The 115,343-nt window shown below is 71.0% G+C and carries 102 protein-coding genes, 3 tRNA genes and 1 pseudogene (2 of these 106 cut by a window edge); 53 read left to right on the forward strand and 53 right to left on the reverse strand.

Annotated features, from left to right (window positions below; genetic code table 11):
• The 5 genes in view from ACN27F_RS06790 to ACN27F_RS06810 are tightly spaced (at most 37 nt apart) and all read left to right on the forward strand, a layout consistent with a single transcriptional unit that may run on beyond the window.
• Positions 1–915, forward strand: the 3' portion of a protein-coding gene (locus ACN27F_RS06790) for a DUF6365 family protein (protein WP_421431752.1). The gene continues 306 nt to the left of window position 1, outside the view; 915 of the gene's 1,221 nt are visible here — the last part of the coding sequence; its start codon lies beyond the left edge, outside the window; its stop codon occupies positions 913–915.
• Positions 912–2,348, forward strand: coding sequence for a hypothetical protein (locus ACN27F_RS06795; protein ID WP_421431753.1), 1,437 nt, complete (start codon positions 912–914; stop codon positions 2,346–2,348). Before ACN27F_RS06790 ends, ACN27F_RS06795 begins: the two co-directional genes overlap by 4 nt.
• Positions 2,349–2,385: 37 nt before the next feature.
• The gene (locus ACN27F_RS06800) at positions 2,386–3,309 is read left to right on the forward strand and encodes a radical SAM protein (RefSeq protein WP_421431754.1); all 924 of its coding nucleotides are present in this window, start codon (positions 2,386–2,388) and stop codon (positions 3,307–3,309) included.
• Between the two features lie 3 nt (positions 3,310–3,312).
• Positions 3,313–3,984 (forward strand): hypothetical protein, encoded by a 672-nt coding sequence (locus tag ACN27F_RS06805; protein WP_421431755.1) that lies wholly within the window; start codon positions 3,313–3,315, stop codon positions 3,982–3,984.
• A gap of 6 nt (positions 3,985–3,990) precedes the next feature.
• Positions 3,991–5,217 (forward strand): DUF6365 family protein, encoded by a 1,227-nt coding sequence (locus ACN27F_RS06810; RefSeq protein ID WP_421431756.1) that lies wholly within the window; start codon positions 3,991–3,993, stop codon positions 5,215–5,217.
• 8 nt (positions 5,218–5,225) lie between these two features.
• Here the strand turns inward: ACN27F_RS06810 and ACN27F_RS06815 are convergent, their stop codons facing one another.
• On the reverse strand, positions 5,226–6,050 hold the full coding sequence (locus tag ACN27F_RS06815; protein WP_421431757.1) for an AfsR/SARP family transcriptional regulator: 825 nt from the start codon (positions 6,048–6,050) through the stop codon (positions 5,226–5,228).
• A 245-nt stretch (positions 6,051–6,295) separates the two neighbouring features.
• On the reverse strand, positions 6,296–6,718 hold the full coding sequence (locus tag ACN27F_RS06820; protein ID WP_421431758.1) for a hypothetical protein: 423 nt from the start codon (positions 6,716–6,718) through the stop codon (positions 6,296–6,298).
• Between the two features lie 24 nt (positions 6,719–6,742).
• Here ACN27F_RS06820 and ACN27F_RS06825 point away from each other — a divergent pair, with 24 nt between their 5' ends.
• Positions 6,743–7,696 carry an aldo/keto reductase gene (locus ACN27F_RS06825; protein ID WP_421431759.1) on the forward strand — a complete coding sequence of 318 codons (954 nt, stop codon included), beginning with the start codon at positions 6,743–6,745 and terminating at the stop codon, positions 7,694–7,696.
• Between the two features lie 36 nt (positions 7,697–7,732).
• Here the strand turns inward: ACN27F_RS06825 and ACN27F_RS06830 are convergent, their stop codons facing one another.
• The 6 genes from ACN27F_RS06830 to ACN27F_RS06855 form a co-directional block, all read right to left on the reverse strand.
• On the reverse strand, positions 7,733–8,947 hold the full coding sequence (locus ACN27F_RS06830) for an endonuclease/exonuclease/phosphatase family protein (protein WP_421431760.1): 1,215 nt from the start codon (positions 8,945–8,947) through the stop codon (positions 7,733–7,735).
• Positions 8,944–9,990 (reverse strand): glycosyltransferase family 2 protein, encoded by a 1,047-nt coding sequence (locus ACN27F_RS06835; protein ID WP_421431761.1) that lies wholly within the window; start codon positions 9,988–9,990, stop codon positions 8,944–8,946. The genes ACN27F_RS06830 and ACN27F_RS06835 overlap by 4 nt, the downstream gene beginning before the upstream one ends.
• 40 nt (positions 9,991–10,030) lie before the next feature.
• Positions 10,031–11,059 carry a UbiA prenyltransferase family protein gene (locus ACN27F_RS06840; protein ID WP_421431762.1) on the reverse strand — a complete coding sequence of 343 codons (1,029 nt, stop codon included), beginning with the start codon at positions 11,057–11,059 and terminating at the stop codon, positions 10,031–10,033.
• A gap of 17 nt (positions 11,060–11,076) precedes the next feature.
• Positions 11,077–12,135 (reverse strand): NAD-dependent epimerase/dehydratase family protein, encoded by a 1,059-nt coding sequence (locus ACN27F_RS06845; protein ID WP_421431763.1) that lies wholly within the window; start codon positions 12,133–12,135, stop codon positions 11,077–11,079.
• Positions 12,132–13,460: an aspartate aminotransferase family protein gene (locus ACN27F_RS06850; RefSeq protein WP_421440014.1), complete on the reverse strand. Its 1,329-nt coding sequence runs from the start codon at positions 13,458–13,460 to the stop codon at positions 12,132–12,134. Before ACN27F_RS06850 ends, ACN27F_RS06845 begins: the two co-directional genes overlap by 4 nt.
• Positions 13,461–13,623: 163 nt before the next feature.
• Positions 13,624–14,691 (reverse strand): lysylphosphatidylglycerol synthase domain-containing protein, encoded by a 1,068-nt coding sequence (locus ACN27F_RS06855; RefSeq protein ID WP_421431764.1) that lies wholly within the window; start codon positions 14,689–14,691, stop codon positions 13,624–13,626.
• Between the two features lie 494 nt (positions 14,692–15,185).
• Here ACN27F_RS06855 and ACN27F_RS06860 point away from each other — a divergent pair, with 494 nt between their 5' ends.
• Together ACN27F_RS06860 and ACN27F_RS06865 are read left to right on the forward strand one after the other, a co-directional pair.
• Positions 15,186–16,268, forward strand: coding sequence for a sensor histidine kinase (locus ACN27F_RS06860; RefSeq protein ID WP_421431765.1), 1,083 nt, complete (start codon positions 15,186–15,188; stop codon positions 16,266–16,268).
• Positions 16,265–16,945: a response regulator gene (locus ACN27F_RS06865; protein ID WP_421431766.1), complete on the forward strand. Its 681-nt coding sequence runs from the start codon at positions 16,265–16,267 to the stop codon at positions 16,943–16,945. The genes ACN27F_RS06860 and ACN27F_RS06865 overlap by 4 nt, the downstream gene beginning before the upstream one ends.
• A gap of 111 nt (positions 16,946–17,056) precedes the next feature.
• On the opposite strand, the gene ACN27F_RS06870 is transcribed toward ACN27F_RS06865, so the two are convergent.
• The 17 genes from ACN27F_RS06870 to ACN27F_RS06950 form a co-directional block, all read right to left on the reverse strand.
• Complete coding sequence (locus ACN27F_RS06870) at positions 17,057–17,926, reverse strand: HpcH/HpaI aldolase/citrate lyase family protein (RefSeq protein ID WP_421431767.1); 870 nt, start codon at positions 17,924–17,926, stop codon at positions 17,057–17,059.
• Positions 17,927–17,969: 43 nt separating this feature from the next.
• Entirely contained in the window at positions 17,970–18,776 is an 807-nt protein-coding gene (locus tag ACN27F_RS06875; RefSeq protein WP_421431768.1) for a cyclase family protein, read from the reverse strand.
• A complete protein-coding gene (locus ACN27F_RS06880; protein ID WP_421431769.1) occupies positions 18,773–19,633 on the reverse strand; it encodes an aspartate/glutamate racemase family protein in 861 nt (286 codons plus the stop codon). Before ACN27F_RS06880 ends, ACN27F_RS06875 begins: the two co-directional genes overlap by 4 nt.
• Before the next feature lie 34 nt (positions 19,634–19,667).
• The gene (locus ACN27F_RS06885; RefSeq protein ID WP_421431770.1) at positions 19,668–20,429 is read right to left on the reverse strand and encodes an IclR family transcriptional regulator; all 762 of its coding nucleotides are present in this window, start codon (positions 20,427–20,429) and stop codon (positions 19,668–19,670) included.
• 72 nt (positions 20,430–20,501) lie between these two features.
• A complete protein-coding gene (locus tag ACN27F_RS06890; protein WP_421431771.1) occupies positions 20,502–20,882 on the reverse strand; it encodes a carboxymuconolactone decarboxylase family protein in 381 nt (126 codons plus the stop codon).
• Positions 20,879–21,772, reverse strand: coding sequence for a carbon-nitrogen hydrolase family protein (locus ACN27F_RS06895; protein WP_421431772.1), 894 nt, complete (start codon positions 21,770–21,772; stop codon positions 20,879–20,881). Before ACN27F_RS06895 ends, ACN27F_RS06890 begins: the two co-directional genes overlap by 4 nt.
• Positions 21,769–22,977, reverse strand: a complete 1,209-nt coding sequence (locus ACN27F_RS06900; RefSeq protein ID WP_421431773.1) for an amidohydrolase family protein — start codon at positions 22,975–22,977, stop codon at positions 21,769–21,771. Before ACN27F_RS06900 ends, ACN27F_RS06895 begins: the two co-directional genes overlap by 4 nt.
• The gene (locus ACN27F_RS06905) at positions 22,974–23,816 is read right to left on the reverse strand and encodes an ATP-binding cassette domain-containing protein (RefSeq protein ID WP_421431774.1); all 843 of its coding nucleotides are present in this window, start codon (positions 23,814–23,816) and stop codon (positions 22,974–22,976) included. Before ACN27F_RS06905 ends, ACN27F_RS06900 begins: the two co-directional genes overlap by 4 nt.
• Positions 23,813–24,802, reverse strand: a complete 990-nt coding sequence (locus tag ACN27F_RS06910; protein ID WP_421431775.1) for an ABC transporter ATP-binding protein — start codon at positions 24,800–24,802, stop codon at positions 23,813–23,815. Before ACN27F_RS06910 ends, ACN27F_RS06905 begins: the two co-directional genes overlap by 4 nt.
• Before the next feature lie 10 nt (positions 24,803–24,812).
• The gene (locus ACN27F_RS06915) at positions 24,813–26,363 is read right to left on the reverse strand and encodes an ABC transporter substrate-binding protein (protein ID WP_421431776.1); all 1,551 of its coding nucleotides are present in this window, start codon (positions 26,361–26,363) and stop codon (positions 24,813–24,815) included.
• 43 nt (positions 26,364–26,406) lie between these two features.
• Positions 26,407–27,318, reverse strand: a complete 912-nt coding sequence (locus ACN27F_RS06920; RefSeq protein ID WP_421431777.1) for an ABC transporter permease — start codon at positions 27,316–27,318, stop codon at positions 26,407–26,409.
• Positions 27,315–28,244 carry an ABC transporter permease gene (locus ACN27F_RS06925; protein WP_421431778.1) on the reverse strand — a complete coding sequence of 310 codons (930 nt, stop codon included), beginning with the start codon at positions 28,242–28,244 and terminating at the stop codon, positions 27,315–27,317. The genes ACN27F_RS06920 and ACN27F_RS06925 overlap by 4 nt, the downstream gene beginning before the upstream one ends.
• An 18-nt stretch (positions 28,245–28,262) precedes the next feature.
• A complete protein-coding gene (locus ACN27F_RS06930; RefSeq protein WP_421431779.1) occupies positions 28,263–28,835 on the reverse strand; it encodes a hypothetical protein in 573 nt (190 codons plus the stop codon).
• The gene (locus ACN27F_RS06935) at positions 28,832–30,046 is read right to left on the reverse strand and encodes a LeuA family protein (protein WP_421431780.1); all 1,215 of its coding nucleotides are present in this window, start codon (positions 30,044–30,046) and stop codon (positions 28,832–28,834) included. The genes ACN27F_RS06930 and ACN27F_RS06935 overlap by 4 nt, the downstream gene beginning before the upstream one ends.
• Positions 30,043–31,434 (reverse strand): dihydroorotase, encoded by a 1,392-nt coding sequence (locus ACN27F_RS06940; RefSeq protein WP_421431781.1) that lies wholly within the window; start codon positions 31,432–31,434, stop codon positions 30,043–30,045. Before ACN27F_RS06940 ends, ACN27F_RS06935 begins: the two co-directional genes overlap by 4 nt.
• 5 nt (positions 31,435–31,439) lie before the next feature.
• Positions 31,440–32,489, reverse strand: a complete 1,050-nt coding sequence (locus tag ACN27F_RS06945) for a class I SAM-dependent methyltransferase (protein ID WP_421431782.1) — start codon at positions 32,487–32,489, stop codon at positions 31,440–31,442.
• Positions 32,479–32,715, reverse strand: a complete 237-nt coding sequence (locus ACN27F_RS06950; protein WP_421431783.1) for a hypothetical protein — start codon at positions 32,713–32,715, stop codon at positions 32,479–32,481. The genes ACN27F_RS06945 and ACN27F_RS06950 overlap by 11 nt, the downstream gene beginning before the upstream one ends.
• A gap of 218 nt (positions 32,716–32,933) precedes the next feature.
• On the opposite strand from ACN27F_RS06950, the gene ACN27F_RS06955 reads away from it, so the two are divergent.
• From ACN27F_RS06955 to ACN27F_RS06970, 4 genes are read left to right on the forward strand one after another with little or no spacing between them, the layout of a single operon-like run.
• Positions 32,934–34,124 (forward strand): CaiB/BaiF CoA transferase family protein, encoded by a 1,191-nt coding sequence (locus ACN27F_RS06955; protein ID WP_421431784.1) that lies wholly within the window; start codon positions 32,934–32,936, stop codon positions 34,122–34,124.
• Position 34,125: 1 nt separating this feature from the next.
• Positions 34,126–34,635: a MaoC family dehydratase gene (locus ACN27F_RS06960; RefSeq protein ID WP_421431785.1), complete on the forward strand. Its 510-nt coding sequence runs from the start codon at positions 34,126–34,128 to the stop codon at positions 34,633–34,635.
• Positions 34,632–35,789 carry an acyl-CoA dehydrogenase family protein gene (locus ACN27F_RS06965; RefSeq protein ID WP_421431786.1) on the forward strand — a complete coding sequence of 386 codons (1,158 nt, stop codon included), beginning with the start codon at positions 34,632–34,634 and terminating at the stop codon, positions 35,787–35,789. Before ACN27F_RS06960 ends, ACN27F_RS06965 begins: the two co-directional genes overlap by 4 nt.
• 31 nt (positions 35,790–35,820) lie before the next feature.
• The gene (locus tag ACN27F_RS06970) at positions 35,821–36,498 is read left to right on the forward strand and encodes a GntR family transcriptional regulator (RefSeq protein WP_421431787.1); all 678 of its coding nucleotides are present in this window, start codon (positions 35,821–35,823) and stop codon (positions 36,496–36,498) included.
• Positions 36,499–36,534: 36 nt separating this feature from the next.
• On the opposite strand, the gene ACN27F_RS06975 is transcribed toward ACN27F_RS06970, so the two are convergent.
• A complete protein-coding gene (locus tag ACN27F_RS06975) occupies positions 36,535–37,737 on the reverse strand; it encodes a CHAT domain-containing protein (RefSeq protein ID WP_421431788.1) in 1,203 nt (400 codons plus the stop codon).
• 192 nt (positions 37,738–37,929) lie between these two features.
• Here ACN27F_RS06975 and ACN27F_RS06980 point away from each other — a divergent pair, with 192 nt between their 5' ends.
• The 7 genes and pseudogenes from ACN27F_RS06980 (at position 37,930) to ACN27F_RS07010 (ending at position 46,640) form a co-directional block, all read left to right on the forward strand.
• Positions 37,930–39,120, forward strand: coding sequence for a helix-turn-helix domain-containing protein (locus ACN27F_RS06980; RefSeq protein WP_421431789.1), 1,191 nt, complete (start codon positions 37,930–37,932; stop codon positions 39,118–39,120).
• Positions 39,121–39,225: 105 nt separating this feature from the next.
• The gene (locus ACN27F_RS06985; protein ID WP_421431790.1) at positions 39,226–39,402 is read left to right on the forward strand and encodes a hypothetical protein; all 177 of its coding nucleotides are present in this window, start codon (positions 39,226–39,228) and stop codon (positions 39,400–39,402) included.
• Positions 39,399–39,570: pseudogene (locus ACN27F_RS06990) on the forward strand (helix-turn-helix domain-containing protein); the annotation flags it as partial. The gene ACN27F_RS06985 and the pseudogene ACN27F_RS06990, both read left to right, overlap by 4 nt.
• A gap of 1,402 nt (positions 39,571–40,972) precedes the next feature.
• Complete coding sequence (locus tag ACN27F_RS06995) at positions 40,973–42,193, forward strand: IS110 family transposase (RefSeq protein WP_421431791.1); 1,221 nt, start codon at positions 40,973–40,975, stop codon at positions 42,191–42,193.
• A 534-nt stretch (positions 42,194–42,727) separates the two neighbouring features.
• Positions 42,728–43,486, forward strand: coding sequence for an NUDIX hydrolase (locus ACN27F_RS07000; protein ID WP_421440016.1), 759 nt, complete (start codon positions 42,728–42,730; stop codon positions 43,484–43,486).
• Positions 43,483–44,634, forward strand: coding sequence for a purine phosphorylase (locus ACN27F_RS07005; protein ID WP_421431792.1), 1,152 nt, complete (start codon positions 43,483–43,485; stop codon positions 44,632–44,634). The genes ACN27F_RS07000 and ACN27F_RS07005 overlap by 4 nt, the downstream gene beginning before the upstream one ends.
• Entirely contained in the window at positions 44,631–46,640 is a 2,010-nt protein-coding gene (locus ACN27F_RS07010) for a hypothetical protein (RefSeq protein WP_421431793.1), read from the forward strand. The genes ACN27F_RS07005 and ACN27F_RS07010 overlap by 4 nt, the downstream gene beginning before the upstream one ends.
• Before the next feature lie 499 nt (positions 46,641–47,139).
• Here ACN27F_RS07010 and ACN27F_RS07015 read toward each other — a convergent pair.
• The 3 genes from ACN27F_RS07015 to ACN27F_RS07025 form a co-directional block, all read right to left on the reverse strand.
• A tRNA-Val gene (locus tag ACN27F_RS07015) sits at positions 47,140–47,214 on the reverse strand.
• A gap of 10 nt (positions 47,215–47,224) precedes the next feature.
• A tRNA-Cys gene (locus ACN27F_RS07020) sits at positions 47,225–47,295 on the reverse strand.
• Positions 47,296–47,330: 35 nt separating this feature from the next.
• Positions 47,331–47,403: transfer RNA gene (locus ACN27F_RS07025), tRNA-Gly, on the reverse strand.
• 253 nt (positions 47,404–47,656) lie between these two features.
• On the opposite strand from ACN27F_RS07025, the gene ACN27F_RS07030 reads away from it, so the two are divergent.
• Positions 47,657–48,259: a TetR/AcrR family transcriptional regulator gene (locus ACN27F_RS07030; RefSeq protein ID WP_421431794.1), complete on the forward strand. Its 603-nt coding sequence runs from the start codon at positions 47,657–47,659 to the stop codon at positions 48,257–48,259.
• A 14-nt stretch (positions 48,260–48,273) separates the two neighbouring features.
• Here the strand turns inward: ACN27F_RS07030 and ACN27F_RS07035 are convergent, their stop codons facing one another.
• The gene (locus tag ACN27F_RS07035; RefSeq protein WP_421431795.1) at positions 48,274–49,119 is read right to left on the reverse strand and encodes a PmoA family protein; all 846 of its coding nucleotides are present in this window, start codon (positions 49,117–49,119) and stop codon (positions 48,274–48,276) included.
• Between the two features lie 248 nt (positions 49,120–49,367).
• Here ACN27F_RS07035 and ACN27F_RS07040 point away from each other — a divergent pair, with 248 nt between their 5' ends.
• The 5 genes from ACN27F_RS07040 to ACN27F_RS07060 all read left to right on the forward strand — a co-directional run bounded on the left by ACN27F_RS07040 (position 49,368) and on the right by ACN27F_RS07060 (position 55,732).
• Positions 49,368–50,405: a LacI family DNA-binding transcriptional regulator gene (locus ACN27F_RS07040; RefSeq protein WP_421431796.1), complete on the forward strand. Its 1,038-nt coding sequence runs from the start codon at positions 49,368–49,370 to the stop codon at positions 50,403–50,405.
• A gap of 152 nt (positions 50,406–50,557) precedes the next feature.
• On the forward strand, positions 50,558–50,962 hold the full coding sequence (locus tag ACN27F_RS07045; RefSeq protein WP_421431797.1) for an L-rhamnose mutarotase: 405 nt from the start codon (positions 50,558–50,560) through the stop codon (positions 50,960–50,962).
• Positions 50,959–52,119, forward strand: coding sequence for an L-rhamnose isomerase (gene rhaI / locus ACN27F_RS07050; protein WP_421431798.1), 1,161 nt, complete (start codon positions 50,959–50,961; stop codon positions 52,117–52,119). Before ACN27F_RS07045 ends, rhaI begins: the two co-directional genes overlap by 4 nt.
• Before the next feature lie 2 nt (positions 52,120–52,121).
• Positions 52,122–54,206, forward strand: coding sequence for a bifunctional aldolase/short-chain dehydrogenase (locus ACN27F_RS07055; RefSeq protein ID WP_421431799.1), 2,085 nt, complete (start codon positions 52,122–52,124; stop codon positions 54,204–54,206).
• On the forward strand, positions 54,203–55,732 hold the full coding sequence (locus tag ACN27F_RS07060) for a rhamnulokinase (protein WP_421431800.1): 1,530 nt from the start codon (positions 54,203–54,205) through the stop codon (positions 55,730–55,732). Before ACN27F_RS07055 ends, ACN27F_RS07060 begins: the two co-directional genes overlap by 4 nt.
• 70 nt (positions 55,733–55,802) lie before the next feature.
• Here the strand turns inward: ACN27F_RS07060 and ACN27F_RS07065 are convergent, their stop codons facing one another.
• Positions 55,803–56,636: a hypothetical protein gene (locus ACN27F_RS07065; RefSeq protein ID WP_421431801.1), complete on the reverse strand. Its 834-nt coding sequence runs from the start codon at positions 56,634–56,636 to the stop codon at positions 55,803–55,805.
• Positions 56,637–56,847: 211 nt separating this feature from the next.
• Between ACN27F_RS07065 and ACN27F_RS07070 the strand changes: the two genes are divergently transcribed.
• Both ACN27F_RS07070 and ACN27F_RS07075 read left to right on the forward strand, forming a co-directional pair.
• Positions 56,848–57,525 (forward strand): class I SAM-dependent methyltransferase, encoded by a 678-nt coding sequence (locus ACN27F_RS07070; protein WP_421431802.1) that lies wholly within the window; start codon positions 56,848–56,850, stop codon positions 57,523–57,525.
• Complete coding sequence (locus ACN27F_RS07075) at positions 57,522–58,754, forward strand: cytochrome P450 (RefSeq protein WP_421431803.1); 1,233 nt, start codon at positions 57,522–57,524, stop codon at positions 58,752–58,754. Before ACN27F_RS07070 ends, ACN27F_RS07075 begins: the two co-directional genes overlap by 4 nt.
• On the opposite strand, the gene bioD is transcribed toward ACN27F_RS07075, so the two are convergent.
• Together bioD and ACN27F_RS07085 are read right to left on the reverse strand one after the other, a co-directional pair.
• Complete coding sequence (bioD, locus tag ACN27F_RS07080) at positions 58,706–59,410, reverse strand: dethiobiotin synthase (protein WP_421440018.1); 705 nt, start codon at positions 59,408–59,410, stop codon at positions 58,706–58,708. The genes ACN27F_RS07075 and bioD overlap by 49 nt on opposite strands.
• 17 nt (positions 59,411–59,427) lie before the next feature.
• Complete coding sequence (locus ACN27F_RS07085) at positions 59,428–60,567, reverse strand: 8-amino-7-oxononanoate synthase (RefSeq protein ID WP_421431804.1); 1,140 nt, start codon at positions 60,565–60,567, stop codon at positions 59,428–59,430.
• 60 nt (positions 60,568–60,627) lie between these two features.
• Between ACN27F_RS07085 and bioB the strand changes: the two genes are divergently transcribed.
• Both bioB and ACN27F_RS07095 read left to right on the forward strand, forming a co-directional pair.
• Positions 60,628–61,623, forward strand: coding sequence for a biotin synthase BioB (gene bioB / locus ACN27F_RS07090; protein ID WP_421431805.1), 996 nt, complete (start codon positions 60,628–60,630; stop codon positions 61,621–61,623).
• Positions 61,624–61,630: 7 nt separating this feature from the next.
• Positions 61,631–61,906, forward strand: a complete 276-nt coding sequence (locus ACN27F_RS07095) for a hypothetical protein (protein ID WP_421431806.1) — start codon at positions 61,631–61,633, stop codon at positions 61,904–61,906.
• On the opposite strand, the gene ACN27F_RS07100 is transcribed toward ACN27F_RS07095, so the two are convergent.
• Positions 61,907–66,193 (reverse strand): hypothetical protein, encoded by a 4,287-nt coding sequence (locus tag ACN27F_RS07100; protein WP_421431807.1) that lies wholly within the window; start codon positions 66,191–66,193, stop codon positions 61,907–61,909. It abuts the gene before it with no gap.
• A gap of 294 nt (positions 66,194–66,487) precedes the next feature.
• On the opposite strand from ACN27F_RS07100, the gene ACN27F_RS07105 reads away from it, so the two are divergent.
• Positions 66,488–67,675 carry a S8 family peptidase gene (locus ACN27F_RS07105; protein ID WP_421431808.1) on the forward strand — a complete coding sequence of 396 codons (1,188 nt, stop codon included), beginning with the start codon at positions 66,488–66,490 and terminating at the stop codon, positions 67,673–67,675.
• Between the two features lie 144 nt (positions 67,676–67,819).
• Positions 67,820–68,536 (forward strand): lysozyme, encoded by a 717-nt coding sequence (locus tag ACN27F_RS07110; protein WP_421440020.1) that lies wholly within the window; start codon positions 67,820–67,822, stop codon positions 68,534–68,536.
• Between the two features lie 53 nt (positions 68,537–68,589).
• On the opposite strand, the gene ACN27F_RS07115 is transcribed toward ACN27F_RS07110, so the two are convergent.
• Complete coding sequence (locus tag ACN27F_RS07115; RefSeq protein ID WP_421431809.1) at positions 68,590–69,840, reverse strand: low temperature requirement protein A; 1,251 nt, start codon at positions 69,838–69,840, stop codon at positions 68,590–68,592.
• A 143-nt stretch (positions 69,841–69,983) separates the two neighbouring features.
• On the opposite strand from ACN27F_RS07115, the gene ACN27F_RS07120 reads away from it, so the two are divergent.
• Positions 69,984–70,664: a hypothetical protein gene (locus tag ACN27F_RS07120; protein WP_421431810.1), complete on the forward strand. Its 681-nt coding sequence runs from the start codon at positions 69,984–69,986 to the stop codon at positions 70,662–70,664.
• A 93-nt stretch (positions 70,665–70,757) separates the two neighbouring features.
• On the opposite strand, the gene ACN27F_RS07125 is transcribed toward ACN27F_RS07120, so the two are convergent.
• The 10 genes from ACN27F_RS07125 to ACN27F_RS07170 all read right to left on the reverse strand — a co-directional run bounded on the left by ACN27F_RS07125 (position 70,758) and on the right by ACN27F_RS07170 (position 83,577).
• The gene (locus ACN27F_RS07125) at positions 70,758–73,208 is read right to left on the reverse strand and encodes a glycoside hydrolase family 9 protein (protein ID WP_421431811.1); all 2,451 of its coding nucleotides are present in this window, start codon (positions 73,206–73,208) and stop codon (positions 70,758–70,760) included.
• Positions 73,209–73,689: 481 nt separating this feature from the next.
• Entirely contained in the window at positions 73,690–74,757 is a 1,068-nt protein-coding gene (locus ACN27F_RS07130; protein WP_421431812.1) for a GNAT family N-acetyltransferase, read from the reverse strand.
• Between the two features lie 136 nt (positions 74,758–74,893).
• Positions 74,894–75,751: an amino acid-binding protein gene (locus ACN27F_RS07135; RefSeq protein ID WP_421431813.1), complete on the reverse strand. Its 858-nt coding sequence runs from the start codon at positions 75,749–75,751 to the stop codon at positions 74,894–74,896.
• 165 nt (positions 75,752–75,916) lie between these two features.
• Positions 75,917–76,960 carry a LacI family DNA-binding transcriptional regulator gene (locus ACN27F_RS07140; RefSeq protein WP_421431814.1) on the reverse strand — a complete coding sequence of 348 codons (1,044 nt, stop codon included), beginning with the start codon at positions 76,958–76,960 and terminating at the stop codon, positions 75,917–75,919.
• Between the two features lie 85 nt (positions 76,961–77,045).
• Positions 77,046–78,467: a GH1 family beta-glucosidase gene (locus ACN27F_RS07145; protein WP_421431815.1), complete on the reverse strand. Its 1,422-nt coding sequence runs from the start codon at positions 78,465–78,467 to the stop codon at positions 77,046–77,048.
• Entirely contained in the window at positions 78,464–79,360 is an 897-nt protein-coding gene (locus ACN27F_RS07150) for a carbohydrate ABC transporter permease (RefSeq protein WP_421431816.1), read from the reverse strand. The genes ACN27F_RS07145 and ACN27F_RS07150 overlap by 4 nt, the downstream gene beginning before the upstream one ends.
• Positions 79,361–79,366: 6 nt before the next feature.
• Positions 79,367–80,356, reverse strand: coding sequence for a carbohydrate ABC transporter permease (locus ACN27F_RS07155; protein ID WP_421431817.1), 990 nt, complete (start codon positions 80,354–80,356; stop codon positions 79,367–79,369).
• 143 nt (positions 80,357–80,499) lie between these two features.
• Entirely contained in the window at positions 80,500–81,801 is a 1,302-nt protein-coding gene (locus ACN27F_RS07160) for an ABC transporter substrate-binding protein (RefSeq protein WP_421431818.1), read from the reverse strand.
• Positions 81,802–82,094: 293 nt separating this feature from the next.
• A complete protein-coding gene (locus tag ACN27F_RS07165) occupies positions 82,095–82,640 on the reverse strand; it encodes a plasmid pRiA4b ORF-3 family protein (protein ID WP_421431819.1) in 546 nt (181 codons plus the stop codon).
• Between the two features lie 43 nt (positions 82,641–82,683).
• Positions 82,684–83,577 (reverse strand): IS982 family transposase, encoded by an 894-nt coding sequence (locus ACN27F_RS07170; protein ID WP_421431820.1) that lies wholly within the window; start codon positions 83,575–83,577, stop codon positions 82,684–82,686.
• 194 nt (positions 83,578–83,771) lie between these two features.
• On the opposite strand from ACN27F_RS07170, the gene ACN27F_RS07175 reads away from it, so the two are divergent.
• The 11 genes from ACN27F_RS07175 (at position 83,772) to ACN27F_RS07225 (ending at position 97,178) form a co-directional block, all read left to right on the forward strand.
• A complete protein-coding gene (locus ACN27F_RS07175) occupies positions 83,772–84,581 on the forward strand; it encodes a pyrimidine reductase family protein (RefSeq protein WP_421440022.1) in 810 nt (269 codons plus the stop codon).
• 161 nt (positions 84,582–84,742) lie between these two features.
• On the forward strand, positions 84,743–86,554 hold the full coding sequence (locus ACN27F_RS07180) for an ATP-binding protein (RefSeq protein ID WP_421431821.1): 1,812 nt from the start codon (positions 84,743–84,745) through the stop codon (positions 86,552–86,554).
• A gap of 34 nt (positions 86,555–86,588) precedes the next feature.
• Positions 86,589–87,755 (forward strand): exonuclease SbcCD subunit D, encoded by a 1,167-nt coding sequence (locus ACN27F_RS07185; RefSeq protein WP_421431822.1) that lies wholly within the window; start codon positions 86,589–86,591, stop codon positions 87,753–87,755.
• A complete protein-coding gene (locus ACN27F_RS07190; protein ID WP_421431823.1) occupies positions 87,752–90,292 on the forward strand; it encodes an AAA family ATPase in 2,541 nt (846 codons plus the stop codon). The genes ACN27F_RS07185 and ACN27F_RS07190 overlap by 4 nt, the downstream gene beginning before the upstream one ends.
• Positions 90,289–91,311, forward strand: a complete 1,023-nt coding sequence (locus ACN27F_RS07195; RefSeq protein WP_421431824.1) for a hypothetical protein — start codon at positions 90,289–90,291, stop codon at positions 91,309–91,311. The genes ACN27F_RS07190 and ACN27F_RS07195 overlap by 4 nt, the downstream gene beginning before the upstream one ends.
• Positions 91,312–91,405: 94 nt before the next feature.
• On the forward strand, positions 91,406–92,263 hold the full coding sequence (locus tag ACN27F_RS07200) for a spermidine synthase (protein WP_421431825.1): 858 nt from the start codon (positions 91,406–91,408) through the stop codon (positions 92,261–92,263).
• An 83-nt stretch (positions 92,264–92,346) separates the two neighbouring features.
• Positions 92,347–93,042, forward strand: a complete 696-nt coding sequence (locus tag ACN27F_RS07205) for a sigma-70 family RNA polymerase sigma factor (protein WP_421431826.1) — start codon at positions 92,347–92,349, stop codon at positions 93,040–93,042.
• Entirely contained in the window at positions 93,039–93,905 is an 867-nt protein-coding gene (locus ACN27F_RS07210; protein ID WP_421431827.1) for an anti-sigma factor family protein, read from the forward strand. The genes ACN27F_RS07205 and ACN27F_RS07210 overlap by 4 nt, the downstream gene beginning before the upstream one ends.
• A gap of 211 nt (positions 93,906–94,116) precedes the next feature.
• On the forward strand, positions 94,117–94,782 hold the full coding sequence (locus ACN27F_RS07215) for a hypothetical protein (RefSeq protein WP_421431828.1): 666 nt from the start codon (positions 94,117–94,119) through the stop codon (positions 94,780–94,782).
• Between the two features lie 312 nt (positions 94,783–95,094).
• Positions 95,095–95,952 (forward strand): Pecanex-like protein 1, encoded by an 858-nt coding sequence (locus tag ACN27F_RS07220; RefSeq protein ID WP_421431829.1) that lies wholly within the window; start codon positions 95,095–95,097, stop codon positions 95,950–95,952.
• A gap of 284 nt (positions 95,953–96,236) precedes the next feature.
• Positions 96,237–97,178: a DNA-3-methyladenine glycosylase family protein gene (locus ACN27F_RS07225; protein ID WP_421440024.1), complete on the forward strand. Its 942-nt coding sequence runs from the start codon at positions 96,237–96,239 to the stop codon at positions 97,176–97,178.
• 60 nt (positions 97,179–97,238) lie between these two features.
• Here ACN27F_RS07225 and ACN27F_RS07230 read toward each other — a convergent pair whose 3' ends face one another.
• Positions 97,239–97,769: a DUF1990 family protein gene (locus ACN27F_RS07230; RefSeq protein WP_421431830.1), complete on the reverse strand. Its 531-nt coding sequence runs from the start codon at positions 97,767–97,769 to the stop codon at positions 97,239–97,241.
• A 100-nt stretch (positions 97,770–97,869) separates the two neighbouring features.
• Between ACN27F_RS07230 and ACN27F_RS07235 the strand changes: the two genes are divergently transcribed.
• From ACN27F_RS07235 to ACN27F_RS07245, 3 genes are read left to right on the forward strand one after another with little or no spacing between them, the layout of a single operon-like run.
• Positions 97,870–98,883 carry a class I SAM-dependent methyltransferase gene (locus tag ACN27F_RS07235; protein WP_421431831.1) on the forward strand — a complete coding sequence of 338 codons (1,014 nt, stop codon included), beginning with the start codon at positions 97,870–97,872 and terminating at the stop codon, positions 98,881–98,883.
• A 39-nt stretch (positions 98,884–98,922) separates the two neighbouring features.
• Complete coding sequence (locus ACN27F_RS07240; protein WP_421431832.1) at positions 98,923–100,008, forward strand: ATP-dependent DNA ligase; 1,086 nt, start codon at positions 98,923–98,925, stop codon at positions 100,006–100,008.
• 6 nt (positions 100,009–100,014) lie between these two features.
• Positions 100,015–101,595, forward strand: a complete 1,581-nt coding sequence (locus ACN27F_RS07245; protein ID WP_421431833.1) for an alpha/beta hydrolase — start codon at positions 100,015–100,017, stop codon at positions 101,593–101,595.
• A 56-nt stretch (positions 101,596–101,651) separates the two neighbouring features.
• Here the strand turns inward: ACN27F_RS07245 and ligD are convergent, their stop codons facing one another.
• Entirely contained in the window at positions 101,652–102,695 is a 1,044-nt protein-coding gene (ligD, locus tag ACN27F_RS07250) for a non-homologous end-joining DNA ligase (RefSeq protein WP_421431834.1), read from the reverse strand.
• A gap of 88 nt (positions 102,696–102,783) precedes the next feature.
• On the opposite strand from ligD, the gene msrB reads away from it, so the two are divergent.
• The 3 genes from msrB to ACN27F_RS07265 all read left to right on the forward strand — a co-directional run bounded on the left by msrB (position 102,784) and on the right by ACN27F_RS07265 (position 104,158).
• Complete coding sequence (msrB, locus tag ACN27F_RS07255; protein ID WP_421431835.1) at positions 102,784–103,206, forward strand: peptide-methionine (R)-S-oxide reductase MsrB; 423 nt, start codon at positions 102,784–102,786, stop codon at positions 103,204–103,206.
• Positions 103,207–103,317: 111 nt separating this feature from the next.
• Positions 103,318–103,578: a Prokaryotic metallothionein gene (locus tag ACN27F_RS07260; RefSeq protein WP_421431836.1), complete on the forward strand. Its 261-nt coding sequence runs from the start codon at positions 103,318–103,320 to the stop codon at positions 103,576–103,578.
• Positions 103,579–103,660: 82 nt separating this feature from the next.
• On the forward strand, positions 103,661–104,158 hold the full coding sequence (locus ACN27F_RS07265; RefSeq protein ID WP_421431837.1) for a GNAT family N-acetyltransferase: 498 nt from the start codon (positions 103,661–103,663) through the stop codon (positions 104,156–104,158).
• Between the two features lie 65 nt (positions 104,159–104,223).
• Here the strand turns inward: ACN27F_RS07265 and ACN27F_RS07270 are convergent, their stop codons facing one another.
• From ACN27F_RS07270 to hemE, 4 genes are all read right to left on the reverse strand, one after another.
• Entirely contained in the window at positions 104,224–104,598 is a 375-nt protein-coding gene (locus ACN27F_RS07270) for a hypothetical protein (RefSeq protein ID WP_421431838.1), read from the reverse strand.
• Positions 104,599–104,769: 171 nt separating this feature from the next.
• Positions 104,770–105,474 (reverse strand): hydrogen peroxide-dependent heme synthase, encoded by a 705-nt coding sequence (gene hemQ / locus ACN27F_RS07275; protein WP_421431839.1) that lies wholly within the window; start codon positions 105,472–105,474, stop codon positions 104,770–104,772.
• Positions 105,471–106,901 (reverse strand): protoporphyrinogen oxidase, encoded by a 1,431-nt coding sequence (gene hemG, locus ACN27F_RS07280; protein ID WP_421431840.1) that lies wholly within the window; start codon positions 106,899–106,901, stop codon positions 105,471–105,473. The genes hemQ and hemG overlap by 4 nt, the downstream gene beginning before the upstream one ends.
• 117 nt (positions 106,902–107,018) lie before the next feature.
• Positions 107,019–108,095 carry a uroporphyrinogen decarboxylase gene (gene hemE, locus ACN27F_RS07285; protein ID WP_421431841.1) on the reverse strand — a complete coding sequence of 359 codons (1,077 nt, stop codon included), beginning with the start codon at positions 108,093–108,095 and terminating at the stop codon, positions 107,019–107,021.
• A gap of 156 nt (positions 108,096–108,251) precedes the next feature.
• On the opposite strand from hemE, the gene ACN27F_RS07290 reads away from it, so the two are divergent.
• The gene (locus tag ACN27F_RS07290; RefSeq protein ID WP_421431842.1) at positions 108,252–108,824 is read left to right on the forward strand and encodes a DUF3000 domain-containing protein; all 573 of its coding nucleotides are present in this window, start codon (positions 108,252–108,254) and stop codon (positions 108,822–108,824) included.
• 38 nt (positions 108,825–108,862) lie between these two features.
• Here ACN27F_RS07290 and ACN27F_RS07295 read toward each other — a convergent pair whose 3' ends face one another.
• On the reverse strand, positions 108,863–109,927 hold the full coding sequence (locus tag ACN27F_RS07295; RefSeq protein WP_421431843.1) for a S1C family serine protease: 1,065 nt from the start codon (positions 109,925–109,927) through the stop codon (positions 108,863–108,865).
• A 325-nt stretch (positions 109,928–110,252) separates the two neighbouring features.
• Here ACN27F_RS07295 and ACN27F_RS07300 point away from each other — a divergent pair, with 325 nt between their 5' ends.
• Positions 110,253–111,503, forward strand: coding sequence for an HRDC domain-containing protein (locus ACN27F_RS07300; RefSeq protein WP_421440026.1), 1,251 nt, complete (start codon positions 110,253–110,255; stop codon positions 111,501–111,503).
• 13 nt (positions 111,504–111,516) lie between these two features.
• On the opposite strand, the gene galE is transcribed toward ACN27F_RS07300, so the two are convergent.
• The gene (gene galE, locus ACN27F_RS07305) at positions 111,517–112,521 is read right to left on the reverse strand and encodes a UDP-glucose 4-epimerase GalE (RefSeq protein WP_421431844.1); all 1,005 of its coding nucleotides are present in this window, start codon (positions 112,519–112,521) and stop codon (positions 111,517–111,519) included.
• Between the two features lie 174 nt (positions 112,522–112,695).
• Between galE and ACN27F_RS07310 the strand changes: the two genes are divergently transcribed.
• On the forward strand, positions 112,696–113,916 hold the full coding sequence (locus ACN27F_RS07310) for a thiolase family protein (protein ID WP_421431845.1): 1,221 nt from the start codon (positions 112,696–112,698) through the stop codon (positions 113,914–113,916).
• Positions 113,916–115,343 carry the 5' portion of a 3-hydroxyacyl-CoA dehydrogenase NAD-binding domain-containing protein gene (locus ACN27F_RS07315; RefSeq protein ID WP_421431846.1) on the forward strand. Its footprint extends 642 nt past the window's final position, so only the first 1,428 of its 2,070 coding nucleotides appear in the window; its start codon is at positions 113,916–113,918; the stop codon falls past the right edge of the window. Before ACN27F_RS07310 ends, ACN27F_RS07315 begins: the two co-directional genes overlap by 1 nt.

Raw genomic sequence — 115,343 nt, forward strand, 5'->3', positions numbered from 1 at the left:
GAGCGCTACGGTCACCCGGTCGCCAGCCTCGACCGGCTCGGCTGGGACACCGCCGGCTACACGGTCGACTTCTACGGTGGCGCGCAGGTCCAGCTCCCGCCCCTGCTGGACGGTTGTGACCTGCTCATCCGGACCGGTCCACCGCACGCGCCGCAGACCGCGCGCCCCGGCGTGACGGTGACCGGGCTGCACCGTGGCGGCCTACGCGACGGCGGCCTGCGACCGGCCGGTGCCGGCGGGACCGACGGCGGCGGCACCGGCGACGGCCGGCCGGTCGTCTTCCTGGTCAACTCGCCGTGGGAATACCGCAGCCCGCTCGCCTCGCTGCCGACGGCACACCTGATCGACGCGCTGCCCCGGATCGTCCACAGCCATCTCGCGGCGCTTCGCCGACCGCTGCGGGTGGTGCACGTCGGGCCCCGCCGCTGGCGCTTCCCGGTCGCCGACCAGATCGACTACCAGCACTTTAGCCGGCTGCCGTACCCGATGTTCCACGCCCGGCTGGCAGCCGCCGACCTGTTCCTGACGACCAACGTGCTGTCCGCCACGCTGGGCCGGGCCGTCCAGGCCGGCGTACCGGCGCTGGTCCTGCAGAACCACCGCCGGTTGCCGGCGGCGGCGGTGCCGGGCTGGCTCGCCACCGCCGCGCCGCTGCTGCGCACGGCCTACCCGTTCCGGGTCGCCCCGCTCGGCTGGCACGACCTGGTGGCACCGCTGCTGGCCGGCAACCCGTACCAGGACTGTTTCGCCACCGCCGGCGTCTTCGAGCGCGCCGCCGTACGCCGGGCCCTGACCGAGTTGCTGGACGCCGGGCCGGAACGCGCCCGGCTGCGCCAGCGCCAACACGACTACACCGAGCAGGTGGCGCGGCTGGCGCCACCGGTCGACGCACTGCGGGAGGTACTGCCCCGATGACCAACTGGGAGCCCACGGTGGCCGACCGGCGCCTCGTCGACCCGACGCGGCGGCGGCGGTACCGGGCCACCATGCGCAACGACTTCCTGACCCCGCGCGGGACACCGTACAAGTGGCAGGAGCTCACCGCCAGCGTCGACCGGGACGTCGCGGGCGCCGTGGCGCCCACCGTCGTGCCGGTCCGCTACCAGTGGGAGCGGGTGCAGTCGCGCACCGGCGACCCGAAGACCGCCGGCAACTGGCGGGAGTGGACGTTCGCCCGGGGGCAGAGCTTCCGCTCGGTCCTGCTGCACACCGACCTGGCCGGCGATGCCCCGGCGACGACGGATCCCGACATGACGGCCACGATGGACGTACGGTATCCGCAGTTGCCCAAGGCCCCGGCGGTGGACCTGCTGCTGATGGTGAGCTGGGACGTCATCACCTTCGAGATGATGGCCACCCATCTGATCACCACGCCGGGGCTGCGCACGGTCGGCAGCGCCGCCGAGGTGCGGGGGATCTCCGGCACCTGGGCCGACCTGACGTTCTCCGACCCGGGCGCGGTCGCGGCCTTCCACAACGCCCAGATGTACGGCCGCAACCTCGGCTTCGGACGGTTCGCCGGCCGCACGTGTGCGGTGTACTCCACCCAGTGCCTCGACTGCAAGATCGACGTCAGGTCGGGGCCGGTGACCCAGCGGGGCCGCTCGTCGTACTGGGTCACCGTGCAGGTCGACGCCGAGACCGGTGACCTGCTGTCGGCGGAGATGACCGAGATGATCGTGGCGACCCTGACCGGCCAGGACGGGCAGCAGGTCCCGGTGCAGAAACGCCGGTCGGTGCGGATGTGGGCCGACCTCGACGCGGCGGCGCCGGACACCGCCGCGACGGACCCGGCCGCGATCGACCCGGCCGTGCTGGTCGAGGCGGCCGAGCTCGCCGAACGCGTGTCGGGCCACGTCCGCTGGCAGGCGGCGTCGCTGGAGAAGCTGCCGCAGGGCGCGGCGGATCTCGCCGTGATGGGCTTCCGCAGCATGGTCGGCGCGGACTCGACCGAGGTCTACCGGCAGGTCCGGGCGCTGCGCAACGGGCTGAAGGCGATGGCCGACGGCGATCCGGCCGCGCGCGGCGCGCTGTACCGGCAGCTGCCGGCGCACCGCCGCCAGCTCGAAGGGCTGCTCGCCTTCGGACAGGTGGCCGTCGACGAGGCGACCCGGCTCGGGGTGCGCGACGAGCCGGGCCGCCGGGCGTTGCACGACTACCTGGTGCGGGTCCGGGGTGACCTCACCGACCTGCTGGCCGTGCTCGACCGGGTGTCGGAGTCCCCCGCCGCCGTGCCGGGCGGCGGATCCGCCGCCGGCCCACCGGCCGCCGGCCCACCGGCCGCCGGCCCACCGGCCGACGGAGCGCCGCGGCACGACCACCGCCTCACCACCGCCACCGGCGGCTAGCCTCGCCCGCCATCGGGAGACCGACCGACATCGAGGGATGACCATGAAAGCCCTGAGCGTGCATCTGACCGACATCTGCAACAGCAAGTGTTCCTTCTGCATCGTCGACTCACCGTTCGTCAAGGACGACTCGATCTCCCGCAAGCGGGTGTCCCGGTTCCTGCGCGACAACGCCGGCAAGGACTACCAGGCGGTCAACATCCACGGCGGTGAGGCCACCATCCGCCGGGACCTGCTGGACATCCTCGACGAGATCCGTGAGCTCGGCTATCCGACGGTGTTCCTGCAGACCAACGGCCGCAAGATGGCCCGTCGGCCGTACGCCCAGGAGCTGGTGGACCGGGGGGTGAGCCTGTTCATCGTGTCGATGCACGGGGCGACGGCGCTGACCCAGGACCGGATCAGCAAGTCGCTCGGCTCCTTCGAGCAGGCTGTCCAGGGCATCCGTAACGCCAAGGAACTGGGCGCGAAGATCCGGACCAACTCGGTGGTGTGCCGGGACAACTTCACCGAGATCCCGGAGATCGTGGACCTGTGCCTCGATCTCGGCGTCGATCACGTCAACGTCTCGGCGCTGCACACCGCCGGCACCGCCCTGCGCAACTTCGCCGAGGTCACGCCGCGCTACGACGAGATCCAGCCGTACGTGTTCGAGGCGGTCGACCGGGCGGTGCGCCGGGAACGGGTGGTGACGCTCGAAGGCTTCCCGCACTGCGCGATCCCCGGCTACGAGAAGTACATGATCAACTGGACGGAGAACCAGTTCAAGATGCTCTACCGGACCTTCGTCTTCGACGACTACGAGCGGATGATGGACGCCAGCGCGCGGGTCAAGGACGAACGCTGCGGCGGATGCGCACACGACGCCTCCTGCGGCGGGGTCTACAAGGAGTACGCCGAGTTCATCGGCTGGGACGAGTTCCAGCCGGTCACCCCGGCCACCCCCGCTGTGACGGCGTGAGACGTGCGGGCGATCACCCCTGCCGATGACGAGGTCTTCGGTCTGGCCAACGTCGCGGCGAAACTCGGCCGCGTCGACAAGGTCCTGGCCCGGATCGCGGACGACCATCGCGCCGACCCGGACGACCCCGACGCGGCCTGCCGCTACGCGCTGGCGCTGATGGCCACGGTCCGCGCCGACATCGCGGCGCACGCCCGGTTCACCAGCGCCATCGACGCCTTCGGGCGGGTGCTGGCCGTCGCACCGCAGCACTGGCTCGCCCGCTACAGCCGGGCCCGGCTGCGGGCGCTGGTGCCCAGCACGTACGGCTCGCTGTCCGTGCACGCCCCCAGCGAGCTCGCCAAGGCCGCCGAGGACCTCGCCGTGCTGGTCGCCGCGCAGGCCGACCAGCCGCCCCAGCCCTACTTCGCCAGCGCCTACGCCCTGGCCGCGGTGGTCGACCGGCTCGTCGACGGCGATTCGACGGGCGGGCGCTCGGCGCATCTGGCCGCCCTCGACGGCTGTCCCCGCCGGCCGGTGCGGCTGCCGGCGCTGGGGGCGATCCTGTGCGAGCCGCTGGTGACGCTGTACGCCGGCGGCGGCCCGCAGGCGGCCCGGATCGGCGAGTTGATGGCCGCGCTCTACGGTGACCAGTCGGCCGTGGTGGACGCCCTGCGCCGGCAGCCCGTCGGGTGATCGCGGATGTCACCGCGCACCGTGCTGTTCGTCGGCCTGGGTCACCTGTCGAACGGGGACCTCAGCATCGCCGCCGACTTCGCCCGCCAGCTGCCCGCCGACGAGTTCGACGTCGGGTTCGTGACCGCGCCCGGGACCGCGCCGTACGTACGGGGGTTCGGCCTGACCGCGTATCCGCTGGAGGCGGAGGCTCCGGAACGTAACCGGGAGACCTTCGACCGGCTGATGACCGAGCTGCGTCCCGAGCTGCTCGTCGCCGCCGACGCCTTCACCCTCGACTACTCGACCGGGTGGTCCGGTCTGAGCATGGGCCTGCTGCGGGAACGCTACGACACCGCCCTGGCCAGCTTCGACCAGTACGACTACCCGGCCGCCGACTACCTCGTCGACTTCTACACCGGTCACCGCAGCCGTTTTCCGCGTCTGTTCGACCTGTGCGACCTGGTGATCCGCAACAGCCCGCTGAACCGGCCGGTGCCCGGTGGGCCGTCGGTGGCGGTGACCCGGATGGTGTGCGGCGGGTCAGCGCCGTTGCCGGCGACCCGACGACGCCCTGCCGAGCCGCCGACGGTGTTTCTGACCAACTCACGGTGGGAGCACGTGAACGTGGTCCGCTCCCCCGAGATGGCGCAGCTGATCCTGACCATGCCACGGATCATCCACAGTCATCTCGCCGCGTTGCGGCGCCCGCTGCGGGTGGTGCACGTCGGGCCGGCCAGGTGGGACTTCCCGGTCGCCGACCAGATCGACTACCACTACCGGTCCCGGCTGACACCGGCCGAGTTCCACGGACTGCTCGCCGGCGCGGACCTGTACCTCACCGGCAACGTGGTCTCGGTGACGCTGACCCAGGCGGTCCTCGCCGGTGTTCCGTCGCTGGTGTTGCAGAACTACAAGACGCTGGACCTCGCCGCCCTCACCGCCTCCGGATCGGCGCCGTCCTGGCTGGTGGCGGCGGCGCCGGAGCTCTCCGTCGGCTACCCGTTCCGGATCTTCCCCTGGGGCTGGTACGAGTTCCTCGGCCCGGTGCTGTCGGACAACCCGTACGTCGACTGTTTCCTGACCGCCGGGATCTTCCAGCGGCGGCGGGTGCTGCAGGCGATGACCGAGCTGCTGGACGACTCGACGGTGCGGGCCGGGCTGGGCGAGCGGCAGGCCGACCTGCTCGACCGGCTCGACCGGCTCCCGCCCGCCGCCGAGGCACTGCGTCCGGTGCTGCCGGTACGCCGGTGAGCCGGGCCTCACCCGGCTGGCTGTCCGGCACGCAGAGCCAAACTCGGGTCTGACCGCAGGGCCGTGGCCGGATCCGCCCGCAGGGCCAGACTCGGATCCGCCCGCAGGATCGAGACCTGCATCCGTTGCAGGTCCGCCGACGGTTCCAGACCCAGCTCGGCGTCGAGCCGCTGTCGGGTGCGGGCATAGACGGTGAGCGCCTCGGCGGCCCGACCGGCCCGGTACAGCGCGAGCATGAGAAAGGCGGCGAACTGCTGCCGGAACGGATAGCGCGCCACCAGCTCGGTCAGCTCGTCGATGAGCTGCCCGTGGCGACCGAGCCGCAACTCGGCGCCGAACCTCTCCTCGATGGCGGCCAGCCGAGCTTCGTCCAGGCCACGGCACAGCTCCTCCCGGATCTCCTCGCTCGCCACGTCGGCCAACGCCGGCCCGCGCCACAACTCCAGTGCCTGGCGCAACAGATCCACCTTGTTCCGGCCGTCGTCACTGTCACGGGCCTTGTTCACGAGCAGCCGGAAACGATATACATCAATCGAATCCGGATCGCAGGTCAACATGTAGCCAGGACCGCGGCGGGTAACGGTCGGCGCTGCAGGACGCGGAGCATGTCGGGACAGCGTGGTACGCAGCCGGCTGAGATGCGCTTGGACGATCCGGCGGGCGCTGCTCGGCGGCCCGGCCGGCCACAGCAGGTCCACCAGACGGGCGAGCAGAATGAGCCGGTTGGGCTCAAGGAGCAGCACAGCGAGCACCAGACGCTGCTTACGGTCACCGAGATCAATAGGCTCGCCACCCACCCGGACCTGCACCGGGCCAAGTACCTGGAATTCCATCTAGCACCGTCCCGCATGATTGACCCCGGGCCGAGTTGATTATCCTGGCCGCCAGTGTAGGCGCAACAATAGCCACCAGTCGACGTCTGGGATATCGATCGTCTGTGCGGTTGCCACCAAACTCGGACCGTGCACGCGTATTCACCCCGCAAGCAACGAAGATCAGTCGGACGAAGTCCGATGTGTTCCCCCGTGCCACTGGTGCACCAGCCTGTCGGTGTCGGAGAAATCTGCCCTGCTTGCCATCAATTTCTGGAGATCACCACATTGGCCAGAAAAATCAGCACGCCACGTTCGTTCAGTCTAATTTGATTGAACCCGACACACCAGGAGCAGCACCCCAAGAAATAGGCGTGGATGATCAAAACCGGACACCATCCGGAACGACTACCGGATCTAATTATCGACCATCTCGAATTTAATGCGGTAGCAGCCCATTTTCGCGCCGAGGCCCGACGTGCCAACCGGCCGGGTACACGCTCGGCCGTGCCGAGCTCGGACGCGGGGACCGGGACGCCGCCGGCAGGCTGCTCGGTGAAGCGCGCCAGCTGTTCGAGCGGTGCGGCATGCTCGCCCGCATGGCCGAGGTGGACAGCCAACTGGCCGCGGCCGCGCTGCCGGCCGACCGGATCGCGCCCGGCTCCATACGCTGAAGGTGACAGGTCCACCCCACGTCCCAACCTGGAGGGTTGATGAGGCAGCAACGACTCAGCGGCGGATCCGGCATGCTGGTCAGTCGCCTGTGTCTCGGCGCGATGTCGTTCGGCACGACGGTCGACGAGCAGACCGCGTTCCAGATCCTGGACCGCTTCGTCGATGCCGGCGGCACCACCATCGACACTGCCAACTGCTACTCGTTCTGGGTGCCCGGTAGTCGCGGTGGGGAGAGCGAATCGGTGCTCGGCCGATGGCTCGCCAGCCGTGGCAGCCACGACGATCTCGTGATCGCCTCGAAGGTCGGCTCCGGGCTGGGACCGGACGGCACCGCCGAAGGGCTCGCGCCACAGGTCATCCGGGAACAGCTGGACGGTACGTTGCGCCGGCTCGGCACCGACCGGGTGGAGATCTACTACGCGCACCGGGAGGACCGGGTCACCCCCGACGAGCAGACCATCGCCGCCTTCCACGAGACGGTGACCGAGGGCAAGGTACGGGTACTCGGGGCGAGCAACCACGCCGCGTGGCGGCTTGCCGAGACCCGAGGGCTCGCCCGTGCGCGCGGCGAAACCCCGTACACCGTGGTCCAGCAGCGGTACTCGTACCTGCTGCCGCGCCCGGCGACGACCCTGCCCGAGGGCGGGCACGTGCACGCCAGTGAGGAGTTGCTCGACTACGTACGCACCCGTGAGCTGACCATGTTCGCGTACACCACCTTGCTGTGGGGCGCCTACTCCCGGGCGGACAAGCCACTGCAGGAGCATTATCTGCACCCCGGCACCGACCGTCGCCGGGGCGCTCTCGCCCGGGTCGCGTCCGAGCTCGGCGTCACCGCGAACCAGGTGGTGCTGGCCTGGCTGATCGAGCACGACCCGCCGATCGTCCCGATCGTCGGCGTCAGCTCGGTGGCCCAGCTCGACGAAGCGATCGGTGCCGTCGATCTGCAGCTGCCGGCCGAGCTGCGCAAGGTGCTCGACGAAGCAGCCTGAGCGGGCACCGTGCCTGCGCTGCCCGGTGGCGCTCGCTCAGCTCACCGAGAGGGTGACGAGTTGCCCCCGGTGGTCGCTCATCCCCCGGCCCGGCACCATCCGGTAGTCGTGGACCCGTACCGGTCCGGTGGTGAACGCCCAGTCCAACCGCCACAGCGTGGCGCTACCGTCCGGCCAGGAGACTGGATGGATCTCCTGGCTGGCCGGTAACGCGTCCCGTAACCGACGCCCGAGGACGCGCAACTCCCCCATCGCCGAGGTGGCGTTGAAGTCGCCGGCCAGCACCGCCGGTGCCGGGTTGTCGGCGAGGTCGGCCTCCACCGCCCGGTAATGGGCCTGCCGGCGGATCTCCTGAGCACGCATGAAAGCGGTGAACTCGGGCCGCCGCGGATCCACGGAGACGTCCAGCTGCACCGGGATGTGCACGTTGTACGCCGACAGCACGGTCCCCGCCACGAGCAGATCGGTCCGCAGGATCTTGTACCGGTAGTAGTCCGCGAAGTCCGACCCGGGTGGCGGGCCGCCCAGCCGTGGATCGGTCAGGTACGGCGACGCGTCCAGCGCGTGTTCGCGTACCACCGGGTAGCGGGACATGGTCAGCAACTCGCCGACCGCGACGATCTGGTAGTCGGGGAAACGCTCGCGTAGCTCGGCGCGGTAATCGACCCGGACCGGCCGGTGCCCGGCGAGGTCCCAGCCGACATGCTCGCTGAGCAGGTAGACGTCGGCCCGCTGATCGGCCAGGTAGGTGTAGAACCGCTCCGGGTCGTCGCCGTCGTGCCAGTACTCGGTGTTCCAGGCGAACACCCGTACCGCGTCGACGGGCACCGGCCCGACCTCGTCGGCGTGCCCGCCGGGTAGCGCGTACACGTTCAGCCCGGCCAGGTCGACGCCGAGCGCCAGGCAACAGACGAGCGCCAGGGCGAGCCGGGCGCGGACCGGGCGGGCCAGCAGCGTCAGCGGGACCAGCGCCAGCGGCACCGCGACGAACAGCAGCGGCGGCATCAGCTCGAACGGACGCCACCACCAGTGCGTACCGGTCAACACCAGAAACGCCGCCAGGAACAGGCTCCACCCGGCGACGGTGGCGAAGACCAGCCGGGCGCGCAGCGACCAGCGCCGCCGCTGTGCAGCGGCGCCGGCAGTGCCGGCAGTGCCGGCGCCGCTGTCCGCCGCCCCGGCGGGCGGGACGTGCCCCGGCACGGTGGCCGGAGCGGTCCCGCCGGGATCGGCGGTGAGCAGGTCACTCATGCCGGCGCTCCGGTCGACGCCGGAGCGGCCGGCGCGGCGGTGGACAGCCACCGTGCGTCGTACAGTCGCCGGAACCGGCCCGACACCAGCCATTGCAGCGCGCCGACCGCGATACCGCTGGAGATGGCCACGTTGGTCAGAAACGCGACGGTGGTGAATACCATCAGGAAACCCACGCCGCGACGGCGCAGCACGTAGCGGTACATGGCGGCGTCGCCGGCGACCATCGCCGCGAGAAGCGTCCCGGTGGCCGACAACGACCACGGGCTCAGCACGGCCAGCGCAAGGCTGGCCAGCACGCCGAGCGCGGCGAGGGCGGCGAGCGAACGCGGAGCACTCTCGAAGCCCTTGGCGAAGCGACGGCGCCGGGCGAACAACGGCACCCGCAACCGCGCCCGCCGGAACAACTTGCGCATCAGCGGTAGCAACTTGTCGTCGTCGTCGTGCCAGCCGCGGACCGCTTCGGTGACCCGGATCTGGTACCGCGCGGACATCCGCTGCCCGTAGTCGACCTCCTCGGTCTGGCGCAGCCGGGGATTGAACGGGCCGACCTCGTCGAAGACCTTCCGGGGGATCGCCGTCAGCGACGAGAACAGGAAACTGACCTCACCCAGCGAGGCCATCCGCCAGCAGTACGCCTGCAGCACGCGGCACTCCTCCACCACACTGTCCCGGATCAGCGGCTCGTCCTCGTAGATGCCGCAGACAGCACCGTACTCGGGATGCGCCCGCAGCTCGGCGACCGCCGTCTCGATCGCGTCCGCACGCAGCGCGACGTCCGAGTCGACGAAGAAGAGGACCTCACCCCGGGCAGCGGCGGCGCCGGTGTTGCGGGCCACCGCGACACCGCTGTTGCGGGCGGTCTGCAGCACCGTGACGGCACGGCGCCGGGCGATCTCCAGCGAGTCGTCGGTGCTGTGATCGTCGACCACGATGATCTCGATCGGGCGGTACGTCTGGTCCAGCGCTGAGTCGATGCACCGGCCGATGGAGTTGCCGTAGTTGTAGTTCGGGATGATGACGGAAACGAGTGGGTCGGGCATTGCTGCTCCTTGTCTGTCCGGGCGGGATCCGGCTGCGTCGTCAGCGCAGGCGGGCGACGAGGTCGAGCGGCAGGGTGTAGTGCGCGGCGAGCAGCGTGGCGGCCAGCAACGCACCCCACAGCAGGGCGTTGACGACCATGGCCCGGTCGCGTAGCAGGATCCGGGTCGGTTCCCCACCATGACCGTCGACCACCAGGATCTGCAGGTACCGGGCGACGGCGAAGAACGCGAACGGCACCGAGCCGAGCAGGGCCAGATCGGCGTACGGGTCGGCCACCGTCTCCTGTAGGGAGAACAGAAACGCGGCCACGGCCAGCACCGCGCAGAACACGATGAGGTAGTCCAGGTACTGGACCGAGTACCCGCGCAACGACGGCCGGTGGGCACTGCCGGACACTGTGACCTCGTGCCGTCGCTTGCCGAGGATGAACAGCAGGCACAGGGCGAAGACCGAGACCAGCAGCCACCGGCCGACGGGTGCGCCGGCAGCCAGATAGCCCTCGACGACCCGCAGCACGAAGCCGATCGCGACCACGCACACATCGACCAGCGGCAGATGCTTCAGGCCACGGCTGTAGGCCAGGTTGAGTCCGAGGTAGACGGCGATCGGCCACCAGGCCACGGCCGGCCCGAACAGCACGGCGGCGGCCAGCAGCAACGCCAGGGCGAGGCCGAGGAGGTACGCGAGCGGGACGCTGATCCGCCCGGCGGCGACGGGCCGGTGGCGCTTGGTGGGGTGTGCCCGGTCCCGGTGCCGGTCGTAGACGTCGTTGCACACGTACACCAGCGACGAAGCGAGGGTGAACAACACGACCGCCCAGCCGACCCGGGCCAGCGGACCCGGGCCCAGCGCCGGTGCGTCGATCAGGGCGAGCGGCACCACCAGCAGGTTCTTCGCCCACTGGTGGGGCCGGATCAGGGTGATCAGGTCGGCCAGCAGATTGGGTCGGGTGGACCCGGGGGTCGGGGACGTCGGGGTGATCGGGGTGGTCGGGGTGGTCGGGGTGGCGGCCGGGCCGGGAACGGCGGTCGAGCCGGCGCCGACCGGCTGGTCGATGGCGATGGTCACGACGAGCTCCGGTGGGTTCAGAAGACGGCTTTGGCCAGGCCCAGAACGCCCTGTTTCCAGGGCTCCCGGCTGGTGCGCCCGGTGGACGGGCCGGCGGCGGTCGCGGCGGCGCGATTGGCCCGCCACCAGCGGTAGGTACGCAGGATCGCGTCGCGGTTGGTGTAGCGCGGCCGCCAGCCGAGGACCTCTTCGGCCTTGTCGATGCTGACGTACGAGTCGTCCAGCAGCTTGTGGATCAGCCGCCCGTACACCGGCGACAGCCGCAGCCGTTCGAGCAGCTGCAGGACGGCGACGGCGGGGCGGGCCGGAATCGGGATCACCCGCTTGCCGTGCCCGGCGGCGTCGAGCACGGCCTGGAAGTCCTCCCGAATCGTGCCGAACTCGGCCGCGCCCAGGTTGAACGTGTCGTTGGCGCGATCGGGCGGCGCGTGCAGGGCGGCGGTGACCGCGTCGACGAGGTCCTCCACGGCGAACATCTGGATTCGCACGTCGCCGCGTCCGAGCACCGGGAAGTTCCGGCCTTCCTCGGCCCACTCGAACAGCATCGCGAACAGCCCCATCCGGCCGGGTCCGAGAAAGGTCTTCGGCCGCAGCATCGGCACGCACATGCCGGCCGCCCGCCACCGCTCACCGATCTCCTCGGCGGCGGCCTTCGCCCGGCTGTACGGGTCGACCGGGCTGCGTGGGTGGTCCTCGGTGGTCGGCACCTGCCTGGGTAGTCCGTAGACGGCGGTGGTGGAGATGTGCACGACCCGTTCGACGCCGGCCGTGCGGGCGGCGTCGAGCACGTTGCGGGTGCCGTCCACGATGATCGACCGGATCTCGGGTTCGGGGTAGCTGGGCAGTGCCGCGGCGGTGTGCACCACGGCGTGCGTACCGGTGAGCGCCGCACGCACCCGTGCGGTGTCCCGGACGTCGGCGAGCACGTGGTCGACGCCGGGCACCGGCTCGGCCGGCGGCCGCAGGTCGACGCTGCGTACCTGCCAGCCGTCGGCGGCCAGGTGGCGCACCAGGTTGCCGCCGAGCATGCCGCTGCCGCCCGTCACGGTGACCGTCCTGTCGTGCACCCCGCTCACCACAGCGACGACACCTTCTCGGCGACGAAGCGGGCCAGCAGGCGGGTCATGCCGAGCGAGAGGGTGCGGTCCAGGCAGTCGAGGAAGTGCTCGACCTCGGCCGGCTCGACGACCAGCGGTGGCCCCACCACCAGCGGGTTCCTGCCGTTGAGCGTGTAGTAGCTGTAGATGTCGTGGTCGCGGTAGAGGGCGTTGATCACCGCGCAGGTGACCAGCTTGGTGCCGAACTGCGGATCCTTGGCCAGCCCACCCGGTGCGACCTTGGCCACCAGGTCCAGCGAGCGGGCGCTGTTGAGGAAGACACCCCACAGCGCACCGGCGCCCCGTACCTCGGTCACGACGTCGGGGTGTTGCTTGGCGATCCGTTCGAGTCCCGGCGCGAGCACCCGCTCGATCGCCCGCGCCCGGGCCGGGAAGTCCTCGTCGACGGCCACGTTGATCGCCTCGATCGCGGTCGCGGTCTCCTCGCCGAAGCCGTAGTAGGTGGTGCTGGTGCTCTGCAGCAACGCGTCGTTGAGGCTGCCGTACGCCTTGGTGAACACGCGTCGGCGGGCCACGTACGCCGAGATCGACGACTTGCCCCCGCCGAAGGACTTCGAGGTGGTCACCACGTCGGGCACCAGCCCGGGGTAGCGGGTGAAGTAGAACATCGTCCCGGTCTTGCCCCAGCCCGTGTAGATCTCGTCGAAGATCAGCACGATGTCCTCGCGGGTGCACAGCTCGCGCAGGCCACGCAGGAAATCCTCTGAGCACCACCGCATGGTGGAGGCGCTGAACGGCTCGATGAGGATGGCGTACACGTCGCTGTGGCCCTTGCGGTCGCGGCTGGCCTCCACCGCCGCTCGCACCGCGGCCAGGTCGTCGTAGTCGAACGACACCACGCCGGGGATACCGGGGAAGGCGAAGTGGTTCTGCGCGCTGCCGGTGAGGCTGCCGGAGCCGAGCAGCTTGCCGTGGAAGCTGATGTCGCTACGCAGGATCGTGTTGCGCCGCCCGCCGTGGTACTTGTACGCCAGCTTCACCGCTCCCTCGACGGCCTCCGCGCCGGAATTCGGCAGGAACGACATGTCGAGGTCGTCGGGCAGCACGGCGGCCAGGTTGTGCGACAGCGCGGCGAGGTACGGCGAGAAGTAGGTCTTGTGCACCTCCATCCGCTGCCGCTCGGCGAACCGGCGCCGGGCGGCCAGGATGCGCGGGTGGTTGTGCCCGTGGTTGAGCACCCCGACGCCCCCGGTGAAGTCGAGGATCCGCCGGCCGTCGCGGGTGTAGAGGTAGGCACCCTCGGCCCGGTCGACGAGCTCACGGCCGAACCCGAACGACGTCATCAGGCTGACCTGGCTCTTGTTCACGTGCCGGCGGTACAGCTCGTGCACCTGCTCGACGCCGAGCCGCTCGGCGTCGTCGATGGACAACAGTCGTGGCATCGCTGGGTCCTTTCTCTCCGGTGGTGACGGACGCCTGCTCGTCGCGGTGGCAGGCGGTGGCGGATCAGACCGAAGCCGTGGCCGGGGACCGCTCGGCCGCGGCGTCTCTGGACGCTTCGACCGCCCGCGCGGCGCGCCGGTCGCGCAGCGCGGTGACGAGCAGGGCGATCCCGGCGGTCACGATCTCGGCGAGAGTGCAGAGCACCCGGCTGGCGATAGCGGTGGTGACCGCCGCCGGCAGCGGCAGCACGACGGTGAGCGCGGCGATCAGCAGGACCTCCCGCACCCCCGCGCCGTCCGGAACGAACAGGGCGAGGGTGCCGGCCACGCTGGCGAGCGCGAAGGCGCCCAGCGCCACCGCCGCCGTCTCGACCGGCGCGGCACCGAGCAGCGTGGCGATCACCCAGACGTGCACCCCGAACAGCACCCACGATGCCGTCTGCCAGGCGATAGACCGACGCAGGTGCTCCGGCCGGGCCAGCGGGGCCGGCCGCTGCCGACGGGCCAGCCGGGCCGCCACGGACACCACCCGGTCGATCAGCACCGGTCGGGCGAGCAGCAGCACGAGCAGCGCGCCGAGGGGTGGGAAGAGCCAGAGCGAGTGGGCACCGAGCAGGACCGGCGCGACCAGCAGGCCGACTGTGGCGCCGCTGACCAGCACCACCACCACGTTCACCAGGTAGATCCCGGCCGTGCGGGTGCGGCTCATCCCGGCCCGTTCACCGAGCTTGAGCAGGGCCAGCAGCCCCCAGACCCGGCCGGGCAGGAACTTGCCGAGAAAGCCGACGAAGAACATCCGGACACCGGTACGGGCCGGCACCGGTGCCCCGGTCGCCGAGATCGTCAACAGCCAGGCGCGGGTGGCGCAGAGCAGGCCGGCCGAGGTGACCGCCAGCGCCACGGCCAGCACCGGCACCGTCCGCGGGCGGGCCAGCTGGCCGAGCGTCGACCAGTCCTGGTCACGCAGGGCCAGAGTAACGGCCACGCAGACGGCGACCACGAACATCCAGGTGACCGACTGACGTACGAGCCGGCGGCCACGTCGACCGGTCCTCGGGGCGGTCGTCGGGGCGGTCGTCGGGGCGGTCGTCGCCGGCTCTCGGCCGGCGTCCACCGGCTCGTCTGTGGCCATCGCGGCCTGCTCCTTTCCCCGTGGTCGAGGGCTTGCCGGGTGGGCTGGCTCGCGCCTGGCCAGACCCGGCTCCCCAAGACCCATCGCTGCGACGAATATCGATGAAACGACGGTAGGGAACGACACCCGGGCCGGCCAAGGTAGCGAACCGCCATTCACCGACGAGTCCCATGAAGGTGGCAGCGGCGGCTACGACCAAGGACGCAGTACTCCTCGACCATCGGGCGGTGCGGGTGCAGTCCGGACGCCGTCGCTGGCAGGCGCCGTCGGTGCGCTGGCGCCGACCGGCGCGCTGCTGCCCGCGCCGACGATGCTGGCCCCGACGGCGGTGCGCAGGACCGTTGAATCCACCGGACCGGGGCCACTATAGATCGACGCTGGTAAATTCTCAATGCGACGGAAGTGGCATCTGAGGCTCCCGGGACGAGGCTACGACCGAGCGGTCCGGAGCGCTACCATGAGTCTCCGTGGCAGGCGCCGGCGGGGGAGGCCTCTTGACAACTGGGCGGGACGCGGATGCGGATCAAGGCCCGGACATCACGGGGATACTCGACGAGATCGTAGTCGCGTTCACCGATGCGCTGCGGCGACAGGGCAGCCCGTTGACCGCTCGACCGGAGATCGTCGAGCAGCTGATCGTTCAGGTGGCGTCGGTCCTCGACGACGTGGCGGCCCAACTCGACCGGCCCGACGCCCCCCAGGTGGAGCCGACGGGTGAGGCCCGGCTGTTCACCATCGAAATCGGCGCGCAGCGCGCCGAACGCGGCATCCACCCGGTGGAGTCGCTGCGCGCCGCCATCACGTTGTTCGAGGTCACTCTGCCGATACTCAGCCGCGAGCTCGCCCCCGCGGACAGCACGACCGCGACCCGGATCAGCAAACTGCTCCATGAGGCGATCATGGCGCGGGTCGCCATCGGTTCACTGTCCTACGTGACGTTTCTCATGGCGAAGCTGCAGGCGTCCCGGCAGGAGGAACGGCGACGGATCGCCCGCGAGCTGCACGACCGGGTGCTGCACGGGATGAGCCTGACGCTGCACCGGCTGGACCTGCACCGGCACTACGCCGCGCACGACCAGGCACGGGCGGGTGCCAACCTCGACGGCGCGGTCGAATACCTCGGTGAGGTGGTGCGTATCGTGCAACAGCTCTCCGCCGAGCTCCGCCGCTCCGTCGGCGAGGAAGGCCTGGAGAGCGCACTACGCGCCTACCTGGACGCGACGACGCCACCGTCGGTACAGGTCTCGCTCGGCACCACCGGCGATGCCAAATCCCTGCCGCCGGACACCGCCGAGGAGCTCTACCTGATCCTGCGCGAGGCGGTACGCAACTCCCTGCGGCACGCTGGACCGACCCGACTGGACGTCACCATCGACGTGGACACCACTGCGGTGCACGCCGTGGTGTCCGACGACGGGCGGGGCTTCGACCCGGACGATCCGGACCGGACCGGTGGCGGGCTTCCGTCCATGCGGGAACGGGCGCTGCTGCTGCGCGGCCGACTCACCGTCGTCAGCAAGCCCGACACGGGCACGCGCGTCGAGGTTCGCGTCCCGCTGGCGGAGAGCGGGCTGTGAGTACCCCGACCCGCCGACAGATCCGGGTCTGCCTTGCCGATGATCACACGTTGATGCGCGACGGAATTCGCGAGATGCTCTCCACCGATTCCGGGTTCACGGTCGCCGGCGAGGCCTCGACCGGGCCGGAAGCGGTGGCCGTGTGTGTCCGGCTACGACCCGACGTCCTGTTGCTGGACGTCGAGATGCCCGGCCCCGGAGCCGCTGCCGTCATCCGCCAGGTCGCCCGGGCCGCCCCGCAAACCCGGGTCGTCGTGTTGACCATGCACGACGACCCGGACATCGTGTCCGAGCTGCTGGAAGCCGGCGCGGTCGCGTACCTGCTCAAGACGATCCTGCGGGACGAACTCGTCGCCGCCGTCCGGTCCGTGGTACGCCGACCCGTGCAGAACATCCTGCTTGCCGTCTCCCGGGCGACGGTGCAGCGGCTCGACCGGCAGCGACCGCGCGCCGCGGCGCCGTTGACCGAACGGGAGCTGGAGGTGCTCCGGCTGACCGCCGACGCGATGAGCAACGCCCAGATCGCCAGCAGGTTGTTCATCACGGAGGCGACCGTCAAACGGCACCTGACCAACATCTATGCGAAGCTGCACGCGGTGTCGCGGGTCGACGCGGTCCGCAAGGCGACCGCGGCGCGGCTGATCAAGCCGGTGCCGCAGCCGCCGGTCAGCTACTGAGCTCGCCGGAGCCCGCCGGAGCTCGCCGCGCCGAGCCGGACGGGGACGGCCGCCAGCGGAACGCTCCCACCCACGCGAATTTCCGCGCTGGCACGGCTTGCCCGGTGCAGGTCAAGCGCGGCGCACCAGGTCGTCGATTGCCGCCGGTGGCGTCAGACCGGCCCGGGCCAGCGTGTCGACGGCCGACCTGACCACCGCGAGATCGACCATCTGCCCGTCCGCGTCCAGATGGACCCCGGACCCGCTGGCCAATGCCGACTCGAACGCCGAGGCCACCGCGAGCGCCTCCGCCACCTCCCGCGCCGAAGGAGTGAACACCTCGTTGATTCCGGCCACCTGGCCGGGATGAATGGCCGCGCGGGCGCGGAATCCCCACCGCTGCAGCTCGACGGTACTGGACCGCAGACCGTCGAGGTCCTTGACCGTCAGGTGGACCGGCCCGATCGGGCCGGGCAGCCCGGCGGCGGCGGAGGCGATCACCATCTGCGAGCGGATCCCCCAGAGCTCGGGTTCGGCAGCGCTCGGCCGGATACCGAGGCTCGCGGTCAGGTCGGCCTCGCCGATGCTGAGCCGGGCCACCCTCGGCATCCTGGCTATCGCCGGCAGATCGAGCACGCCCTGCGCCGTCTCGACCAGCGCGATCAGCTTCACGTGCCGCCACGCCGGATCGCCGTCCAGGATCTGGGCCGCCTCGGCGAGCAGGGCCGGCTCCGCCTTCGGCACGAAGATCCCGGTCAGGCAGGGCTGAAGCACCGCGGCCAGATCGCGCTCCAGGAAGCGGGCGTTGACCCGCACCCAGACCTCGACCCGGGTGGCGGCGAGCGCGCCGGCCGCACTGCTGACGAGGTCCCGGGCCACCTGCTTGCGCGACGGCGTGACGGAGTCTTCGAGGTCGCAGATGAGCGCGTCGGCTCCCCGCGCGCCGGCCTTCGCCAGCTTCGCCTCGTCGTCACCGGGCACGTAGAGGTAGCTTCGGGTCATGCCGCACCGGTCCGTTCGACCGTGCGGAACGCCGGCTCGATCCTCATCCGGGCAGCACCGCCAGCGGGCGCACCGGCGAGCCCGTCGCGCCGACGATCGGCAACGGATTGAGGATCAGCAGGAACTCCGCCGCGCCGGACTGGCGCAGCTCGGTGAGCCGCATCGTCTCCACGATGTTGATCCCTTCCTCCACCAGCAGGATGCGGTGCACGGGCAGCCGCGCGTGCCCGGCACCGGGCGGAATGTGCTCGAACGCGATGGTCTCCGCGCCCACCACCCGGGGGCGGTGGGCAGCCAGCCACCGGGCTGCGTCCTCTCCCGGGCCGGGCGCGCCGGCGCCGCCGATGAACGTTTCCTTCTCCTCCCAGCGCCGCGACCAGCCGGTGCCGATGAGGATGGCGTCGCCGGCCCGCAGCCGCACGCCGGCCTTGACCAGCGCCCGCTGGAGGTCCTGAGCTGTCACCTGGTAGCCGGGATCGAGGCAGTCCACGCCGTGCAGCCCGGCCACGTCCAGCAGCACCCCCCGGCCCACGATCGGAGCGAACGTGTCGATTCCCAGGTCGGCGAAGCCCTGCGCGCCCTGCAACGGCGCCGCGGCCCGGCCGCCGTGGACGAGCCCGTCCTGGGAGACGTGAGCCAGCGCGTCCACGTGCGTCCCGACGTGGCCGCCCATCACGATCATCTCGTTGGCCGCCGAACCGCCGTCGGCGCGGACCAGGTCGCCGTGCCGGCGCTCCAGCAGCATCCGGAACGGAGGGTGGTTGGGGGACTGCGGCATTCCGGTCCGCATCGGCTGAGCCAGGTCGATCACCCGGGCACCGGCGGCCAGGTCCCACAGCGCCGTTGTCATATCCGGGTCTCTCCTTCACCGGTGGGGCACGATTTCGGTGAGGCACCGGGGCAGCTGGTGACCGCGGGTGCGAACAGCGCCCGCAGCCGGTCCACCTCGGCCACGGGGGCCCGCCCGGTGTGGTAGCCAGGGACGTCGCGATGCCACACCCCCTGCGCCCGGGTGAACGCGTGCAGGTAGGCGGTGCTCAGGACAAGCGCGTTCGCGTCGAGAAACGGCAGCCCGCCCAGCTCGCGGATGCCCGCCCCGCACAGCAGCTCGTTGGGGATGCCCTCGCCCGGCACGATGATCTGTGCTCCAAGCTCCCGGAGCTCGGCCGCGGCGCGGTCCATCTCAGCGCGCAGCCGGGCTACCGCCTGCGGCTGCGCGCCCGCCTCCACGACCATCCGGCCGTGGGGCAGATAGCGGAACCCTACGCAGCCCTGCCCGTAGCCGTAGTCGGCGATGTTCTCCCGAAGGATCTCCTCCAGCGCCGGTACGAAGCCGAGAACACCGAACCGGAGCCGCTGCGTCCGCAGGAAGTCCGTGGCCACCTGGCCGTAGCCGACGACCGGGATCGAAACCAGCGACCGCGCCGCGGCCAGGCCCGGGTCCTGGCTGGTGCCGATGACGTACGCGTCGTAGCCGGCCCGTTCGGCAGTGACCGCCTGGTCGGCGAAGTACCAGGAGAAGAGGACTTCCAGCTGCCCGAACCGGACGTGGTCGGCGGGGATCTTCGTCTGGTAGGTCTGCTCCGGGAGGGTGTGGAAGTCGACCTGCGCGCCGAGTGCGCCCAGCCATTCGGCGTGGCGCAGATAGCTCTGGTCCAGCCACGGGTTGCGCCCGGCGACGGTGTGCTTCTGGAACCAGATCCTCATCGCACGCCCCCGGGCAGGCCGGCGGCCGGGACGGTCAGCGGATGGGGTAGCCCAGCCGCCGGGAAAGGCCCGAAGTCTCCATCAGCAGCAGCGCCGACGCGGGGCCGGCCGTCTCCCGGAAGCGTTCCAGCGGCCCGCAGACGCTCATCACCGCGGCGACCGTCCCATCCGCGTCGAAGACCGGCGCCGCCACCGAGCCGGCCCCTTCCTGCCGTTCCCCGAACGAGAGCGCGTACCCCTGCTGCCGGATGCTGGCCAGCTGCTGGCGTAGCTGGCCGGCGTCCACCCCGGCCAGCGTCGCCAGGTAGCTCTCCCGGTCGTTCTCGCTGGCGAAGGCCAGGAACGTCTTGGACGAGCCGCCCACGTGCAGCGGGATCTGCCGGCCGAGCGGGACGGTCATCTTGACCTCCCGGGCCGGCGTGATCTGATCCACGTAGGCCCGCGACGATCCGGCCCGGATGGACAGTGTCGCCGTCTCGTTCGTGCGCTCCACCAGCCGCCGCATCGGCTCCCGGGCGAACCCCCGCAGGTTGATCCGTTCCTGGTAGGCCCCGCCGAGGGCCAGAGCGGTGGGGCCCAGCGAATAGCGGCGGGTCAGCTGGTCGAAGTCGATCAGCCCGCTCGCCCGCAGCGTGTTGAGGATGCGATGCACCACGGCCTTGGGCAGGTCCAGCTGACCGGCGATCTCGGTCACCCCGAGGTGTCCCGCTTCCACCCGGGTGAACAGCAGCAGCACCTCGACGCCCCGTTCCAGCGCGCCGATCGTCTGCCTTTCCAACGGGTTCGTCGCAGTCATCTGGGTTCCCATCCGCGGCTTGGCAGCCGACACGCCGTGCACGCCCGGTGATGGCGTCCCGTGATGTTACCGTCACGAAGTCGCCGCTTCATGATCGAAGATCGTGGGCAGATAGGACATCGCGCGCCCTGCCATGACCAGGGTAGCGAGCTCGATCGCCCCGAGAACCTGCGCCTCTGTCGCGCCGAGCCGGACCGCCTTGCGGGCGTGCGCCCGCGCGACCTTCGGCGAGCCACCGGCGACGATGTCGAGAGCCATCACGATCAGCTCCCGGACGTCGGCGGACAGCCCTTGTGCGTCCGACTGGGCCGCGTTGAACAGGTCGTTGTACCCGTTGAGGAAGGCGGGGTCCCTGGCTGCCAGCACCTCGTGCATCGGCATCGACTTGCCGCCGCGTTGGCGCCGGATCGTCTCCAGCAGCTCGTGCCCCTCGGGTGTCAGCTGCGCGGTCATGTCTGCTCCCTTTCAGTCGTGTAGGTGCCGTTTCCCGGCGCCGGGCCGCCCGCCGGCACGCCGGACGTGGTGCCCGCCGAGTCGGCCAGCAGGTGGATGGCGCGCCGGGCCCGGTCGACGGCGGCCGCCGTGAGTGTCGCGGTGACCACCGCGTCCCCCTCGGTCGGGGCGGTCGCCACGACCCGCCCGGCCGGGTCGACCACCCGGCTGCGTCCGAGCCGCCGCCAGACTCCGGCCGAGTCGCCGAAATCGTGGCTGCCGCTGCCGTTGCAGGCCAGGACGTAGGCCTGGGTGTCCAGCGCGCGGGCCACCGGCACCACCCGCCAGTACCGTCCCTTCACCCGCGCCCCGCCGATCCCCCCGGCCGACCCGCCGCCCCAGATCGAGTTGATATTCACGATGATCTCCGCACCCTGCCGCGCCTGGCTCTTGACGTACTCGGGAAACCAGGCGTCGTAGCAGATGGCGATGCCGATGGCGCCGATCCCGGTCACGGTGACCGCCGGCGGCCCGCCCGGAGCGAACCACCGCTGCTCCCGGCCGGGCAGGCGCTGCTTGCGCACGACCGAGGCGAGGCCGTCCGGGGTGAACAGGGCGGCGCTGTTGTGCACCGCCCCGTCCTCGGCCAGCTCGGCGAAGCCGGCCACCGCGTACACCCCGGCCGACCGGGCCGTCCGGTCTATCCGGTCCAGCCGCTCGCTGTGCCCCAGCCGCTCGGTGGCGACCACGTCCCTGACCGGGAACCCGCTGAGGGCCAGTTCGGGAAAGACCACCAGGCGTGGCCGATCCGCCCGCGCGGCAGCCCGGATCTGGCCCAGGATCACCTTCAGGTTCGCGCTGGGTCGTCCGGGGGCGAACTGCACCAGACTCGCCGCCACGCTGCCGATCACGGTTCGCCGTCACCCACCAACCGGCGCACCTGGCCGGCGTCGTGGGCCACACCGCGGGTGACCACCGTCCGGGGCGTCGCCAGGACGGACAGGTCCTGCCGTGGGTCGGTCTCGAAGATGGCGAGGTCGGCCAGCTTTCCGCTCTCGATGGAGCCGAGCTCGGAATCCAGGCCGAGCAGCTTCGCGCCGTTGATGGTGGCGGTCTTGAGCGCCTCGGTCGTCGGAAGCCCCATCCGGACGTAGGCCTGCAGCTCGGTGTGCAGGTGGTCGTTGTGCAGGTCGGTGCCGGCCGCCAGCGTGACGCCCTTCGCGATGGCCAGGGTGACGGTGTCCCACACCCGCTCCAGCTCGATGCCGGCCATGTGCGGGTAGCGCGACCACCGGGCCTCGGGACCGGGCGCCCAGCTGACCACGTTGGGCACGAGGATGACGCCGGACGCGGCCATCTTGTCGATCAGCTCCGGCTGCTCGTGCAGCGGGTTGCCGTGCTCGATGGAGTCGACCACGCCCGCGTCGAGGGCGGGGCCGACGACATGGCAGTGCCAGGCGTGCAGCGCGAACTTGAGGCCCTGCCGGCGCGCCTCGGAGCCGGCCGTGACGATCTCTTCCGAGCTGAAGTAGTTGTTGCGATTCGGGTCGGCGAAGTCCCGGCGGTGTCCCTTGAGCTTGATGAAGTCCACACCCTGCTTGACCAGGTCGGCGACGGTCTCGGTGACGCCGTCGACGCCGGCCGCGTCCACGGTCATGCCGGCGACCTTGACCTTTTCGCCCTCGAACGGGATCGACAGCACCTGGCCACAGGTGTAGATCCGGGGACCGGGGAGCATGCCGTCGCGCACCGCGTCGCGGATCCTCAGGTTGACCGACCAGGCCGCGCCGGCGTCCCGGACGGTGGTGATGCCCCGGCCCAGCGAGGTCAGCAGGCTCCGGGCGCACTGCATCAACTGGCGCTCCGCCGGGGCACGGTACACGTCGTAGTACTGCTCGCCGTCCGGGTCGAGCAGCCGGCCCTTGAGGCTCAGGTGCTCGTGCGCGTTGATCAGACCGGGCAGCACGAAGGCGTTCTCCGCGTCGAGATCGGCCGGCCCGGCCGGGCCGGCCGTCTTGCCGACCGAGGTGATGACGCCGTCTCGGACCTCGATGGTGACCGGGCCGGAGCTGGTGTCGGCGTCGAGGTCGAGAACCCTGGCGTTGACAATCTTCATGAGTCGGTTCCTTTCGTCGTGCCGGGATGGTTGGCCGGCGTCGGCAATGTCGGCTGCGCGGCGAGAAGCTGTCGCGTGTAGGGGTGTCCGGGTCGGTCGAAGACGTCTGCGGCGCTGCCCAGCTCGACGATCCGCCCACCGGACATGACCGCGATCCGGTCGCTGACCGTGCGGGCCACGTGCAGGTCGTGGGTGATGAAGACGTAGCTGAGCGCACGCTCGCGGCGCAGGTCGGAGAGGAGATTGATGATCCTGGCGCGCACCGAGGCGTCCAGCCCGGAGGTGATCTCGTCGCAGACCACCACGCTGGGGGACAGTGCCAGAGCTCTGGCGATCGCGATCCGCTGGCGCTGCCCGCCGGAGAACTCCCGCGGATAGCGGTCGGCGTGCTCGGGGCGCAGCCCGACCATGTCCAGCAGCTCGGCCACCCGGCGCTCGGCCGCGCGCCGGTCGCCGACCAGCCGGTGGCGCAGCATCGGCTCGGCGATCGCCACCCCGACCGGCATCCAGGGAGTCAGCGACCCGTTCGGGTCCTGGAAGATGATCTGCAACGCGCGTCGGGTCGGCACGAAGTCGCGGCGCAGCGCGACGGCGAGGTCCCGGCCGCGCAACCGGACGGCGCCGCTGGTCGGCCGTTGCAGTCCCACGAGGACCCGACCCAGGGTGGTCTTGCCCGAGCCCGACTCACCCACCAGCGCCACGGTCTCGTCGTGGCCGATCTCGATCGACACGCCGTCGAGCGCCCGCACGGGCGCGGTCCGGCGTAGCCGGCCGGTCAGTCCCTGGTCCTTGCGGAACTCGACGGTCAGGTTCTCCACCGCCAGCAACGGGTCACTCACGCCGCACCCGCCTTCGCCCGCCCGGTACGCAGGCACGCCGCCGCCCCAGCCGGCGTGGTCACCGGCCGGGGATGGGTCTCGTGGCACTCCTGGATGGCGTACCGGCAGCGCGGCGCGAACAGGCAGTGGTCGGCCCGGACGACCCGGCTCGGCACGATGCCCGGGATCCCGGTGAGATAGCCGTCGCGGGAGGTCTCCAGCGATCGGGCCGATTCCGCCAGCGCCTCGGTGTAGGGGTGCCCCGGATCCCGCAGAACAGCCTCGACATCGCCCCGCTCGACCACTTCGCCGGCGTACATCACGCACAACTGGCTGGTCATCATCGCGGCGACCGGGAGGCTGTGCGTCACGAGCAGCAGCGCGAGTCCGCGCTCCGCGCGCAGCCGCGAGATCAGGGCCAGGATCGCCTTCTCCGTGGTGACGTCGAGAGCGGTGGTCGGCTCGTCGGCGACCAGCAGATCCGGGTCGCTGGCCAGGGCCATGCCGATGCAGATCCGCTGTTTCATCCCACCGGACAGCTCATGCGGATAGGCGTCGAAGCGCTGCGCCGCGGCGGGAATCTCCAGCTCGTCCATGATCGCCAGGGCGGCCCGTTTCGCCTGGGCCCGGCCGACGTCGCCGTGTGCCCGGATCACCTCGGCCAGCTGACGGCCCACGGGAAACAGCGGATCGAGGGCGCCGGACGGGTCCTGGAACACGAACCCGATCCGGCTTCCCCGCACTGCCCGCAACTGACGTTCGGTGAGCCGGGTGAGATCCCTGTCCCCCAGCATGATCCGACCACCGGTCACCCTGACACCCGATGGCAGCAGGCCACCGAGCGCCATGCACGTCAGCGACTTCCCGGAGCCCGACTCGCCGACCAGGCCGAGGCTCTCGCCCTTGCCGATCGTGAAGGTGACGCCCCGGACAAGTCCAGCGTCGCCGTGAGGAACCTCGACGTCGATGGCGAGGTCCCGCACGGCCAGCAGTGAGTCCTTGGACATGTCCGATCCGCTACGCGGGCTTCGCGGTGTAGAGGCGGTTGAACCGGCCCGGGTGTCCCGGCCAGTCGACGTCCGTGGACATCGCCCAGATCGCGTGCACGGCCCACTGGAACAGCACCGGCGCCTCCTCGTGCATCAGCTCCTGGATCTCCGACAGGAGCTGCTTGCGCCGCTCCGGGTCGGTGGAGACCGCCTGTTCGCCGTAGAGCGTCATGAACTGCTCGTTGTCGAAGTAGGAGAAGGCGCTGGTGCTCTGGAACGAGGACAGCCCGGCCGCGACGTCGAACACGCCCCGGGCGGCGTTGCCGAACTGGAACATCGGCCCTGCCTCGCCGCCCCGGACCACCTGCCCGACGGCTGTCGGGTCGGTCATCGTCTGGATGGTGACGTGGATGCCCACCTCCTCCAGGTCCCGTGCGATCGCCTGCGCCGCCTCGGCCTGCGCCACGATTCCGGCGGTCTGGCTAATCAGGCGGGCCTCGAAGCCATCGGGGTAGCCGGCCTGGCTCAGGAGGTCCTTCGCCTTCTCCGGGTCGTACTCGTAGGGCTGGATCGACTCGTCGAAGCCGAACTGCGCCGGGTGCGCGACCGCGCCGAGCCTGGTCCCGTAGCCCAGCAGGACGTTCTCGATGATCGAGTCGATGTCGACAGCGTGGTTGAGCGCCTGCCGCACCAGCTTGTTCCGCATCGGACCGTCCGGGTCGGTGCGCCCGGCCGAGTCCAGGTTGATGTACGCCATCAGCATCTTCGGCTTGGAGATGACCTGGATGTTGGAGTTGTCGCCGAGGCTCTGGGCCTGTTGCGGCAACAGGTCGGCGGCGATGTGGATCTGGCCCGAGACCAGCGCGGAGAGCTGGGTCTCGGGCGACTCGACGGTGCGGTAGCTGACCTCGCGGTAGGCCGGCTTGGTCCCCCAGTACGACTCGTTGCGCTCCAGCAGCACCTCGTAGCCGGCGCTGAACGTCTTCAGCTTGTACGGGCCGGTGCCGACGAGCGTGGTCGCCAGTTCGGTGCCGGCCTCGGCGGTGTGCTGCGGCGGCAGCATCGGGTAGATGGTCAGCAGCTGGGTCAGCAGCGCGTTGGGCTGATCGAGCAGCAGTCGGACCGTGGTGGCGTCGACGACCTCGACCGCGGTGACGCTGCCGAACGCGGCGTTCACACTCTTGGTCTCCGGGTTCTGCGTACGCTCGAAGGTGAACTTCACCGCCTGCGCGTCGAACGCCTCGCCGTTGGAGAACGTCACCCCCTCGCGGAGCTTGAGCTCCAGCGTCGTCTCGTCGACGTAGGTCCACGACTCGGCGAGCTTGGGCACCAGTTGGCGGCTTTCCGGGTCGTAGTCGAGCAGTGGCTCGCAGATCTCCGCGATCACGGAGTGCGGCACGTCGGCGGCGGTCAGGTCCGGGTCCAGGGTGGGGATCGGCTGGGCGTTCGCGATGACGATCAGGTCGCTCTGCGAGGTGGCCTCGCCCTCGTCGTCGCCGCAGGCGGCCAGCAGCGACCCGGTGCTCGCGGCGGCGACGGTCAGCCCGGATGCCCGCAGGAAGGACCGCCGGTTGAACATGTATCGGTCAATGGATTGCGGATTTGACATGTGTTTTTTCCCTTCAACGCATCGACGCGACGGGCGCCGCGGAGGAGGTCGGATTCTCGGGAAGATCCACCGGGGTGGCGGACCGGGCGAGCGCGTCCCGGAGGCTGTCGCTGAACAGGTTCACGCACAGCACGGTGAGCAGAATGGCGATACCGGGAAACGTGGAAAGCCACCATTGTTCGTAGATGTAGGCCCGGCCCTCGCTGAGCATCGCCCCCCAGGTCGGAGCCGGCGGCTGGACGCCGAGCCCCAGGAAGCTCAGGAACGCCTCGGCCAGAATCATGTGACCGATCTGCAAACTCGTGATGACCAGGAAGGTCGGCCACACTCCCGCCAGCACATGCCGGAACATGATGCGCGGATGGGACAGCCCCATGACCCGGGCGTTGGTCACAAAGGTCCGCTCGCGCAGTTCCAGCACGACCGACCTGATCACCCTGGTGTAGATGGGCCACCCGGTGAGACCGAGGATGAGCAGCACGTTGCGCAGCCCAGGCCCGGTCACCGCAGCGACCAGCAGGGCCAGCAGCAGGAACGGGAAGGCCATCATCATGTTGACCAGCCCGCTGATGAGCGCGTCCGTCCGGCCACCGAGGTACCCCGACAGCAGCCCGAGCGGGACGCCGACCAGGCTCGCGATCACGGCGGCGACGAGGCCGACCAGCAGCGAGACCCGGGCGCTGTAGATGAGCCGGGCAAGCTCGTCGCGGCCGAGGCTGTCGGTGCCGAGCGGGAACGTCCAGCTTCCGCCGTCGCTCCACACCGGCGGGCGCAGCAGGTCTTCGAGCTCACCACCGGTGGGCGAGTGCGGGGTGAGCAGCGGCGCGAACACCGCGACCAGGATCAGCAGCGCCAGCACCACGGCGCTGGTCCGCCCGGTCCGGCTCAGCCGCCGCCACCACCCGGCGGACTTGCGCCGCTTCACGAGATCGCCTTTCCGACCCGGACCCGCGGGTCGATCGTGGCGACCACGAGATCGGCCAGCAGGTTGGTGAGCACCACCGCGACCACGATCACCAGGACGGCGGCCTGCACCACCGGGTAGTCACGGCTGTAGATGGAGCTGATCAGCAGCGTCCCGGCCCCGGATCGGCCGAAGACGTACTCGATGATCACCACGCCGCCGAGCAACGGGCCCGCCTGGAGCCCGAGCAACGCGATCACCGGCGGCAGGCAGTTCTTCAGCACATGTTTGTAGACAATGGATAGATGGCTGAGCCCTTTGGCCCGGTGGAAGCGGACGAAGTCCGCCTCAAGCAGTCCCAGCATCGTGGTCCGGGTCAGTCGCAGCACGTACGGCAACCCACCGCTGGCCAGGGTGATCACCGGGAGGACAAGGTGCCTGGCGTCGCCCATGCCCGAGGCGGGGAGCCAACGGAGCTGGACGGCGAAGACGATGATGAGGATCAGCCCGACCCAGAACAGCGGCGCCGCCTGGGTCACCGACGCGATGCCACCGATCACGCGGTCGAGCAGCTTGCCCTGGTTCGTCGCGGCCAGCACGCCGAGCAGCACGCCGACCACCGCGCTCGACGCCAGCGCGAGCACCGCCAGCAGCAGGCTGTGGCCGAACTGCTCGGCGACCATCGAACTGGCGGGCAGGCCGGTGATGATGGACCGGCCCAGGTCGCCCTGGACCGCGTGCACCAGGAACAACCAGTACTGCTCCGGAAGCGACCGGTCCAGGCCCAGTTGCTCGGTCAGCATCTGCCGCTGCTCCGGGGTCGCCTCGGCGGAGAGCAGCGCGTCGAGCGGGTTGCCGCTGAGCCGAAGGGCGAAGAACGTGATGGTCAGCGCGCCGACGAGCACCACACCCAGCTGCCAGATCTGTTTACCCACGAATCTCCACACGGCTTCCTCCTTCGGCGATCAGGGCTGGTAGTGGGTGACCTTCCGGGCCCAGATGTGGAAGCCGAAGGCGCTGATGTCGGCCTGGTCGAGCCAGTCCAGGATCTGCGCCTCGACGGTCTGTGGAGCCTTCCCTCCGTTGGGCGAGTGGCTCAGGATGCAGTGGACGACGTCCATCCGGACGCCCCGGTTCAGCGCCGCGTGTGCGGCGTAGGTCGCGTGCGGCAGTGCCCTGCCCAGTTCGGTGTAACCGATCCTGCCGTCGGCGTCGCGTCGGGTCTCGACCAGCTTGCTGACGTCGATCAGCAGCGCTCCGGCGATGAGCACGTCCCGGTCCAGCTTGATGTCGTGCTCGCGTTCCCAGACGTCAGCGACGGCGACGGCGCTGGCGACCACGCCGCGGGCGTGTTTGAGCTGGGGATAGTCGATCTTCACCGAGACCGGTACGTCGATCAGCCGGTCGTAGTCGCTGAGCGACCAGAGCTCCTGCCAGATCTGCACCACGGCGATCCGCAGCTGCGGATCGCGCAGCAGCGCCAGCTCCGGAAAGAGCGCCTCGACGTCGAGCTTCTCCTGCTCTGCACGCGTGGTCATCGATGCGGCCCTCCCAGTCGCCGTGCCAGTTCCGCGAACTCGCTGTCGGTCGGCCCGCGCTTGTGCGTCACGGCCCACTGGTTGACCTCCTGGACCGCTCGCGGGATGAGGTCTTCCGCCAGGGCGAGGCCGAGTTCGCCCAGCTTCATCCGTACCCCGGTCGGCCCGGTCCCCCGGCCGAGCCGGATGGTCCGCCGGTTGCCCGCCAGTGCCGGATCGAAGGGCTCCATCAGCTTCGGGTCGGCCTGCGCCGCGATCACGTGGATCTCCAGCTTGTTCGAGAACACGTCCGCCCCGACGACCGGCTTCATCGGCGGGATGGGCACGCTGGTCAGCCGCGAGACCGTCTGGCTGAGCCCGAACAGCCCTTCGGACCGGATCGGCAGGCGGACGCCGTAGAGCGCTTCGAGCGCGACCACGAGTTCCTCCAGCGGGCAGTTGCCGGCGCGCTCGCCCAGCCCGTTGACGGTCACCTCGATCCAGTCGGCGCCGCACTCGATCCCGGCCAGCGTGTTCGCCATGGCCAGGCCGAGGTCGTTGTGCATGTGCACCCGCACGCCCGCCGTGTCCGACAGGGCCCGCATCCGGGAGACCAGGTAGCGCACCACGGCCGGCTTCGCCGTGCCGGTCGAGTCGGCCAGCGAGATGACCGTCGCACCGGCGTCGAGCGCCGCCTGGTACATCTCGAACAGATAGTCCACGTCGGCCAGGGTCGAGAAGGACGGTCCGAAGGCGACCTCCCGGTAGCCGGCCTCGACGGCCATCCGGACCAGCTCCTGCACGCGCCCGATCGCCGACGCCCGGGTGTGGCCGAGCTTGTCCAGATGCGCGTCGGTCGAGCGGAACAGCACCGAGCAGACGTCGGACCCGGCCTGCCGCGCCGACAGCAGCGCGTCGCCGGCGTCGGGTTTCCAACCGACCAGGAGGCTGGCCAGCGACAGTCGCGGGCAGGCGGCCCGGATACGGCGCACCGATCCGTCGTCGGCGCCGGCGTACCCCACCTGCACCACCGGCACCCCGATCGCCTCCAGGGCGACAGCGAACTCGACCTCGTCGTCCGGGGAAAACGCGACCTCGGCGGCCTGCTGCCCCTCGCGCAGCGTGCAGTCGGTGATGGTGATGCCGGGCCTGATCCGCTCCTGCCCGGTCACGTCCGGGTGGAAGTTCAGCGGGCTGGTGTGGATGAGGTCCGGCCGCGACGGCGCCGTCACGCTCTGCTCCCTTCGGGTCTGGCCGCACTCGCGGCGGCCGCGGTAAGAAACCGTCCGCGGCCGGGCTTGCCGCAGACGACCCCGTCGCGCAGCACCGCTCGTCCACGTTGGGCGGAGAACACCGGCCGCCCGAAGACCCGCTGACCGGCGAAGGGGCTGTAGTCGGAGTTGCCGTGCAGGTTCTGCTGCTCGACGGTCCACTCGGGGAACGGGTCGTAGACCACGACGTCGCCGTCGAATCCCACCTCGAGCCGGCCCTTGCGGCGCCCGAGGCCGAAGATCTCGGCGGGGCGCTCGCACAGGACCCGCACCAGGGTCGGCAAACCGACGCTGTGCTCGTACAGCGCGCCGCTGACCACGAGCGGCAGCATGTGCTCCACCCCGGGCAGTCCGAACGGCACGTCGAAGATGTTGGTCTCGTCCGGCTTCTTGCCTTCGATCGTCTGTCCCGAGGCATCGCTGGCCACCACGTCGATCGTTCCGTCGCGGAGCGCGTCCCAGATCGCCGCCAGGTCGGCCCGGCCGCGCATCGGCGGCGAGATCTTGGCCAGGCCGCCGAGCCGATGCTGGTCCTGTTCGGTCAGGCGCAGATAGTGGGTGCACGTCTCGGCGTAGCGGGCCGGTCCCGGCCGGTCCCGGAAATTCCGGATGACGTCGAGCGACTCGGCCGCGCTGACGTGGACGATGTAGAGGTCGCAGCCGGTCAGCTCGGCCAGGCTCAACGCACGGTAGACCGCCTCCGACTCGACCAGCGCCGGTCTGGACCGGCCGTAGTCGGCGGCACCGACCTGACCCGACTCCCGCAGCCACCGCTCCAGCCGCACCGCCGCGTGCCCGTTCTCGCAGTGCACCATCGACAGCCCGCCCAGGTCGGCCAGCAGCCGCATCAGGTCCAGAAGCTGCCCGTCGTCGAGCATCCTGATCCCGGGGAAGGCGGTGAACGCCTTGAACGACATGATTCCGCGGGCCATCAGGGCGGGCACCGCCGAGACCATGTCGTCGCCGGGCGAGACGATGACGTGCGCCCCGAAGTCCAGATAGGAGCTACGCTCCCCGTCGCCGATGAACTCCTCGACCGTGTCCACCAGGGTCGTGGGCGCGCCGCCGTCGCCGTGCCACTTCCTGCCGGCGAACGGGATCAGCGTGGTCACCCCGCCGGCCGCCGCCGCGAGCGAGAAGGCCTCGATGTCGTCGGCGTAGTAGGGATGGTTGTGCGCGTCGATGATGCCCGGCAGCACGTAGCGACCGGTGGCGTCGTAGGTCTCCCGGGCCTCGCCGAGGTCCCGGCCGATCGCGGCGACCAGGCCGTCGGTGATCGCGACATCCGCCTGTCGGACGCCTTGGCCGGAGACGAGCAGCCCGCCCCGGACGAGGAGATCGTGTGCCATGACCCTCACTTCGCTTCGATCAACGTCCACGGCAGCCGCCAGGTCGCCGGCGCCTCGGAAAGGTCCCGCCCGGCCGGGAACGTCGACAGGGTCGAGCTGGCGAACCCCGCCGCCGTGAGTTCGGCGGGCAGGTCGGTGGAGAGCAGCCCCGGCATGAACGGCTCACCGTTGCGCCTGGAATGGCCAAGGTGGAAGAAGAGTCCGAGCTCGCCGCCGGGCACCAGGTAGAAGTCGAGGACGATGAGGCGTCCGCCTGGTCGCAGCACCCGCCGCGCCGCCCGCAGGAAGGAGAGCACCGCGTCGACGGGCATCTCGTGGATCAGCATCGTCGCGGTCACCACGTCGAAGCTGGCGTCCGGGTAGACCGCGAGGTCCTCGGCCCTGGTCTGGTGCAGGTGGGCGGTGACGTCCTGGGCCAACGCGTTGTAGTGCGCGGCACGCAGCGCGGGGGCGCTCAGGTCGCAGCCGCTGAGCTCGGCCTGCGGCAGGACGGGCCCGAGTGCGGTGAGCGTCCGGCCGAACCCGCATCCCACGTCGAGCACCCGTCGCGGCTTGTGTTCCGCGATGTGCGCGGCCAGCCGGTCGTGCACCGAGATCTGCTCGTTGCTCATCATCGTGACGGAGCCGGCGGCCCACTCGTAGACCACTCCGTCGTAGTCGCGACTATGGATGCCGCCCGGCACGAGGTGAAAGTCGATCTCGCGGTAGTAGGCGGGGTGCTCCAGGTCGGGGTCGAGGACGAGACGCTCGGGGTGCCGGCCGGCGGCCCGGCCGAGTTCGGCGGCGATGTGCTCGCGCTGCGCCTCGGCGGCGGCGAGCAGCCCACGCGGTCCGCTGTACTTCACCTTCTGGAGATGGTGTTCCAGCCATCCGAACACCTGGTAAGCGGTCGAGCCGACGAGGGCCTGCTCGATGCCCTCCGCGTCGAGGCCGGGATCGTCGGCTAGCGCCTGTTCGGCCTCGGCCACCACCTGCCGGTAGAGCGGGTCGGCCCAGTAGCGGCGGATCGCCAGGACCAGGTGTTGCTGGATCTGGAACCGGCTGTCAGGCAGCATCCGCGCACGCTCCCGTCAGGGAGCCGAGCCAGGCGGCGACCAGTTCATCGGCGCGCCGGGCGATCAGGGCGTCTTCCTCGGCGCTCAGCGGGGCGTCGAGGTCGGTGGCGCCGAGTTCCGTTCGCACTTGGCGGGCGGCGAGCGCGAGCATCTCCCCGGCGAGCGCCAGTCCGGTGGACATGACGGCGGCGAGGTGGGGCTCAGCGAGGTGCGGGGCGTAGTTCACCTGGACATCCCTTCACAGGAGCCTGTTCCTCTGAGCGAAATAATATTCCATTTTCCTACCACCGTACCGACGGGCGGTCAAGATCGAGCTCGGGATCGATATGGTCGTCTAGCTGGGAGATTCTACGAAGACTTGGTAGGTAGTTGGCGTCCAACGGCGACCGACTGCACACTCACTGACCTTCCTGGCATAGGAAATATGATGTATGATCATGAACCATGCAGAGCGACTCACCGGCTCTCCCCCTCGCTCACATCACCGTCGTCGCCGTCGAGCAGGCGGTGGCGGTCCCGTACGCCACGAGACAGCTCGCGGACCTGGGCGCCCGGGTCATCAAGATCGAGCGACCCGGCTCCGGTGACTTCGCCCGCGGCTACGACACCACGGTGCTCGGGCAGTCGAGCTACTTCGTCTGGCTCAACCGGGGCAAGGAATCCGTCGCCCTCGACCTAAAACAGCCGCGCGGGCTCGCGGTGCTCCACCGGCTCATCGCGGGAGCGGACGTCTACCTGCAGAACCTCGCCCCCGGGGCCGCCGCCCGGCTCGGGATCGACGCCCGCACCCTCGCCGGTCGCTACCCCGACCTGGTCGCCGGCGATCTGAGCGGTTACGGCTCGGCCGGCCCGTGGCGTCACCGAAAAGCCTACGACCTGCTGATCCAGTGTGAGACAGGGCTGGTGGAGCTGACCGGTCCGGCCGAATCGGCTGCCCGCGCGGGAATTTCCATCGCCGACGTCGCCGGCGGGATGTACACGCTCACCGGCGTCCTCGCCGCACTCGCCGCCCGGGAACACACCGGCCACGGCGGATCCTTCGAGGTGTCTCTATTGGACAGTCTGGCCGAGTGGCTGGGGCAACCGATCCACTTCACCGACGGATCCGGCGAGCCGCCGCCACGCACCGGGCTGGCGCACCCGTCCATCAGCCCGTACGGCCCCTACCCGGCCGCCGACGGCAACGTGATGATCGCGGTGCAGAACGATCGGGAGTGGCGGCGCTTCTGCACCGAGGTGCTGAAAGACCCCGCCCTGGCCGACCGCCCCGAGTTCGCCACGAACCCCGCCCGGGTGGCCGCGCGGACCGCGCTCGACACCGCCATCACCCAGGTGACCTCGGCCCTGACCACCCGGGAGCTCACCGGACGGCTCGACGCGGCAGAAATCGCCAACGGCAAGATCAACCACGTCGCCGACTTCCTGGACCATCCCCAGCTCACCGCGCGGCAGCGCTGGCACGAGGTGAGCACGCCGGCCGGCGTGACCCGTGCGCTCGCGCCGCCCGTCATCTACCACGACGCGCCGCCGCCACCGATGCCGCCCGTACCGGCCGCGGGCGAGCACACCGCCGCGGTCCTGGCCGAGTTCGGCCTCAGCCCCGACGAGATCAGCGCCGTACGAGGACAGGACTGACATGGCCACGCACCACGGCTGGACGGGCCGTTACCTGGAGGACTTCGCGGTCGGTGACGTCTACCTCCACGCCGCGGGGCGGACCGTCAGCTCCACCGACAACGCCTGGTTCACCCTGCTGACCCAGAACACCGCGCCGCTGCACGTCGACCACCACTACGCGGCCCGGACCCCGTTCGGCCGGCCGCTCGTCAACTCCTGCCTGACCCTGGCGATCGTGACCGGGCAGAGCGTCGCGGACGTCTCCCAGAACGTGCTGGCGAACCTGGCCTGGGACGAGGTGCGGCTACCGCACCCGGTCTACGAAGGCGACAGCATCTACTCCCGGTCAGAGGTGCTGTCGGCGCGTCCCAGCCGCAAGCATCCGAACGCCGGCATCGTCGCGGTCCGTACCACCGGCTACAACCAGGACGGCACCGAAGTCATCACGTTCCGGCGGACGGTGCTCGTCTACCGGCGGGGGCACGGGCCCAACGCCAGCCGCCAGCATCGAGAAGGGAACCATCGGTGAGCGAACTTTCCGACGAGGAGCAGCAGATCGTCCGGCTGGCGGCCAGCTTCACCGACCGGGAGGTGCGGCCGGTGGCCCGGGAACTCGAGCACGCCAACACCTACCCGGGCGCGTTGATAGACCAGATGAAGGAACTCGGCGTGTACGGGCTGACCGTGCCACCGCCCTACGGCGGTTTCCACGTCTCCACGAAGTGTTACGCGTTGGTGACCGAGGAACTCGCCCGGGGCTGGATGAGCCTGGCCGGGGCGTTCGGCGGGCATTCGGTGGTCTGCCACCTGCTGACGAGATTCGGCACCGACGAGCAGAAGGACGCGTACCTGCCCCGGCTGGCCACCGGCGAACTGCGGGCGACGATGGCGCTGACCGAGCCGGGCAGCGGCTCCGACCTACAGGCGATGCGCACCACCGCCCGGCCCGACGGGCGGGACTGGCTCCTCGATGGCAGCAAGATCTGGATAAGCAACGCCCGCCACAGCGGCCTCATCGCGGTGCTCTGCCTCACCGATCCCACTGCCGAGCCCCGGCACACCGGCGCGTCGATCCTGCTGGCCGAGCCGGGAGACGGCCTCACCATCTCCCGGGACCTGCCCAAGCTCGGTTACAAGGGGGTCGAAAGCTGCGAGCTGACCTTCCAGGATCTGCGGGTGTCCGGCGCCGGCCTGCTCGGCGACCGGCCGGGGCGCGGGTTCGCCCAGATGATGGCCGGTCTCGAACTCGGCCGCATCCAGGTCGCCGGCCGCGCGATCGGGGTGGCCCGCGCCGCCTTCGACGACGCGCTTCGCTACTCCCAGGAGCGGGAGACCTTCGGCAAGCCGATCTACCAGCACCAGAGCATCAGCAACTACCTGGCCGACATGGCGACGAAGATCACCGCCGCCCGGTCGCTGAACCTCTACGCGGCCGACCGCCATGACCAGGGCCACCGGGCGGATCTTGAGGCGGGAATGGCGAAACTCTTCGCCTCCGAGGTCGCCATGGAGGTGTCCGCGACGGCGGTGCGGATTCACGGCGGCTACGGCTACTCCACCGAGTTCGACGTCGAAAGATACTATCGCGATGCTCCGCTGACGGTCGTCGGCGAGGGCACGAACGAAATCCAGCGCAACGTCATCACCAAGCAACTGATCAAGCGAGGCCGCCTGACCCCGTAGCAGACGGGCGGACGACAGAAGGGCGGGCGACATGCCGCTGGCGAGCGGGGCAGCCATGATGGACGAGCCGAGGCGACCACAGCTCAACGACGAAGCCGCCGGCTACATCCGGGAACTCATCATGACCGGTCAGTTGCCACCCGGGACGTTCATCCGCATCGACCGGATCGCCAGAGAGCTCGGCGTCAGCGCCACCCCGATCCGGGAAGGGCTGCTGGCCCTGCGCGGCGAGGGCTTCGTACAGCTCGAACGCAGGCGCGGTTTCGTCGTCGCGCCGCTGTCCGGCGACGACATCCGGGACATCTTCACCGCACAGTCGCTGCTGGCGGGCGAGCTGGCGGCGAGAGCGGCGCACCGGCTGACCGACGGGCAGCTCGGTGAGCTCACCCGGCTCCAGGAGACGCTGGCGCAGGCCGCGGCACGGGGCGAGGTCGCTCGGCTGGAGGCGATCAACCACCAGTTCCACCGCACCATCAACCGCATCGCGGACGCCCCGAAGATCGCGTGGCTGCTCTCCGTCGGCGCCCGCTACGTCCCCCGCCGCTTCTACGCCACCGTGCCCGGCTGGCCGCAGGCATCCACCGACGACCACGCCGGCATCCTCAAGGCGCTCTGCGGGCGCGACCCGGACGCTGCGGGCGAGAGCATGGCCAACCATGTCAGGCATGCCGGCGAACTCCTCGCCGATCACTTCGACCGTGCCCGGTAGCCCGGACCGGGTTGCTGGGCCGTCGCCGCAGCCGGGTCAAGCCGGCCCTGCAGGCGCAGGCGCAGGGGCGGGCTCAGTCGCGGGCGCAGGGGTGAATCCGCCGAGGTGCAGATATGCTGCCCACGTCTCGGCTGCCTGGGGCAGCCGACCGCGCAGCTCGCGAACGGCGTGGTGCAGGGCCTCGGGTGCGCGCGTCGGCTGGAGGTTCCTGCCGGGGCCGGTCATGCATGCGTAGACGTTCTGGGCGAGCCCAGCCGCAGCGTCGTCCTCGACCGTCCATAGAGTCGAGATCACCTGATGGAAGCCGGCGAGCTGAACCGCGCCCGCGATGTGGAGGCCCTCGTCGGCGGCGTCGGCCAGGCCGACGGTGGTGTCGCAGGCAGAGAGGTAGGCGAGGTCCGCGCCGTCCAGGCGTAGGGCGGCCAGGTCGAGCGGGGTGATGTCGCCGGTGGTGAGCGCGAGTCGCGGCGCGCCGAAGGGGTCGCCGCCAGTCCACCCGGCGTGGCAGGCGAAATGCACGCAGGTGTGTCCGGGGATGGCCCGCAGGACGTCGGCGGGCTTGGCGTGCCGATCTTCCAGGACCCGTGTACGGGCGACCGTCCTGGACAGGGCGCGGGCTTCGCGGCTGGCCGCGGGTAGCGGGGTGAGGCCCGGTGCAGCCGGCGCCGACACCACCAGCAGCGTCGCCGGTCCGCGCGGGGTGTGCGGCCGCAGCAGAGCGTGCGAGAGGTTGATGTCGACGAGTATCCGCGCTGGATGTCCCGCCGAAGCGACCCGTTCTGCCTGCTCGAAAAGCTTGACAGCCTGCTCTAGCCCGGTCGCGTCCGGCTGCTGCTCCGCGGCCAGCAGGTGGACCGCACCAGCCTCGACCCAGGCGTTCGGGCCGTCGGCGGGACCGGACCAGTCGCACCCGGCCGTCGCCTCGCGCAGGTCGTCTGGAAGCACATGGCGGTGGTGCGGTAGCAGGAGCGCGAGGATCGCGAAGGCGGCGGAGAAGTCCTGCTCGTCCAAGCCGCTCGGCATTGACTGTGCGCGGTACAAGTGCAGCGTTCCGGCCACCCAGAACGCGAGCAGAACATCGTCGCTCGTCTCGGGGCCAAGTCGCTCCTCCGGCGGGCCCAGCGCCAGCAGGATCTCGGCGCCCCAGGACAGTACCTCAGCGTCCAGGACGCGGGCCGACTCCGGCGATGTCTCATGCCACTCCAGGCGCCGCCTGAGCGTCTCGACGACGTCCGACAAAGCCATGCGCACCCTCCGGACTGATCCCGGATGGGATCTGACGGACGCCTCACCCCGAGCTCGCCGACGGGCCGCAGGCACGCTGGGAACGCGCACACCCCTAGATCCCGAACGGGTACGGTCGAGGCAGTGCACCCGTCGGCCGGGTCAGCGGTCGGTGGCTGGCCCCGCTGTCCAGGAGGTGACGACAGGATGCCTGAGGCTGAGAAGGCCGACACCGTCGGTTCCCGGATCCGGTACTGGCGGATGCGTCGGGGCGCAATGAGCCAAGGCATTCTCGCCGGCTTGGCAGGCGTCAGCCAGCCGTACATCTCGCAGTTGGAGTCTGGTAGCAAGAGCGTCGACCGGCGTTCGACGCTGGTCGCCATCGCGAGTGCTCTTCAGGTGACCGTGGCCGACCTGCTGGGTCAGGGCACCGAGCCGGGGGATCCGGCGCGGGACCGGGCCGGGGCGTGTGTTCCGCAAATCTGGTCGGCGCTCATCGAGATTGAGGACGGTGAGCGGCAGCCGTCTGCCGGCAGTGCCGACGAGCTTGGCGCGTGGATCGCCCGTGGTGACCAGCTCAGGGCGAGCGCGAACTACCCGGCAATGGCTCCGATGCTGCCCGGTCTGCTGCGCACTGCCGCCGCTGTCGGTGGGGCCACGCTCGCTCATGTCGCCTATCTGACGTCGACCTGTCTGCGGAATCTCGGTTACCGGCATCTTGCGTTGAACGCCGCCCGGATCGCGGTGGCGTCCGCCGAGGACGTCGAGGATCCGGCGTGGATCGGTGCTGCGCGGTTCGCGTATACGCAGAGTTTGCCGATCGAGTCGGCTGCGCTCGCGGCGCGGGCCGCCGACCGGGCGCTGGCCGAGGTCCAGGCCGGTGCGGCTGATGAGCGGGTACGGCAGATGCTCGGCCAGTTGCACCTTTCAGCGGCGCTGACCTCGGCCGTCACCGGTCGGGTGGACACCGCTCGTGATCACCTGGCGGAGGCGGCAAGGGACGCGGCTGGCCTCGGGGATCCTGCCGACGGCGCGGGCTTCAACGGCTGCGGTTTCGGGCCGACTAACGTCGGCCTCTGGGAGATGTCGATCGCCGCCGAGTTGGGTGAGCACGGCCGGGTCATCGAACTGTCTCGTACGGTGCGCCCTCACGTTCTCGGCGCCGCGATCCGTCACCAGTCCTACTGGTTGGATCTCGGCCGGGCGTTGTCCGCCAGTGGGCGGCGGGATGGCGAGGCGCTGGCGGCGTTCGTCCGGGCCGAGCGGGCTGCGCCGGCACCGTTCGCGTTGAACCCCCTCGCGCGCGAGGCGGTCGTTGCCATCACGCACCGTACCCGACGGCGCGCGGTTCCCGATGATCTGCGCATGCTGGCCGGACGGCTCGGCATCAGACTGTAGCCATAACCACCAGCAATAAATCAACTACCGATCGCTCCTACCGTCCTATGTGGCGCATGCAACCGCATGTCCAGCCGACCAGGCGGCAGGGGATCGCAGTCCCTGATGAACGCCGTCGCTCACTACAGCGGAGTGCTCGTGATCGCCAGACTGCTACCGATCGTCTTCGCCGGCCTGATGCCCGGCTTCCTACTCGGCCTGTTCGCCTTCCGCGTCAAGTCCCAGTGGTGCCCCCGCTGCGGCACGACCACCGAAGCCATCCACCGGAACATGCGCCAATGACCGCGCCCGGCCGCCACCGCATCGCCGAACTCCCCATCGGCCGACGAATCGCCCAACTCCGCGCCCGACGCGGCCTCACCCAACAGGTCTTCGCCGACCGCATCGGCAAATCCCACTCCTGGGTCGACAAGGTCGAACGCGGCATCCGCTCCCTCGACCGCATCTCCATCATCCACACCGTCGCCGCAGTCCTCGGCGTCACCCCCGAAACCATCCTCGGCCCCGCCACCAGCCAACCCGAACCCACCACCAACGTCACGGCCGCCGTCGAACACCTGCGCGCCGCCCTCGCCCGATACGACACCGTCATCCCCGACCGACCGTCACCGTCCGCCGAGGACCTGCACCGCCGCATCCAGTACGCCCAAACCGCCTACCAGCACGCCCACCACCCACAACTACTGCGAATGCTGCCCGACCTGCTCACCCACACCCGCCACACCACCACCAGCAACGCACCACCCGACACCACGTACCTACTCACCCGCGTGTACCGGCTCACCGCCCATCTGCTAACCAAACTCGACGAACCCCACCTCGCCTGGCTCGCCGCCGACCGCGCCATCACCACCGCCAACGGCCACCCCCGACACACCGCCACAGCCGCCATCCCACTCGCCCAAGCACTCCGCGCCCTGCACCGCCCCACCCTCGCCACCCAAGCCGCGCTCACCGCCGTACCACTGATCGACCCAGCCACGACCAACCACCCGGCACCCGACGACCACGCCATCGCCGGCACCCTGCTGATCGAAGCCGCCCTCGCCGCCGCCACCAGCAACGACCCCACCACCGCACACCAGCACACCGACCGCGCCGACAAACTCGCCGCCACCATCAGCCACCACCAGCGGCGACCCGGCGACAGCGACACCACCACCACTGTCTTCGGACCGACCGCGGTTGCGCTCGCCCGCGCCCAGGTCGGCACCATCCTCGGCAACCCGCACCAGGCCATCACCCACCACCAACACCGGCTGACCGACCCTGTCCGCCATCACCCCCCACGCCCGAAACACCCCGAACGTGATCGACGTCGTCGTGTCGTGGGGCCGGGCGAGTGCGGCCAGGGTGTCCGTCGAACGGGCCGTCAGCCGAGGAACCCCAACGCGGCACCAGCATCACCGTCGCCACCGCGCGGAAGCTCGATCAGGTCCTCCAGCGGGCATCAGCCACCCCTACCGCTCCTTCATCGACTGACTCGACCGCAGCCGGCCGCATTGGCACCGCCAACCGCTACGCCACCACCCTGCCGGCCTACACCCCAACCCAGGACCAGAACCCCGACTACCGGAGACCATCCGCAGCTCGATCGCTAGGAAAAGTGACCCGCGGCCCCGCTCCCCGTTACCTTTTTGATCGTCCCCAGCCGGGGACGACTCGGTCGCCCGGCTCGGTATGACTGAATGCCCCTGTCGTACGCATGATCCGGGGGGTGTTGTCGCCGGGCCGGGTGGCGTCGGCGGACCGCTGATAGGGACCCGGCCACCCCCGTCGTGGGGTAGGTCTCTCCGTAACGTGGATGCCGGCAGTCCGGCGCCGTGACCAGCGGCCGAGCTAGGTCATCGCCGTGAGGAGGCAAGCTGTGCACGACGGGTTCGGCGTCTTCATCGGACTCGACGTCGGCAAGGAAGGACACCACGCGGTCGCGTTGAACCGCGACGGCAAGAGGCTGCACGACGCGACGCTGCCCAACACCGAAGCCGGCCTGCGGAAACTGTTCGACAAGCTGGGCCGGCACGGCCGGATCCTGGCCGTGGTCGACCAGCCCGCCTCGATCGGCGCGCTGCCCGTCGCGGTCGCCCGCGCCTGCGGCCACCAGGTGGCCTACCTGCCCGGTCTGGTCATGCGCCGCCTGGCCGACCTGCACCCCGGCACCGCGAAGACCGACGCCCGCGACGCGTACGTCATCGCCGACGCCGCCCGCACCCTGCCCCACACCCTGCGCCGGGTCGACACCGGCGACGAGACCCTCGCCGAGCTGGAGGTGATGGTCGGCTACGACGACGACCTCGCCGGCGAGGTGACCCGCGTGGCCAACCGCATCCGGGGCCTGCTCACCCAGATCCACCCACCCCTGGAACGCGTCCTCGGCCCGAAACTGCAGCACCCCGCTGTCCTGGAGGCCATCTCGCGGTGCGGCGGACCCACCGGAATCCGCAGGGCTGGCCGGGCGAAACTCACCGAGATCGTCAAGGCCCGCGCGCCACGCATGGGCGCCCGCCTGGTCGAGCAGATCTTCACCGCGCTCGACGCGCAGACCGTCGTGGTCCCCGGTACCACCGCCGCCGAGACCGTCCTTCCCCGACTCGCCGACAGCCTGCGTGACCTGCTGCGACAACGCGACCAGGTCGCCGAACAGGTCGAAGGGATGCTTGATGCGCACCCTCTTGCCCCGGTCCTGACCTCGATGCCCGGCATCGGCGTCAGGACCGCGGCCCGCATCCTGCTCGAAGTCGGCGACGGCACCTCGTTCCCCACCCCCGGCCACCTGGCCGCCTACGCCGGCCTGGCCCCGGTCACCCGCCGATCCGGCACCAGCATCCGTGGTGAACACCCACCCAAGGGCGGCAACAAGCAGCTGAAACGCGCGTTCTTCCTGTCCGCGTTCGCCGCGCTCGCCGACCCGCTCAGCCGCGCCTACTACGACCGCAAACGCGCTGAGGGCAAGAAGCACAACGCCGCCCTCATCTGCCTCGCCCGCCGCCGCGTCGACGTCCTCCACGCCATGCTCCGGACCCAGCGGCCATACCAGCCCAAAACGGCGGACGAACCCCGCCTCGCTGCTTGACACAACCCATAGGGACACCCCCCGTGCTCCCCAGATAAGGGCCGGGACAGCAAAAGGCCCGTTACCAGGTATCCGATAACGGGCCGCATGACGTGCTTGTATAACTGGTGGGCGATACTGGGTTCGAACCAGTGACCTCTTCCGTGTCAACATTGCCCGGACAGCGGCCGTGACCTGCCCAAACGCGATTTGGTCAGGTCACGGCGAGTCCCTTGAGCGCCGTTGACATCCGTTCGACGCCGTTCACGCCCAGCAGCCGCACCCCATGATCCAACCCGCCAGGCAGGGCAGCCGGGAGCACGGCACCCGCGACTTCCCGATCACCCCGACAAACATCGCGGAACGCTCCCCCACCCACGCGAATCACCGCACCTGACCAGTGCAAACACCTCGACCGGCGGGAGCACTCACACCGCAACCACGTGTCGACGACGCACTGATTGAGGCGGCGTTGCCAGCTGTCGGACTCACTTCTTGATAATCAAGCCGCTACTTTGGGTGTCGGCGACGCGACAGCTCGGATGGCTTCTTGTCATGTCGACAAAAAGCTATGGTCGAGCGGTGCCCGATAACACTTGGGAACCACCCCGGATCCTGCTCACCGTCGATCTCGTGATCCTCACCCTGCGCGATGGCCGTCTGCACCTGCTTCTCGTACGGCGCGGCGTCGAGCCGTTCGTTGGGCAGGCGGCGCTGCCTGGTGGATTCCTCGCCGATGAGCGCGAGGACATCCTCGGCGCCGCCCGCCGGGAGCTGCGGGAGGAGGCAGGGCTCACCGACATCCCGCACCTGGAGCAGCTCGGTACATACGGCGACCCCGACCGTGACCCTCGTGGACGCGTAGTCTCCGTCGCCCACCTCGCCGTCGTGCCGCGCCTTCCCGAGCCCCTCGCCGGAACCGACGCCGCAGCCGCCGAGTGGACTCCGTCCGCCGATGTACTTGCGGCGCGGGTACCGCTTGCCTTCGACCATCTACGGATCGTTGTCGACGGGGTGGAGCGTGCTCGTTCCAAGTTGGAGCACACGGGACTCGCGACCGCTTTCTGCCCCGAGGTCTTCACTCTCACGGAGCTGCAGCAGGTCTACGAGGCCGTCTGGGGCATGCCGCTCGACCCTCGCAACTTCTACCGCAAGGTCCAGGGCACGAAGGGCTTCGTGGTCCCCGCCGGTCCGCCGCGCGCCACGGGCACCGGTCGCCCGGCCCGCGTCTACCGCGCTGGTCCGTGCCAGAACCTCTACCCACCCATGATCCGCACGGATTCGGCCGTCACATCCGGAGGAGATGAGAGATGACCAGACCTGTGGTCGTGCTCACCGCAGTGGACCTCGAGTACAACGCAGTCCGCGAACGTCTCACGAAAGTCGAACCGCACGTTCATCCGATGGGCACGCGATTCGAGCGTGGCACTGTGACCGGAGGCTCCTGTGAGATCATTCTCGGCCTTGTCGGCAAGGGGAACCACCCCTCCGCCGTCATCGCCGAGCGTGCCATGACCGAGTTCGATCCGGAAGCGGTCATCTTCGCCGGCGTGGCCGGAGCGCTCTGGCCCTCCGTCGGCCTCGGCGACGTCGTCGTGGCCACCCACGTGTACGCCTATCACGGCGGCACCAGCGAGAGCGACGCGTTCCGCACCCGACCTCGCGTGTGGGAAATCCCCCATGTCTGTGATCAGCTCGCCCGGCACCTTGAGCGGGAACGGGGCTGGGCACGGGGCCTCACCGGAGGAGTGCCCCAGGTGCGGTTCGGGCCGATCGCCGCTGGAGAGGTCGTCCTCGATTCGGCGTCCTCGCCCGAGGCGACGCGCATTCGTGATCACTACAACGACGCGTTGGCGGTGGAGATGGAGTCCGCCGGGGTCGCCCAGGCCGCCCACCTAAACCGCTCTCTGCCGGCCGTCGTCGTCCGCGGTATCAGCGACCGTGCCGACGGGACCAAGGTCCACACCGACAGCGAGACCTGGCAGCCGCGTGCCGCCGCCAACGCCGCGGCCTTCGCCCTCGCGCTCGCCCAGGAGCTCGGGTCGCAGCATGGCTCCTCCCCTCGCCGCCCTCGGAAAGAAGCAGGAGATGCGTCGATGTCCGGCTCGGTCAAAAACGTCGCCAAGGACAACGCCCACGTCGGATTCCAGGCACATACCGTTCACCACGCGACCGTCTACGGCGCGCCGGGCGGTCCCGGCAGGGAGACATTCCACGACCAGCTCGCAGACTTGCGCGCCGCGCTCCGTAAGTGCCATGAGGCGGGTGACGTGGACACGGTCACGTACCGCGCTGCGGAGCACGAGATGGATGCCGCCTCCGACGACGTGCCACCGACCGACGACGAGGCACGCAGTCGTGCGGCCACCGCCCTGCGGAAGCTGCGCGGCCTGCTGCTGGACTGGACGGACCTCGCCACGCGGGTCGCGGGGCTCATAGCAGCTCTACGGGCCCTGTCATGAGCGCCGGGCCGCAGGAAGCAGCGTTCACCAATGTCGCGGGCGGCGATGCCCGGGTGGGGTTCCAGGCCCAATGGGTCCACATCGAAGGCGGGTACCACGTCAGCGAGGACGACCCGCCTGAGCGGCAGTTCGAGGTCGGCCTCCGCTACCTGGGGATCAGCGCGCCGTCCGAGGCGAGGGCGCTGATCATGAAAGCGGTCGCCCGGGGCTACACGAACTCCCGCGCCTATTTCTACCTGGCGCTCGCACTGCTGAGCGGCCGTACCGTGCAGAGCCTGACGGACCAGGAACTCAAGCGGCTGGCACAGGTTCGCCGTTGGGCGACACAACGCTCCGAAGATCCCTGGGCCCGAGGCATCACTGTCGTCGGCTCGCTGCTGGACTCGCTGCCGCAGACCACGGCGGAGACTCCCGACCCGGCCGCGATCGGTGCGGTGGTCAAGGAGTTCGAGTCGCTCGACCCGTCCCTACAGGAGAGTATCCTCAACCATCTCGAAGTCTTCCTCGCCGGCCCGCACCAGGACTGGACCTGGCAGAAGACGTTCGCGGCCGCTCGGCGCGACAGGACGGCCAACGAGCGGGCGCAGCGCGTCTGGAAGTTCTTCCAGCCCAAGCCGGTACGTCCTCGGCCGGTTCCGCCGCCCCCGATCCGCACCCGCGCGGCGGACTTCCTGCGCGCCATCGGCGGCTCGGCACTGCTCCTCGCCACGGGCCTATTGGTGATCAACTACGCTTTGGCGCACTCGTGGCCACGCTCGGCCGGCTACCTGATGGTGGCTCTTGGAGCCGCCGTCGTGGCGGTCCGGGCGGGATTCACGATCAGACTGGCTCAGCATCGACGACAGGTGGCCCGCCAGCGTCTCACCTTCACACCACAGCGTGTTCCCGCACAGTCCGACCGGTTCGCCTCAGCGATGGACTCCCTGTTCGACCGCTACTTCGGACGTTACCTGCCGCAGGGCCTGGCCCGGGAGACGTGGCTGACGGAAACGGCGGGCATCCGGCAGTCCCTGCGCAACGAGCTGGTCGAGCTTTACCGGGAGCAACCGGTCGACGCCAAGCGGGTCGCCTGGCTAGTGAGATTCCTCGCCAGCGACGTCAAACGGCAGTGGCTCAGCGGTGAGCTCACGACAGATCCCGAGAACTCCCGAGTGCCATCCCCGACGCGGGCCGCCTTCGGCGCCGCCGTGTTCGCCCTGGTCATTGCCGGGCCGCTGCTCCTGTGGCAGGCACTCCTCGAAGCACCGTTCACGACGGCGATCGCGACGGCCGGCGTCGTGGCCGGGGCTCGCCTCGCCATCCAGGGCTGGCATGCCATCCTTTTCGAGCGCCACCGCTACCTGGACGACCTGGTACGGGTCCGGCACGACTATGAGGACCGGTGCGCGGCGTACGACAGGTGGGTACGCAAGTTGGAATCGAAGCCGACCGACGCGGAGATGGCGCACTGGCTCGACTGCGATCGCAAGATCCTGGTCCAGGACACGCTGCGGCACTACCGCTTAGCCGCGCAGGACGTGATAGCGCACGCCTTCATCGAGGCGCCCGTGCCCGGGTGCAAGCGGGCCCGAGTCAGCAAAGGACCATGGCGCTACTCGCGATACAAACTTCTCCTCTTCCTGCTCACCAAGGACGGCGTCCGCCAAGTCACAGTCATCCTCGACTTCGAAACCACGGGATTCGGCGATCAGCAGCGCCTCACATACCAGTACAACTCGGTCGTGGCGGCACATGTCGTCGATGCCCGCAACGGCGAGAAAAAGCTCTCCCTGACCCTGACGAACAACCCCCGGGACGAACTGACGATCACTGGCGAGTGGCCAGGCATGCCGGAACTCGGCGACGACGACCGCATCGCCTCCCAGGTCTCCCTCGACGCCTCGGGTCTCGATCGCACCCTGCACGTGCTGGAAGGCATCGCCGCCGAAGGCAAGGAGTGGATCACCCACGAGAACCGCCGGGAACGCGCCGGCCTACGACGGCTCGTCGCGGCGATGGAGGACTGACCCACGCGGCGCTGGCCACTTCAGGGGTCACGGCCAGCACTCAGCCTCGGCTGATCGACCCTGTCCCGCCATCACCCCCACGCCCCGAAACACCCCGAACGTGATCGACGTCGTCGTGTCGTGGGGCCGGGCGAGTGCGGCCAGGGTGTCCGTCGAACGGGCCGTCAGCCGAGGAACCCCAACGCGGCACCAGCATCACCGTCGCCACCGCGCGGAAGCTCGATCAGGTCCTCCAGCGGGCATCAGCCACCCCTACCGCTCCTTCATCGACTGACTCGACCGCAGCCGGCCGCATTGGCACCGCCAACCGCTACGCCACCACCCTGCCGGCCTACACCCCAACCCAGGACCAGAACCCCGACTACCGGAGACCATCCGCAGCTCGATCGCTAGGAAAAGTGACCCGCGGCCCCCCCCGTGCTCCCCAGATAAGGGCCGGGACAGCAAAAGGCCCGTTACCAGGTATCCGATAACGGGCCGCATGACGTGCTTGTATAACTGGTGGGCGATACTGGGTTTGAACCAGTGACCTCTTCCGTGTCAAGGAAGCGCGCTCCCACTGCGCCAATCGCCCTCGCTGTGCGAGGTGGAGACGGGATTTGAACCCGTGTACACGGCTTTGCAGGCCGTTGCCTCGCCTCTCGGCCACTCCACCGAGGTTGCCCCCGACGTGCTCTGGTGGCATCTCCGAGCGGACGACGGGACTCGAACCCGCGACCCTCACCTTGGCAAGGTGATGCGCTACCAACTGCGCTACGTCCGCTTGTCTGCCAGCTCCCCCGCCGTGCCGCGTTCTTGCTGACGGATGAGAACTCTAGCCCAGCCCGCGAGCAAGTGCCAACTCGGGGGGCGTTCCGGCATGCCTCAATCACAATCCACCATATAGGGGACAAAAGCTCCACCACACTCGCGGCCGATCCGAACGTCGCTCGCAATACCGCGATTCGACAGTTGCGCGAGTCAGGAAATTGACTGGTAACTCATCGTATCGATGATAGTGCGTTACGGTATCCGCCGTGACAAGACGTTCGGCCGAGCTACGCCTTGACTCCCTGCTACGGACCGCCTGCGAGGTGATCGTGCAGCGTGGTCTGGCCAACACCCGTACCGCTGACGTGGCGGAGGCCGCCGGGGTCAGTCAGGCACTGGTCTTCTACCACTTCTCGACCAAGGAACGGCTGCTCGCCGAAGCCTTCGCCTACGCCGCCGAGCAGGATCTCGCCCGGCTGGACACGGTGCTGCGGTCGTCCGCCGCACCGCTGGAGAAGCTGAAGAGGATCATCCGGCTGTACGCGCCGACCGGACGCTCGAAGTCCTGGGCCCTGTGGATCGACGGGTGGTCGGAGTCGCTGCGAACCCCAGCCCTCAACCGGGTCTGTCGAAATCTTGACCTGCGCTGGAAGGAAGCGCTCACCGGAGTCATCGCCACCGGCTGCGCCGACGGCACGTTCCAGTGCCCGGATCCCAAAGGGGCGGCGTGGCGGATCAACGCGCTGATCGACGGGCTGGCCGTACAGGCGGCCGTGCACGACCGGGTGGTCTCCCGGCGCCAGCTCACCGAATGGATCCGGATCGCGGTCGCCCGGGAGATCGGCTGCAAGCCGGAGGAACTCGCCTGAGGCGCTCGCCGACGTCAGCCGAGCGCGGGCAGCACAGCGGTGACCTCGGCGAGGGTCAGCGCGCCGTCGGCGACCAGGACCCGGTGGTGCCGGTGTATCCGGCCGCCGGCGGGCACCGGCAACGGCTCGACGAAGGCCAGTGCCACGCACACCCCCGGATAGATTCCGGTCCGTACGAACCAGTGGTCGCCGTCGCCGAGCCCGGCGAACACCAGGGTGTACGGCTGGCCGCCGGCGCTGCGCCCGGTCAGCGCCACCCACGGCTCGGTGCTGCCGTTGACCGCCTCCTCCCCGTCGGCGGTGGCGGTGAAGGCGTGCGCGAGGCCGGGTGCCAGGCGCCAGAAGAACCCGCCGTACCCGGCGCCGCCCGGCCGGCCGTTGGTCGCCGGGCTGCCCAGGGTGACGTCGCGGGCCGGCGGGGCGGCGAGCGTGTACTCGATGTCGAACCGCCATGCCCGCTCGTTGCCGGCGACGCCGCGGGCCCGGACGACGCGTTCCTCGGTCAGCAGGGTGGCGCCGGTCGGATCGCACCAGCGCAACCGCTGGCCGAACCGGTCCGGACGCCGGTCCAGCCAGGCGTCGTGCTCGATCCGCCCGTGGTCGTCGCGCCAGGTGTAGCCGGCGTCCCGCACGTACGTACGCCCACCCCACAGGTTGGTGCCGGAGACGTCCTGCATGGTCACCGACACCCCGAGGTGCCAGCGGTGGTCCGCCGGCAGGGTGTCGGTGACCTCGACGCCGGCGAGGGTCCGCACCGGGTGCAGGTACGGCCGGGGCGAGTAACGGGGATCGATGTCGGGGTGGACGACGTACTCGGCGACCGGTCGGCCGGCGACCTCCAGCATCAACACGTCACTCATCGGAGAACCGCCTCTCGCTGGGCACGGGGGCACCGGGTCGACTCGGCAACGGCCGGTGGGGGCAGGACGGATGAACGGACGGACGGGAAAGCGCTTGCCCTCGGCAGCGTACCCGTCACGCGTCCAGTTGCGGACCACCGGTGCTATCCGCTGATGATCGCAAGGCAGATAATCGGGACAGCGGTTGTGGCGTTCACCGGGCCGTGGGCAGTGCCGACACCAGCGCCACGCGCCGAGAGGAGACCGGGATGCCGGGACCAGCGATCAGCATCCGGGACGTCGCCTCCCGGGCCGGGGTCTCGGTCGGCACCGTGTCGAACGTACTGAACCGACCCGACATCGTGGCCGCCGGCACCCGGTCGAAGGTGCTGGCCGCCATCAACGAACTGGGCTTCGTTCCGAACGACGCGGCCCGGCAACTGCGTCGGGGCCGTGGTCGCACCCTCGGGCTGGTGGTGCTGGACGTGGCGAACCCGTTCTTCACCGATGTGGCCCGGGGGGTGGAGGACGCGACCAGCGCCGCCGGCATGCCGGTGATCTTCTGCAACAGCGACGGCGACGCCACCAAGGAGAGCGCCTACCTGGATCTGCTTGAGGAACAACGGGTTCAGGGCGTGCTGATCACACCGGTCGACGACGCCAGCGAACGACTGGTCCGGCTGCGCGAACGCGGCGTACTGGTGATCCTGCTGGACCGCTATTCACGCCGGTCGGACATCTGTTCGGTGTCCGTGAACGACCGCCTCGGCGGAGAGCTCGCGCTGCGGCACCTGATCGAGGCCGGGCACCGGCGGATCGCGTTCGTCGGCGGTCCGGCCCATCTCGAACAGGTGCGGGACCGCCAGCTCGGAGCCGTCGCGGCGCTCACCGAGGCCGGGCTCAGCGAACGGCACCTGCGCCGCTTCGACACCCCGAGCCTGACCGCGGCCGCCGGCCGCGACGCCGCGGCGCGGGTGCTGGGCATGCCGCGCAGTTCACGGGTCACGGCCGTGTTCTGCGCCAACGATCTGCTCGCCCTCGGTGTCCTGCAAGGACTGACCCGCCAGCGGGTACGGGTGCCCGACGACATCGCACTCGTCGGCTACGACGACATCGAGTTCGCCGCTGCGGCGGCGGTGCCGCTGTCGTCGGTCCGCCAGCCACGCCAGCGGCTCGGGCACACCGCGGCCGACCTGTTGCTCGACGAGGCCGCTCATCCCGACAGCCACCGACACCGGCAGGTCGTGTTCGAACCCGAGCTGGTGGTCCGCGAGTCGAGCCAGTACACCCGTACCTCCGGCGGCTAGTCGGCCGCGGCCGCGCCGCCGGCCCGGCTGGCCCGGCAATGCCCCACCATGTGGCTGGTCCGGGCAGGTCACGGGGCCTGGCCACCTTGACAGCGGAATAGGCCCGCTCGTATGTTGGGCTCGGCGTTGAAACGGTTCATTCGGGAGGTGACGTGCGGCGCTACTGCTTCATGCTGCGGGTACGACCAGAGCGCCTGGTCGAATACCGAAACCGGCACGCGGCCGTCTGGCCGGAGATGCTGCGGGCGCTGCGCGACGCCGGTTGGCGCGACTACTCCCTCTTCCTGCACCCCGACGGCCTGCTGATCGGCTACGTCCGGGCCGACGACCTGGCCGCCGCGCAGGCCGCGATGGCGGCGACCGAGGTCAACGCCCGCTGGCAGGCCGAGATGGCACCGTTCTTCGCCGAGTTGGCCGGCCGCCGCCCCGACGAGGGTTTCGTTCTGCTCGACGAGATCTTCCACCTCGACGAGCAACTCACCGCGATCGGCGACCCGACCGTCCCATCCGACGCGGCCGGCAGCACCGGCCTCGGGCCAACGAAAGGCGTGCCATGACCGAGCGGATCAAAGCGGCGTTGCGCGAGCAGCAGATCGAAGTGCCGTCCTGGGCGTACGGCAACTCCGGCACCCGGTTCAAGGTCTTCGCCCAACCCGGCGTGCCGCGCACCCCGCAGGAGAAGATCGCCGACGCGGCCCAGGTGCACGCGGTCACCGGGATCGCCCCGACCGTTTCCCTGCACATCCCCTGGGACCGGGTGGACGACTACGCCGGGCTCGCCAAGTACGCCACCGACCTCGGTGTACGGATCGGGACCATCAACGCCAACGTCTTCCAGGACGACGACTACCGGCTGGGCAGCGTCACCAACCCTGACCCGCGCATCCGTCGTAAGGCCCTCGCACACCTGCTCGACTGCGTCGACGTCATGGACGCCACTGGATCGACAGATCTCAAACTATGGTTCGCCGACGGCACCAACTATCCCGGTCAGGACAGCATCCGTGCGCGGCAGGACCGGCTCGCCGAAGCGCTCGACGCCACCTACGCGCGCCTGGGCGCCCGGCAGCGGCTGCTGCTGGAGTACAAGCTGTTCGAGCCGGCCTTCTACGCCACCGACGTACCGGACTGGGGCACCGCCTACGCGCACTGCCTGCGACTGGGTGAGCGGGCCAAGGTGGTGATCGACACCGGGCACCACGCCCCGGGCACGAACATCGAGTTCATCGTGGCGTTCCTGCTCCGCGAGGGCAAACTCGGCGCGTTCGACTTCAACTCGCGGTTCTACGCCGACGACGACCTGATGGCCGGTGCCGCCGACCCGTTCCAACTGTTCCGGATCATGGTCGAGATCGTCTCGGCGGACGCGCTCGGCCCGGCCGGCGGCATCAATTTCATGCTCGACCAGTGCCACAACATCGAGCCGAAGATCCCCGGACAGATCCGCTCGGTGCTCAACGTGCAGGAAGCGACCGCCAAGGCGCTACTGGTCGACGCCGAGGCGCTGGCCGCGGCGCAGGCCGCCGGCGACGTGCTCGGCGCGCACGGCGTACTGATGGACGCCTTCGCCGCCGACGTCCGCCCGCTGCTGCGCGAGCTACGCGCCGAGCAGGGTCTCGACCCGGATCCGATGGCGGCGTACGCCCGCAGCGGCTACGCCGAGCGGATCGCCGCCGAACGGGTCGGTGGCCAGCAGGCCGGTTGGGGGGCCTGACGATGACCGGCACCGACACTCCGGCCGTCCACCCCGAGGTGGCGGCCCTGCTCGCCCGTGGTCACCGGCTCGGCGCCGACCGGCGGACCACCAACTACGGCGGCGGGAACATCTCGGCGAAGGGTCCCGCCGAGGACCCGGTCACCGGAGAGAAGGTCGACCTGTTGTGGGTCAAGGGTTCCGGCGGTGACATCGGCACCCTCACCGAATCCGGCCTGGCGGTGCTGCGGGTCGACCGGCTGCGGGCCCTCGCCGAAGGTTACCTCGGCCGCCGGGGCGGCGCGGTGGCCCTCGGACCCGAGCGCGAGGACGACATGGTCCCCGCTCTCGACTACTGCCTGCACGGCCGGGGCGGGGCCGCCCCCTCGATCGACACCGCGATGCACGGGTTGGTCGACGCCGCGCACGTCGACCATCTGCATCCGGAGGCCGGGCTGGCCTTCGCCACCGCCGCCGACGGGGCGCAGCTGACCCGGCGTTGCTTCGGCGACCGGGTGCTGTGGGTGCCGTGGCGCCGACCCGGCTTCCAGCTCGGCGTCGACATCGCCGCCATCGCCCGGGACAACCCGCAGGCGATCGGGGTGGTCCTCGGCGGCCACGGCATCACCGCCTGGGGAGCTACCAGCGACGAGTGCGAAGCCCGTTCGCTGGAGATCATCCGGACCATCGACCGTTTCCTCGCCGACCACGGCCGGGCCGAGCCCTTCGGCGCCGTCCGCGACGGGTACGCCGCGCTGGCGCCCGATCCGCGCCGGGAACGGGCCGCCGCCCTCGCCCCGGTGCTCCGAGGGCTGGTCAGCACCGACACCCGCCAGATCGGGCACTTCAGCGACGACGACGCGGTGCTGGACTTCCTGGCCCGCGAGGCGCATCCGCGGCTGGCCGCGCTCGGCACCTCCTGCCCCGACCATTTCCTGCGGACCCGGGTCCGGCCGATGCTGCTGGATCTGCCGGCGGACGCCCCGCTGTCCGACGTCGTCGCCCGGCTCCGGGCGCTGCACCAGCGCTACCGGACGGAGTACGCCGACTACTACCGCCGGCACGCCGGGCCCGACTCACCGCCGATGCGTGGCGCCGATCCCACGATCGTGCTGGTGCCCGGGGTCGGCATGTTCAGCTTCGGCCGGGACAAGGCGACCGCCCGCATCGCCGGGGAGTACTACCGCAACGCGATCGTGGCGATGCGCGGCGCCGAGGCCGTCTCGACGTACGCACCCATCGACGAAGCGGAGAAGTTCCGCATCGAGTACTGGGCGCTGGAGGAGGCCAAGCTGCGCCGGCTACCGCCGCCCCGGCCACTGGCCGGCCGGATTGCGCTGGTCACCGGCGGCGGCTCGGGCATCGGCGCGGCGACCGCCCGACGGCTGGCCGCCGAAGGCGCCGCCGTGGTGGTGGCCGACCGCGACGGTGTGGCCGCCGACCGGCTCGCCGCCGAGTTGGGCGGGCCGGACCGGGCCAGCGCGGTCACCGCCGACGTCACCGACACCACCGCGGTCGAGGCCGCCCTGGCCCGGGCCGCGGTGGACTTCGGCGGCGTCGACCTCGTGGTGAACAACGCCGGGCTGTCGCTGTCGCGCCCGCTGTTGCAGACCACCGACGCCGACTGGGACCGCCAGCACGGCGTGATGGCGCGCGGCTCGTTTCTGGTGTCCCGGGCCGCCGCCCGCGTCATGATCGACCAAGGGCTCGGCGGCGACATCATCTACGTGGTCAGCAAGAACTCCGTGTTCGCCGGGCCGGAGAACGTCGCGTACGGCGCGGCCAAGGCCGACCAGGCGCACCAGGTACGGCTGCTCGCCGCCGAGCTGGGCGGGCACGGCGTACGGGTCAACGGGGTCAACCCGGACGGGGTGGTACGCGGATCCGGCATCTTCGCCGCCGGCTGGGGAGCCCAGCGGGCCGCCGTGTACGGCGTGCCCGAGGAGGAGCTCGGCGCGTTCTACGCGCAGCGCACCCTGCTCAAGCGGGAGGTGCTACCGGAGCATGTGGCGAACGCCGTCTTCGTGCTCGCCGCCGGGGAACTCTCCCACACCACCGGGACCCATCTGCCGGTCGACGCCGGCGTACCAGCGGCCTTCCTGCGGTGAGCGGACCGGCGAGCGGACCGGCGAGCGGACCGGTGGGCCGACGGCGCACCGGTCCGGGCACGGCGGTCGCCGCCGTCGATCTCGGCGCGGCCAGCGGTCGGGTGATGCTCGGCGAGGTCGGCCCGGACCGGATCGAGCTGACCGAGGTGCACCGCTTCGACAACGCTCCGGTCGAGGTGGCCGGCACCCTGCACACCGACATCCTGCGGCTGTACGCGCAGACCCTCGCCGGGCTACGCACGGCCCTGGCCCATCGCGGCGACCTGGCCAGCATCGGCATCGACTCGTGGGCGGTGGACTACGGGCTGCTCGACCATACCGGGGCGCTGCTCGGCAATCCGGTGCACTACCGGGACCGGCGCACCGACGGGGTCGCCGACCGGGTGGTGACCCGGCTCGGGGCGCACCGGCTGTACCGGTGCACCGGCGTACAGCTGTTGCCGTTCAACACGCTTTTCCAGCTGGTGGCGGCGGCGGACAGCCCGACGTTGGCCGCGGCCGACCGGCTGCTGCTGATTCCGGATCTGCTTGCCTACTGGCTGACCGGGGACGCGGCAACGGAGATCACGAACGCCTCCACCACGCAGCTGCTCGACGTACGGACCCGGCGTTGGGCGACCGACCTGATCGCCGACGCCGGCCTTCCACATCGGCTGTTCGGCCCGCTGCGGCAGCCCGGATCACCTGCCGGGCAACTGCTGCCGCAGGTGCGGGCGGCCGTTGGCACGGGTTCGGCGGTGCCGGTCACCGCGGTCGGCTCGCACGACACCGCCTCGGCGGTGGTCGGTGTGCCCGCGCTCGATCCGTCGTTCGCCTTCATCTCCTGCGGCACCTGGTCGCTGGTCGGGCTGGAACTGCCGGCCCCCGTGCTGTCGACGGCCAGTCAGGCGGCGAACTTCAGCAACGAGGCGGGCGTCGACGGCACCACCCGGTACCTACGCAACGTGATGGGCCTGTGGCTACTGCAGGAGTGCCTACGGCACTGGCGTGCCCAGGGCCATCCGGTGGACCTCGCGGCGCTGCTGGCACAGGCTGCCCGCGAGCGGCCGCTGGCCGCGGTGGTCGACCCGGACGATCCGACGTTCCTGCCTCCCGGCGACATGCCGGCCCGGCTGGCCCAGGCCTGTGCCGACGGCGGGCAACCGGTGCCGGACTCCCCGGCCGCCGTGGTCCGCTGCATCATGGACAGCCTTGCGCTGGCCCACCACGCCGCCGTCACCCAGGCCGCCGCCCTCGCCGGCCGGGACGTGAGCGTGGTGCACCTGGTCGGCGGCGGTGCCCGCAACGAACTGCTCTGCCAGCTCACCGCGGACGCCTGCGGGCTGCCGGTCGTCGCCGGTCCGGTGGAGGCCACCGCGCTGGGCAACGTGCTGGTGCAGGCCCGCACGCTCGGAGTGGTGCCGGACGAGTTGGCCCAGTTGCGGGCGCTGCTGCGGCGTACCCAGCCGGTCCGGACCTACCAGCCCACGGCCGGTCAGCGGCACCGATGGTCGCAGGCGGCCACCCGGGCAGGCCTCGGCTCCTGACCGGGCTCGTGACCGGGCTCCTGACCGGGCTCGTGGCCGATTGTGGGCAGCGCGGCGCGGCCGGTCGTCGTCACCGCCACCGGCTCCGCCCCGACCGTGACCGCTGCTGCCAGCCGGCGACGGCCGGCAGCGGGCCGTCCAGGTCGGCGGTGCCGCGTAGGAGGCGGGCACGGACCCGCAGCAGCAGGCCGAAGCCGACGAAGACCATCGCGCCACCGGCGACGAACCAGATCACCGGGATGCCCGAGGTGTCACCGGCCGGGATCGCGTCCACCGGCTGACCGCCGCCTCCGCCGGAGCCGGCGGCACCGTCCGCCGGAGCCGGCGGGGTGTCCGACGCACCGGTGGCTTCGGCCGACGGGGACGGATCGGCGTCGGCCGTATCGGCCGCGCCGGGCCGCCCGACGACCGGCAGCGTCGCGCCGATGTCGGCGAGCAGCCGCAGGTCGGTGTCGTACGCCTCGGCGGTGAAGGTGATCCGGCCGGTGGCGTCGTCGGCGAAGCTGAACTGGTACTGCGCGGTGACCGTCCGGTCGACGCAGAGAATGCCCGGATCGAGATCCTCGTCGGTGAGCCGGGCGCTGTCCCCGTCGACCTGCACGTCGATGGCGAACGCCGTGCCCTGCTCCACCCGGGCCGCCCGGACCTGATCGAGGCCGAGACCGTCGGCACGCACCAGCAACGACCAGCGGACCTTCTCGCAGTCGCCGCCGAGGTCGCGGCTGACCACCACGGTCAGCGGCACCGGTGCGGCCCCGGCGAGCGCCTCCGACGGCAGCTCGGTGATCTGTGCCCGGTAACCGCGCTGGCCGGGCTGGGCGGCGGCGGGCACGGCCGACGCGAACAGCAGCCCTGCCGCGCAGGCGAGCCCGAGCGCGGCCCGGGACGCGACTCGCCCCACCACGACCACCACCTTCGTCCCTCGTGCCGCCGGATCGTGTCCATCGGCCACGGTACGGGCGTACCGGTGTCCCGGACAGGGTCCTTTCTTCTCACCCACTGCGAAGGAAAAGCGACGATTTCACCGCTAGTGGTGAACCGGTAACCCGGAAAGCCGCGCCGCGCGGTCCGGGTCGGCGTCGGGTCTGCCGGCGGGGCCCGGCACAATCCGTGACATGCCGACAGATCTGGTGGGGTTCGTCCGCGCCCATACCCACCTCGCGCCCGTGGCGTACGTGCCGGAGGTGCACCTGCACCAGGCCGCGGAGCCGGTCGGGCTATGGGAGCTGACCGAGGGTGAGTTCCGCAGCGAGCAGCCGCCGCCGTTCTGGGCGTTCGCCTGGGCCGGCGGCCAGGCCCTGGCCCGCTATCTGCTGGACCGGCCGGAGACGGTCGCCGGTCGCCGGGTGCTGGACCTGGCGACCGGTTCCGGTCTGGTGGCGATCGCCGCCGCCCGGGCGGGGGCGGCGGTGGTCCGGGCGGTCGACGTGGATCCGGTGGCGGCCGTTGCCGCCGGCCTCAACGCCGAGGCCAACCGGGTACGCCTGGCGGTCACCGCCGGCGACCCGCTCGACGGCGACCACGGCGACGCGCAGGTGGTGCTCGCCGGTGACGTGTTCTACAGCGAGGCGATGGCCACCCGGGTGTTGCGGTTCCTGCTGCGCGCCGCCGCCGACGGCGCGCGGGTGCTGGTCGGCGACCCGGACCGGGCGTACCTGCCCCGCGAGCGCTGCACCGAGCTGGCCGGCTACCAGGTGCCGGTGCCGACGGCGCTGGAGAGCGTGCACACCCGCCATGCCCGGGTCTGGCAGCTACGCCCGCCGGTACGTCGGCCGGCGGCGGCACTAGCGTGACCGGTGTGCTGCTACGCAACTGGGAAAGCCTCGGCGAGGCCTGGCCGCCGGTAGCGGTCGTGCCCGATCACACCGGCACCGCCCACCTGCTGGTCACCCGGCACGCCCTGGTCAGGCGGGTGCTCGCCGACCCCGCCACCTTTCGGCCGGACAACGCGCTGGACGCGGTCACCCCGATGCCGGTCGCGGCGCTGCGCGCTCTCGCCTCGTACGGCTTCCGACTACCGCCGACGCTGGCCAACAACGGCACGCCCAGCCACCGGGCGATCCGTACGGCGGTCGCCGACGCGCTGCACCCGGCCCGGGTGGCCGGGCAGCGGGACTGGCTGGTCGGGCTGGTGCGGGCCCGGGTGCGCGCGCTACGCGCCGTGCTGGCCGCCGGTCGGTCGGTGGACCTGTACGCGGACCTCGCCGCTGACCTGCCCCTGCTGGTCCTGGCCCGACTGGTCGAGTTGCCGGACGCGGCGACCACGACGGTCAAGCGGTTCGCCCGGGCGGCGTTGGAGCTGTTCTGGGCACCGGTGGACGCCGGCCGACAGCACGAGCTCGCGCACACGGTGGGGCGCTTCCATGCCGTACTGCGGGAATTCGCCGCTACCGGGGGCGGGTTGGCCGCAGCGTTGCGCGCTGCCGGACACCCGGCGGACGTGGTGGTCGGGGCGCTGTTCTTCCTCCTCGTCGCCGGTCAGGAGACCACCTCGCAGTTCCTCACGCTGCTGCTGCACCGGCTCACCGGCGAGCCGGCGGTGCTCGCCGGGCTGACCGACGGGTCGGTGTCGGTCGATGACGTGGTGGAGGAGGGCCTGCGGCTGGTGCCGCCGATCGTCACCTGGCGGCGGCGGACCGCCGTGGACACCGCGGTGGCCGGTACGCCGGCACCCCGTGGCACCAGCGTGCTGCTCTGGCTGGCGGCGGCCGGACGCGACCCGGCGGTAGTGCCGCAGCCGCACCAGTTCCGGCCCGGCCAGCCGGGTTCCCGGCGCCATCTGGCCTTCGGCGCGGGCGCGCACCGCTGCCTGGGTGCGCAACTGGCCCGGATGGAGGCCGCTGTGGTGGTACGGGAGGTGACGCCGCTGCTCACCGGCGTCGACGTGGTGCGTGCCCCGTGGTCGCCGGACAACCTGTCGTTCCGGATGCCGGACGCGTTCGTGATCCGTCGTGTCGACCCGACCGGGTCCGCTCAGCTGACGTCGTCGGCCCAGGCCCGCCAGTCGTCCAGCACGCCGTAGAGTGCCGGGGTCAGCCAGCCGGGCGCGGAGCGGCGGAACACCCCCGGGTCGAGCCCGCCGGCACCGTCGGGCAACGCACCCACCATGGTCGGCACCAGTTCGCTGAGGTTGGCCCAGTGCACCAACTCCGGCTCGGCCGGCCAGGCGCCGAGCACCACGCCGGCCGGCACCGCCCGCCGCTCCAGCGCCTCCAGGGTGAGCGCGGTGTGGTTCAGCGTGCCGAGACCGGCTCTGCTCACCACGACGGCCGGCGCCCCCAGCGACACCGCCAGGTCGGCGATGGTCCACGCCTCGCCCGACGGGCGCAGCCCCATCGGCACCAGCAGGCCACCGGCCCCCTCGACCAACACCAGGTCGTGCTTGTCGGCCTCGGCACGCACCGCGTCCACCGCCGCGTACAGCTCCAGCGGCTCGGCGGCGGCGACCCGGGCGGCGGCCAGCGGTGCCAGCGGCTCCGGATAGCTGGCCAGGGTCCGTACGGTGGCCGGATCGGCGAGCCGGGTGACGATGTCGACGTCCGGCGGCTCGCCGGTCACCGTACCGGTCTGGCCCGGTTTGACCATCGCCACCCGCAATCCGGCGGCCTGGGCGGCGGCGGTGATCGCCGCGGTCACCACCGTCTTGCCCACCCCGGTGTCGGTACCGGTGACCACCACCGGCCCGTGCCAGCCGGTCACGGCGCACACTCCACGATCACGTCGAGCGCCCGGTCGAAGTCGGCACGGGGCACCCCGGCGTTGACCGTGATCCGTAGTCGCGCTCGGCCGTCCGGGGTGGACGGTGGACGGAAGCAGCCGACCGCCACGCCACGGTCGTGGCAGTCGTTGGCCCAGGCGAGCGCCGCCTCCGGCCCGGGTGCCGCGATCGAGACGACGCCCCCGGCGGGCGGGCCGCCGACGTCGAGACCGGCGCCGGTGAACCGGCGCACCGCGGCGGCGACCCGGCCGGCCAGTTCGGCCCGCAGCCGCTGCCCGTCGCGAGCCAGACCGATCGCGGCGTGCACCCCGGCGGCGACCGCCGGTGGCAGCGCGGTGTCGAAGATGAAGGTCCGCCCGGTGTCGATCACGTGCCGGATCAGTGGCTCGGGTCCGGCCAGCAGTCCGCCGGCACCGCCGAGTGCCTTGGACAAGGTGGCGGTGACCAGCACGTCCGGCTCGCCGGCGAGCCCGGCTGCGGCCACCCCGCCGGCCCCGGCCGGCCCGAGCACCCCGAGCGCGTGCGCCTCGTCGACCAGTAGCAGGGCGCCGTGCCGACGGGTGACCGCGTGCAGCGCGGCCAACGGGGCGACGTCACCGTCGACGGAGAAGACCGACTCGGTGATCACCACCGCCGGGCGGCCGGGCTGGGCGGCCAGCACAGCGGCCACGGCCGCCGGGTCGGCGTGCGCCACGACCTCGGTCCACGCACCGGACAGGCGACAGCCGTCGACCAGCGAGGCATGGTTGTGCGCGTCGGACACCAGCAGCGTCCGCGGCTGGGCCAGTGCCCGCACCGCGCCGAGGTTGGCCAGGTAGCCGGAGGAGTACACCAGAGCCCCATGGGCGCCGAGCCAACCGGCGAGCTCTGCCTCCAGCGCGGCGTGCAGGTCGGTCGACCCGCGCACCAGCCGCGATCCGGTGGCGCCGAGTCCGTACCGGCGCAGCGCGTCCGTCGCGGCGGTCGCGACCGCGCGGTGCCGGGCGAGCCCGAGGTAGTCGTTCCCGGCCAGATCGACGTGTGTCTCGTCGGCGGTACGCGGGCGCAGCTCGCGGGTCAGCCCTGCTTTGGCACGCAACTGCGCCCGCCGCCGCAAGCCGGCCAACCAGTCCGCCACGTAGCCCCCTCGTGGTCGCGGCCCCCTCGTGGATCGCGCACTGCCTAGTAGGGTACGACCATGCCAGAGATCCTCGACCTAGCCCGGCTACAAGTCCTGGAGCGTGGCGTCGGCTTGGACGAGGCGGGTGTCCTCGCCGTGTTGCGCCTGCCCGACGAGCACCTACCGGCCGCCCTTGAGCTGGCCCACGAGGTACGGATGCGCTGGTGCGGCCCGGAGGTCGAAGTCGAGGGCATCGTCTCGCTCAAGACCGGCGGATGCCCGGAGGACTGTCATTTCTGCTCGCAGTCCGGCCTGTTCGCCTCGCCGGTGCGGGCCGTGTGGCTGGACATCCCGTCGCTGGTCGAGGCGGCCAGGCAGACGGCTGCCACCGGCGCCACCGAGTTCTGCATCGTGGCGGCGGTACGCGGGCCGGACGCCCGGCTGATGCGACAGCTACGCGAGGGCGTCGCCGCGATCAAGGCCGAGGTGGACATCCAGATCGCGGCGTCGCTCGGCATGCTCACCCGGCAGCAGGTCGACGAACTGGTCGCCATCGGCGTGCACCGGTACAACCACAACCTGGAGACCTGCCGGTCCTACTTCGCCAACGTGGTCAGCACGCACACCTTCGACGAGCGCTGGGAGACGCTGCGGATGGTGCGCGACTCCGGCATGCAGGTGTGTTGCGGCGGGATCCTCGGCCTCGGGGAGACGATCGAGCAGCGGGCGGAGTTCGCCGCCCAGTTGGCCGAACTGGATCCGCACGAGGTGCCGCTGAACTTCCTCAACCCGCGGCCAGGCACCCCGCTGGGTGACCGGCCGGTGGTCCAGGCCCGCGACGCGCTGCGCGCCATCGCCGCGTTCCGGCTGGCGATGCCCCGCACGATCCTGCGCTACGCGGGTGGCCGGGAGATCACCCTCGGCGACCTGGGTACCCGCGACGGCCTGCTCGGCGGCATCAACGCGGTGATCGTCGGCAACTACCTGACCACGCTGGGCCGCCCGGCGACCGAGGACCTGGCCCTGCTGGACGACCTGAAGATGCCGGTCAAAGCACTGTCGGCGACGATCTGAGGCGGCCGTGGAATCTGAGGCGGCCGTGGAACAGGAAGCCGCGAATTCGACGGCGACCCAGACGATGTGGTGTGACCGCTGCGGCGAGGACGTCGCGACCGGCACGCACGACGGTTGTGCGGCCGCCCGCGCGCTGGAGCCGCCGCGCTACTGCCGCCGGTGCCGGCGCCGGATGAAGGTGCAGGTGCTGCCGGCCGGCTGGGCGGCGCGGTGCGCGGTCCACGGCGGGATCAGCCAGTCGACGGCGACCGGCGTCGCGGGCACGGTCGGCGCCGATGGGTGATCATCCGGGGCGGCTGGCCTCGTCGCAGACCCGCGGCAGTGGGTCGCCGACCGCGACGGCGGCGGCACCGACCCCCGCGCAGATGCGGTCGGCGACCCGCTGCGCGTCGAGATCGAGCACCTGCGCGGTCGTGTCGGTGGACGCGCTGAGCAGCTGCCCGTCCGAGGTGAACGCGACTTCGTTGACATCGTCGAGGTGACCGAGCAGTACCGCGGCGAGTCGGCCGGTGTCCACCTCCCACAACCGCAGCAGTTCGTCGCCGACGGCGCTGGTGGCCAGATGACGGCCGTCCGGCGAGAACGCCACGTTGGCCACCACGTCCACCGGTACGGGCAACGTACGGACCAGCTCGAAATTGGCGGTGCCGCGTAGCTCGACCCGCCGGTCGTCGCCGGCCACCGCGACCAGTCGCCCGTCCGGGCTGACCGCGAGATCCAGGACCTGCCGGCCGGGGATCGTCAGCTCGTCACCGGGCGAAAGGTCGTCGACCTGCCAGGAACGCAGCTGCGCGGCGAGTGTCACCTCGGCTGTGCTGGCCTGACCGACGGCGACCGCGCCGACCAGCGTCGCGGCGTCCGGGGCGAATGCGAGGGCCGTCGTGGTGCCGTCCGTCGGCAGGAACACCTGCTCGTCCGGCCGGTCGAGCGGCCAGACCACGACGCCGTCGGATTCCGCCCCGTCCGGGCCGGGCCCGCTCACGGCGGCGGCCAGCAGGTCGCCGTCCGGGGAGAACACCGGATGGCGGACCTGCCAGCCGGTGCCGCCGGCAACCGGCAGGGTGCCGGCCGGGGCACCGGTCGCGGTGTAGCGCAGCACTCCCGCGTCGTGGGTGGCGACGGCGATCGTACCGTCCACGGCGACGGCCACCCCGGTGACGGTGATGGCTGCGTCGGTGGTGCCGGCGGCGTCCGGGCGGATCGGTGGCAGCGGTTCGCGGCTGGCCAGGTCCCAGATTCGCACCACGCCGTCGCCGGCCGCGGTGACCAGCCGGTCTCCGGCCGGCGCGACGGCGGCGTACTGCACCGCTTCGGGATGGGGCAGCAGCCCGTCGCTGCGGCGGAACAGCATCGTCGGGGCGTCCGGGCCGGTCACCGCGATGGTCCGGCCGTCGGCCGACAGTGTGATGTCGGAGACGATCCGCCCGGCGTAGCCGCTGTATCCCTTCTTGACCACCCCGGTGCTCAGCGCCCACCCGTCGACCCGCCCGGCGCTCCAGCCGCCGAGTGTCAGCAGCGTGCCGTCCGGCGTGACCGCCAGCGGTACCGGCGGGCGCTGCGGACCGGTGGCCAACGGCGTCCGTTCACCCGTGCGCACCGACCAGCTGGCGAGGCCACCGTCGACGTCCCCGGTCACCAGCATGCCGTCCGGGGCGAAGGCGACCTGTTGCGCCGACGGGAGGGTCCGTACCCGTGTCCGGTCGGTCAGCCGCCACACCTGCACGTCACCGTCGGCCGGGTTGGCGAGCGCGACCAGCGCTCCGTCAGGGCTGACGCTCAGGTCGTAGCCGAGCATGCCGGTGGGCAGCGCGAGCCGCAGCTCACCGCTGGTCGCGTCCCAGCCGCCGACCTGCAGGGGCGGAGTCAGGTCGGTGCCGATCCGGCTGGCCAGCACGGTCGAGGTCCCCGGCAGCCAGGCCACGGCGCCGGCTCCCGGCAGGTCCCGCACGGCGGCGCCGCTGGCCGCCGCCCAGATTCGCAGACCGCCGTCGGCGGTGAAGGAGCCGGAGGCGAGGTAACGCCCGTCGGGCGAGAACGCCAGGGACACCACCGGATCGTCGGCGGAGTGGTGCAGCACCACGTCACGTGGGCGCAGCGAGCCGGTGTCCCACAACCGGATCGTCCCGTCCTGGTGTCCTACGGCGACGAGTGTCCCGTCCGGGCTCAGCGCCGCCGTCAGCCCACCCGGGCCGGTGCCGAGCGGGCCGACCATGCTGGCCGACTGTACGCCGATCAGCGCGCTGTACGCCTCCATGGTCGGCGCCTGGTCCCACGCCGACAGCGCCTTGCGCATGGCCAGCAGATCATCGTTGGACAGCCCGGCGACCAGGGACTCGGCGGCGTACTGGCGCGAAGTTGCCTGCCTGCGTTGGCGCTCGGCTTCGGCCTGCTTGTCGACGGCGGACAGTCCACCGACGACGGCGAGCAGCAGCGCCACGGCCAGGCCGGCCGCCAGCCGGCGCAGCCGGCGCACCCCGCGCTGGCGAGCCGACTCGGCGGCCTCGGCAGCCACCGTACTGGCGTCGAGATAGTCGACCTGCGTCGTGGCGAGGTCCGCTCGCCCGGCGGACCACCGCCGCGCTTCGGCCAACCGCGAACCGCGCAGCAGCAGGTCCGGATCCCGGCCGGCGGCCTGCCAGTCGTCGGCCGCCACCACGAGCCGTTGCCGCAGGGTGAGCTCATCGCGGGCCTCGGACAACCAGCTCACCAGCCGTGGCCAGTTCGTCAACAGTGCCTCGTGGCTGATTTCCACGGTGTCGGCCGCAGCGGTGACCAGCCTCGCCCGTACCAGCCGGGCCAGCAGGCCGGCTTCGAGCAGACGCCGGTCACCCCGGCGGCGGACCACCGTACCGGCGTCGGTCAGGGTGACCAGGTGCAGCATGGCGGTCCGCAGCTCGGCCCGCCCCGCCGGGTCGAGCTGCAGATAGATCTGTTCGGCGGTGGCGGCGATGGCCCGTCGGATGCCGCCGGTGGCGTGGTAGCCGGCCACGGTGAGCCGCTGCCCGTCGCGGCGCTCCCAGGTGGCGCGCAGGGCATGGCCCAGCAGCGGCAGCGCACCCGGGTCGTAGCCGCCCGGATCGGTGGCGCCGAGGTCGGCGAGGAGCAGTTCGACCAGACCCGGTTCGACCTCCAGCCCGGCCCGGGCGGCGGGCTCGCGGACCGCCCGGCGTAGCTGCTCGGCGGTGAGCCGGCCGAGCATCAGGTGACCTGCGGCCAGGGCCTGCGCGAGCGGCGGCAGTTCGGCGCAGTCGGCGTAGAAGTCGGCCCGCACGGTGATCACCACCACGGCCGGGGCCGCGCTGGCCAGTGCGGTGACGAAGGCCAGCCGACCGGCCGGGTCCGGGCACTGGGTGAACAGTTGCTCGAACTGATCGACCGCGATCACCAGGCGGACACCGGCGTCGACGGTTGCGCCGGCGGCTCCGCCGTCTCCGGCGGCGGCCGCGGCGGCCGCGGCGAGGCCGCCGAACTCCGGTGGGCTGTCCCGCGCGATCTGCGCCGATGGGTCGGCGGCGGGCCGGCCGTACGCGGCGAGGGTCCGTTCGACGAGTTCGCCGAGCGGATCCGGGCCGGGTGTCATCAGCAGCCAGCGCCACTGCCCGGCGTCACCGAGCGCACCGCCGGCGATCGCCGGCAGGACACCGGCACGCAGCAGCGAGGACTTGCCGGCGCCGGACACTCCGGTGATCACCAGCGGCGGGCCGCCGACCGACTGCTCGACGAGGCGGCTGAGCACCTGGGCGACCTGCTCGTCGCGGCCGTGGAACCACGGCGCGTCCCCCGGTTGGAACGCGGCCAGACCAGGAAACGGGCAGACCTGGGCACCGTCGCCCGGCTCGGTCCCGGTCGCCGTACCCGGCTCGGCCACGGCGGCCGGCTGCGCGGCCGGCTGCGCGGTCGGCAGCACGGCCGGCAGCACGGCCGGCTGCTCGAAGCGAACGGTGAGCTGCGTGATGGTGAGCAGCTGCCGGTGCAGCCGGTCCATCTCGACGCGCTGCTCGTGGCTGCGCTCGGCGAGCTGACGCTGCAGCTCACCGAGTGCGCGGTGCGCCTCGACGATCATCCACTGCAACGCCGCCACGTCGTGGCTGAGCACCTGAAACGCGGTGGCGAGTTCATCGCGTAGCCCGACGTCGTTCTCCGCCGCCTCGGCGAGCGCCACCTGCACCGCACCGACCGCCTGCAGCAACTGCCCGGCCTCGGCCCGCAGCGCGCGCGCCGCCGGGTCGTCGGCGGACAGCCGGCAGAGCAACTCCTCGGCGAGCGCTTCGCGCCATTGCGCGTCGGTGAGCCGCCGGCCGCGCAGCCGTCTGGCGGTGTCGGACAGCACGTCGGCGAGGTAACCGCCGCCCAGCTGCCCGAGCTGTTCGAGGGCGGCCGCGACGACCCCGCTGGCGGTGAAGCCGGCGGCGGCGATCGGCGCGACAGCCGAGGCGGTGAGGAACGCCAGGATGCCGTACGGGGTGGCGTTGAGCAGCCCCCGGCCGGTGCGCCGGGTGATGTCACGGATCCAGTCACGTACGCCTTGCCGGGCGCGTTCGGCCGGATTGACACCGTCCTGGTTCGACATCGCACTCCGTTCAGGTCCGTAGCGCCCACGCGGCGAGCTGTCCACGCCGAAGCCGTCCACGCCGGAAGCCGTCCACGCTGTGAGCTGTCTGCACAGTGAACAGCATCGAGCTCCGGATGGCTGTGGCCGACACGGTGGCCGCGGTTGGTGTCGTGCGCCGGCGCCGCGTCATACCATCGGCAAGATATCCATAATGATGGGTATTCAATTGCATACCCTAAGCGACACTTGGGGGTGGTCCACCGTACCCGTCGCACCCTCGACGGACGGGACAACCTGCCGAAGGGATGCCTCGTGACCATTTCCGCAACCCGGAAACTGCTCGCCGCCGGACTGCTCGCGCTGTTGGCGCTGGTCAGCCAGCCGGTGCCGGCCCAGGCCGCCGGGCCGCTCGGCGAGATCCGCCGGGCCGGCGGTACCACCGCCATACCCGACAGCTACATCGTCGTGCTGCGCGACGACACCGCTGCCGCGCCGCTGGCCGACCGGCTGGCCGACCGCTACGGCGCCAGCGTGCGGCACGTGTTCAGCGCCGCCGTCGACGGCTTCACCGCCCGGATGAGTGAGACCGCCGCCCGGCGGCTGGCCGCCCACCCGGCCGTCGCCTACGTCGAGCAGGACCACGCCATCGCGCCGCTGGCCGCCGGCGTGCAGCTGAACCCGCCCTCCTGGGGGCTGGACCGTATCGACCAGCGCAACCTGCCCTTGGACAACCGCTACGCCTATCCCACCACCGCGCCCAACGTCCATGCCTACGTCATCGACACCGGTATCCACCGCACTCACAGCGACTTCTACGGTCGGGTCAGCACCGGCTTCGACGTGATCGACGGCGGCCCGGCCGACGACTGCAACGGTCACGGCACGCACGTCGCCGGGACCATCGGCGGCAAGGAGTACGGCGTCGCGAAGGCGGTCCAACTGGTGCCGGTACGGGTGCTCAGCTGCGCCGGCGCGGGCTCGATCTCGGGGGTGATCGCCGGGATCGACTGGGTCACCCAGAACGCGGTCAAGCCCGCGGTGGCCAGCATGGCGCTCGGCGGTGGCGCCAGCACCACATTGGACGCCGCGGTCACCAACTCGATCCTGTCCGGCATCACCTACGCGGTCGCCGCCGGCGGCTCCAACAGCAACGCCTGCAACACCTCACCGGCCCGGGTGCCGGAGGCATTGACCGTCGCCGGTACGACGGTCACCGACGCCAGAATGAGCTCGGCGAGCTACGGGTCCTGCCTCGACCTGTTCGCGCCCGGCGCGGGCATCACCTCGACCTGGTACACCAGCAACTCGGCGGTCGCCACGCTGAGCGGGAGTTCGATGGCCACCGCACACGTGACCGGCTGCGCCGCGCTGGTCGCCTCGCGGAACCCGGCCTGGACCGCCGCGCAGGTCAGCGCCTACCTCATCCGCAACGCCACCATGGGCGTGGTCATCAACCCGGGGACGGGAAGCCCGAACCGTCTCGTCTACTGCGCCGCCTGACGGCCGAACCGACTCACCGACCGAGGAGCAACGATGGCAACGACCGTCGGCGCGCAAGCGCCCACCCGGCGTGGCAGCGCCACCCGTCACAGCAGCGCCACCCGTCACAGCAGCGCCACCCGTCGATTGCCGGCCACCGGGCGCATGCTGGCCGCCGGCCTGACGCTGGTGCTGGCCACGGCCGCGCTCGTCACCGGCGTCGCGGCACCGGCGCAGGCGGCCACCACCCCCGGCATCGACGTCTCGCACTGGCAAGGCTCGATCAACTGGACCAGCGTGCGCAACAGCGGAGTCGAGTTCGCCTACATCAAGGCGACCGAGGGGACCAACTACAAGGATTCCCGGTTCAACGCCAACTACGTGGCGGCATACAACGCCGGGGTGATCCGCGGGGCGTACCACTTCGCCCTGCCGGACCGCTCCACCGGCGCGGTCCAGGCCAACTATCTGGTCAGCAACGGCGGCGCCTGGTCCGCGGACAGCCGCACGCTGCCGGCCGCGCTGGACATCGAGCACAACCCGTACGGAGCCATGTGCTACGGCCTGAGCCAGTCGGCCATGCGCAGCTGGATCGATTCCTTCCTGACCACCTACCGCTCGCGCACCGGCAGGTACGCGGTGATCTACACCACCACCAGCTGGTGGTCCAGCTGCACCGGCAACTGGACCGGTCCGTGGAGCAACCATCCGCTGTGGATCGCTCGATGGTCGAGCAGCGCCGGGACCCTGCCGGCGGGCGCGCCGTACTGGTCGTTCTGGCAGTACACGGCCAGTGGCAGCGTGCCGGGCATCTCCGGCAGTGTGGACCGCAACCACTGGAACGGCACCCGGGCCCGGTTGATCGCGCTGGCGAACGGCTGACCTGTCCGCCCGACCGGGTGGCCGTCCGCGTCAGGGCGGCCACCCGGTCGGTCTCACAGCGGCGGCGCGGGCGGGACAGGGTTACGCCGCCCGCGCAGTGCCAGATCGAATCCGATGATCGCCAGCAGCACCAGATTCACGCAGGCGGCGACGGGCAGCGGGGGCAGGACAGCCACGGTCGCGATGGGTAGCAGGACACCCGCGAGCGTCGCCGCACCGGCCAGCAGCGGCCAACCGATCCTGCCGAACACCTCGTACTCGAACCGGGTCCGGCCGAGCAGGAAGATCACCGGCGCACCGATGATGACCAGCGCCCAGACCCCTGGCACGGCACTGGACGGCTGCTCGATGACCAGCTTGGCGCTGGTTGCGGTGCCCATCACCCCGGCGACCATCAACAGGTGCGTGTACGGGGCCGACTTGCTGAACCGGCCGGGGGTGCGGGCCGCCTCGATCGCCCGGGTGAGCAGGTCACCGGCGCAGTGCACGTAGAGCCGGAACAGGATGGCCGCGCTCGCGAACGCCACGACGAACCCGGCGGTACGGGCGATGGTGATCGTGTCCCGGCTGAACGTCATGCCGGCGATCAGGATGATGTCACCGAGCGCGATGATGAAGAACTGGTGGTAGCGTTCGGCCAGGTGCTCGGCGGTCGGGCTGAACTGGTCCGCGGCGATCCGGGCCCGGCCGGGCAACGGATACCCGAGTGCGAACACGGTGTAGTCGGTCACCAGCGCAACCGTCCAGAGCAGCAGCCGGAGTTCCTCGCCAGCCAACACTCCGCCGATCCACGGCACGGCCGAGATCGCGAACCAGGCCCAGATCCGCACCGCCCGCTCACGGGCCATCCGTTGGTGCCTGGTCCGGGTGGAGCGCTCCTGCGACGTCAGGGGAAAGAACTCGTGCAACGTCAGGAAGAAGAACAGGAAGAAGAACAGTCCACGGGCGAGGTGGATGGCGACGTACGCGCCGGCGAACAGACCCGCCCGGTCGGTGAACGCGGTCGGCAACGACGACGCCATGAGCAGCACGCCGAACATGATCCCGACGGTGATCATCTGGATGCCCCGGCTCTGCGGGTTGTACAGGTCGGTGACCAGGGTGGTCACCACCCACACCCACCACAGCGCCAGCAGCCCGATCGCCGCCTCCGCCACGCCGGCGGGGTTCAGCCGGGAGACCAGCGTCTCGGACAGCAGCGCGAGCGCGACCACGAAGACCAGGTCGAAGAAGAGTTCCAGGAAGGTCGCTCGACTGGGCGCTCCCGCACTGCGCAGCAGCCCGTGGCCGCCGCCCGCGGTCACGCGGGCACCAGCGGTCCACACCGCACATCGATCAGCACCATTAGTGACATACGGTATATATCTTACGAAGCAGGTTGTTCCTTCGACGGCAAATTGACTGTCCGAGTCATCACAGAGCGAAGTCGGTCGACTACCGTAAAATCATGACGGTTCTTCTCGTCCTGCTCATTGGCGCAGTCACCGCCGCGCTGGTCGCCGCTATCTGGGCGATGTCGGCCGCCGACACCCGACGCGAGCACTCGGCCCGGCGCAATGTCGCGATCGAGATCCAGCAGTGGGCGGCCGGACGTGGCTGGGCCACCGGCCCGGCACCGGCCGGGTACGGTGACCGAACACGGTCCGAACAGGCCGGTTCCACACAATGTGTCATCTCGGCCCACGGCGAGCATGCCGGGCATCCGGCCGCCGTCCTGATCTATGAGGAGCACAGCGCCGACGCCGGCCTGCCGACGGTGACCTTCCTGGTCAGATCGCCGGTCCCGGTCGGCGATTTCGAGATCCGGTACGCCACGGCCGGACGGGTGCGGCCCGCTCGCAACCCACCGTTACCCGACCAGGCGCCCCGGGACATCGACTTCGACCGCAAGCTCAAGGTGGCCCCGTCGTCCCGGCAGTCCGCCAGCCAGTTGCTGGTCGCTCCGGTCCGGGCCGCCCTGCTGCGACTCGACCGGATCGTCACCAATCACGGCAGCCTTGTCCGTGGGCGGGCCGGCGTCCTGCAGGCCGCGACGGCCGGCTGGCCGCCGGCGGTCGATCTGGACCGTACGCTGACCGCGCTGACCGACCTGGCCGAGGCGTTGCCGCAGCCGGGCCCGGTTCACTGACACCCTGACTCCCGACCGCGACGGTTTCGCCGGGGCCGGCAGGTGATCACCTGCCGGCCCCGGCACCGGTACGGCGCGGCCGTGGACGGGTTCTCAGCCGACCGTACAGACCGAGCTGTTCACGCTGAACGACGCCGGTCGCGGGTTGCTGCCGGTGTGGCTGGCGTTGAAGCCGATACTCGTGCTCGCACCGGTGGCCAGCGTGCCGTTCCAGGCGACGTTGCTGGCGCTGACCTGGCTACCGCTCTGCGACCAGGTCGCCGACCAGCCCTGAGTCACCTGTTGACCGGCGCTGAAGGTGAACCGCAGGGTCCAGCCGTTGATCGGCGAGGTACCGGTATTGGTGATGGTCACCGCGCCGGTGAACCCGGTCGACCAGTCGTTGGTGCTGTAGGTCACCCGGCAGCCGGAAACCGGTGGGGTGCCGGTCGGACTCGGGCTCGGCGACCCGGTCGGCGGCGGCGTCGGCGTCGGCGTTGGAGGCGGCGTGGGCGTTGGCGGCGGCGTCGGCGTGGAACTCGGGCTCGTCGTCGGCGACGCAGTGGGACCCGGGCTGGGAGTCGGGCTCGTCGTCGGCGACGGGGTCGGAGTCGGGCCGGCGGGTTCCCGCCCCCAGACCAGCTCGCCGTCCTCGTACAGCGGCACCGCCCGGTTGGCGCCGGCGGCGGTCTGGTACGACGGGTCGTTGGCCGGGTTCCAGGTGCCACCCTCGGTCACCCCGATCTTGAGCTGCACCTCCATCCGGTGCGCCGACTGCCCGGCCGGGGCGATGGTGTGTCCGGTGCAGTCGACCTCGACGTACCACAGGTCACCGGACTGCTGCCGGGCCCCGGTCGGCTTGGGACAACCCTGGCTGTACGGGCTGCTCACCTCCAGGGTGCCGGAGCCGTCACGAACGAAGTAGTAGCGGAACTTCGCCCCGGTCAGGGCCCGGGCCGGGAAGGCCGACTTGTTGTAGATGATCACCTTGACCCCGGTCGAGCGGGTCTCGTTCTGCATGATCGTCGTCTCGACCGACAGTTCGTCGATGTCCGGCGTCTCCGGTTGCGGGAAGTTCGCCAGCACGGTGCCGCCGTACTCGTGGTAGAGCCGGACCAGGGCGGAGGTGAAGCCGGCGTTGTAGTCGGTGGCCACCTCGTTCATCACGTAGTCGTCGCGACGGTCGGTGTAGGCGTCGTCCGGCGCGGACGGGCCGCCGACCAGCGCACCGTAGAGCACATGCCGGGTCTGCTCCGGCACCTGCATGCTGTCCCACCATGAGCCGTGCGCGGTGCGGTGGTGCGGGTTACGCGGCGAGTTGGTGCCGAATCCGATCATGTAGCTGGAGTTTCGCGGGTTGTCGCCGAGCGCGTAGTTGATCTGCCGGACGGCAAAGTCGTGGTAGCGGGTTTTGCGGGTGGCGTCGGTGAGGTTGTCGCTGTAGACAAGGGCGGCGAACGCGGTGTTCGCGGCGTAGCGCAGCGCACCCCAGGTGTCCAGCACCGCCATCCCACCCGGTGAGGTACGGACCTTCTCCCCGTTGACCCCGACGGTCCAGAAGTCCAACCACCGGTTCGCGTCGTCGACGTACTTCTGCTTGCCGGTCAGGTTGGCCAGCAGCACGTACGCGCCGAACTGCTTGTTGTCCCAGGCGATGGTCCATTTGTAGGCGCGGGTGCTGGTCTGCGGCTCGGTGCCCAGGTTGTCGTACTCGGTCTCGGCCTTGGTCAGGTACGCCGCCTCGCCGGTGGCCCGGTGCAGCCAGATCGCCGCCCAGACGAGTTCGTCGGCGTAGCCGCTCCAGGAGCGGTAGAAGTTGGTGGCGTCGGTGATGCACTCGTGGTATGCCCGGCGCACGGTGTCGGCGAAGCTGTAGAGCTGGCGGGCGTGGCTGACCAACGTGTTCGCGTACGCCGGGTCGGTCGGACGCAACACCATCGACGAGGCCGCCATCGCGGCCGCCGTCTCCGCGGCCAGGTCCGAGCCGCCGCAGGTGGCGTCGATGCGGTACGCCGGGCGGGCCATCGGCAGCACCTCGGCCGGCCCCCACCACTTGTGGTCGTCGTCGCCCTTGCCGACCTGGCCGTACAGCACGTTCGGCGACGGGTGGGCCCTGATGAAGTAGTCGTTGACGAAGCGCAGGTTGTTCAACAGATGCGGTAGCTGGCCGGACGCGGCGTAGCCGGCACGGTACTCGACGGCCCCCCAGGCCAGCATGGTGGTGGTGAACGCCATCGGGAAACCGAACTTCACATGGTCGCCCGCGTCGTACCAGCCACCGGTCAGATCGACGCCGACGTCGGCACCGTCGGTGAGCGCCGAGTCGCCGCGCCAGGAGACCCGGTTCCACTGTGGCAGCGGCCCGGACTGCTGGGCCTCGTAGAACAGCAACGACTTCTGCAACGCCTCGGCGTAGTTGAACGCGGGCGCGGCGGCGGCGCCGGACTGCGGGGTCAGCCAGACCGCGACCGCGGCGGCGAGCAGTACCGCTACGGCGGCTGCCGACAACCGCCGGGACCGGCGGTTCCGGCCGTCCGGCTGGGCCGGCCGATTGCTTGAACGCACTAGACTCGCTCCTGTCCGTGGAGCCGCGCGCGACCTCGCGTAGTGGAGGACATCGAGAGGGCGGATGTGGGCGCATCCGCCCTCTCCGCTTCGGCTGGGGGCCGGCGCGGTGGAGGCCTTCGGGCCAGCCGGCGTCTGCCGGGCGGTTGACCACACGGCGGTGCCAGGCATGACGGTGGCGGGGTGGCTGACGGTGGCGGGGTGGCTATGGGGGTGCGGTTCGGTAGGCGGCGGTTTACAGATCCATGACTGACAGATCCATAACTGACAGATCTACCTGGGAGCGCTCCCATCGACAAGGAGCGATCAAGACAGGCATCTTGATTTAACCCCCTCGTCATGAATTTGTGAAGCCCCTACCTGGAGACAAAGGGGCGGGGTCTCCTCCTGCCGTCCTACAGGAGGAGACCCCGCCGTGCCACCGGGACCTGTCGTCCAGCGCACCGGCCCCGCACCAGGACCGGGACGCCGGGGCAACCGGCTAGGTCATGGTGGCGGGAGTCGGTGCCGCGACGTCGACCGGCCGATCGACCAACGGCACCGTGACGCTCATCAGTTCACCATCGCGTTCCAGCTGACCTGGCCGGTGCAGCCGGGCCAGCGTACGAAGCATTCCGAGGTCGCTGGCCGCGACGTGGGCGACCAGCGCGGCCTGGCCGGTGCGCCCGGCGTACGCCGACAAGCGGCGCAGCAGCGCCGTGCCCACCCCGCGGCGCCGCCAGTCGTCCTCCACCAGCAGCGCGACCTCGCCCAACGCGCCCTCGACGACGAGTTGCCCGGCGCCCACGACCCGCTCGCCCGCCGGGCTGGCCAGCACGGCCACCAGCAGCAGTCCGCGCGGCTGCGCCAAGGCCCGCCGCAGACGCGCGGCGATCACGTCCGGTGCCCGTGCGAGCAGCCCGGGAGTGCGGCTCTCGATCGAGCAACGGGCGAGCATGGCGGTCAGCGCGCCGAGGTCGTCCGGCCCGGCCGGACGCAGGATCAGCTCCGCACCGTCGGCGAGCTGCAGGGTCACCTGGTCGCCGGCCCGGCGGCTCGCCACTGCCGCCAGCTCGACCAGCGCCTGGGCTCGGGCGAACTCGGCCGGAGTGAAACTCGGCTCGCGGCGGACGACGTCGTAGCAACCACCGGCGGGGTCGGGCAACCGCATCGTGTCACCGGCCCGGGCGGCTGGCTCCCGCACCGGTGCCGGCCGCCAGGTCACCGAGCTCGCCCCCAGCAGGGTACGTAGGACGTCGCCGAGCGCCTCCGGGTCGCGCACCAAGCGGTTCGCCAGGGCCAACGCGCGGGTCGGCTGGTCGGCAAGGCCTCGGGCCTCGGCCGGGGCGACCCACGGATTACGGCCCCGACCCCGCTCCACGGCGGCGATCAGATCCGCCTCGGTCATCGCCTCCGGCGCGTCGACCAGAAAATCGTCCACCGCGCCGGCCTCGGTGGTGTGCACCTGGACAGCGAGGATGTTCACCGCGCGAAGCGCAAGACTCGCGGTGAGCACGGCGAGATAACCCGGCCGGTCGTCCACCGTCGCTCTGATCCGCCACAGCGCCATTGGCTGCTCCTCTCCCAGGTGGCCCAGTGCCCGCTCGACAGCGCCGCACCGCGCCGATTCCCAGCTTGCCGCCGGGCTGTTTCCCTCAGATTGCCCGGCGGTGACTTCTCTGTGGGTTGACCGCCGGGCCGTGAATTCACCGCCGGGCGGTCACCGGGTCGGCGCCCACCAGGTCGAGCCGGTCACCGAGGATCACCGTGGCCGCGCGCACCAGCTGCGCGATCCGGTCCACCTCGGTGACGTGGAACGCCGCCGCCGGCAGGTCGTCGCCATCCGTCCGGGCGACCATCAACACCAGCCCGGCCCGACCGAACGGCACCGAGGCGTAGCGCACCCCGTCCGGGCCGTCCATCGGCCGGGCACGCAGCGGGGTCACCTCGGGCAGCCGCAACGGGACCGGCGCCCGCCAACTGGCGTACGCCACCGCCGGCGCACCGCCGGAGGGCGGCTCGTCGGCCGGCACGGTCAGGCCGGCGAGCAACTCGGCACCGGGCAGCTCCGATTCGTCGAAGCGCAGTTCGGCGCCGGCGGGTAGCGACCGGCCGCCCGGTCCGCCGGACGTACCGGGCGGCACCGCGTTGGCCGGTGGCCGGGAACCGCTGCGGATCGCCCAGTCCGCGGGCACCACGGCGGCCGCTGCCCAGTCCGCGGCGAGCAGCCCCGGTACCGCATCGACCAGGGTGGCCAGTCCGTCGGTCGGGTTGGCGGCCACCTGGGCGAGCAACTCGGCGTCCTGGCCACCGGTGACCGGCGCGCCGATCGCCCGCCAGACGCCGTCGACCTGCACGCCGGGAATGGCGGCGAGGCCGGCCAGCAGGCGGTCGACCCGGGCCGCCCCGGGCCAGACCACGGTGAAGTCGTCGACCGCGCGACCACCGAGCCGCTCCAGCACCGTCACCTGGACGATGTCGGCGCCGGCGACACCGAGTGTGCGGGCCACCTGGCCGAGTGCACCGGGCCGGTCGGGTAAGGTCACCCGGACCCTCAACAGCATGTCAGTCCTCCCGTCGCGCAAGGCCGGCCCTCCCCCGGTCGTTCATCAGCCTGCCCGATGACCATTTCATCCCTGTTGCGATGGCATGACTCGGTAGGAAATCCCCTGAAGAACACGCTTGAGCTGACTTCGGTATCACCCGATCGGATGATCTTGAGTGCCGGCTCACGCCGAGGCGCGCGGCACCATGTGGGTTTCGAGCAGGACGTACGGAACCTGCATCTCGTCGCGGCGGATCCGGGACAGCAGCAGTCGGGCCATCTGCCGGCCCATCTCCTCGACCGGCTGGTAGACGGTGGTCAACGGCGGGTCGGACTGCCGGGCGATCGGTGCGTCCTCGAATCCGACCACGGCCACGTCCTGCGGCACCCGCCGGCCGGCCTCGCGCAGTGCCCGCAGGGCGCCGCAGGCCATCAGATCCGAAGCCACGAAGACGGCGTCCAGGTCGGGATGATGCTCCAGCAGCTGACGCATGGCGGCGGTGCCGCTGCCCTCGCTGAAGTCGCCGTACGCCACCAGGCCACCGGCCGGCTGGCCGCTGTGCCGAATCGCTTCGTGGTAGCCGGTGAGCCGGGCGACGCCCACCCCCATGTCCTGGGGACCGGCGATGGTGGCCACCCGGCGCCGGCCGCTGGCGAGCAGATACTCGACCGCCAGCCGGGCGCCGCCGGCATTGTCGACGTCGACGAAGTACGCCGGGCGGGCGTCCGGATGCAGCATCCGGGCCGGCCGCCCGCCCAGCACGCTCGGCAGCCCACGCTGTTCGAGCAGGGTCGGCAGCGGGTCGGCGTCGTGCAGGGAGAGCAGCAGCACCCCGTCGACGTGCTGGTTGGTCAGATGGTGCTCGACCCGCTCCCGCTCGGCCGGGGACTGCGCCATCGCGAGCCAGAGCTGCATCGGAGTGTCGAGCAGACCCGAACTGATGCCACGCACGATGCCCGCGAAGAACGGCTCGCCGAACACCCGTTCCTCGGATTCGGAGACCACCAGCGCCACCGAGTCGGTCCGTTGGGTGACCAACGCCCGGGCAGCCCGGTTCGGCACGTATCCCAACTCGGCGATCGCCTGCTGGACCGCGGCTCTGGCCTCGGGGCTGACCTGGGGCGAACCGTTGACGACGCGGGAGACCGTGCCCCGCCCCACCCCGGCCCGCGCGGCGACCGCGTCGAGGGTGGGCCGCCCGAGTGACCGGGTGCGCTGGGTTGTCATCGTCTGTTCCTCCGACCCTGGGCTGCCGGCGCCGGCCCCCTGCCGGGGACCGGCGCCGCGGCCCGTTATTGCTGGCTGACCACGCCTATTGTGCGGCCAGACCGTTACGTCGGATCACATCGGCGTACCACCTGGCGCTCGACTTGGGGATCCGAAGCTGGGTGTCGTAGTCGACGTGGATCATGCCGAAGCGCTTCGAATAGCCCCAGGCCCATTCGAAATTATCCATCAAAGACCACGCGAAGTAGCCCCGTACCGGTACCCCAGCTGAGATCGCCTCGTGACAGGCCCGCAGGTGTACGTCAAAATAGGCCAACCTGTCCGGATCATCAACTTTGTCATTGACCACTTCGTCGACATACGCGGAGCCGTTCTCGGTGATGTAGATCGGCACCTCAGGATAACCGTCGTGCACCCGGTGCAGGACCTCCACCAACCCGGGCGCGTCCACTTCCCACCCCATGTCGGTCAGCGGCAGCCCTCGGGTGACGAATCGGATCCGCTCGCTGCCCGGCCAGGGCGACGGTTCCTCGGCCGGGTCCGGCCCCGGCGCGGCGCTCACCACGTGCCGGGTGTAGTAGTTGACGCCCAGCACGTTCAACGGCGTCGCGATGACGTCCAGGTCACCGTCGCGTACGTGGGCCTGGTCGGTCACCGGCGCGAGGTCCGCCACCACGTCCTCGGGATAGCGCCCGAGCAGGATCGGATCGAGGAAGATCCGGTTGGCCAGGCCGTCGATGCGCCGCGCCGCGTCGGCGTCGGCCGCGGAGTCGGTCTGCGGCGACACCGCGTACAGGTTGAGCGTGATCCCGAAGTCGTGATCGGGTCGGGCGGCACGCATCGCCTGTACGGCCAGCCCGTGCCCGAGCATCAGGTGGTGCGCCGCGCGCGCCGAGGCCGCCGCGTCACTGCGCCCCGGGGCGTGCACGCCGGAGCCGTAGCCGAGGAACGCCGAACACCACGGCTCGTTCAAGGTGGTCCAGTAGCGCACCCGGTCGCCGAGAGCGGCGTGCACCAGTTCGGCGTAGTCGGCGAACCGCGCGGCGGTGTCCCGGACCGGCCAGCCACCGGCGTCCTCCAGCGGCTGCGGCAGATCCCAGTGGTAGAGAGTGAGCCACGGCTCGATGCCGTGGGCCAGCAGTTCGTCGGCCAAGCGCCGGTAGAAGTCCAGGCCGGCCTGATTGGCCGCGCCGGATCCGCCAGGCTGCACCCGGGGCCAGGACACCGAGAAGCGGTACGACTTCAGGCCCAACTCGGCCATCAGCTCCACGTCGGAGCGGTAGCGGTGGTAGTGGTCGCAGGCCACGTCTCCGCTGTCGCCACCGAGGACCTTGCCGGGTGTGTGGCTGAACGTGTCCCAGATCGATGGTGTCCGGCCATCGGTACTCGCCGCACCCTCGATCTGGTAGGCCGCCGTGGCGGCACCCCAGAGGAACCCGGGCGGAAAGATGAGCTGCCCGGAACCGTCCCGGAGCTCGGCAGTCTGCGGACTTGCTGCTTTGGTCACGACTTGACGGCGCCTTCCATGATGCCACCGATGATCTGGCGGCCGAAGAGGATGAAAACAACGAACAGCGGAAGCGTGGCGATCAGCGTTCCCGCGAAAATCTGGGAGTTGTCGGCGAAGTACGCCGAGTTCAGGCTGCGCAATGAAATCTGCACCGTCGGGTTCGTCGGATCGGCGAGCACGACGAATGGCCAGAAGAACTGGTTCCACTGCTCCATGAAGGTGAGCAGGCCGAGCACCGCGGCCGCCGGGCGTAGCGCCGGGACCACCACGTGCCAGAAGATCCGCCAGGTCGAGCAGCCGTCGACGCGCGCGGCTTCGATCAGCTCGTTAGGCACCGCCTGCTCGGCGTACTGACGCATCATGAAGATGCCGAATCCGCCGATGAGGAACGGCACGATGACCGAGGGCATCCGGTTGAGCCAGCCGAGCTCGGACATCAGGATGTACAGCGGCAGCACGCCCAACTGGATCGGGATCATCATGGAGGCCAGCACGATCAGCAGCATCGCGTTCTTGCCCCGGAATCTGAGCTTGGCGAAGGCGAAGCCAGCCAGCGACCCGAAGAAGACGGTGGCGACCGTGATGGTGCCGGACACCAGCACCGAATTGAGCAGCCCTTTGAGGATGTTGGCATCCTGGTTCGCCAGCACCCGCGAGATGTTGTCGCCCAGGTTGCCGCCGGGCAGGAACGGCGGCGGCCAGGCGTTGGCCGCGTCGTTGGTCCGTGAGGCGATGACGATCATCCAGTAGAAGGGGAAGAACGACAGGATCACCCCGAGGATCAGCCCGACCCAGGTCAACGGGCTGGCTCTGAACAGCCGCTCGGAGGTCGACGCGCCCTTGCCACGCTTGGTCTTGCCAGCTGCCGGGTCCAGGATTGCGGTGGTCATCGCGCCTCACTTGTCCGAGCTGATCCGGCGGGCCAGCAGGTAGTTGACGAACGACATGACCGCGATCAGCAGGAACAGCAGGAGCGAGACGGCCCCGGCGTAGCCCCACTGGAACCGCTGGTTCATGACGTCGAGCAGGTACATCGTGATCGTCTGGAACTGGCCCTGGGAACCGCCGGAGATGCCCCCCGGTCCGCTGGTGAACAGCAACGGCTCGGTGAACAACTGCAGGCCACCGATGGTCGAGATGATCAGCGTGAAAATGATCGTGGGGCGCAGCTGCGGCACGGTGATCGACCAGAACTGCCGGATGCGCGAGGCACCGTCCAGGGCGGCCGCCTCGTACATGTCCTTGGAGATCGCCTGCATGGCGGCCAGGTAGATCAGTGCGTTGTAGCCGATCCACCGCCAGTCGACCATGGTCGAGATGGCGAACCAGGAGGCGAACTTGCTGGCCCGGAAATCGATCGGCTCCACACCGACCACCGAGAGCAACCAATTGACCAGGCCGAAGTCGCGGGCGTAGATCATCGAGAAGATCAGTGCGACGACGGCGGTCGAGGTGATGATCGGCATGGCGATCGCCAGCCGGAAGAACGTCTGGCCCCTGATCCGCCGGTTGAGGGCGTTGGCCAGCATCAGCGCGATCAGCAACTGCGGCACCGTGGACATCACGAACATGCCGAAGGTGTTGCCGACGGCGTTCCAGAACTGCGGATCGTCGGCGATCAGCCGGACGAAATTGTCCAGGCCGACGAAGCTGATCTCGGCGTTGAGCGGCGACCGGTCGGTGAGCGCGATCCAGACCGTGTAGACGATCGGATAGACGCCGAAGGTCGCGAAGATGACGAAGAAAGGCAGGACATAGAGGTACGGCGACAGTCTGAGGTCCAGCCGGGTCAGCGAGTGGCGCTGGGGCTTCTCGCCGCCGTCGACCGGACCCGCCCGGTTGCCGCGCGGCTGCGCCGGCGCGGCGGTGTCAAGCTCCAGGCTCATCGGAAAGTCCTTCAGTTGTACGGCGGCCGGCCGCCGTTTACCAGGGGGTCCACGCGCCGCTGGCACCGCGACGCGACGGCGGGCAAGGTGGCGCCGGCAGGTCCTCCTGCCAGCGCCACCTTTCGCACGTTTGGTCGCACGTGTTACCGGCCGGCGGCCGTACCGTTCGTCACGGCGTCCTGCCAACCCGCTTCCGGTGATTGACCTTGTTCAACCGCCCGCAGCGCGTTCTCCACCGCCGTCCGAACCGCCTGGTTCTTCGGGCCGAGGTAGACCGGCTTGAGGTCGCTGGCACCGGCGGCGAAGATCTCGCCGGTCGGGGCGTCGGAGAAGTACTCGTTGACCGCCTCGGCGACCGCCGGGTCCGACAGGGCCTGCGGCGACGACGGCAGGTTGCCGACCTCCTCGAAGGCGGCGATCTGTCCCTCGGGGCTGGTCAGGTACTTGACCAACTCGGCGGCGGCGGCCTGGTGCTTGCTGGAGGTCGGCACCGCGAGGAACGATCCACCCCAGTTGCCACCGCTGCCCGGGGCCATCGCGATGTCCCACTTGCCGGCGGCCTCGGGGCCGGCCTGGCCCTCGATGACACCGGTCATCCAGGCCGGGCAGGCGATCGTCGCGAAGCTGGCGTTCTTGAACCCGGCGTTCCACTCGTTGGAAAACGACTGCAGGTTGTTCGACAGCCCGGCACCGATCATGTCGGTGGTCAGGTCGAACGCGGCCTTGATGTCCGGGTTGCTCTCCAGCACGAACTGGTTGTCCGTGTCGTAGTAGGTGTAGCCGGTGCCCTCGCCGGCGATCTGGCTCAGCACCAGGTTGTAGAAGCTGGTGGCCGAGTCGACGAAGGCCTTGTCCGGCGTGGCCGCCTTGAATTCCTCACCGAGTGCGATGAACTCCTCCCAGCTCGGCCAGAGGGCGCCCACCTCTTCGCGTTCGGTCGGCAGGCCGGCCGCCTCGAACAGGTCCTTGCGGTAGCACAGCGCCATGCCGCCGACGTCGGTGCCCAGGGCGAGCACCTTGCCGTCGGGCAGCACGCCGGCCTCCCACTTCCACGGCAGGAAGTTGTCCTTGAGGTCGTTGGCGCCGTGCTCACCGAGGTCGACGAACTTGTCGGCCTGGGCGAAGAACTGCGCCATCGTGCCCTCTTCGATCGCCACCACGTCCCCGGCGCCGGAGCCGGCGGTGATCTGCTGGGTGAGCCGGGTGTTGTAGTCGCCGAGGCCGAGGCCCTTGCCCCGCTGCTGCACGGTGACGTTGGGGTTGTCCTGCTGGTACTGCTCGATCAACTCGTCGTATCCGAAGCCCGCGTCGCCGAAGATGTCGACGGACAGGGTGATCGGGCCGTCCGGATCCGAATCGGCGTCGTCGGAGCCGCAGGCCGTCGCCGTCAGCATGACGGCGGAGGCGAGTGCGACCGCGGCGTAGCGCCGGAGCGTGACGCTCATCCTGACCCCTCTCAAGGTCGCTTTCTGTGGTGGGGGTGACCGTGCGGTGTCCGCTCCGACGGTGTGGACGGCGTTGGCGTGGTGGGGGTCCGACAACGGCGGAGCGGGCACTGCACGACCGCGCTCCGCGTTCGTTCAAGCAAGTGACATGGATCTCACTCACCCCGGCCGGGAGCGCTCCCATGAGATTGCCGGGAGGTTTCGGAGGTGTCAAGAGGCCGATGGGAGCGTTCCCATTTCGTTACTGCCCTCGGCCGGGGCGCGTAGGCGGCTGTCCGGCGGCTGGACCAGGCTCAGGTCAGCCGGCGCAACAGCGTGGTGGCCCGCACCGGGTCGAAGACGTCGGGGTCGAATCGGGGGCCGATCCACGCGGCCATCTCGGCATGCCGAGGATGCTCCGGATCGGCCGTCGCGGCACGAAACTCGGCATAGCCGAAGGCGCCGCCGACGTCCTCCGGCGGGCAGGCCGAGGCACCAGCGGCGCAGAGCGGGTACCGCACGTCCGGCTCGGGCAGGCTGACGTCCTCGACCAGAACCTCGTGCTCCCACCAATCGCCGAAGTCGTAGGTGTACCGGAACCGGGCGCCCTTGACCGCCACCGCGTCCAGCCGGACGTCCAACTCGTCGCGCAGCGACAGTTCGCCGTCGGGATCGGGTTCGCCGTACTGGACGCCGTTGATCTCGAACGAGTGCAGATGGCAGTCCATCCAGCCCATCGCGTGCTGGATCACCCGGTGCACCCGGTCCAGCGTGTACCCGCCCGGCACCTGCACCCGGCGCCAGACCAGCGGAGCGACGTCGGACAGCGTCACCAACAGGTGAAAGATCTGACGGGGCATGGCTGCCCTTCCTCTGACCTAGACGAGTAGTTCCGAAGTTCGGTCAGTGGTCGTAGGCGATCAGTGACCGGGTGGTGGGTGCGCCGGTCTTGTTGTTGTGCCAGATCGCGGCGGCCATCGCGAGGAGGCGTTGAGCGACGCGTACGGCGACACCGGTGAAGGTCCGTCCGCCGTGTTGTTCCAGGTCGAGTTGGCCTTTGAGGGTGTCGTTGACCGACTCGATCAGCTGGCGGACCTTCTTGAGCAGCGGTTCGCCGTGGCGGGTCTTCTCCTTCTTGCGGGACGGGCGTAGCAGGGTGATGCCCTGGTCGGCGAGGTTCCGCTCGAAGGGTCCGGACGCGAAGCCCTTGTCGCTGATCAGCAGGATGCCGTCGTGTTCGGCGACGACACCGGCCTCGACCTCCAGCATCGCGGTGAGGACCTCCCGCTCGCCGAGCTTCGGGTTGGCCAGAGCCCACAGGATCGGCATCCCGGTCGGGGTGCAGACCAGGTACAGGCGCAGTCCCCAGAAGAACCGGGAGTGGGAGGCGCAGTAGCCGTATCCGGCCCAGCCGGCCAGGTCCGAGCGTTGCACGGTGGGGCGGGACATGCCGCACGGCACCGGGGTGGAGTCGACGATCCAGTGGTTGTCGAACCAGAAGTCACTGTCGCGGGCCAGGGCCCGGATCGTCTTCTTGATCAGTGGTAGCGCGGCGCGGAGCCGTTTGTTGTAGCCGGGTCGTTGTGGCAGGTAGGGAAACCAGGGGCGTAGGTGGATGCGGGCGTAGCGGATCCAGTGGGCTTCCGAGCGGGCGCCGAGCAGGACCTGCGCCACGGCCAGGCACACCAGCTCCGAGTCGGTCAGCAGCGGTGGTCTGCCGCGCCATCGGGGCGTGCGGATGGTGTCGTCGATTTTCACGTACAGTGCGGTCAGGAGGGTGTCCAGGTCTTGCGTCACAACACGATCTTGGACACCCTCTCTTCACGCCCTGACATCGACCCCTGACATCGGAACTACTCGTCTAGGCTCGAATTCATGATCTGCCGCGCGTGCCGGAAAAGCCAGCACGAAAAGTGTCGGGACCGTAACTGGTGCGACTGCCAGCACCGTACCCCCGTACCCGCCCCACCGGTCACCGGTCCGGCCGGCGAATGAGCGCGGACGCGGCCGAGAGCGCGGCGACCAGCGGCAGCACCACCGCCCGGATCGGGCGCCTGATCCCGCAACCACCCGACGCCGGACTCGACGACGAGCAGTTGGTCGCGGCGTACGCGACCCCCACCGGGCCGCATCTGAGAGCGAACTTCGTGACCAGCACGGACGGCGCGGTCGCGGTGGCCGGGCGGTCCGCGGGGCTGTCCGGCCGCACCGACAAGCGGGTGTTCGCGATCCTGCGGATGCTCTGTGACGCGTTGCTGGTCGGCGCCGGCACCCTGCGCCAGGAGCAGTACCGGGCGCTGCGGCTGGACCCGCGACGGCGGGACTGGCGGCGCCGGCACGGGCTGCCCGAACACCCGACGCTGGTGGTCGTGTCCGGCTCGCTCGACCTCGACCCGGCACACCCGGCCCTCGCCGACGCGCCGGTCCGGCCGATCGTGCTCACCGCCACCACCGCGCCGCGCCAGCGGCGCCGCCGGCTCGCCGAGGTGGCCGAGGTCATCGACACCGGCGGCCGGGCGGCGAATCTGCGGGTCGGGCTCGACCAGCTGCGCGCCCGTGGGCACCAGCGCCTGCTCTGCGAGGGTGGGCCGCTGCTGCTCGGCACGTTGACCGCGGCGGACCTGGTGGACGAACTCTGCCTGACCATCTCCCCGCTGCTCGCCGGGTCCGGCGCCGGTCGGATCAGCGCCGGCCCGCCGAGCCCACCACGCCGGCTCCGGCTGTGCCAGGTCCTCGCCGACGATGCCGGGACGCTGTTGCTGCGCTACACCCGAGCCACCACCGTCGACAACTCTGCGTAGTCGCAACGACACCCCTTGGTGTTGGCCGCCCCGAATGGCACGAGGGGTTGGGGAAAACCCGTCAGCACTGCCGAGTCGGTTCGGGCGGCAGTCGTACCCGTGGGGCAGGATGCACGTCGTGGGTACGAAGCGACGCGAGGTACAGCGATCGGGACATCACGATGAGTGACGCGACCGGGCGCGACCCGATCGGGCCGTCCGATGCGCCGACCGACGAGGCGTTCGGCGCGGCGACCGACTCCGCCGGCACGCCGGTCGGCCGGGTGCTGGGCACCGCCGACGCCACCCCGCTGCAGTTCTGGACCGCCGTCGGCCCGGGCAGCTACCTGCAACTCGACGATGTCGTGGTGACCCGCCGCGAACTGCCCGGCGCGCAGCCGGTGACCATCGCCGGCGTGGTCACCCAGGTGCGGGCCCGGCACGAGGGCGCGCAGTTCGACTCCGACGTGTTCGCCATCGCCGAGGGCACGTTGCCCGCCCAGGTGCAGGAGGCCGCCGAGATCACCGCCACCCGGGTCGACCCGGAGATCTACGTGCCCCCCGAGCCGGGCGCCCCGGTGTGGCGGGCCGCCGGTGACGCCCGCGCCCGGGCCCTGCACTTCGACCGGATGGAACGCCGGATCCCGATGGGCACCGGCCGCGACGGTGTCCCGGTCTATCTCAACGCGGACTTCCTCGACGGCCAGCGCGGCGCACACGTGTCGATCTCCGGCATCTCCGGCGTCGCGACCAAGACCAGCTTCGCCACCTTCCTGCTGTACTCGGTGTTCCGCTCCGGGACCCTGGGCGGCGACGCGGTCAACGCCAAGGCGCTGATCTTCAACGTCAAGGGTGAGGACCTGCTCTTCCTCGACCACCCCAACGTCCGCCTCGACGAGGCCACCACCGCCGCGTACGCCCGGCTCGGCCTGCCCGCCGGAGCCTTCCCGGACGTTCGGGTCTACGCCCCGCCCCGCGCCGGTGACGCCTCCGGCACCCCCGACGTGACCAGCCGACTCTCCGGGGTGGACAGCTTCTACTGGACGGTCGCCGAGTTCTGTGAACACCGGTTGCTGCCCTACGTCTTCGCCGACGCCGACGACGAACGCCAGCAGTACACCATGGTGGTCCACGCGGTCACCGCGTACCTGCACCGGCACGCCCAGCCGGCCGACGGCGGGATCAGCCTCGACGGGCGGCGCATCGGCTCCTACCCGGATCTGGTCGACCACGTCGTGGACCAGCTCGGCGACGAGGAGACCCGGGCGGCCTGGGCCGGTTCGGCGGTCGGGATGGGCACGGTCAACGCCTTCGCCCGCCGGCTGATCGGCAGCAAGAAGGACCTGGCCCGGCTGATCCGCGGCGACCTTGCCACCCGCCGGCCGCACCAGATCAACACCGCCGAGAGCGCCCAGGTCACCGTGGTCGATCTGCACAACCTGCCGGACCGGGCACAGCGGTTCGTGGTCGGGGTGACGCTCAAGAGCGAGTTCGACCGCAAGGAACGGGCCGGCACCGCCAAACCGCTGCTGTTCGTCGTGCTCGACGAGCTCAACAAGTACGCCCCGCGTGACGGCTCGTCGCCGATCAAGGAGGTGCTGCTGGACATCGCCGAGCGGGGCCGCTCGCTCGGGGTGATCCTGATCGGCGCGCAGCAGACCGCCAGTGAGGTGGAACGCCGGATCGTGACGAACTCGGCGGTCCGGGTGGTCGGCCGGCTCGACCCGGCCGAGGCGTCCCGGCCCGAGTACGGCTTCCTGCCCGCCGTGCAACGGCAGCGGGTGCTGCTGGCCAAGCCCGGCACCATGTTCGTCAACCAGCCGGACATCCCGGTCCCGCTGTGCCTGGAGTTCCCGTTCCCGGCCTGGGCGACCCGCTCGTCGGAGGCCGGCACCGCGCCGTCGGGCACGCTGCGCTCGATCGTGCAGTCCGCCGACCCGTTCGCCGTCGTGGGCAGCCGCTCGGCGATCTCCGACGACGACATCCCGTTCTGAGCTGGCCCGAGGCCGAGGGGAGGGCGACGCCCGGATGCGTATCCTGCACACCTCCGACTGGCACGTCGGTAAGGTGCTCAAGGGACAGTCCCGGCTGGCCGAGCAGATCGCGGTGCTCGCCCAGGTGGTGGAGATCGCCCGGACGGAGCGTCCCGACCTGGTGGTCGTCGCCGGTGACCTGTACGACACCGCAGCCCCGACCCCGGACGCCACCCGGGTGGTGACCCGGGCGCTGACCGCGCTGCGCGGCACCGGAGCCGCGGTCGTGGCGATCGGCGGCAACCACGACAACGGGCCGGCGCTGGACGCGCTGCGCCCGTGGGCCGAGGCGGCCGGGATCACGCTGCGGGGCACCGTCCGGGACAATCCCGACGAGCACGTCATCGACGGCGCCACCGCGACCGGCGAACGGTGGCGGCTGGTCGCCCTGCCGTTTCTGTCCCAGCGGTACGCGGTACGCGCCACCGAGATGTACCAGCTCACCGCGGCCGAGGCGACCCAGACGTACGCCGATCACGTGGCCCGGCTGATCACCCGGCTCACCCAGGGATTCGCCGATTCCGGCTCGGTCAACCTGATCACCGGCCATCTGACCGTGGTCGGCGGCCGGTCCGGCGGCGGCGAGCGGGAGGTGCACACCGTGCTCGGGTACGCGGTACCGGCGACGGTCTTCCCCACCAGCACCCACTACGTGGCGTTGGGACACCTGCACCGGGCGCAGCAACTCGACGGCCCGTGCCCGGTGCGTTACAGCGGCAGCCCGCTGGCCATCGACTTCGGCGAGGCGGAGAACGTGCCCTCGGTCAGCGTCGTCGACGTGACCGTCAGCACCGCCGCCCGGGTGCGCGAGGTGCCGGTCACCGCCGCCACCGCCCTGCGTACCGTCCGGGGCACGCTGGCCGAGCTGGCCGACCTGACCGGGGACGGGCACGGCGACGCCTGGCTGCGGGTGTTCGTCCGCGAAACGCCCCGGGCCGGGCTGCGCGAGCAGGTGCAGGAGTTGCTGCCCCGCGCGCTGGACGTACGGATCGATCCGGAGTTCGTGTCGGTGGGCACGACGAGCACCCGCGTCGCCCAGCGGGCCGGACGGGTGCCCGGCGAGTTGTTCGCCGACTACCTGGACTCCCGTGGACATACCGCCGACGACGGGGTCCGGGCGCTGTTCGACAGCCTGTACGAGGAGGAGGTGACCTCGTCGTGAGGCCGTTACGCCTGGACATGGCCGGCTTCACCGTGTTCCGGACGGAAACCACGGTCGACTTCACCGACGCCGACTTCTTCGCCCTGGTCGGACCGACCGGGTCGGGCAAGTCCAGCATTCTCGACGCGATCTGCTTCGCGTTGTACGGCGTGGTGCCGCGCTGGGGCAGCAGTCGCGGCATCGCCTCGGCGCTGGCCCCGTCGGCGACCGAGGCCCGTGTCCGGCTGGTCTTCGAAAGCGCCGGCAGCCGCTACGTCGCCACCCGGGTGGTGCGCCGCGACGCCCGGGGCGCGGTGAAGACCGGCAACGCCGGACTGCAGCTGATGCCGCCCGGGTTCGACGTCACCCGGCTGGACACCGGGATGAGCCCGGACGATCTCGGCGAGGTGCTCGCCGGCAGCCCGGCCGAGATGGACCGGGCGGTGCTGGACGCGGTCGGGCTACCGTACGAACAGTTCACCACCTGTGTGCTGCTGCCCCAGGGCCGATTCGCCGACTTCCTGCACGCCAAGCCCGCCACCCGCCAGCAGATCCTGGTCAACCTGCTCGGATTGGACGTCTACGAGCGGATCCGGGAACGGGCCACCGCCCGGGCGGCCACCGCCGAGGCGGCGATGGCCGCCGTGGACCATCTGCTCGGTGGCCTCACCGATGCCGACGAGGCGGCGGTCGACGCCGCCCACCAGCGCCTGGCGGCGGTGCGCGGGCTCGTCGACACCGTTGCGGCCGTACTTCCGCAGCTGGCACGGGCGCAGCAGGCGGTGACCGAGGCCGATGCCCGCCTCGCCGGCATCGACGGTGAGCTCGACCTGTTGACCGCACTGCGCCCACCCGATGCGGTCACCGCGGTGGCCGACGAGGTCGCGGCCGCCCGGGACGCCGCCGCCGTCGCCGGCCACGAGGTGAGCGCCGCCGAGGAACGCGAGGACAAGATCCGCGCCGAACTGGCCGCCGCGGGCGACCCGACCGCCTTGCGGCTGCTGCTACGGGCGCACACCGAGCGCGACCGGCTCGCCGCCGACGCCGCCGCGCTCGCGCCGGCCGTCGCGACGGCGCAGGCCGAACACGATGCCGGCGTCACCGCGCTGCGGTCGGCCCGCGCCGGTGCGACCGACGCGGACGCCGCCCTCGACCGGGCCCGACAGGCATACCAGGAGGCCCAGTCCGGTGACCGGGCCGCGGCGCTGCGCCGTCACCTGGTGGCCGGGGCCGACTGTCCAGTATGCGCGCAGCCGGTGTCCGTCGTACCGGCGTTGCCGGACGGCTCGCGGCTCGCGCAGGCGGAAGCCGCCGGCCACGCGGCACGGGCCACCGCCGACCAGGCCCGCCACCGGGTGGCCGAAGCCGAGCAGGCGCTACGGGCCGTGGAACGCGCCCTGGACCAGGCGCGGGCCCGCGACGAGCAACTCACCGCCCGGCTGGCGGAACTCGACGCCCAGCTGGCCGGCTCCCCCGGAGCCGATGCGCTGCGGGCCGAGCTGGACGCGCTGGAGCGGGCGCAGCGAGCGGTCGACGACGCGGGTACGGCGGTCCGGCGGGCCCGGGACGCCGCCCGGGCGACCCAACGCGGTGTGCTCGCCGCCGAGCAGCGGTTGCAGGCGGCATGGCGGGAGTTCGACGCCACTCGCGACGCGGTGGCCCGGTTGGGTCCGCCGGCCGCCGATCGCGACGACCTGACAGGCGCCTGGGCCAGGTTGGCCGGCTGGGCGGCGGCCCAGCTCGCGGCCCGGCGCGGCGAGCGGGTCGACGCGCAGGCCGCGCTGGACGCGGCCCGGCGGGCTGCCGCCGATACGGGTGCCCACGTCGACGAGATGTTCGTCGCGGCCGGCGAGGTACCACCGGCGGGTCGACAGGACGACCGGCCGGCACCGGACCCGACGACACCGGCTTCGACGACACCGGACCCGGCGGCCTACCGGCAGGCTGTCGCGCTGGCGCTGCAGCGTGCCCAGGCCGAGCACAGCCGAGTCAGTGAACGGTTCACCCAGGCCGGCGAGCTGCGACAGCGGCGGATCGGGCACGAGCGCGACGCACAGACGGCCCGTGCCCTGGCCGGGCATCTGCGGGCGAACAACTTCGAACGCTGGCTGCTTGCCGAGGCCTTGGACCTGCTGGTCGAGGGCGGCTCACGGATATTGCGGGAGCTGTCGAGCGGACAGTACGAACTGGTTCACGACAAAGGCGAGTTCTTCGTCGTCGACCATCACGACGCGGGACTGCGTCGTGGCGTTCGCACTCTTTCCGGCGGGGAGACCTTCCAGGCCTCGCTGGCCCTGGCGCTGGCCCTGTCCGAGCAGCTGTCCGGCATGTCGAGCACCGCGGCCAGCCTGGAGTCGATCGTTCTCGACGAGGGCTTCGGGTCGCTGGACGCGGCCACCCTGGACACCGTCGCGGCGACCCTGGAAGGGCTGGCCGCCCGCGGCGACCGGATGGTCGGCCTGGTCACCCACGTCCCGGCCCTCGCCGAGCGGGTGCCGGTGCGGTTCGAGGTCAGCAAGGACGCCCGGACCGCCCGAGTGCGGCGGAGCGGATTGTGAGCAGCACCGCGGTCCACCAGCCGCCGACCGGGATCCGTTGGTACGTCGAGGGGTGGCAGCCGGGCTACGGCACCTCGTTCGAGGCGGCCGATCCAGCCGGGCCGGGGCCGGCCGAGGACGGCTTCGACCCGGCCGACCTCGCGACGGAGCTCGACCCGGCGGCGTGGCGGCCGTTGAGCCAGCCGTCCGACGTACGGTCGCCGGACGTGGTGCTACTGGTCGACGGGGTACGCCGGATCGACGCGTCGCTGTGGAGCGCAGAGCCGGACGGGGTGTCCTATCCGGCGCTGGCCGCGTCGTACGCGGCCGGGGTGGTGCGCTGCGACCTGCGACGCGGCGCGGCGCGACTGGTCGGCGCACGCACCGCGCGCGGGTTGTTCACCCCGAGCGTCGCCGCTACCGACCTGGTCGTCGGCCGGATCCGCTACCCGGCGCACCGGGTCGACGACGCCGATCCGACCACGTTGCCGCAAGCCGTCCAGCCGGCTCTGGCCGCGCTCGAAATCAGCGTGTCCGAGCAGGCGCGGGCCAGCGACGGCACCGGTAGTGGCAGTGGCAGTGGCGACGCCGACCTGCTGGTCGTGGACGGTCCGCTACGCGGGCGCCAGCTGCCGAACACGATCGGCTACGTCAAGTCGCAGCGACAGCCGTACTTGCCGGCGAGCCTTATCCCCGTGGTGACCGCCCTGGCACCGGCGCAGCGCAGCCCGGTGTTCCTGCGCGGCACCCGCTGGCGCAGCTACTCGTGGTACCTACGGCTGCCCGGGCCACGCGGCGCGCCGTGGGCCGGCATCGTACGGGTGGAGTGCCGGCCCGACCTCACCGCACAGGCGGCGATCGCACTGGCGGACCTGTCCCTGGCCGCACTCCCCCGGTTCGCCTCCGCACCGTACAAGGATCCCCGGGCGCCGCAGAACCTGGTGCCGATCGCCGGTCTCGAACGCCGGCTGCGGGCGATGCTCGGCGACGCCCGGCTGCTGCACCGGGCGCTGACCCTGTCCGCCGGCACCGCACGCTGAGCCGGTCCAGGTCATCGCCTCGCCGGCCAGGTCATCGCCTCGCCGGCCTAGGCCATCGCGTCCGCATCCGATCAGGTCGCGGCATACTGCACCGGTGGGGCGCAACCGGAGGACAGGCTCGCCGGCGGTTCAGGTGGACACCGGCACCGCCTGGCTGGTTCCGGATCCGGACCGGCGACGGGCGTTCACCCTGCTGCTGGACGGCACCCAGCAGTCACATGTCGACCTCGACGATCCCACGCACCTGGAGTTCGAGTACGTCCGTCGGATCGCCGCCGCGGCCGACCTGGCGGCCGAGCCCGGTACGCCGATGCGGGTACTGCACCTCGGCGGTGGCGGGCTCACCCTGCCGCGCTACCTGGCAGCGACCCGGCCCGGATCGACCCAGCGGGTGGTCGAGATCGACGGCGCGCTCGCCGAATTCGTCCGCCGGCAGCTACCGTGGCCGGCCGACCGCAACCTTCGGGTACGCGTCGGCGAGGCACGGGCGGCCGTCGAGGCCGCCCGGTCAGCCAGCTACGACCTGGTGATCGCGGACGTGTTCGCCGGTGCCCGTACTCCGGCACGGCTGACGTCGGTGGAGTTCGTCACCGAGGTGGCCCGGGTGCTCGCCCCCGGCGGCCAACTGCTGTCCAACGTGGCGGACGGACCGCCGCTGCGCTGGGCCCGCCGTCACCTGGCCACCGTCCGGCATGTGCTACCCGGTCTCTGCCTGGTCGCCGACGCGGCGGTACTGCGCCGACGCCGGTACGGGAACCTGGTGCTGGTCGCCGCACGGACCATGCCCAGGGTGGGTGACCTGGCCAGGCGCGCCGCTGGCGACTGGTTCCCGAGCCGGGTGGTGCACGGCGGGGAGCTCGACGGTCTCATCGGCGCGGCCACGACCATCCACGACGAGACCGCCGAGGCGTCGCCGCCCCCGCCCGGTGGAACTTTTCCCGACGGGCTTTGATCCGTACGCCGGGCTGTTCCGTATCTGCGGGTGGGCCCCCAGCCGCGGGCCAGTCTTCGGTGACGTCGGATGGAGGTCCTGCGATGTATGCGGTCGCGAGCGGCTGGCAGGCGCAGACGGCCCGGCCAAGCGCGATCGGTGGCGGTCCGCGCACGACCCGGACCACGCAACGTTGGCAGACCATCGACGGGAGGGCGGCCGAGCGCGATGATGAGCCGGTGACGCCACGGACGGCACGGAGCCGGCATCAGGCCGGCACGGCGGAGTCCAGCCACGGGGACGATCTCGTCCGTACGCTCTATGCCGAACACGCCCGGCCGTTGCTGGGTTTCGTGCTCCGGCTCACCGGGGGGGACCGGCAACGGGCGGAGGACATCGTCCAGGAGACACTGCTGCGGGCATGGCGCAATGCCCACCGGCTCGGGGCCCAGGGCCAGGCGTCGCTGCGGCCCTGGCTCGTCACCGTTGCCCGGCGGATCGCCATCGACGACCACCGCAGTGAGAAGGCCCGGCCGGCCGAGGAGTACGACCGGGATCTGGAGAGCTTCGCCGAAGCAGACGGCACCGACCAGGTGCTGCGCCAGATGACCGTCACCGACGCGCTGCGCACGTTGAGCCAGCCGCATCGGGAGATCCTGGTCGAGACGTACTTCCGGGGCCGTACGGTGCCGGAGGCGGCCGAGGAACTGGGTCTCCCGTTGGGCACCGCGAAGTCGCGGGTCTACTACGCGCTCAGGGCACTCCGGACGGCGCTGCAACAGCGGGGGGTAACAGAATGACACGGTCCGCACACTGGGACGTCGGAGCATACGCGCTCGGCGCGCTGGACGCCGATGACGTCGAACGCTTCGAGGAGCATCTGGCCGGCTGCTGGGCCTGTGCGGCGGAACTCGAGTCGCTGATCCCGATCGTCGGACTCATGTCCACGGTAGACGTCAGCGATCTGGAGGGCAGCCCCGCCCTCCCTCCGGTCGGCCCCACCGGTGCGAACCCGGCTGGTGGGGCGGGCGGCGGCGACAGCGCGGCGGCGGCGCAGGCAGTCGGCAGTTCCGGCGGCCACCTGCAGCGCGACCTCGGTCACGTCCGGCCACTCGACCGCGCCCGTAGGTCACGCCGCCGACTGGCCAGTCGCCCCGTGCAGATCGCCGCCGGATTCGCGTTGGTGGCCACGTTGACCGGCGCGGCCTTCTTCGCCGGCGGCGGGGTGCTCGACGGCGCCGTCGTGCCGCAGGCCGGTGCCGATCAGACGGTCACGACCACCCCGTCGGCCAGCGCCCCGCCCCAGTCCGGGGTAGGCGGCCCGGAACTCGACGCCGAACCGTTCAGCGCCGTGGACCCGGCGACCGGGGTGGAGGCGGACGTGTTCCTGGAGGAGGCCGAGTGGGGCACCCAGGTGTCGTTCGCGCTGCGCCGCGTGCCGGGACCGATGCAGTGTCGGCTGGTGGTGCTGCGGACCAGCGGTACGGCCGAAGTGCTCTCCACCTGGTCGGTGCCCGAAACCGGCTACGGCACCAGCCAGCACCCGGCGCCGTTGACCCTGACGACGTCCACCGCGGCACCGCGCGACGACATCGAACGGATTCAGGTGCAGGCGGTCGACCAGTCGGGAGTGGCCACGGCGATTGTGACGGTGCCGGTCTGACCACAGGCATCAATTCCGATGGTCGATGATCGTGGGTGTCCGAGTAATCGGACGCCCACGATTTTATTGCAGCATCGTCGTGCGTACGCGGCAACGTGACCACCGGTTCAGCTGACCGATGTGAAATTCTGCACTTCCTATTGCCGATCCGATCCGCCCCGTGCCGCGTACCTCTTGATGAAGCCCCATGTGGACGTATGAGGGAGGGCAAGTGGCACTGGGAAAGCGGACCGTCATAGTCGCAGGCGCGCTGGCGGCACTCGTGTTGCCGGGTTGCGCCCCGGCAGGTTACAACCCGGACGACTTTGGCGGCGCTCAGGCCCAGCCGGTCGTCAACGCGGCGAACGCGGGGACGGAAACGCCCGAGCCGGTCGAGCCGGTCGACGACGGGTCCGAGGACCTCGCGGTCGAGGTGGCCGACGAGGACCTCACCAAGGAACTGATCGGCGAGTCCGTCGATCGGATGGGCGACGTCGTCACCGACGAGGACGGGTGGCTGCTCTACCGCTTCGACGAGGACTCCAACGACCCACCGGCCTCGAACTGCGAGGGCGACTGCGCCAAGATCTGGCCGCCGGCGCTGACCGACGGCGACCCACTGCTGTCCGGAGTGGACGAGGAGCTGGTCGGTACGGTGAACCGGCCCGACGGCACCCGGCAACTCACCATCGACGGCTGGCCGATCTACTACTACGCGGGTGACGAGAAGCCCGGCCAGTGGAAGGGCCAGGGCGTCGGTGGCACCTGGTTCGTCGTCCAGCCGGACGGTTCGAAGAACCTGGAATGTCTGCCGGAAGGCACCCCCAAGCCGATCCCGGTGCCGCAGGACGACAAGGATGCCGGCACCGACGCGGACAGCTCCGGCTACGACTACTAGAAACGTGCCAGCACCCGCAATCGCGGCGACCGGTCGTTGTCATTACAGGACGCGACCGGTCGTCGCCATGTTCTGCGCGGGCTCGCCCGGAAGGCTCGGCCCGGTGGAACGTAAACCCTCAGGAGGCCGGTGAGCAGCATGCATGAAGCACACCTTAAGTGCCTCCTAAGTGTTCCGTAGTATTTCGACACTCGGTTGACCGACGAATCCCTTTTTCCATACTGTCTTCCGTAGTGTGAATGACCAGCCCCATCACCGACTGCGTTGCATCCGAACGCTCCTTCGGCGTTCGACGAGAAGAGGTGGCACCACGTGAACAGTTCCCCGCGCCGGCGGCGTACCAGCGAACGGGCTCAGCGGGGTGGACCGCTGAGCGGCACCCGCAACCGGGTCATCGCGGTGACCGCGATGCTCGCGGTCTTCGGCGGTGCCGTCGCGGTGACCCAGGTGTCGTCGGCCGGCACCCGGGGTGACCGGGACGGACGCGGCCGAGCAGCCGACTGCACGAATCAGACGGCCGAGTCGTCGGACCGCCGTGACCGTGATCGCGACCGCTGCCAGGAGTCCCCCGAGCCCGAGGACACCACGAGCGCACCACCGGCCGATCCAGCCCCTGGATCGGGCCTGGACGTGCTCGGCAGCGACTGCACCGACAGCGAACTGGCTCCACACGAAGGCTTCCAGGACGGCAGCCGCTGTGTCAGCACCGCCTTCGGCGAGGTCAGCGACGCGGACACCAACCCACAGCTGATGATCATTTCCTCGCCGAACCGGGTCCGGGTGAACCAGCCGTTCACGCTGCGGGTCAGCACCCGCAACCTGGTCCGTGACCGGTTCCTGCCGGCCGGACAGGGTGGTTACTACCTGGAGAGCTCGTTCCTCACCGAGGACGGGCTGACCCGGGGCCACTTCCACACGGCGTGCCGGATGCTCGACAGCACCCGGCGGGCTCCCCAGCCCGGACCGGTGCCGGCGTTCTTCGTCGCCACCGAGGACGGCGGTGGCGGCGCCGGATCCGACGAGGTGGTCGTGCAGGTACCCGGCCTGCCGACGACGGGGATCGCACAGTGCGCGTCATGGGCCGGAGACGGTTCGCACCGGGTACCGATGATGCAGCGCGCCAACCAGATTCCCGCCTTCGACGTGGTACGCGTGGTCGTCACGCGGTGACTCGCACGGCGGGTCCTCTCCGCTGCGCGGGAGCAGGCCAGCCTCGACGTCGCGACGTCTTCCCGCTGTGGAGAGCCGGAAGCGCCCGAAGCGACGGGTGACTCGTGGCACCTGCTCGACGTCCCCCCACTGCGTCTCGACCGGCTTGACTGGAAAGGAGGAAGTCCCGGGCCCATCCCCGGCCGGGACGCAGAATCTCGCACCGCGCACGGAGAGCGACGCCGGGACAAGCAGGGTTGTCCCGGCGTCCGCCGGTGTCAGCGGGCATGGCACAGTCAACCCTGATGGCGTACGGCGGACCGGACGACGGTGACAGTGACGCGGCGGTGACCCGGGTGCTGCGGCCACCGGAGGGTTACCACTTCGCGGCGTCGCTTCGCCCGCTCGCGATGGGACGCCACGATCCGTGCGCCCGTTGGCACGCCGGCAGCTTCTGGTACACCACGCACACCCCGGCCGGGCCCGCGACGCTATGTCTGTCCCGTCGTGGCGGGGAGTTGGTCGCCGCCGGATACGGTCCCGGCCGCACCGAGGTCTGCGACATCGCCGACGCGGTCGCCGGGCTACGCGACGATGTCAGCGGTTTCGCACCCCTCGCCCGCCGGCACCCGGTCGTGGCCGAACTGGCCCGGCGGTTCCACGGCGTCCGGATGCCCGCCACCGGGCAGGTGTTCGCCCGGGTGCTGCGCGCCGTGCTGGAGCAGAAGGTCACCGGCGTCGAGGCGTACCGCGGCTATTCCGCCGTCGTCCGCCGGTTCGGCTCCCCCGCGCCCGGCCCGGTCACCGGGCTGTGGGTAGGTCCGGAACCATCGGTGATCGCCGCCACGCCGTACTGGGTGTTCCATCCGCTCGGTGTCGAACAGCGGCGCGCGCAGACGCTGTGCCGGGCGGCGTCGATCGCCGACCGCCTGATGGAGTACCCCGCCCCGGACACTGTCACCCGGCGGCTGACCGGCCTGTCCGGCATCGGCCCGTGGACCGCTGCCGAGGTGGTCCGGGTGGCGTACGGTGCCGCCGATGCGGTCAGCGTCGGCGACTACCATCTGCCACACACGGTGGCCTGGGCACTGGCCGGCCAGGCCCGCGGCGACGACGCCCGGATGCTCGCCCTGCTGGAGCCGTTCCGGGGACATCGCGGCCGGGTCTGCCTCCTGCTGGAGCTCGCCGGGCTGGCGGCACCACGGTTCGGCCCGCGGGCGCCGATCCGGTCGTTCGCCCAATTCTGACCCGGCCGGTCGTCTCACCCGGCCGGTCACACGCCACGTACGAGGTCACCCGCGGCAGGTTCACCGGGTCAGCCGGGTCAACGCCCGGGCCAGCCGGCGCGCGTAACGGCGCTGGGCGACCGCGGCCAGCGGCCCGGCCAACCGCATGACCGTCGAGGCCGGACGGCTGAACGCCACGACCGAGAACCACACCTCGTCGTCGTGACGTTCGACGAGGAACGCCTCCTCGCCGCTGGCCGGATGCCCTGGCATGGTGCCGTACGCGAATCCGGCCCGATCCGCCTGGATGCTCGCCCACACGACCGTGCATGGAGCCTGTACCTGCAGTGGGCCGGCGCCCAGCCGCACCACGACCAGGACACCTGGCTCCGCGCGTGGTCCGGACGCGGTGACCCGTACCCCAGCGGTCCGGTGCATCCGCCACGTCAGCACGGCCTCGGCCGCGACGGCGAACGACTCGGGCCGCAGCCGCACCCGGTACCGCAGATGGCGGTAGCCGGCCGGCAGCTGGGACGCCGTGGTGGCAGCCGTCCCGGTCGGCCGGAGCAGGCCGCGGGTAGCGCCGGCCTCCGGATAGGTGAAGGTGGGCACCGCCTCGCCTCCTGTGCTGCAGCTCGCCCGGGTACTCCCCTTGAATTGTGCCCCGCTGGGCAGCTTGCTGTTCCGGCAATTGGCGGTAAGGTCTGCCAGCATGACTGCCGTCACACCGGTTCTACCCGGTCTCAAGGCACGCTACCTGCGCTCCGGCTTGCATCAAGTCAAGGGTTGGCTGGCGGTGTCGACGGCGGTCTACCTCAGCGGAATCGAGGTCGCACAACGTACCGACGGGATCACCGGCGACGTGGCGGAAATCGGCATCCACCATGGCAAGTCGTTCCTCTGCCTCTCGCTCGACCTACCGGTCGACCAGCGTGCCATCGCGATCGATGTGTTCGACAACCAGACGGCCAATGTCGACGGCTCCGGACGCGGTGACCGGAGCATTTTCGAGCAGAACCTCACGACGTACGGCGCGGGCAGCAACGTGGAGATCCGCCAGTCGTCGAGCCTCGATCTTGAGAAGGACGGATTCGTCGAGGCGGGGCGACGGTTCCGGATCTTCTCCATCGACGGTGGGCACACCGCGGAGATCACCGAGAACGACCTCTGGATCGCCGAACGCACGGTGATCGACCGCGGGCTGGTGGTGCTGGACGACGTCCTCAACCGGCACTGGCTCGGGGTGATCAGCGGGTTGTTCACCTATCTGGGCAACGGCGGCGCTCTGGTGCCCGCCGTATTCGTGCCGAACAAGTTGATCCTGGCCACCTCGGCGGACCAGGCGAAGTACTACCGCGTGCTGTTCGCCGAGCAGTTCCCCGGTGGTCGGGAGAAGTCCGACGTGCCGCTGGCCGGAAACCTCATCGACGTCTACGCCGAGCGGCCCTGGCTCGTCCGCGACACCGACGGCGGCAGTGGGCCGATCACCGGGCACGAACCGATGGCCACCATCCCGGCCGCCCGGCTGGCGGAGCTGGAGCGACAGCTCACGTCGGCCCAGCGTGAGCGCGACACGACGCGTGCCGAGCTCACGGCCACCCAGCAGCGGCTGCGGGCGGCGACCATGCCGTTGTACCGCAAGGCCGCCCGACGGATGCCATGGCTGGCCCGGCCGGTACGGCCGATCGTCCGGCAGGTACGCGGCGTACTGCACCGCACGAAGTGAAGGCAGCCGGTTGTCGGCCCCGGATGGTTCACTGAGTGGGTGAACCTGCCGCTCGCCCCGCCGCTCGAGCCCATGCTGGCCAAGTCGGTCGCCGCCCTGCCGATCGCGCCGTCGATGCACTACGAACCCAAGTGGGACGGCTACCGGTGCATCATCTTCCGCGACGGTGACGAGGTGGAGTTGGCCAGCCGCGGCGGCAAGACGCTCACCCGTTATTTCCCCGAGGTGATCGAGCAGGCCCGCGAGCAACTGCCACGCCGGATCGTGGTCGACGGCGAGTTGGTCGTCATCCGGCGGCAGGCGGGCCGCTCCCGCCTCGATTTCGACCTGCTCGGACAGCGGATCCACCCGGCGGCTTCCCGAGTCCGCCTGCTTGCCGGCCAGACACCGGCGTCGTTCATCGCCTTCGATCTGCTCGCGCTCGGCGACGAGGGCCTGCTCGACGAGGCGTTCACCACCCGGCGGGAGCGGTTGGCGGCGGCCACCGCGTCGCTCGTCGCGCCGATGCACCTGACCCCGATCACCACGGACGCCGCCACCGCCGGCCGCTGGTTCGACATGTTCGAAGGCGCCGGCCTCGACGGTGTCATCGCCAAGCCGGCCCAGCTGCGCTACGAGCCCGGCAAGAGGTCGATGTTCAAGGTCAAGCACGGGCGCACCGCCGACGTGGTGATCGCCGGATTCCGTTGGCACAAGTCCGGGCCGGTGGTCGGCTCGCTGCTGCTCGGGCTCTACGACGACGCCGGGGTGCTGCAGCACGTCGGAGTCTGCGCCTCGTTCACCGCCGCCCGCCGAGCGGAGCTGGTCGACGAGCTCGCGCCACTGCGCACCACCCCGGCCGAGCACCCCTGGGCCACCGGCGAGCAGGACAGTGGGCAGCGGGTGCCGGGCGCACCGAGCCGGTGGAGCGGCGGCAAGAACCTCGAATGGCAGCCGTTGCGACCGGAGCTGGTGGCCGAGGTCGCCTACGACGCGATGGAAGGCGACCGATTCCGGCACACCGCCCGCTTCCTGCGCTGGCGTGCCGACCGGGCGCCGTCGTCCTGCCGGTACGACCAACTGGACCGGCCGGTGCGCTTCGACGTCGAGCGGGTGCTGGCCGGCGACCCCACCGGTCTGGGCTGAGGCGGCATGTCAGCACGCCGGACGCCGACGATCGCCGTCGTCCTGGCGGTGTGCCTGCTCGGCGCGCTCGCGTGCACGTCGCCGGGCACCGGACCCGGTGGCGGTGCCGCAGGGGCCCGAGACGCCGCTGACGGCCCACGCGACGACGACCTCGCGGTTGCTGACGCCGGACCGCGCTGGCGGGCCTGCCCGGAGGTGGTGCGGCGACGGTACGGCTCGGCACCCGAGACGATGCGCTACGACTGCGCCACGATCGACGTGCCGCTGGACTGGGCCGCCGCCACCGGTCCGGAGGTCCCGACACTGCCGTTGGCGCTGCTGCGGGTCCGGGCGGTCGGGCAACGGGAGCGGGTCGGCACGCTGGTGGTCAATCCCGGTGGGCCGGGCGTCTCCGGCGTGGACGCCGCAGCCGCCATGTCGCTGGGTCGGCTGTCCGACGAGATACTAAATCGCTTCGACGTGGTCGGCTTCGACCCGCGAGGGGTGGGCCGCTCCGCCGGGATCAGCTGCGTCAGTGACGCCGACTGGGACGCCGTCTTCGGTGCCGATCAAGACCCGCGAGACCCGGCGGAGTTCGCCGCGCTCGTCGAGCTTGGCCGACGCGTCGGTGCCGGGTGTGGGCGGCGGTACGGCGATCGGCTCGGTGCCTACTCCACCTACCAGAGCGCCCGCGACCTCGACGCGGTCCGCGTCGCGGTCGGTGACGACCAGTTGACCTACCTCGGCTACTCGTACGGCACCCTGCTGGGAGCCACCTACGCCCACCTGCACCCCGATCGGGTCCGGGCCATGGTGCTCGACGGGGCGATCGACCCGGCACAGGGTCTGGTGTCCGGATCCCGGCAGCAGGCGGCCGGCTTCGAACGGGCCTTCGAGGCGTTCGCCCGCTGGTGCGCCGCGGCCACGGCACGGTGCCCGCCCGGCGCCGATGCGCCCGGCCTGCTCGACGAGATGCTGGCCCAGGCCCGCCGGCAGCCGGTGGCGGGGGCGGACGGCCGGGCGGCCACCGCCGGCTGGATCTTCTACGCGGTGGTCGCCGCGATGTACGACGACGGTGACTGGCCACGGCTGGGCCAGGCGTTGGCCGCGCTGCACGACGGTGACCCGGGCGAGGTGTTCGCGCTCGCCGACCGCTACACCGGTCGCGGCGACGACGGCAGCTACAGCGACCTGTTCGACGCCAACCTGGTGATCAACTGCGCCGACCGCGACGTCGAACTCGATCCCGTCGGCATCCGTGAGCTGCAGCGGCGGTGGCGTGCCGAGCACCCCGTGTTCGGCGGCGCGCTGGCGGTGGGACTGCTCACCTGTGCCGCCTGGCCGGGCCCGGCCGACCCGTACCCGTCGGGCCCGGCCATTGGTGCGCCACCGATCGTGGTGATCGGTACCACCGGGGATCCGGCCACCCCGTACGAGCAGGCTCCACGGCTGGCCGGGGCGCTGGGGGTCGGGGTCCTGGTCACCTGGGAAGCGGACCGGCACACGGCGTACCCGCGCTCAGCCTGTGTGGCCGCTGCGGTCGACGCGTACCTGCTCGATCTGGTCGTGCCCGCCGACGGCCTGCGGTGCCGCGACGACGCCGGCTGAGTCGAGACCGACGCTGATCTCGACCATGGTCAGCGGTTCCCGACAGGAGTCGGCGGTCAGGGCGTGTCGGCCGGCCGGGCCCGGGACGGCTGCACCCGGCGCGGTTCGCCGGGCATCTTCGGATGATCGGGAGGATAGGGCAGGTCGCCACCGGCACCGTCCCGTTCGTCGCGCTGCGCCCACTCCAGCACGGTGGTGATGTCCCACGGCGTGCCGTCGATGCCGGCGTGCGGATCGCCGAGGCGGGCCAGTCGCGGCGGCACCGTACGCAGATCGAAGTCGTCCGGCTCCACCTCGGTCAACTCGGCCCAGGTCACCGGGGTGGAGACGGTGGCCCGGGCGTTGGCGCGCAGTGAATAGGCGCAGGCGATGGTGCGGTCCCGAGCCATCTGGTTGTAGTCGATGAACACCTTCGCCCCGCGTTCCTCCTTCCACCAGGATGTGGTCACCAGATCGGGCCGGCGGCGCTGCACTTCGCGGGCCAACGCGATCACCGCACGGCGCACCTCGGTGAACGACCAACGCGGCTGGATCCGCAGGTAGACGTGCACCCCACGACCGCCGGAGGTCTTCGGATAACCGATCGCGCCCAGTTCGTCGAGCAGTGCCCGGACCTCACCGGCCGCCTCGACCGCGTCGGCGAAGTCGGTGCCGGGTTGCGGGTCGAGGTCGATCCGCAACTCGTCGGGTCGGTCGACGTCGGCCCCTCGGACCGGCCAGGGATGGAACACGACCGTGCTCATCTGCGCGGCCCACGCCACGTGGGCGAGGTCGGCAGGGCAGAGCTCGTCAGCGGTACGACCGCTGGGAAAGGCGATGGTCGCGGTACGGATCCACGATGGTGTCCCTCGGGCCGGCACCCGCTTCTGGAAGAACATCTCCCCGTCCACGCCGTCCGGAAAGCGCTGCAACGTCGTAGGCCGGTCCCGCAACGCCCGCATGATGCCGTCCCCGACGGCCAGGTAGTAGTCGAAGACGTCCCGCTTGGTGTAGCCACGGCCGGGAAAGCAGATCCGGTCGGGACTACTGAGCCGCACCTGGCGCCCAGCCACCTCCACCGTCGTCGCGGCGGACCGGGCACGGGGGCTCTCACCAGCCATACCGTGACCTTAGGCCAGTGGCCGGCGGATCGGGGGGCGGGCCGGGCAGTAGGCCGTACCGTGGCGCGGTTGCCCGTACCGTTGAGGTATGACCGACGACATGGCTTCCCTGCCCCGCACCGAGCAGGATTGGCGGGTTCGCCTCTCCCCCGAACAGTTCCGGGTGCTGCGCCAGGCGGGCACGGAGCGGCCCTGGTCGGGTGAGTACGTCGAGACCACGACCGTAGGGACGTACCACTGCCGGGCGTGCGACGCGCCGCTGTTCCGCAGCGACACGAAGTTCGACTCGCACTGCGGCTGGCCGAGCTTCGACGAAGCGCTGCCCGGCGCGGTGCGCTACATCGAGGACCGCTCGCACGGCATGGTCCGCACCGAAGTACGGTGCGCCAGGTGTGACTCCCATCTGGGACACCGCTTCGACGGCGAGCGCTACACCCCGAGAAACGCCCGGTACTGCATGAATTCGGTGGCGCTGCGGCTGGAACCGGCCCGGGAAGGCGCCCGGGGCTGACCGCCGGCTGCCCACTGGAGTGGGATCTTCGGTCCCCTTTTGGCGATTCGCCCCGCCACTCGCCGCGCGGTGACGCACCCTTTGCGGGAAACCGACGTTGGGGGATGCGCCATGGCGACCTGTGAGGTCTGCGGCAACGACTACTGGCTCGCGTTCGACATCCGCACGGTCAGCGGGGAGACGTACACCTTCGATTCGTTCGAGTGCGCCGTCCAGCTGCTGGCACCGATCTGCGAGCACTGCCAGTGCAAGATCATCGGACACGGGGTGGAGGTGTCCGGACGTTTCTTCTGTTGCGCCCACTGCGCCCGGTCGGTCGACCAGGAACAGGGGGCGCAAATACGGGACGCCGTCGGTAGCCGACCCGGCTGACCGCTCCGCGTCCCGTCCCGACCGTCCCGACCGTCCCGACCGTCCCGACCGTCCCGACCCCGGAAGCGTACGATCGTAGGCCGTGCCCGCCGACGTTCCGCAAGCTCTCGACGCTGCCGTCACCTGTCACGTGTCGACCTTCGCCGACCTCGACGCGGTCACCCTGTACCGGCTGCTGCGGCTGCGGGTCGACGTCTTCGTGGTCGAGCAGCAGTGCCCCTATCCAGAACTCGACGGCCGGGACACCGAGGCGTCGACCCGACACGTCTGGTTGTCCCGGGACGATGCGGTCGTGGCATACCTGCGCGTGCTCGATGAGTCGACCGCGGTACGGATCGGGCGGGTGGTGGTCGCCGCCGCCGAGCGGGGACGTGGTCACGCCGGGCGGCTGATGGCCGCCGCGCTGCGGCTGGCCGGCGCCCGGACCTGCGTGCTGGAGGCCCAGGCGCATCTCGCCGGGTTCTACCGGCGCTTCGGCTTCACCGTCACCGGCGCGCGCTACGTCGAGGACGGCATCGCGCACGTGCCGATGCGGCGAACGATCCGCTCCGACGGCGAACACCGACGGCGAGACCGCTGATCCGGCGGTGGGACGGCCGTTTCGGGCCGTCCCACCGGGCGGTGCGTCCACCACGTCGGTTGGCGTTACCGCTGTCGGTCGCCCGAGTTGCGCCAGGCGCTACCGGCCTTGGCCAGCCCGCGGCTGATCACGTAACCGATGGTCAGCAGGGCGACGTACCACCACGCCGTGCTGGCCGGGAAGGGGTCACCGGCACCAGCGGTGCCCTGCACGCCGTCGACATCGGCGTTGACCACCTGGGAAGCCAGCAGCACACCCACCACGGCGATCAGGTACACGTAGAACTCGGTGCTCTTGAACGCCGACTTCGTCTCGGTCCCCGGCACCATCGCCGGGCGTGTACCAGCGTTCGTCTCGGCCATCTGTGGTGCGGTGGTGCTCTGGTGGTCCGGCATCGGCCGGGTCATCGCCGTGTTTCGGGTCGGAGCTTGCGTACTCATCACACCCTCCTCCGGATCAGATGAGTGGTTCTTCTCCGGGCTGGTCGGTCCGGCTGGCCGACCTTGGGGGGCAGGTACTGGGTACCCGGCCGGACCGGACGCAAACGGCCGCCGCACGACGCGGACCAGCACCCGTTTCCTGCCGGAATCAAGGCCGTCTTCCTGCCGGAATCAGGGCAGGGCGGTGATGAGTTCGGCCACCGACCGGCGGCGGCCGGTGAAGAACGGCACCTCCTCGCGCACGTGCCGGCGGGTGGCCGAGGCACGCAGATCACGCATCAGGTCGACGATCCGGTGCAGCTCGTCGGCCTCGAAGGCGAGAATCCACTCGTAGTCGCCGAGTGCGAACGAGGCCACCGTGTTCGCCCGTACGTCCGGGTACGGCCGGGCCAGCTGCCCGTGTTCGGTCAACATCGCCCGGCGTTCGTCATCCGGCAGCAGATACCACTCGTAGGAGCGGACGAACGGATAGACACAGACGTACGGCCGGGCCGGCTCGCCAGCGAGGAACGCCGGCACGTGACTCCTGTTGAACTCCGCCGGCCGGTGCAGCGCCAGCTGGGACCAGACCGGCGCGAGATGGCGGCCCAGTGCGGTGCGCCGCAACCGGCCGTACGCGTCCTGCAGGTCGTCGCTGTCCGGAGCGTGCCACCAGAGCATGATGTCGGCGTCGGCGCGCAGCCCCGACACGTCGTACGTGCCGCGCACCGTCACGCCCTTGCCGGTCAACTCGGCGATCAACGCCTCGACCTCGGCCACCAGGCCGTCGCGCAGCGCGGGCAGCCGCTCGGCGGCCCGGAACACCGACCACATCGTGTACTGGATCGTCGCGTTCAACTCCCGCAACCGGGCCGCGTTGGTCTGCTCGCCACTCATCGGCGCACCTCCTGCAGGTTGGTGAGGATCTGGTCGGCGGCGTCCTCCCCGGACCGCACGCACACCGGGATGCCGATTCCGTCGTACGCGGCACCGGCCAACGCCAGCCGGTGGCCGGCCGAGCGCAACCCGGCTCGGGCGCTGGTCACCCGGTCGCCGTGCCCGGGCCGGTACTGCGGCAGCGATCCGCCCCATCGCTGCACCTGGGCCTGCACCGGGGCCGCGAGCTCGACGCCGGTCAACCGGGCCAGCTCGGCGTGCGCCGCGGCGGTCAGGTCCTCGTCATCGCGCTGCAGCAACTGTTCGTCGCCGTAGCGGCCGACCGAGACCCGGACCACGACCAGTTTGTCGGGTGCGCGAAGGTGCGCCCACTTGGTGCTGAAGAACGTCGCGGCTTTGGTCAGGGTGCCTTCGGTCGCCGGCACCAGGAAGCCGGACAGCTCCGGCAGAGCCGGGGCCGGCAGGGCCAGGCTGATCAACGCCACGCTGGCGTAGTCGAGAGCGCCGACGTGGCCCGCGACGGCCGGAGCCACCCCGGACAGCAGCCGCGCCGCCGGCCGGGCGGGCACCGCCAGCACCACCGCGTCGACGTCGACGTGCTCGGCCGTCGGGGTCGGTCCGGTCACCAGCCGCCAGCCGTCCGCCAACGGGGCCAGTTCCCGTACCGCCGCATTGGTCCGCACCTCGACGGTGACCGGTCCGCCGGATGCCAGCAGGGCGTCGCGCACCGCGCCGACCAGGCTGCCGAGTCCGCCGGCCAGCGAGGTGAACACCGGTGTGCCGTCCGCGGGTGGACGGGTGGCCAGCGCCACGCGTACCGCCGCCGCCAGGGTGTGCTCGGTCCGGGCGGCCGTGGCCAACGCGGGAATGGTGGTGGCCAGCGACAGCGTGTCGGCCCGCCCGGCGTAGACCCCGCCGAGCATCGGATCGACCAACTGCTCCACGACCTCGTCGCCGTACCGGCGGCGGACCAACTCGCCCACGGCGACGTCCGTGCCGGGTCCGAGCAGCGGACGTCCGTCATCGACGTCCCGGCCGGCCACGACGCGGGCCAGCCCCGCCACCGACGCCGGCTCCGCCGGTACGCCGATGAGCGTCCCACCGGGCATGGGCACGAGCCGGCCGTCGCGGGCCAGCCCCGCCAGGCCGACCGCCGGATGGACCAACTCGCCGGCCAGGCCGACCCGCCGGGTCAGGGCCAGCGCGGCGGAGTCCCCGCCGGCCGGGTCGCGGGTCAGGAACGCCTCGGCCCCGCGTTCCACCGGCAAGCCGGCGAATTCCCCGGTACGCAGTTTGCCGCCCAGTCGTGTGGACTGCTCCAGCAGGACGATCTCGGTGCCGGCCGGGGCCCGGTCACGCAGCCGCAACGCCGCTGCCAGCCCGGCGATCCCGCCACCCACCACGGCTACCCGCCACGGTTGCTGCATACCCGTCACCTTGCCACCCGGGCGTACGGTGCCGACCGGCACCCCCGACGGGGTGTGACGCGGACACCGGCGAGCCGACGACCAGGGGCGGCTCGCACCGCGCCGGCCAGGGCTCGCTCACCGCGCGGACGAGGCGTGCACCAGGTCGACGACCCGGGTCAGCACGCCCGGATCGGTCTCCGGCAACACGCCGTGCCCGAGGTTGAACACGTGCCCGGGTGCGGCGAGCCCTTCGGCGAGCACCCGCCGTACCTCGGATTCGATCACCGGCCATGGCGCGAGCAGCACACACGGATCAAGGTTGCCCTGCACCGCGTGGCTCGGTCCGATCCGGACCGTCGCCGCGTCCAGCGGAGTACGCCAGTCCACACCGACCACGTCGGCGCCGGCGTCCCCCATGGCGGCGAGCAGCTCCGCGGTGCCGACACCGAAGTGAATGCGCGGTACCCCGGCGTCGGCGAGCCCGTTCAGTACCGTGGCCGAGTACGGCAGCACGAACCGGCGATAGTCGGCCTCGGACAACGCGCCCGCCCACGAGTCGAACAACTGCACCGCGGACACCCCGGCCGCGATCTGGACCCGGAGGAACTCCAGGGTGATCTCGGCCAGCCGGGAACAGAGCGCGTGCCAGATCTGCGGCTCGCCGTACATCAGGGCCTTGGTCCGGCCGTAGGTCCGCGACGGCCGGCCTTCCACCAGGTAGCTGGCCAGGGTGAACGGCGCGCCGGCGAATCCGATCAGCGGTGTGTCGCCGAGCGCCGCGACAAGCAGTCGCACCGCCTCGTCGACGAAACCGACGTCCTCCGGGGTGATCCGGCGCAGCCGGCCGACATCGGCCGCGACGCGCACCGGGTCGGCGATCACCGGGCCCGTGCCGGACACGATGTCGAGCTCGATGCCCGCCGCCGCGACGGGCACCACGATGTCGCTGAACAGAATCGCCGCGTCAACGCCGTGCCGACGAACCGGCTGCATGGTGATTTCGGCGACGAGGTCCGGTTGGCGGCAGGACTCCAGCATGCCGATCCCGTCGCGGATCCGGCGGTACTCGGGCAGGGAGCGGCCGGCCTGGCGCATGAACCATACCGGCGTGTGCGCCACCGGCTCCGCCCGACAGGCACGGATGAAGGCCGAACCGGCCGGCGTTCGGGGTGCTCGATCGTGGGCGGCGCTGCCCGGCGTCATCGTGGTCATCGGCGCCCATGGTGTCACGAACACCCGGGGTCGTGGCACACACCGCCCCGGCACGCGCCGACCCGGCGGAATCCACACCGGTAACGCCGACGACTAACGCCGACGAACCCGGCGCGCCGGTCCCCACCGGCCAGGCGAGCGGCCTAGGCTGCGGGCATGGCCCCCCTTACCGCGTTGCCCGAGGCGTTCCACCGCGCCGTCGCCGGACTGCGCGCGGTCACCCCCCGGGAGGAGATCCAGGTCGAGGAGGTCGGCGCACCGCAGCGGCTGGCTCCGTACGCGTTCGCGCTCAGCGCCTCGGTGCTGCGGGCTGGCGACGAGGTCGCCACCGGCCGGTTGGTCCTGCTACACGACCCGGCCGGGCACGACGCCTGGCAGGGCACGTTGCGCCTGGTGACCTACGTCACCGCCGACCTGGAGGCCGAGCTGGTCGCCGATCCGCTGTTGCCGAGCGTCGGCTGGACCTGGCTGACCGACGCGCTCCAGACGTACCGGGCCGGGCACACCGCGCTGGGCGGCACTGTCACCCAGACGTGTTCCACCCGGTTCGGCGAGCTGGCCGGACCGCCGGCCGGTGGCGACATCGAGATCCGGGCATCGTGGACCCCGCTCTCCGGTGATCTCGGCGCGCACCTGCTCGCCTGGTGTGACCTGCTCGCATCGACTGCCGGACTGCCACCGCCCGGGGTGACTCTGCTGCCCGCGCGGTGGTCGACCGGCCGCGCCTAGAGTCACGGCGCCGAGGCGCACACGGTCAGGGCCCGGTCTCAGCAGACGCCAAAGGCCGAGCAGGCGGTCTCGATCGGCACCGCCAGCCCGATTCCTTCGGCATCGCGGGCCTTGGCGGTGGCGATACCCACGACCTGTTTGCTGCTGTTGATCACGGGACCACCAGAATTGCCGGGATTGATCGGTGCGTCGAACTGGATCACCGGGCCGGATCCGTCCTCCGCCTCTCGGAACGCGCTCACCACCCCGGTCGTCACCGTGTCCGACAGCCCCAGTGGGGCACCCACCACCACGATTTGCTGACCGGACCGCACCGGCTCGGTCGCGGTCACCAGGCCGGTGAACGAACGGGTGCTCCGCAGCAGGGCCACGTCGCCCTCCTCGTCCACTCCGGCGATCGTGGCCTCGATCTGCTGGCCGTCGCGCTCCAGGAAGACCCTGCGGTTGCCGGCCAGGTAGACCGACTCGACGACGTGGTAGTTGGTGAGCAGGTCGGTGCCGTCCTGCGGATCACCGATCGCGAAGGCGGTGCCGGTGAACCGGCCGGCGTTGACCCGGAACACGCTCGGCAGCACGGCCGCGGCGATGGCCTCCGGGTTGAAGGCCGCCCCGACCTGCCGTTCCAGCTCCGCGGTACGCGCTTCCACCAGGTCGAACCGGCCGGCGTCGGCTCCCTGCGCCTGAGCCAGCCGCTGGTCGGCTTCGATCAGCCGGTTGTTGAGCTGGTTGATCTGGTGCGCCTGCACCCCGGCGAGCATGGCCAGCACGAGGACGAGCAGCAGCGCCATCACGCCGGGCCAGGCGGGGCGACGCGGCGCCACGCGGAGCAACTCGGCGCTCGACGGTGCCCACGCGCCTGACCGTTCCAGGGCGGTGCCAGGCCCGGTCGACCCGGACACCGGCGGCTGTCCGGCGGCCGCCGGCGGGTCCGCCGCCGGACCGGCGGGCGACAGCGGCCGGCCCGGCGCTCGGTCATCCGGCAACGGTGGGCCGGCCGGCACCGGTCCGCGGGGAAACGGCGGCAGCGCCTCCGACGCTGCGTGCCGTGGGCCCGGCGGCCCGCTGGACGCGGGATGCTGCTGATCGAACCCACTGGTGGTCATCGTGTGGCAGCCTCTCCTCCGCTGCGGCAGGGCGAGCACCGGCACAGGGTGCGGCCGGGCGGACACGCCTCACCGGGGTGACGACTCGTGGCGGCATCCGCCCGATGCGACCGTACCGGGCAGTACGGTGTTTGTCGTCACCTGTCAGACCGCCAAGACATGTTTGCTACCTAGTGGTTACTCAAGGCTGACCAGCTCTCGACGCGCCGGTGGAGCCTGGCACCGTCCGCAGCCCGGCGGGCACTAGGGTTGTCAGGTGACCGACGAATCCCCCCTGCGCCGTCGGACCGCGCAACGCCCAGCAGGGAGCGAGCCGCACAACCAGTTGGCGCAGCCAGCAGCGTCCGATGTCGTGGGGCCCACCCCCTCTGGCGGGCCCGTTCCGCTGATCAGCCCACGCGACGGCACTCCCGCTCCGGTGACCACGATCGACGGGCTCGCCGACGTCGTGACCCGGTTCGCCGCCGGGACCGGCCCGGTGGCCATCGACGCCGAGCGTGCGTCCGGCTACCGCTACAGCCAACGGGCGTACCTGGTGCAGCTACGCCGAGCCGGTGCCGGCACCGCGTTGGTCGATCCGCTACCGCTGCAGGACCTGAACAGCCTCGACGCGGCGATCGCCGACGCCGAGTGGGTGCTACACGCCGCCAGCCAGGATCTGCCGTGTCTGGCCGACCTCGGGTTGCGTCCGCGCCGGTTGTTCGACACCGAACTCGCCGCGCGGCTGGCCGGCTTCGAGCGGGTCGGTCTGGCCGCCCTCACCGAGGCGCTGCTGGGCTTCTCGCTGGAGAAGCATCACTCGGCAGCCGACTGGTCCACCCGTCCGCTACCGCAGTCGTGGCTGACCTACGCCGCACTCGACGTGGAGCTCCTCGTCGAATTGCGCGACGTGCTCGCCGTCGAGCTCGACCGTCAGGGCAAGCGGGACTGGGCCGCGGAGGAATTCGCCGCCCTGGTCGCCTGGGGCAGCCAGCCACCCCGGGTCCGTGCTGAGCCGTGGCGGCGGACCTCCGGCATCCACCGGGTACGCGGGCCACGGGCCCAGGCCAGAGTGCGGGCGATGTGGTACGCCCGGGACGAGGTGGCCGCACGGCGGGATTCCGCTCCCGGGCGGGTGCTGCCGGATTCGGCGATCATCGCGGCGGCCGAGTTGGATCCCCGCGACGAGCGTGCGCTGCTGGCGCTGCCTGGCTTCGGCGGTCGATCGGTGCGCCGGCTGGCCCGACTGTGGTTGGATGCGCTGGCCGCCGCCCGTGGCCTGTCGGACACCGAGCTGCCGGTCCCGCCGACGATCGACGGACCACCACCACCGCACCGCTGGGCGGAGCGGGACCCGACCGCGGCTGCCCGGTTGGCCCGCTGTCGCGAGGTGGTGATCCGGACCGCCGCGGCGCGGGTGCTCCCGCCGGAGAACCTGATCACCCCGGACACGGTACGCCGGCTCGCCTGGACGCCGCCCGAGGAGATCACCGAGGAATCCGTCTCGGCGACCCTGCGTGGGTACGGTGCCCGGTCTTGGCAGGTCTCGCTGCTGGTGGACGAGCTGACCGTGGCGCTGCGCGATCCGCAGGATTGAGCGGCCCCGGCGGTCAGCCGTCAAGGACCTGATCGCGGCGGGCCGACCAGGCCAGCGAGTGCCGGATGCCGTCCGCGATGGACAGCTCCGGCTTCCAGTCGAGCAGCTGGCGGGCCCGTACGCTGCGGGTGTAGGAGCCGGCGGAGTCGCCGGGACGGGGTCCGGTCTGCCGTACCCGCAGTGGCCGATCCACCACGGATTGAAAGGCGTCGACGAACTCGCGCACGGTGGTGCCATCGCCGGTGCCGAGGTTGAGCACCTCGTAGCGGTGCTCGGCGCCGGCCGGCAGGATCTCGTCGAAGTGGCGTAGCGCCTGCACGTGCGCTCGGGCCAGATCCCAGACGTGGATGTAGTCCCGAATCCCGGAACCGTCGCGGGTCGGCCAGTCCACCCCGGTGATCATGAACTCGGCGCCGGTCTCCACCGCCGTGATGAGCTTGCCGAGCACATGGGTGGGCTGGCGGATCTGCAGTCCGGTACGCAGCTGCGGGTCGGCGCCGATCGGGTTGAAGTAGCGCAGGGACAGGGCACGCAACGGCATCGCGGTCGCGCAGTCGGCCAGCAACTGCTCCATCATCGCCTTGGTACGGGCGTACGGGCTGGTCGGCTCCAGCGGCGACGATTCGTCGACCGAGAAGTCCTGCCCCGGACGGTAGATCGACGCGGACGAGCTGAACAGGTACCGTCCGACGCCGTTGCGGACCACGTGGTCGATGAAGTCGATCGACTTGGCGACGTTCTCCCGGTAGTAGCGCAGCGGTTCGGCGACCGACTCGGGCACCACGATCAGCGCCGCCGCGTGCACCACGGCGGCGATGTCCGGATGCTCGGCGAAGACGCGGTCGATCAACGCCCCGTCGGCGATGTCGCCGTGGTAGAAGATCCGGCCCCGGGTGAACTCGACCCGCCCGGTGCTGAGGTTGTCCAGCACCACCGGTTCGATACCGTCGTCGAGGCAGGCGGAGGCGATCGTACTGCCGATGAAGCCGGCACCCCCCGCGATCAGAACCTTCACCATGTCCCCTTCACATCGGCGGCAACCGCAAGTGGCAACAAGGTACCCGACCCGGCTGGGACGGCTGGCGACTTCCGGTGTGGCCCGGGCCACACCCCGGCTACCGGCATGACATAGTTACCGACAAGTAGCATCTGATTCTGACCCGCCCGTCCAGGCCGGCAAGGAGGGCCCATCGTGCCGCGTGAAGTCCGGGACGTCGTCTTCGTCGACGGTGTCCGCACCCCGTTCGGCAAAGCCGGCGGGATGTACGCCCACACCCGCGCCGACGACCTCGTGATCCGCTGCATCCGTGAGTTGCTGCGCCGTAACCCGCAACTGCCCGCCGAGCGGGTCGAAGAGGTCGCGATCGCGGCGACCACCCAGACCGGCGACCAGGGCCTGACCATCGGACGTACCGCCGCGCTGCTGGCCGGACTGCCCCGCACCGTGCCCGGGTTCGCCATCGACCGGATGTGTGCCGGCGCGATGACCGCGGTCACCTCGGTCGCCGGCGGCATCGCGATGGGCGCCTACGACGTCGCCATCGCCGGCGGCGTCGAGCACATGGGTCGCCACCCGATGGGTGAGGGCGTCGATCCGAACCCGCGGATCCTCGCCGAAAAGCTGGTCGACCCGTCCGCGCTGGTGATGGGGGCCACCGCGGAGAACCTGCACGACCGGCTGCCCGGCGTCACCAGGGACCGCACCGACGCGTTCGCCCTCGCCTCCCAGGTCAAGACCGCCAAGGCGTACGCGAACGGCAAACTGCAGCCCGACCTGGTCCCGGTGGCGATCCGCGATCCGGCGGCCGGCTGGGGCCTGGCCACCGTCGACGAGGCGCCCCGGGAAACGTCGCTGGAGAAGCTGGCCACCCTCAAGACGCCGTTTCGCCCGCACGGACGGGTCACGGCCGGCAACGCGGCCGGGCTCAACGACGGCGCCACCGCCAGCGTGATCGCCGCCGAGGACGTGGCCCGCGAGCTGGGCCTGCCGGTGGCGATGCGGCTGGTGTCGTACGGCTTCGTCGGTGTCGAGCCGGAGGTGATGGGGGTCGGCCCGATTCCGTCCACCGAGAAGGCGCTGCGGCTGGCCGGACTGAGCATCGACGACATCGGCCTGTTCGAGCTCAACGAGGCATTCGCCGTCCAGGTACTGGCCTTCCTCGACCACTTCGGCATCGCCGACGACGATCCACGCGTCAACCAGTGGGGCGGGGCGATCGCGATCGGACACCCGCTCGCCTCCTCCGGTGTCCGGTTGATGACGCAGTTGGCCCGGCAGTTCGCCGAACATCCCGAGGTGCGCTACGGGGTGACCGCGATGTGCATCGGGATCGGCATGGGAGGCACGGTCATCTGGGAGAACCCGGCCTACACCGGCGCGGGATCAGCCGCCGAGCAGGGAGACGACAACTGATGACGACGCTGCGAAACCCGGAGGAACTCGTCACCAGGGCGCTGGTCCGCCAGGTGCGGGTGCCCGGCCTGGAACGGCCGGCGGCGTTGATAACCCTGGACAACGGGCTGGACCACCGCAAGCCCAACACCCTCGGCCCGGCCGGGCTGGCCGAACTGGACGCCGCGATCACCGAGGCGTTGGCCGGCGAGCCGGCGTTCGTGGTGGTCACCGGCAAGCCGTACGTCTTCTGTGTCGGCGCGGACCTCACCGGCATGCCGGCGCTCACCACCCGCGAGCAGGCACTCGAAGTGGGCCGGCTGGGGCACCGCGTCTTCGCCCGGCTGCGCGACAGCCCGGCGCCGACGTTCGCGTTCGTCAACGGAGCGGCGATGGGTGGCGGCCTGGAGCTCGCCCTGCACTGCCACTACCGGACCCTGTCCGGCGGCGCGAACCCGCTCGCGCTGCCGGAGGTGTCGCTGGGACTGGTGCCCGGTTGGGGCGGTACGCAGTTGCTGCCCAACCTGATCGGCATCCCGGCCGCCGCCCAGGTGATCATTCAGAACCCGTTGACGCAGAACAAGATGCTCAAGCCGGCGCAGGCCGCCGAAATGGGCATCGCCGACCTGTTGCTGGAGCCGGCGGACTTCCTGGAACGGTCCCTGGAGTGGGCCGCCGCGGTGGTCCGGGGCGAGGTGAGCGTGACCCGGCCGCAGATCGACCGGGAGATGTGGGAGGGGGTGCTCTTCTTCGCCCGCCACCAGCTCGACCAGCGGCTGCACGGCGCGGTGCCCGCCGCCTACCGGGCGTTGGACCTGCTGGCCATGGCGAACGAGGCGTCGTTCGCCGACGGCACCGCCGCCGAGGACGAGGCCCTGGCCGACCTGATGATGTCCGCGGAGCTCCGCAGCGGCCTGTACGCGTTCGACCTGGTGCAGCGGCGGGCCAAGCGGCCGGTCGGTGCCCCGCCGGCCGAGCAGGCCCGGCCGGTGACCAAGGTCGGCATCGTCGGCGCCGGGCTGATGGCCTCCCAGCTGGCGCTGCTGTTCGCCCGGCAACTGCAGGTGCCGGTGGTGCTCACCGACCTCGACCAGGGCCGGGTCGACGCCGGGCTCGGCTACGTGCACTCCGAGATCGAAAAGCTGGTCAACAAGGGCCGGCTGGACACCGGCACCGCGGCGAAGCTGCTGGCCCTGGTCAGTGGCTCGGTCGACAAGAAGGTCTTCGCCGACGCCGACTTCGTGATCGAGGCCGTCTTCGAGGACCTGAAGGTCAAGAAGCAGGTGTGGGCCGAGGTGGAGGCGATCGTCTCCCCGGAGGCCGTGCTGGCCACCAACACATCGTCGCTGTCGGTCACCGAGATGGCGGCTGATCTGGCCCATCCGCAACGGGTGGTCGGCTTTCACTTCTTCAACCCGGTCGCGGTGCTGCCGCTGCTGGAGATCGTC

Origin of the sequence: Solwaraspora sp. WMMB335 (assembly GCF_049179075.1) — a bacterium.
GTDB lineage: Bacteria > Actinomycetota > Actinomycetes > Mycobacteriales > Micromonosporaceae > Micromonospora_E.

Bases quoted from the DNA above. Each gene is read 5' to 3' on its own strand.
- ACN27F_RS06870 (WP_421431767.1), bottom strand. From the start codon at position 17,926: ATGACCCGAAGCTACCTCTACGTGCCCGGTGACGACGAGGCGAAGCTG.
- ACN27F_RS07260 (WP_421431836.1), top strand. From the start codon at position 103,318: ATGGCGACCTGTGAGGTCTGCGGCAACGACTACTGGCTCGCGTTCGAC.
- hemG (WP_421431840.1), bottom strand. From the start codon at position 106,901: ATGCAGCAACCGTGGCGGGTAGCCGTGGTGGGTGGCGGGATCGCCGGG.
- ACN27F_RS06835 (WP_421431761.1), bottom strand. From the start codon at position 9,990: ATGCCCGACCCACTCGTTTCCGTCATCATCCCGAACTACAACTACGGC.
- ACN27F_RS06850 (WP_421440014.1), bottom strand. From the start codon at position 13,460: ATGACGTCGTTCGGGTTCGGCCGTGAGCTCGTCGACCGGGCCGAGGGT.
- rhaI (WP_421431798.1), top strand. From the start codon at position 50,959: ATGACCGAGCGGATCAAAGCGGCGTTGCGCGAGCAGCAGATCGAAGTG.
- ACN27F_RS06890 (WP_421431771.1), bottom strand. From the start codon at position 20,882: ATGACCGCGCAGCTGACACCCGAGGGGCACGAGCTGCTGGAGACGATC.
- ACN27F_RS07070 (WP_421431802.1), top strand. From the start codon at position 56,848: ATGCCGACAGATCTGGTGGGGTTCGTCCGCGCCCATACCCACCTCGCG.
- ACN27F_RS06830 (WP_421431760.1), bottom strand. From the start codon at position 8,947: ATGAGTGACCTGCTCACCGCCGATCCCGGCGGGACCGCTCCGGCCACC.
- ACN27F_RS06800 (WP_421431754.1), top strand. From the start codon at position 2,386: ATGACCATGAAAGCCCTGAGCGTGCATCTGACCGACATCTGCAACAGC.
- ACN27F_RS07185 (WP_421431822.1), top strand. From the start codon at position 86,589: ATGCGTATCCTGCACACCTCCGACTGGCACGTCGGTAAGGTGCTCAAG.
- ACN27F_RS06980 (WP_421431789.1), top strand. From the start codon at position 37,930: ATGCCTGAGGCTGAGAAGGCCGACACCGTCGGTTCCCGGATCCGGTAC.
- ACN27F_RS06930 (WP_421431779.1), bottom strand. From the start codon at position 28,835: ATGACCACGCGTGCAGAGCAGGAGAAGCTCGACGTCGAGGCGCTCTTT.
- hemE (WP_421431841.1), bottom strand. From the start codon at position 108,095: ATGACCACGATGACGCCGGGCAGCGCCGCCCACGATCGAGCACCCCGA.
- ACN27F_RS06810 (WP_421431756.1), top strand. From the start codon at position 3,991: ATGTCACCGCGCACCGTGCTGTTCGTCGGCCTGGGTCACCTGTCGAAC.
- ACN27F_RS07210 (WP_421431827.1), top strand. From the start codon at position 93,039: ATGACACGGTCCGCACACTGGGACGTCGGAGCATACGCGCTCGGCGCG.
- ACN27F_RS07155 (WP_421431817.1), bottom strand. From the start codon at position 80,356: ATGAGCCTGGAGCTTGACACCGCCGCGCCGGCGCAGCCGCGCGGCAAC.
- ACN27F_RS06795 (WP_421431753.1), top strand. From the start codon at position 912: ATGACCAACTGGGAGCCCACGGTGGCCGACCGGCGCCTCGTCGACCCG.
- ACN27F_RS06825 (WP_421431759.1), top strand. From the start codon at position 6,743: ATGAGGCAGCAACGACTCAGCGGCGGATCCGGCATGCTGGTCAGTCGC.
- ligD (WP_421431834.1), bottom strand. From the start codon at position 102,695: ATGGCTGGTGAGAGCCCCCGTGCCCGGTCCGCCGCGACGACGGTGGAG.
- ACN27F_RS06900 (WP_421431773.1), bottom strand. From the start codon at position 22,977: ATGAAGATTGTCAACGCCAGGGTTCTCGACCTCGACGCCGACACCAGC.
- msrB (WP_421431835.1), top strand. From the start codon at position 102,784: ATGACCGACGACATGGCTTCCCTGCCCCGCACCGAGCAGGATTGGCGG.
- ACN27F_RS07130 (WP_421431812.1), bottom strand. From the start codon at position 74,757: ATGGCGCTGTGGCGGATCAGAGCGACGGTGGACGACCGGCCGGGTTAT.
- ACN27F_RS06910 (WP_421431775.1), bottom strand. From the start codon at position 24,802: ATGTCCAAGGACTCACTGCTGGCCGTGCGGGACCTCGCCATCGACGTC.
- ACN27F_RS07270 (WP_421431838.1), bottom strand. From the start codon at position 104,598: ATGAGTACGCAAGCTCCGACCCGAAACACGGCGATGACCCGGCCGATG.
- ACN27F_RS07205 (WP_421431826.1), top strand. From the start codon at position 92,347: ATGTATGCGGTCGCGAGCGGCTGGCAGGCGCAGACGGCCCGGCCAAGC.
- ACN27F_RS07140 (WP_421431814.1), bottom strand. From the start codon at position 76,960: ATGACAACCCAGCGCACCCGGTCACTCGGGCGGCCCACCCTCGACGCG.
- ACN27F_RS07245 (WP_421431833.1), top strand. From the start codon at position 100,015: ATGTCAGCACGCCGGACGCCGACGATCGCCGTCGTCCTGGCGGTGTGC.
- ACN27F_RS07000 (WP_421440016.1), top strand. From the start codon at position 42,728: ATGTCGACAAAAAGCTATGGTCGAGCGGTGCCCGATAACACTTGGGAA.
- ACN27F_RS06955 (WP_421431784.1), top strand. From the start codon at position 32,934: ATGCAGAGCGACTCACCGGCTCTCCCCCTCGCTCACATCACCGTCGTC.
- ACN27F_RS07295 (WP_421431843.1), bottom strand. From the start codon at position 109,927: ATGACCACCAGTGGGTTCGATCAGCAGCATCCCGCGTCCAGCGGGCCG.
- ACN27F_RS07100 (WP_421431807.1), bottom strand. From the start codon at position 66,193: ATGTCGAACCAGGACGGTGTCAATCCGGCCGAACGCGCCCGGCAAGGC.
- ACN27F_RS07165 (WP_421431819.1), bottom strand. From the start codon at position 82,640: ATGCCCCGTCAGATCTTTCACCTGTTGGTGACGCTGTCCGACGTCGCT.
- ACN27F_RS07120 (WP_421431810.1), top strand. From the start codon at position 69,984: ATGACGGTTCTTCTCGTCCTGCTCATTGGCGCAGTCACCGCCGCGCTG.
- ACN27F_RS07035 (WP_421431795.1), bottom strand. From the start codon at position 49,119: ATGAGTGACGTGTTGATGCTGGAGGTCGCCGGCCGACCGGTCGCCGAG.
- ACN27F_RS07290 (WP_421431842.1), top strand. From the start codon at position 108,252: ATGGCCCCCCTTACCGCGTTGCCCGAGGCGTTCCACCGCGCCGTCGCC.
- ACN27F_RS07150 (WP_421431816.1), bottom strand. From the start codon at position 79,360: ATGACCACCGCAATCCTGGACCCGGCAGCTGGCAAGACCAAGCGTGGC.
- ACN27F_RS07010 (WP_421431793.1), top strand. From the start codon at position 44,631: ATGAGCGCCGGGCCGCAGGAAGCAGCGTTCACCAATGTCGCGGGCGGC.
- ACN27F_RS07235 (WP_421431831.1), top strand. From the start codon at position 97,870: ATGACTGCCGTCACACCGGTTCTACCCGGTCTCAAGGCACGCTACCTG.
- ACN27F_RS06855 (WP_421431764.1), bottom strand. From the start codon at position 14,691: ATGGCCACAGACGAGCCGGTGGACGCCGGCCGAGAGCCGGCGACGACC.
- ACN27F_RS07160 (WP_421431818.1), bottom strand. From the start codon at position 81,801: ATGAGCGTCACGCTCCGGCGCTACGCCGCGGTCGCACTCGCCTCCGCC.
- ACN27F_RS06960 (WP_421431785.1), top strand. From the start codon at position 34,126: ATGGCCACGCACCACGGCTGGACGGGCCGTTACCTGGAGGACTTCGCG.
- ACN27F_RS07180 (WP_421431821.1), top strand. From the start codon at position 84,743: ATGAGTGACGCGACCGGGCGCGACCCGATCGGGCCGTCCGATGCGCCG.
- ACN27F_RS07135 (WP_421431813.1), bottom strand. From the start codon at position 75,751: ATGCTGTTGAGGGTCCGGGTGACCTTACCCGACCGGCCCGGTGCACTC.
- ACN27F_RS06875 (WP_421431768.1), bottom strand. From the start codon at position 18,776: ATGACAACGGCGCTGTGGGACCTGGCCGCCGGTGCCCGGGTGATCGAC.
- ACN27F_RS06940 (WP_421431781.1), bottom strand. From the start codon at position 31,434: ATGGCACACGATCTCCTCGTCCGGGGCGGGCTGCTCGTCTCCGGCCAA.
- ACN27F_RS06915 (WP_421431776.1), bottom strand. From the start codon at position 26,363: ATGTTCAACCGGCGGTCCTTCCTGCGGGCATCCGGGCTGACCGTCGCC.
- ACN27F_RS07055 (WP_421431799.1), top strand. From the start codon at position 52,122: ATGACCGGCACCGACACTCCGGCCGTCCACCCCGAGGTGGCGGCCCTG.
- ACN27F_RS06945 (WP_421431782.1), bottom strand. From the start codon at position 32,489: ATGCTGCCTGACAGCCGGTTCCAGATCCAGCAACACCTGGTCCTGGCG.
- ACN27F_RS06970 (WP_421431787.1), top strand. From the start codon at position 35,821: ATGCCGCTGGCGAGCGGGGCAGCCATGATGGACGAGCCGAGGCGACCA.
- ACN27F_RS07110 (WP_421440020.1), top strand. From the start codon at position 67,820: ATGCTGGCCGCCGGCCTGACGCTGGTGCTGGCCACGGCCGCGCTCGTC.
- galE (WP_421431844.1), bottom strand. From the start codon at position 112,521: ATGGTGAAGGTTCTGATCGCGGGGGGTGCCGGCTTCATCGGCAGTACG.
- ACN27F_RS07005 (WP_421431792.1), top strand. From the start codon at position 43,483: ATGACCAGACCTGTGGTCGTGCTCACCGCAGTGGACCTCGAGTACAAC.
- ACN27F_RS06885 (WP_421431770.1), bottom strand. From the start codon at position 20,429: ATGACTGCGACGAACCCGTTGGAAAGGCAGACGATCGGCGCGCTGGAA.
- bioB (WP_421431805.1), top strand. From the start codon at position 60,628: ATGCCAGAGATCCTCGACCTAGCCCGGCTACAAGTCCTGGAGCGTGGC.
- ACN27F_RS07175 (WP_421440022.1), top strand. From the start codon at position 83,772: ATGAGCGCGGACGCGGCCGAGAGCGCGGCGACCAGCGGCAGCACCACC.
- ACN27F_RS06880 (WP_421431769.1), bottom strand. From the start codon at position 19,633: ATGAGGATCTGGTTCCAGAAGCACACCGTCGCCGGGCGCAACCCGTGG.
- ACN27F_RS07040 (WP_421431796.1), top strand. From the start codon at position 49,368: ATGCCGGGACCAGCGATCAGCATCCGGGACGTCGCCTCCCGGGCCGGG.
- ACN27F_RS06985 (WP_421431790.1), top strand. From the start codon at position 39,226: ATGAACGCCGTCGCTCACTACAGCGGAGTGCTCGTGATCGCCAGACTG.
- hemQ (WP_421431839.1), bottom strand. From the start codon at position 105,474: ATGAGTGGCGAGCAGACCAACGCGGCCCGGTTGCGGGAGTTGAACGCG.
- ACN27F_RS06815 (WP_421431757.1), bottom strand. From the start codon at position 6,050: ATGGAATTCCAGGTACTTGGCCCGGTGCAGGTCCGGGTGGGTGGCGAG.
- ACN27F_RS07225 (WP_421440024.1), top strand. From the start codon at position 96,237: ATGGCGTACGGCGGACCGGACGACGGTGACAGTGACGCGGCGGTGACC.